Raw genomic sequence first — 115,343 nt, forward strand, 5'->3', positions numbered from 1 at the left:
CGATTCGTGCAGCTATTTCCAATTCGTTTGGTTTTGGTGGTACGAATGGTTCACTGGCGTTTAAACGCTTTGAGGATTAATCATTTTTAAATGTATTTTATGAGCACAGGTTGTCTGACAACAGGCAGCCTGTGTTTTTCTATTCATGCAGCTATGATTGAATTGAGTGGATTAATACCCGAAGTGCTTTTTGCAGACTGGTGCATGATGTGAATCAGCTGTATTCTGCTAATTTGGTACGGTATATTTCAGGCAGCCTGAGTCTGAGTTTTTGGATACAATATGTTTCGTTAAAGCTGTTTGTGCCGGTAATGAATGAAATGCTGTATTTGTAAGTTGTCTGGCTTCTGAAAGTATTGAGAAACAGGGTAGTTATCTGCTGATAGTTTGTTAAAGGGAATATTTGACATGAATATTGGTGTGCTGGGTGCCGGAGCGTGGGGAACGGCTCTTGCCATTCACTTTTCTCTGCATGCACACAAGGTCTGGTTATGGACACACAATATCCGGCATGTGCAGCAATTACAGCAGGAGCGGGTAAACAAACGGTATCTGCCTGATTTTGTTCTGCCGGAAAATCTTTCTGCTGTTGATGCATTTGCGCCGGCAGATTTAATCATTATTGCCACACCGGTATCTGCTTTGCGGGAAAGTGCCCGGAAGCTGGTTGGGGCCGGTATGGGTGAAGTACCTGTTATTGCAGCCTGTAAAGGATTTGAACAGCAAACCGGCTTGTTACCGCAACAGGTACTGGCAGAGGTTATGCCCGAGAATAACTGCATCGGTGTGCTGTCCGGACCAAGTTTTGCACAGGAACTGGCTCAGCAGTTACCTTGTGCTGTTACGCTGGCATCGGAAAATTTTGCCTGGATTCAGTCTCTGGCGGCTACACTGAATAATACTGTTTTGCGTTTATATGCGAATGCTGATGTGATCGGGGCGGCAGTAGGCGGGGCGGTAAAGAATGTCATGGCTATTGCAACGGGGATTGCTGATGGTCTGCACTACGGGATTAATGCCAGAGTGGCATTAATGACACGGGGTATGGCAGAAATATCGCGCCTGAATCATGCTCTGGGTGGTCAGGCAGCAACGTTAATGGGTTTGTCCGGTATGGGGGATTTAATTCTTACCTGTACGGGATCACTGTCGCGTAATCGCCGGGTAGGTTTATTGCTGGCAGAGGGTAAATCACTGCCTGAAGCATTAACTGAACTTGGACATGTCGCCGAAGGTGTATATACTGTAGAAGAGGTTTGCAGGCAGGCGGATTCACTGGGGGTTGATATGCCGATTGCCAATATCCTGAAACAGCTGTTTCGTGGTCGTACTGAGGTACAGGCAATGGCAGAAATTCTGATGGAAAGAGCGCCTAAAGCGGAATAATAATTATTTGTTATAACGAAAAAAAACCGGATTAGCAGTACTGAGAAATCAGGTAATTCATGCTGCATTAATTAAGGACGGAAGCGGGTAGGGAATGGAAAATCAATTAGAACAACTGGAAGATAGTGTTAAGCGGCTGGTAATACAATTCAATTCTCTTTTGGCAGAAAAACATCAGCTGACTCAGCAGCTGGCAACTGCAAAAGAACAGTTACACAAACAAAATGAAGATTTTCAGTTAGAACGTGAACGGATACGTAGTCAGCATGAGAAGGAAAAATTTCATTTACAGGAAAGCATGCAAACTACTATTGACGGGCTGATTGCTGAAAAGAACCGCACTACTTCGGTAGTGAAAGCATCCAGTGATGAGCTGCTGCGGCTGCTGCAACGGCTACCTCAAATGCAGGAGGATTTAAATGGATGAAATTCAACAGGTTCGTGTGGAAATTCTTGGTCGTCCTTTTAATATAGGCACGCCCAGAAGTGAACACGAAACGTTGATGCAGGCAGTAAAAATGCTGAATGAAAAAATTACTGCTATTCAGAGTTCCGGAAGAATTGTTGAAACAGATAAAATTGTAATTATGGCTGCGCTCAATCTGGCTCACGATCTGCTCAAACTGACCGTGCACGGAAATTTGGCAATTGGCGATTATGAGCGTAAAATGCAGGATATGATACAGTTGTGTGAAAGTACACTCACACTTGTGGTAAAATAAAGTTTTCTTCCCCTGCGGTGTTCGTAAGGACATATATTCCTTTGAACCAATAATTCGCTTTTTTGGCGGTTGGGTAATGGTGGGCGTGAGCATTCCCTGTGAATGAACCCGAAGCCATTCGATACTGCCAGCCTTGTCCTCAAGGTTCAAGCGGATGGCGTCCAAACCGGCACCTGCGGGGGAAACTTTCATAAACAGGCTGTCTGATGATTCAGGCAGCCTGTTTTCATTAGCCGATTTGCCGTATGTATCGGTTAGCTGCGTAGCACTTGCTGAATTTCCAAGTTCTGGCGGCTCAGTTAAATGACAAAGGTTTTATGGGTAGTTTGGTGGCCGGATATATTTCTTTCAACTGTAGAAGTATGAATTAATGCTTTTTGGTCTGTATATTTATATTACTACCCGCTTTACTGCTGCTGAATAATCAACTAGCCAGTTTTTAACCCAGATTATTGCTGTTCACTTGAACAAATCAGGTAAAATTAACGCTGTAATAATGTGCTTGTGCACTGGCCGACACACTGGATGCTGTTATTTGTAATTTTCAGTATATTGCTTAGAAAGCTGAAAGTTCAGCCGGCCGGTTTTCTCTCTTTTTATTTCGGATAAACCAGATAATAATTGTTCTGGTATGAAAAGTACTATGTCCAAAAATTTTTCCTATGTTCCATTGCGTCTGCATACCGAATTTTCTATTGAAGACGGTATTGTACGGATAAAAGAGGCAGTTAAACGCGCCAGTACTTTGGGAATACCTGCATTAGGTATCAGCGACCTGATGAATGTATTTGGAATGGTGAAATTTTATAAGGCATGCCGTAATGCGGGAATCAAGCCGATTATGGCGGCAGATGTGCGTCTGGAGAATCCGGAACAGCCTGACAAGCCTTTTCGCCTGATGCTTGTGGTCAAAAATCATGCAGGTTATTTACGTCTGAATGAGTTACTGACAAATGCTTATGTGGGTGAAGACCGCAATCCGCATCAGGCAATAGTACGTCAGCAGTGGCTGGCAGAAGGAGACAATACTGGCTTAATCTGTTTATCCGGAGCACAGTATGGTGAAATTGGTCAGGCTTTACTGTCACAGAAACCTGAGCAGGCTGCACAAGCTTTAATTAAATACCGGCAATGGTTTGGTGATGGTTTTTATCTCGAAGTGCAGCGTTTACCTGAGCGGCCGGAATGGGAGGCAGTGGTAGCCGGTAGTGTGGCGCTGGCGGCTGAGCATCAGATAGCCGTGGTGGCAACCCATCCGGTACAGTTTATGGATACTGATGATTTTCAGGCACATGAAGCACGGGTTTGTATTGCCAGCGGATATGTACTGGCTGATAAACGTCGTCCGCATGATTTTGTGCCCAGTCAGTATTTTGTTACGCCTGAAGAGATGGCGGCACGTTTTGCCGACATACCTGAAGCTTTATCTAATACGGTGGCTATAGCTCAACGCTGTAATCTGACGCTGACACTGGGGAAAAACTATTTGCCGCTTTTTCCGACACCGGAAGGGATGACGCTGGACGATCTGCTGGTTCAGCTGAGTAATGAAGGATTACGTGAGCGCATGGCATTTCTGTATCCGGATGAAGCTGAACGGGCACAGAAAATGCCGGAATATCAGCAAAGACTGGATTATGAGCTGGGAATTATTATTCAGATGCAGTTTCCCGGTTATTTTCTGATTGTGCAGGACTTTATTAACTGGGCTAAGCAAAATGGCTGTCCGGTAGGTCCGGGACGTGGTTCCGGTGCCGGTTCGCTAGTGGCGTATTCATTGAAAATTACTGATTTGGATCCGTTGCGTTATAACCTGCTGTTCGAACGTTTTCTGAACCCGGAACGGGTATCAATGCCAGACTTTGATATCGATTTTTGTCAGGAAAACCGTGGTCGCGTTATTCAGTATGTACGCCATAAATATGGTGTGCCTGCGGTCAGTCAGATTGTTACTTTCGGTACGATGTCGTCAAAATCTGTGGTACGCGATGTCGGGCGTGTGCTGGATTTACCATTTGGTTTGTGTGATCGTTTGTCTAAGCTGATACCGGTTGAAGCAAATAAACCACTCAGCCTGACAAAAGCAATGGAAGCAGAACCGCAAATCCGACAACTATTGCAGGAAGAAGAAGCTGAAGAGCTAATGACGCTGGCACTGAAACTGGAAGATCTGACGCGCGGTCTGGGTATGCACGCAGGCGGGGTGCTGATGGCTCCGGGAAAAATTGCCGATTTTTGCCCGATTTATCAGGCAAGCGGTGATGATGCGTCTCCGGTTTCGATGTTTGATAAGGATGATGTTGAGCAGATTGGTTTGGTGAAATTCGACTTTCTCGGACTGCGCAACTTAACCATCATCGAAATGACGCAAAAATTTATTCTGGAAACCACTGGTCAGAAGGTTGATGTTAATCATATTCCGCTGGACGATGCAGAGACGTATGCCAGTATTTTTGCCAGAGGTAATACAACAGCAGTATTCCAGTTTGAGTCGGTGGGTATGAAAAAGATGCTGGTGACAGCACGTCCGACCAAATTTGAAGAAATTATTGCGTTTGTGGCTCTGTATCGTCCGGGGCCGATGGATCTGATTCCGGATTTTATCCGGCGTATGCATGGTGAGGAAAAAGTAGAGTATCTGCATCCCAATCTTGAACCGGTATTAAATTCTACTTACGGGGTGATGGTTTATCAGGAACAGGTAATGCAGGCGGCACAGGTTTGCGGCGGCTATACACTGGGTGGTGCCGATTTGCTGCGTCGTGCCATGGGTAAGAAAAAAGTTGAGGAAATGGTGAAGCATCGTGCCATTTTTGAGGCTGGTGCCGCTGAAAAAGGCATAGATAAGCAAACGGCCAATGAAATTTTCAATTATATGGAAAAGTTTGCCGGCTATGGTTTCAATAAATCGCATGCTGCAGCTTATGCTCTGGTGTCTTATCAGACTGCATGGCTCAAATGTCATTATCTGGCTGAGTATCTGGCCGGTACGATGTCCAGTGAATTGACTAATACGGATCAGCTGAAAATTTTTGTTGATGATGGTATTGAAAACGGGATTACTTTCCTGCCACCGAGTATTAATGAATCCTTTTACCGGTTTACTCCGAATAATAAAAAGCAGATTCGTTATGCACTTGGAGCAATTAAGGGAACTGGCGAAGGTGCCGTAGAGGCCATTGTACGTGCGCGCGAAACAGGTGGTGCATTTACAGATTTATTCGATTTTTGTCAGCGAGTAGATCGCCAACATCTGAATCGCCGTACGATTGAGGCTTTGGTACGCGCCGGTGCCTTTGATGAATTGAATCCGAATCGGGCTCAGTTGCTGGCCAATATCGGTCTGGCGATGGAGAATGCTGAGCAGGTGGCTGCCAATGCGAATCAGGGCGGGCTGTTTGATATGGTTGAAGATGCTATAGAGCCTTTACAAATGGAAAAGGTAGCACCATGGTCACTGGCGGTAAAGCTGGCTGAAGAGAAACAGGCAATGGGTTTTTATTTTTCCGGCCATCCGTTCGAACCATATGCTGATAAAGTACGTGCACTGGTTAGCAGCAAACTGGCAACACTGAAACCATCTAATAATAAGCAGAAAGTAGCCGGTTTTGTTACCGGTGTCCGCTATATTATGGGAAAACGCGGTAAATTTGCTGTGGTGCAGCTTGAGGATGGTACCGCTAAACAGGAAGTTGTAGTAGCGGGGCAGGCACTGGAAGAATACGGAGCCAGCCTGAAAGCAGATCAGGTATTGATTATGGAATGTAAGGTTGCTGTTGATGAATACAATGGCGGTGACGGATTACGTATCACTGCTGATGATGCATTCACGCTGGCGCAAGCCAGCGCCCGCTATGCACGCAGTCTGCATTTACACATTACTGCAGATACTCCTGTCGGACAATTGGCCAGATTACTGGAACCATACCGTGAACAGCAGGCTCATGTGCCACTGAAATTTTGCTGCCGGCATCAGCAGGCATATGGTGAATTGCGTGCGGATAGAAACTGGCTTATCAAGCCTGAGGCTACCTTATTTGATGAACTGTATACCTTGCTAGGCGATGAGGCGGTACAGGTGAGTTTCTGAGTGTAAACCGAAAAATTGAGCGTATTTATGTACGATAAGTACTCTCTTGTCTGAGTGTATGATAAAAATAATTATTTTAAATTTTATGTGTTATTGGTAAATGTTTAAGAACATCGGCGAAGCGCGGCCAGGTGTTCGGCCTGTATTCAGTATCTGTAAAATTTGAAATTATCGGTTTTTGCTTAAAATCATATTATTTTATTGCTGTGAATTAAGTGTGTTTATTATTAACACGCTGTATATCATAATTTTTACCGGAGTTTGGAATAACTGAATTTCAATCAGTCCGGGATTGCGGTTTATACTGAACTATGAAGCTGATTTTGTCTGCATCTGTTCTGAATGCATTACCACCCTTACCTCAGACAGATGCTGATTGGGCTGTCTATTTTTTATACTGTGCTAATGATACATTTTATTGCGGGATAACTAATCGGCCGTTAAAGCGCTGGCAGGCGCATTATGCGGGTAAGGGGGCAAGATATACACGCATGTATCCGCCACTTGAGATGCGTCTGATTTGCCGGAACATTACTAAAGCCGCTGCAGCACGATGTGAATATCGGCTGAAGCGGCTTAAATCTTCAGACAAGGCAGTTTTATGGCAATTGCTGGAAAATTATCTTCCTTAAAACTGAGTTTATATATCAGTTAAACTGCTAGTCCGATGTTACATCAGAGAATCAAAACCCTCATCGGATGAGGCAGGAATGGTAGTAATTGGAACCTTCTTTACTGATGTGGGTTGTTTTTTTGCAGGTGTGGTGGTTGGATGTAACGGAGTAATATTTTGTTGCTTAGGTGTTTCGTCCGTGTCCTCATCTACTTCAATACTACTGCCCTCCGGTGTGATTTCCTGTTTAGAATTGATATTGTCTGGATTAACGTTTTTGAATTCTACAGTTTCACCTTTACCGCTTGTCCACTGTAGTGAGCTCAGATTGCCGCTAACTTTGGTTTTGCCCGTACTGCAGGTAAGACAAATCAAAGTATTGGCCGGTTTGCCCAGAGCATTGTTTAAACGTTGCTGGTCAACCCGAAGCTGATGCTGTTCTGCCCATGAACTGATACTCTGGTTTAAGAGCTTTCTGTTCAGGTTTCGTTTATTATAAGGATCGCGATAAACGGCAATCCAGATATCATTTTGTTCATCTGTGTTAACTGATACCTGCTGGTAAATGACGGCAGCATCAGCACCGCTTTGTACTGTTGCGGCAAAATCCAGTGCATTCGGGCTGCGTAAACGCACACAGCCATGACTGCGTACACCAGGTACGCTGCTGGGTACATTGGTACCATGAATGCCAAGCCCCAGCCGCGGTTCACCGAGACGGACAAATACGGGACCAAGCGGGTTATTCGGGCCGGGTGGTACAGATTTTTGTACGGCTTTACCGCTTGCCGCCATTTCTTTTTGAATACTGCGCGGAACACTCCATGTAGGATTAGATACTTTGGCACCAATTTTGTATTCACCCAGCGGTGTTTGTGTGCTGGCTTTACCTACAGTTATCGGATAAGTTTTAATTAATTTTCCGTCCTGAAACAGAAATAGCCGCAGTTGTGGAACATTCAGGATAACTTGCTGTCCCTGACTGGGTACTGCGTAATCAGGCATGGGAATGGCAGCATATACACCAGTGGAGATAAGGGTAGTGGCCACTGCATAAAGTATTGGTTTTAACATTATTCTTAAAATCCAGTATGGCAATATGGATATAATCATAACGTAATTTGTCTGTAATGTGAGAAATTAAATACAATTAAATTTATTTAAGTTCATTTCTAGCTTGAGGTTATAGCTTGGAACAACGATTTACAGCACAAATTACAGACTGGAATCAGGAAGGACGCGGCGTTGCCCGGGTAGACGGTAAGGCGGTATTTATTGATGAGGCATTACCGGGTGAATTAGTAGAATGGCAGCCGGTGCGGATAAAAAAATCCTATACTGAAGGTAGGATTAGCCGAATACTGATGCCGGCTAATGCTCGTGTACAACCGCCTTGTGATTATTATGCTCATTGTGGCGGTTGTAACAGCCAGCATATTGAGTTTACTGCTCAGGTGGCACTAAAACAGCGTGCATGGCTAAGTCAGATGCGGCGTCTGGGTAAGGTTTTGCCTGATGAACTGATGCAGCCTGTTTATGGCTTAGCATGGCATTATCGCCAACGAGTGCGATTACGTGCAGTCTATGATAAAGGCCGATTAAAGCTGGGTTTTCAGGCCAGACAAAGCCATGCAATTATAGATATTGATTATTGTCTGGTATTACCTGAGGTAATGTCGAAAGCTTTAAAACCAATTAAGCTTTTTTTACAAAACTGGTCTGCAAATACGGTTAAGGGCATTATGCTGCATCAGGGTAATGATGCTATCGCACTCACTATACAGGCTGATGAGTTAAATCAGGCCAAGCGGATGCAGATTGATGGTTTGCTGCAACAGTTACAGCAGCAAAGCGGTTATGTGTGGCAGTGCTGGTTACAAAAAGGTAATAAAACCACTTTAATATCTTCATCTGCGACTTCGGTTCTTGCTTATCGTCTGCCTGAATATCAAATTGAGATTCCATATCAACCTGAAGATTTTACTCAGGTTAATCATGTGACTAATGCGCTTATGGTACAGCGGGCAATGCAATGGTTGCAGCCATGTGCCGGCGAGCGGATTATTGACTGGTTTTGTGGTTTAGGGAATTTTAGTTTACCGATTGCACGGATGCAGGCAGAGGTGCTGGGTATTGAGGGTGTTGCTGCCATGTGTCAGCGTGCTGCGCGTAATGCCAGGCATAATGGTTTGACCAAACTTGTACGTTTTCAGCAGGCTGATCTTTTTGCTATGAGTACACAGCGTCTGCGTGAGCTGGGTTATGCGCATAAATGGTTGCTTGATCCGCCACGTGCAGGTGCTCAGGCATTGATACAGTCTTTAAATGAAATTGAAGAGCGGCTGTTACCACGCCGGATAGTTTATATTTCCTGTGATCCGGCTACTCTGGCACGAGACGCAGGTTTACTCGTTAAGCGCGGTTACCGTTATCGTGCCGGCGGTATTATGAATCTGTTTGCGCAAACTGCACATGTGGAGTCGATCGCTGTATTTGACTGGTAACACAATAATAATGAAACAGGTAAAATTATCTGTTTAGTTAAAAGTAGATGAATATCCTGTAATTATTTCATGATAAGAAACAATATTTTTACTCTTCGAGATGTTGTTATCTGGTTATTCACGTTAATATTGTTGCTGTCAGACAAATGTTTAGAGGTGTTTCTTCATGAATAAATTGGCCAGTATTTTGATGGCAGCGTTGCTGGGAATAACCGTGCCGGCTGTAGCTGCAAATTATAAAATCGATCCTTTGCATGCCAATGCCCGTTTTACACTTGATCACTTTGCAACCTCCAGTAATGTGGGTGGTTTTTATAATCTTAATGGTGAACTTCAATATGATGCTGGTGCGAAAACTGGTTCTGTAGATATAACTATCCCGCTTAGTACTCTGGATACTGGCCGCAGTGAGTTCACGAAACACCTGCAAAGCGAAGTTTTTTTTAATGCGGCAAAGTATCCGAATCTGCGTTTTTCTTCACAGGACTGGATTTTTGATAAACAAGGCAAGGTCAGAGCATTACGCGGCCAGCTGACTATGGTCGGACGAACTCATCCTGTGACATTACGGGCAACTAAATTTAATTGTTATAATAGCCCTATGACTCAATCGCAGGTGTGCGGCGGTGATTTTGAGGCTATTATTGATCGCTCACAATGGGGGATCGATGAATATCTGACGGCCATACCAGCCAGCCGGTATGTTAAAATTAATATTCAGATTGAAGCAGCCAGACAGTAAACTAACTGGGTAATTTACTCGGATTATCTGTTTTAATAGCAGATAATCCGTTTGTGCTTTGCACAATACTCAGTTTTTTAGCCGCACAGGTATTTAATATACCGGATTTGTAATATTTAACCGAGTGCATTTTGATTAAAAGGTTGCTTCTTTTGAAAATAATATTAGATCACAGAATAGATTTTAAGCTAGAAACAGGTGTAAAGCTGAAATGTTGATTCAAAGATTTGATATTGGTACTCTGTTAATATTATGATTAGGGTTATGGTGTGAATAATCAGATATTCGTTCTTAATGTAAAAGGTGGAAATCGTTATGTGGTGTATCAAAAAATTTAATGAACTTTCATCACACGATTTTTTTCATATTGCTCGCTTGCGTATCGATACTTTCATAGTAGAACAACAACGTATTTATCCTGAGCTGGATGATTGGGATTTGCAGGCTAAACATGTTTATTATCAGCGGGACGGGCAGATACTGGCATATGCACGAATGTTTCTGGCAGGTGTTCACTTTACCTTTGGTCGGTTTGTGATACATCCAACGGTACGGGGTACCGGACTGGGTGATCAGCTGGTTAAGCTCATTCTGCATTACGCAAAAAATCATTATGCTGAATATCCGGTTAAAATTGAGGCTGACCGGCGAGTACTTAAATTTTATCAGCGGCATGATTTTCAGATACAGGGAACACCCTATATTTCTAATGGAATCCCTTACGTACAAATGCTGTATCAGCCAAAAAAAACAACGGGCTGAACAGAGTCGGTTATCAGAACTTGTTTATTGAGGTGATTAATATTCTGACAATAGAAAAAACCGGTACGATTGTACCGGTTTTATTTTTCAGCAAAACTTATTGTTCATTCAGACTAATACCATTTTTTTGTAAAAGCTGATTAATTTGTTCCTGTACCTTTTGCTGTTTGGCCTGTTCACGCAACTGCTCTTTAATCTGATTAAATGCAGGTGCGTTAGGAGCCTGACGCATACCGGCTACTTTCAGCAGAAAAAAATGACCATCAATGTTGATAACATTAGGTGATATCTGACCATTTTTCAGCTGAGAAGCTAACTGAGCAAATTCAGGCGGTAACTGTTGCGGGTTCATCCAGTTGCTGGCAGGAGCTTCCGGATTAACCTGTTTGTACAGGGTTTCGTAAGCCAAACCTTTTTTCAGTTTAGTTAAGCCTTCTTCAGCCGCTTCTTTGCTTGGAAAAACAATTGGCAGTAAATTGATTTCCTGACTCACTTGTTCATATTGCCGGCGCAAATCACTGTCGTTGATTTCAGTTTTGGCAGCCAGATAATCCACATACTGGGCAGCATAAAATTGTGCCTGTACATTTTGCCATGCAGCCTGAGTATCAGGTTGTTTATCGAGCCCGGCCTTAATAGCTTCAGCTTTTAATATTTCAGCTGATTGCAGGCGCAAGGTGATTTCTTTCTGAATTTCTGCCTTATCTGGTGCCGGAGCATCTGGCTGAGTCTGCATCTGACGCTCAATCTGTTTCAGCATAACGTTAATACGCTGGCTGTCAATTTTGGGCGCATCAGCAAAAGCGAGCCCGGCCGCCATGATACTCAGCCCGGCCAGCCAAGGAATGCTTTTTTTCATGTTGAGTATTCCTTATTTTATCTTCTGATTAGTCAATCAAACCAGAGTTAAATTATTATTTGATTGTTGCATTTTTATAAAGCTGATCAATTGCCTGTGCTATTAAAGCGCTTTGCAGACGGCGTGACAGAACAGGGGTCATTTCTTTCTGACTCGGCAGTTTAACATTGCGCTTATCGTTTACATAGAATATAGCATATATATTGCTGTTACCCTGTACCGGTGTGGCAGTGTACTGACCTTTTTTCAGGTCTTTAATTGCGTTATAAACCGAAGTGGCACTTTCCTGTAAATCTTTAATGGCAACGTAACCTTTAGGAATGCCTCCGTTTTCGCGACCGGCAGGATCAATAGTGTATTCTTTAGCTACAGTGCTAAAGTTTTTATTCGCTTTTAACTGAGCAATGGCTTTATTTGCAGTATCTGCATCACGGGTAATGATTTCACCTAATTGTACTTCCTGTGTGCCGCTGTAATATTTGACCATGTCGTTATATGCGCTACTTACATCCTGAGGTTTTACCGGATTGTTTTTTGCCACGTTGGCCAGATAGGCTTGAGTCAGCAGATTGTCTTTAAAGAAAGACCATTCTTCTTTGAAACCCGGTTTTTTATCATCGCCCAGACGTTTGGCTTCCGCTTCAGCCTGACTTAAAGCTTTCAAGTATTCAGGATCTTTATCCAGATTCTGGTTTTTTGCAGCCTGAATCAGCAAAATTCGGGTAATCAGGCGGTTGGTAATATTTTTACGCAATTCAGGGGAATCCTGAATCTGATTCTGGCTTTCCTGTACCAGTATGGCTACCTGGTTATCGACTTCTTTGCTGTCAATTTTGGTTCCGTTAACAGTGACTACTGTCTGGGCAGCAGCAATACCGGTTAATCCAAACATAATGGCAGCAGCAATAAATTGTTTTTTCATGGTTCACTCTCTTTTAGTTTAAGTAGATAAAGTAAATTATTATCTGGTTAAATATTCAATGTTTGTGCATGCCCTGATGCTTAAAGCATGAATGGTATTTGTTCTGAATAAATCTTCAAGTAATTGATGGATCTTACGTTGTCGGGCTAAACGTGATAAACCGATAAAAGTATCGCTGACAATCAGCAGGCTGTAATGTCCGCCACCACCGTGACCTTTATGTCCTGCATGTAAATGACTGTCATCGGTTAGTTCCAGTTGCTGCGGAGCCAGTATTTGCAGACGTGTTTGAATAATAGTCTGAATATCAGTCATTTGGCAGAATTTTTTTAAAAGGGCGGATGAGAATTTCTTCAAATACTCCGGCATCAACGTAAGGATCCTGTTCGGCCCATGCTTGCGCTTCGTCCAGAGAATCAAATTCGGCAACAATCAGACTGCCGGAAAAATGACTGTCATCTTCGGGTAAAGGGTTAGGACCGGCCAGAACCAAACGGTTTTGTGCTTTTAGTTCTTCTAAACGCGCCAAATGTTTTGGCCGTGCTTGCATACGCGCTTCGTGACTGTTATCGGCATCAGTGGCCATTAGCATAAACAGCATTACAACTCATCCTTTTTAGTATACTGACTAATATATACTGTTTGTCCAACAAGAAATAAAAATAATATGGTGGTACTGCCAAAGAGTTTGAAATTAACCCATTGAGGTACAGTAAAGGTGTAAGCCACCCAAAGATTAAGTGCACCCAGTGCCAGCAGGAATATAACCCAGATATAGGTTAGTTTATGCCATGCAGGATCGGGCATACTGATTTCTTTACCAATGGTACTTTTCAGAACATTTTTGCCGCACAGGTGTGAAATCAGCAGACCTGCCGACATAACCCAGAACAGGGCGGTCGGCTTCCACATGATGAAGCGCTCATTTTTTAAAATTACGGTCGCTCCGCCCAGTATGACGACCAGTAACAGACTAACCCACTGCATTGTTTGCAAGCGCCGGTATTTAAACAGGCACCACACAGCCTGAATAATACCTGCTGCGATGGCTACTTCGGTGGCAAGAATAATATTTTTAGTTAAGGCATAGGTAGTAAAGAAAAGAATGACTACCAAAAATTCAAATACAGCTTTCATTATCAGGACTGGATATCTTTATTTTCCGGTTACGGGTTAAATTAAAGGTGACAGATATACGCCATGATACCCTGAGTTTTTACACTTGGCACGTGTTAAAGCAAGGTATTAAACAAAATTTAACAGTTGTTGTATCAGTTGTTGTATATTGGTTTCAGGCCTTCCTGAGTGTGGTTCGTATGAAAATGTCCACAGATAAATACAGTTAGAAAGCAAATCAGGTACAGGTAACTTGGCATTAAAGTGTCGCAAAAGCTATTATAGCGTGAGATAATATAAAAACAGGTTTAGTGAAAGTTAAACGCCAATTGCATTTATTTAAGTATACTTGTAGAAATTTTCATAATGAATAGGCACACGCTTGACGGCATTGGTGCATTACCGGTGAGGGTACGGGATTGAAAAACGCAAATAATTTAAAGATCATCGCACTGTCTTTATGTATGTTGGCCAGTGCACCTGCATGGGCAGGTCTGGGTAGCTTACAGGTTAATTCGGCGCTGGGAGAGCCGTTCTCAGGTAGTATTGTGGTAACTGGTGATGAAGCCAAAGCAGCATTGCACGGGCGACCTGCTGTTTCCGGAGCTCCGTTACAGGTGCGTGTAACAGCACAAGGACAAAATGCCGTAATTCATTTGCGCTCCAGTAAACCTGTGCATGATCCGATGCTGACTTTCAGTCTTGCTGCCGGTAGTCAGGGGCGGCAGTATACTGCGTTGCTGGATCCACCTGAACGCCATTATTCGGCTGGAAAAAATAAAGCAACCGGCAAACATCCTAAATCTGTACATTCTGCACCAGTGCGTTCTGCAAGAGAAAAATCTGCAGCACGAGCTACTGTCGCACTGCAAAACGGCCTTGCTTCCGAAAATGCGGTAGTGAAATATAATGTCGATAATAATGAAACCTTGATGGATGTTGCGCGTAAGGTACGGCCGCAGGGACTGAGTTTAGAGCAGACCATGCATGCTATACAGGTTGCTAACCCGAATGCTTTTCGTAACGGTAATCCTGATTTGATGTATCGCAATATTAGTCTGAATATTCCTTCTACTTCACAGCTGAAAAAATTATCCAAAGTACCACTTAAAACAGCTGTAAAACCGGAAGTGACACAAAATACAACACCGGCGGTAACAAAAGAAAAAGACAATCCCAAAGTAGCCGCTAATACCAGAGATACGGCTGCGTCGGAAGCTCAAACTAAAGAAAACACTGTTAAAGCAGAAACATCAGCAGCGTCTTCAGTTCCTGCTCAGGCTTCAGCCACTATTCAGGCTTCAGAAGTTGCACAGGCTTCAGCTCCGGCTGCAAGTGCGGCATCTGTGGTGAAGGCAGTACCTGTACAGCCTAAAGTTAATACACAACCTGTTCAGCCTGCAGAAGAACCGGCTGAAGAATCCATGCTGCCTTCATGGTGGCCATATGCTCTGGCCGGTTTGGCCGGTGTTCTGTTGATTGCTGCCTTACTCTGGCAACGAAGCAGAAAACGCAACAGCATAGAATACAGTACTGAGTATGATGAAGATTATTCTTCTGATGATGAAGATGATGATGTGGTATTTGAGACTGAACCTTCTGTAGTCAGTCAGTCTACATCTGTACCAGCTACTACAGCTAAAACAGCTGCGGCTGCTACAGCAGTAACGACTACAGCCAATGCTGCTGCAGATGACGACGATTGGTCGTGGCTGAATGATGCCGCTGCATCGGATAAACCGGCTCAGGCAGATAATAAATCTGCTCCTGCTAAGGAAGTACATTCAGAGCCTGTATCACAGGTACCTGATAAAAAAGTAACAGAAGCCAAGCAGGAAGAAGACGATACTGACTGGCTGAATTTCAATTTCACTGATAATACACCTGCAACTAGCGCAGATACGGCTGCACCGTCATCTGCTGAGCTGGATAGTAATGACGATTTATCATGGCTGGATCAGATTGATGCAACTGAACAGCCCGAAGTTCTGACTTCGCATGAACAACCGGCTGTTACAGAACCTCAGCAAGAGGTGGCAGACAATACGGATTTTGAATGGGTAGTTGCGGAAGAGCAACACCCGGATGAATCTCAGGCTGAAGCACATCAGGATTTTGTGTTACAGGATAACGCATCATCAGACAGTAATGATTTACAACCGTCAGATATATCCTTTAGCTCTGATTTGGATGCGGTTCAGCCCGAACAACAGTCTAAACCGGCAGCAGCAGAAGATGACTCATTAAATTCTCTGGCTGATTTGCAGTGGGATGAAGACTTTAAATTTGATGATGAATCTAAACAGGATACTTCTGCCCTTGAAGAAGTGCATTCCTCTATTGAGCAGACTTTGGCTCCGCATGATCAGCATGCATTTGCAGCAGAAGATGATGCCATTTCCACAGATATTGATTGGGATTCACTAGGAGTAAGTGATGATTCCGACAATCAACCCATTGTTGTTCCTGAGGCCGACACGGAAGAGATTGATATTCCGTCCATGGACTTTGCGCTTGAAGACGATAACTCTAAACCGGCACCAGCTGTTAATGCAACTACTGCACCAACAAGGCCGACCTCTTCATTTGCTACCGGTGATGGTGGGCAGGACTGGCTGGAACAATCAGCCAAACCTGAGCAGGTTGATAAACCTCTGACTCCTGAACAGCAGGCTATTCCATTACAAGCAAAGCTGGAACTGGCAAAAATGTATCTGGAAATGGATGATGCAGTTACTGCTCGTCAAACGTTGCGTGAATTGGTTGATGAAGCTAATGGCGCGATACTGGCAGAGGCACAAAATCTGTTACAGCAATTAGGTGGCTAATTCGCCTTATTTTGGTTGAATTGTCAGTTGCTTTAATTTCTGTATCTGAAACACTAAAATGGCCGAATTCTGTTTATGGAATTCGGCTATTTTATTTGCTGTAAATTTGCCGTATTTTTTAATATATTACGCATATAAATTTCAGTTATTAATTGATTTTATTGCGGTTTATAAGTTTGCATTTGAGGTGTATCAGCTTATGAAACAAGCTGAATAGAATTGTTAAGAAATAGGGTAGTGGTGCGTAATGGCGCGCAGAAGCGGGTTTTGTCGTCAGATAAAATCATTCTGAACTAATATATATTCTGATTTGACTGGACTATTAATGATGTAAGCGATTTATTACCAGGCAATTTTTTATTGCTGCTTTGCTATGAGTAATTATATAGGTTTCAAATATGAAGGCAGTTAACGGCTATGCGATAATAATGGATGTGGTTGATGTGATTTATTTGGATTAGAAACAGGCATGGTTGCTAACAGAGAAGAAAATCAGGTGATTACGCATGAAGGTGGTTTGCCTGTACAGCGCTGGGCATTAACTTTGGCTTATGATGGGCGTGCCTTTCATGGCTGGCAAAAGCAGCCGGATGGTTTGTATACTATTCAGTCGGTTCTGGAAGATGCTTTGAGTTCCATTGCTGCTGAACAAATCAATGTTGTGGTAGCAGGACGTACCGATGCCGGTGTTCATGCAACGGGGCAGGTGGTACATTTTGATACGAGTGCGCTGCGAAGTGCCGAAGCATGGTTGCGCGGTACGAATACAGCGATGGATAAAAATATTCGTATTATCAAAGCACAACCGGTAGCCGCTGAATTTCATGCCCGTTTTGACGCATTCGGGCGACGTTATCGTTATATGCTTGAATCCAGCAGGGTACGTATGCCGCAACTGCGTAGCCGTGTCGGCTGGACTCACTATCCGCTGAATATGGCGCTAATGCGTGAAGCTGCGGCAATGCTGGTGGGAGAACATGATTTTTCCAGTTTCCGCTCCAGTGACTGTCAGGCTAAATCACCGGTAAAAACTTTATATAAACTAAACCTTGTCGGCAGCCCGGAATTAATGGCGATCGATTTTTATGGCAGTGCGTTTTTACACAATATGGTACGTAATATTGTTGGTGCTTTGGTGTATGTGGGTGCAGGTAAATTGAGTGTGGCCGGCTTTGCTCAATTGCTGGCAGCCAGAAACCGGCGGCTGGCACCACCAACATTTATGCCGGACGGATTATATCTGACCGGTATTGATTATCCGCAGCAATGGGGTGTGGAAACAGCTGCTTTACCCGTATGGCTGTGGCCATATCTGGATTAATGCCAATATTGCGGGCAAGTTTCTAAAGGGGCAGAGGATGAAAATTCGAAGCAAGATTTGCGGGATGACCCGCGCTGAAGATGCAATACTCGCTGCCCAGCTTGGGGCAGATGCAATCGGACTGATATTTTTTTCTGGCAGTAAACGCTGTGTTTCTATTGAGCAGGCGCAGGCAATTACTCAGTGTATACCTCCGTTTGTAACAATAGTCGGGTTGTTTGTTAATGCTGCTACAACTGAAGTACAGGAAGTGCTGAGGTATGTGCCTCTGGATGTTCTGCAATTTCACGGGGATGAAAATGCTGAATTCTGCCGTCAGTTTCAGCGTCCGTATATTAAGGCAATAAGAGTACGTGAAACAGCTGATATTGAAGCTGCAGCAGCTACATATACAGATGCCCGTGCTTTGCTGTTTGATGCAGCTGTTGCCGGGCAGTATGGCGGTACAGGTCAGACTTTTGACTGGCAGATGCTGCCTGACAGGCTGGATATTCCATGGATACTTTCTGGTGGTCTGAAACCGGAAAATATTGCTTTGGCTATCAGACAAAGCAAAGCTATGGCTATTGATGTATCCAGTGGTGTGGAAGCATCGCCCGGAATTAAAGATGAGCAAAAAATGCGGGCTCTGATGGCGGCAGTTAATCAGTTTTCTGAATAAGTAATAATCTGATTTTATAATAAAAAATAAGAATTTTTATGCGGTATTTATTATTGCATAGGAACTAAAAGCAATATCCGCAAGTCTGATTTTTATTCAGTTTATTACTGAGCAATAAAAATATATTTATAAGGAAAGTGCGGTTCTGGTTTTGAAGATGAAAAGCCGGAGAGTGAAATCATCCTGTTTGAATATTATTTTTGTACTCAAACAAATATGGATGAAATGATTGAGCTTGTGGATATTCTGGTGCTGAAACTGGCTATATTACGTTTTATTGACAGATCATCATAACAGACCCGATAAAAATAATACTAACCAGTACGACTGATTTATTTTTCTGTTTTAAAACAGAAAAATAAAAGAAAATTTTGTATCGTGATTCTATTTTTCCAGATTTTTATTGGAAGTAATGTCTCGATGTTGGTGCTAGATTATCAGACAGCCGATATTGGTTTTATTAAGATTGGGCTTTTAAATAATGACAGCTATATCAATAAGCATGTAATCAAGTTCATGTTGTTATTTGAAACAGCGCTTATTTATGAATTTAACAACCTGTATTTTTTATTGGTTTTCGTTTTTAATATTGTATTGTCTGATACAAAGCATTTATGCTGTTCTGCCGCGGTATGCTGATATCTTTCTGGATAGCAGGGTTTATATTGGTGATATCGGGATTTTTTATTAACACAGAAGCAGAACTCTTTTATTTATTCCGGATTAAGTATGGATAACGGGATAATGGATTTAAAAGGTGATAATATGACCGGATAGTTTTACTTTGCGGGTAAATTGTCGCTCAATGGAAAAAAATATGGAAAATTATCACTATCCTGACGAACAGGGTTTTTTTGGTGAGCACGGCGGGCTGTTTGTATCGGAAACACTGATTGCAGCTTTGGCTGAATTAAAACAGGTTTATTATGAAGCGAAAGCTGATCCGGCATTCTGGGCACAGTATCATGAGGATTTAAAATATTATGTAGGCCGCCCCAGTCCGGTTTACTATGCACGGCGCTTGTCTGACTATCTGGGCGGAGCGCAGATTTATCTGAAACGGGAAGATTTAAATCATACCGGTGCACATAAAATTAACAACACGATCGGTCAGGCTTTACTTGCGCAGCGAATGGGTAAAAAGCGCGTTATCGCTGAAACCGGTGCTGGTCAGCATGGTGTGGCCTCTGCTACGGTAGCCGCGCGTTTTGGTCTGGAATGTACGGTATTTATGGGTACTGAGGATATCCGCCGTCAGGCACCGAATGTATACCGGATGAAGCTGCTTGGTGCTCAGGTGGTTGGGGTGGATTCCGGCTCATGTACGCTGAAAGATGCCATGAATGAAGCATTGCGTGAGTGGGTGGCACGGGTGGATGATACCTATTATATTATTGGTACCTCAGCCGGTCCGATGCCTTATCCGGAAATGGTGCGGGATTTTCAGTGTGTTATCGGAAATGAAGCAATACAGCAGATGCAGGAAGCCATCGGTCGTCAGCCTGATGTAGCAGTAGCCTGTGTCGGCGGCGGTTCGAATGCGATTGGTCTGTTTTATCCTTATATTAATGTGACTGAAACTCGTCTGGTAGGGGTTGAGGCAGGTGGTCTGGGCTTATCCGGTTCCCAGCATGCCGCGCCTATCAGCTCGCACAGCCCGATGGGGGTATTACACGGATTCCGGGGTTATCTGATGCAGGACGAAAACGGACAGGTGATGAATACTCATTCTGTTTCCGCCGGTCTGGATTATCCCGGTGTGGGTCCGGAGCATGGTCTGCTGCATGATATTGGCCGGGTTGAGTACGAAGCCATGGGTGATGAAGCTGCTATGGAAGCGTTTCATTTGCTGTGTCATAAGGAAGGTATTATTCCTGCACTTGAATCCAGCCATGCGCTGGCATGGGCAGTAGCCAATGCACCGAAAATGAGTCCGGATGAAGTCATTCTGGTGAATCTGTCCGGCCGGGGGGACAAAGATATTAATACGGTTGCCCGGCTGGACGGAATTAGTCTGTAGTAAATATTTGTTGTATGTATGAATAAGAGTATTAAACTGTCTTCCGGTCAGATTTTTATGATGGCTCTGGCCATCGGTCTGGCCGTAGCCAGTAATTATTTTGTCTTTCCGCTGATAGAAGTAACTGCACGCTATTTCGGTATGAATGTTGCCAGTAGCGGCATGTTGATTACGCTGACACAGCTTGCTTATGCGCTGGGGCTGATTTTTCTGGTACCGCTAGGTGATTTGCTTGATAACAAAAAGCTGATTGTATCGCTGTATGTTGTAGTGGGTATCAGTGCGCTGCTGATAGCATTTGCTCCTGATTTATGGCTGTTTATTGCCGGTCTGGTAATGGTTGGCGCCTTTTGTACCGTGGCTCAGGTGCTGATGCCGCTGGCCGCCAGTCTGTCGGAACCCGAACAGCGCGGGCGGGTAATCGGTACGCTGATGAGCGGGCTGTTACTGGGTATTCTGTTGTCACGTACTTTTTCCGGTATGGTTGCCCATTGGTGGGGCTGGCGTACAGTATATATCCTCGGTGCGGCAATGCTGCTGTTAATGGCACTGATTTTGCAATGCAAACTGCCTCATGTCCAGCGTGAACACAGTACGCTGGGTTACTGGAAAACGCTGGTATCGGTTTGGTCGTTATTATGGCGTACACCGTTATTGCGGCAGCGTGGTGTGCTCGGGGCGCTGGATTTTTGTTTGTTTTCAGTGTTGTGGACACCATTGACGTTATTGCTCAGCCATGCACCTTATCATTTCAGTTTGAGTACAATTGGTTTATTTGGTTTATTTGGTGCGCTGGGGATTTTTGGTTCCAATGTAGGGGGCTGGGCTGCAGATAAAGGCCACACTTATGCGATGACAATAGTTTGTGCCTTACTGTTTTTGCTTAGCTGGTCACTATTGTATGCCGGAGGAGTGCATTTATGGGCATTGATCGGCGGGGTAATTTTGCTGGATTTTGCGATTCAGGCATTGCATATCAGTAACCAGTCGCTGATTTATCGTTCTGATCCGGCGCTCAAAGGCCGGATTACTTCCGGTTATATGAGTATGTATTTTATCGGTGGTGTACTCGGTTCACTTGCTTCTGCTATGGCTTATGCACACTATGGCTGGAACGGGGTTTCGTTGCTGGGCGGAGGAGTGGCAACGCTGATTTTGCTGTGTGCACTATTCTTTAAATGTGAACGTATATCTTAAATCTGTGCTGCTGAACTGATCTGGCTGCCGGCTGGCGATGGATTAGTTTCTGTGGTTGGTAATAATTATTATTGTGAATAGGATTATTTATGTCTAATCATGCTGTGATGACAGTGATTGGTAAAGACCGTATTGGTATAGTTGCTGAGGTAGCCACGCTGCTGGCAGAGCATCAGGTTAGTATTGTGAATATCAGTCAGCAGTTAATGGATGATTATTTCACTATGATTATTCTGCTGGATGCGGAAAAATGTACTTTACCGCGCTTAGAGTTCAGTAAATTTCTGGATAGTGAAGGCGAAAAACGGGGATTGCACATCCGTGTGCAGGATGAAGCATTGTTTAATGCCATGCACCGGATTTAGGAGTTATTTATGTCTTTTTCTATTCAGAATAATGAAATTCTGGAAACTGTACGAATGGTATCCGACCAGCATTTCGATGTGCGTACGATAACTATTGGCATTGATTTGCATGATTGTATTGATACAGATATCAAGCGCCTGAATGAAAAAATTTATGCCAAGATTACCCGTGTCGGTAAAAATCTGGTACAGACGGCAACTGAGCTGTCGGCTAAATATGGTGTACCAATTGTGAATCAGCGCGTTGCTGTAACACCTATTGCTCAGATTGGGGCTGCCACCGGTGCTGATTCTTATGTATCGATAGCACAGACACTGGATAAAGCGGCAAAAGCCATTGGTATTTCGTTTATCGGCGGTTTTTCTGCATTAGTACACAAAGGAATGAGTGCTGCCGATGAAATATTAATCCGATCAATTCCTGAGGCTATGGCCTGCACAGATGTCGTATGCAGCTCGGTAAATATCGGTTCTACCCGTGCCGGCATTAATATGGATGCTGTACGGCTGATGGGCGAAACCATCCGCCAGACTGCGGCAATCACGCCGGAAGGTTTTGGCTGTGCCAAGCTGGTGGTTTTTTGTAATGCGGTAGAAGATAACCCGTTTATGGCTGGTGCCTTTCATGGTGCGGGAGAAGCAGACTGCGTCATTAATGTCGGTGTATCCGGACCGGGCGTAGTATGTGCTGCGTTGCAGAATACACAAGGGCTGTCTCTGACTGAAGTTGCCGAGCTGGTGAAAAAAACCGCATTCAAGATTACCCGTGTGGGTGAACTGATCGGCCATGAGGCCAGTAAAATGCTGGGTATTCCGTTCGGTATTCTGGATTTGTCTCTGGCACCTACTCCGGCAGTGGGGGACAGTGTTGCCCGGATTCTGGAAGCGATGGGGCTGAGTGTCTGCGGAACGCACGGCACGACTGCGGCGCTGGCATTACTGAATGATGCTGTGAAAAAGGGCGGTATGATGGCTTCCAGCGCAGTAGGCGGACTAAGCGGTGCGTTTATTCCGGTATCTGAAGATGAAGGTATGATAGCAGCGGTAGAAGCCGGCGTGCTGACGCTGGATAAACTGGAAGCTATGACGGCGGTGTGTTCGGTCGGACTGGATATGATTGCTGTGCCGGGCGACACTCCGGCCAGTACATTGGCGGGAATTATTGCTGATGAAGCTGCTATCGGCCTGATTAATAGCAAAACTACAGCCGTGCGGGTGATTCCGGTTACCGGTAAGGATGTCGGTGATTACGTAGAGTTTGGCGGTTTACTCGGTCGAGCTCCGGTTATGCCGGTGAAATCCGGTTCCTGTGAGGTATTTATTAATCGTGGCGGACGAGTACCGGCACCGGTGCAGTCAATGAAAAATTAAGGAATGTGCTGTACCGCATGGTATGATGCAGGCTATGATAATCAGCACTGGCAGTGTTGCAGGCAGATAAAATCTGGCTGTCCGCAGGGAGCGGCAGGATGATGGCTGCCTGAATCAATACACTGCTAAAGTGTTCGGAAATGAGTTGAGAACATAATGAGTAGAATTCAACATACGTTTGAGCAGCTGCATGGACGGACTGCTCTGGTATCGTATATCACTTGTGGTAATCCGGATCTGGCTACAACAGTACAGCTGATGAAAACGCTGGTAGCCAATGGTACAGATATTATTGAACTGGGTGTGCCTTTCTCTGATCCGATGGCCGACGGGCCGGTGATTCAGTCAGCTGCCGAGCGTGCTTTACGCCAGAATGTGTCTCTGAATGATATATTTCAGGTGGTCAGACAGTTCCGGCAGGAAAATCAGACGACACCAGTGGTGCTCATGGGTTATCTGAATCCGGTTTATCATATGGGTTATGAACGTTTTGCCAGTGCTGCTGCGCAGGCTGGTGCGGATGGTGTGCTGACTGTAGACTGTCCGGCCGAAACAATTGATGATTTGCATGAGCAGCTCAGGAAATACGGGCTGGACTGCATTTTTCTGATTGCCCCTACTACCACTGATGAGCGGATTAAACTGATTGGCAGTAAGGCCAGTGGTTTTGTTTACTATGTATCACTTAAGGGAGTGACCGGTTCATCACAGTTGGATACGGCCGAAGTTTCGCGTAAAATTGATCATTTACGCCAGTTTATACAGGTGCCTATCGGTGTGGGTTTTGGTATTCGCGATGCCGACAGTGCCCGCCGTATCGGAGCAGTAGCGGATGCCGTAATCGTTGGCAGCCGCTTTGTGCAGACAATAGCCGAGCATACTGGTCATGAGGCCGAAGCTCTGGCTCCTGTTGTCGCTGAGCTCAGACAAGCTCTGGAATAATCTGTGTAACATCCTAATTCTGTATGGCGGCCTGTTCCGGCTGCCGGCAATAACCGGGAATAAAAGAATGAGTTGGTTAGATAAAATCCTGCCGCCTAAGATTAAAAAAGATGCAGCGGTTAAATCCGCAGGTATCCCTGAGGGATTGTGGCAGAAATGTCCGTCCTGTGCGGCAACTTTATATGCCACGGATTTGAAAAAGAATATGGAAGTGTGCCCGAAGTGCGGATATCATAATCCGGTGTCAGCACGGGAACGTATCAGTATGATGCTGGATGAAACCAAACAGTATGAAATTGGTAAAGACATTAAACCAGTTGATATTCTCAAATTCCGTGACAGCAAGAAATATACTGACCGCTTAAGTGCTGCCCGTAAGCTGACGCAGGAAGATGATGCGCTGCTGGTGGTACGCGGAACCATGAATGGTGTACCTGTGGTTGTGGCTGCTTTTGAATTCAACTTTATCGGCGGTTCAATGGGTTCTGTTGTGGGTGAGCGCTTTGTTCGCGGCGTACGTGAGGCGGTAAAACATAACTGTACCTTTATCTGTGTGGCCGCTTCCGGTGGTGCACGCATGCAGGAAGGTCTCAATTCATTAATGCAAATGGCTAAAACCTGTGCTTCATTACATTTGCTTGCTGATAAATCACTGCCTTTCATATCAGTATTAACCAATCCGACTATGGGCGGTGTGTCTGCCAGCTTTGCGTTTATCGGTGATGTTGTTCTGGCTGAGCCGAATGCTCTGGTTGGATTTGCCGGTCCGCGGGTGATTGAACAAACTGTACGTGAAACTTTACCGGAAGGCTTCCAGCGTTCGGAGTTTTTACTGGATAAAGGGGCAATCGATCAGATTGTTGACCGGCGTGAATTAAAAGATCGAATTGTTCGACTGATTGGTTTGTTACGCTCAGAAGCCAGTGCGGATGCCGCCTGACATAGTTTGTATCTGTATAATAGAATAATGGTTATAGCAATGCCCTGATATGTTTTTCAGGGCATTTTTATTGATAGAGACTAAAAGAATACATCAGTTAATTTTGAGCTATGCCTGTAACTGTGCCAGTAATACCGGTACATGGCTGTGGGCAATATCTTTGGCCGCCGTAAGCAGCCATAGTTGCTGATGCTGCTCATGCAGTTGCTTCAGTGTACGCAATGCTTCCTGTTGTTGTGGCAGGCTGAGTTCCTGCTGATACAGCCGGCAAAATTCCTGATAATGATTTTCAGGATTCTGGTGCAGCCATTTTCTGAGCTGGTCGGACGGGGCAACAGCTTTAATCCACTCAACTCCGCTTAGTCTGATTTTGCTGATACCGCGTGGCCACAGGCGGTCTATTAATACTGCCGGCTGCTGATGCTGATAGGTATATACACGTTGAATGTTATACATGGCGATTGAGTTTAACTCTGTAAATTATCAATCATAATTTTTAATATTTGTATCGGCAAGCATGGCAGTGTATCAGTAGCAGGATGGGTAGGCTGATGTGGTAAAAAAATAATAATCAATATCGGCCAGTGTCATGGTTCGAATGTAATAATCAGTATTGTGTATCGTAACCGAAAATTAAAAAGCAGCCGGTGCGGCTGCTTTTTTCTATGAATAATGCTATTTCTGATTTTTATTCAGTTCCTGCTCTAATTCATTTTTAAGCATTAGCCCGGAAATGGTTTTACCATTCGGGAAAACCAAGGTAGGTGTGCCATCAAAGCCATATTTATTGCCCAGTTTTATGATGTCAGCTACCGGATTATCACAATTGGCAACAGCAGCAGGTTCTTTGCCCTTGCGCATCCACTGAGTCCATGCGGTTGTACGCTCTTTCTGACACCATATCTGCACAGCCTTTTTCTGTGCGTTCGGATGTAAATCAGGCACCGGCATCAGGAAAGTATAGACAGTAATATTGTCTATCTGGGCAATTTCTTCTTCGAGTTTTTTACAGAACGGGCAGTCAGGATCGGAGAATACAGCCATTACTCGCTGACCATTACCGCGAACCTCTTTAATTGCTTTTTCTAATGGCAATTCTTTAAAGTCTATTTTGGACATATCGCTGACTCGCTGTTCGGTAAGATTTTTCCGGTGTTCCAGATCAATCAGATTACCAATCATAACATAGGCAGCATTTTCATCAGTATAAATAATCTGATTGCCGGTAATGACTACTTCATAAATACCTTGTAACGGTGTGGTATATACACCCTGTATATTTAATTCAGAACCCTTGAGCATTTTGCTCATTTTACTAGCCAGATTGGCATTTATTTTTTTACTGATTTCCGCATCAGCCGGGCGACCTGCGTCAGTTACATTATTGGCTGCTGATACAGATGCAGTTGTATTACCTGAGGCCGATTTTGCCGCAGAATCAATATTATGTACAGGTGTACCGTCGCATGAAGCAATTAGCGGTATGGCTAGTAGGGGGGCAAGCCATTGCCATAGATAAGATTTTTTCATATTGAAATTCTTTTTCTGTCTGTTAATGTATGCCCTGACTGAGAAAGGCATAAAAGTATCCAAGTGGGAAGTTTTGCTATTTTATCGCTAAACAGGATAAATCCGGCAGAACGCCAGACTAGCTGAAAACAACGAAATCTATAGTCTGTTTTATCTGCTTTTATGCCAGGCCTGTCCGGCTACGCGTTAGTATAAAGCAATCATGTTATAAGTGTAATGTTGTTTTGTAGTTAAACGGCTGGCGCAGCCAGTGGCTTCATGCCACAATACTTATCCGATAATTAATGTGAATTCTTGCTATGACTCCGATTTTGGCTTTCGACATAGAAACTGTGCCGGATGTAGCCGGCATTCGTGTTCTGAATCATTTGCCGGCAGAGGTCAGTGATGCTGATGTGGTGGAATTTGCCTTGCAGCAGCGACGAGCCAAAACCGGTAACGATTTTATGCAGCTGCATTTGCAGCAGGTAGTGGCTATTTCCTGCTGTATGCGCTGGGGTACGGATAAAATTCATGTGGGCAGCATCGGAACACCGGAAGACAGCGAAGAAACTTTAATTGCGCGTTTTTTTGAGCTGATTGAAACTCATACACCTCAGCTGGTGAGCTGGAACGGCGGCGGCTTTGATTTACCAGTTTTACATTATCGTGCTTTGATTTATGGCATCAGTGCGGCACGCTACTGGGATATGGGCGAGGGTGATTTTGGCGACAGCCGAGATTTTAAGTGGAATAACTATATCAGCCGCTATCATGCACGCCATTGTGACTTAATGGATTTACTGGCTTTATATCAGTCCCGTGCCTGTGTACCTCTGGATGATATGGCCAAACTATGCGGTTTTCCGGGAAAACTGGGTATGGACGGTAGTAAAGTCTGGGCAGCTTATCAGCAGGGCGAGCTGGCACAGATCAGGCACTATTGCGAAACCGATGCAGCCAATACTTATTTAATGTATCTGCGCTTTAATCTGTTACGCGGTTTTCTGGATGCAGACGAATATGAGCAGGAAATCCGTTGTCTTAAAGGTTATCTGAGTACGCAACAGGCAGTACACTGGCAGGAGTTTCTGAGTGCATGGGGCAGATCGGTCTGATTATCAAAACAAATAAGCTGAAAACTGAAATGATGATTTGTATGAGATGTTTTCTGAGATGAATATGCGCAGGCTGGTGCTGGTCGGCGTGGGGCTGATTGGCGGTTCGCTGGCACTGGATTTAAAACGTGCCGGACTGGTTGCTGAAGTGGTCGGCATTGATATCGATGCCGATAATCTGACCCGAGCACTGGAACGGCGGGTAGTTGATTATACCTATACGCAGATTAATGCAGAGAGTGTGGCAGAAGCCGATATGGTGCTGATAGCCACTCCGGTGAATACGTTACCGGCAATTTGCCGTCAGCTAGTTCCTTATTTATCTGAACATTGTATTGTTACTGATGTGGGCAGTACCAAGCAGCTGGCATTAAAAGCCTTTGCTGCTGAATTACCGCATCATTATCCGCGCTGTGTGGCCGCTCACCCGATTGCCGGTTCAGACCGGCATGGTGCACTGGCGGCGCAGTTTGGTTTATTTGCCGGAAAAAAATGTATTGTTTGCGCTCATGAACAGCAGGATGAAGCTGCATTACACACAGTTGTTGCTATGTGGCAGGCTGTGCAAGCGCAGATTTATCATCTGGATGCGGCACGACATGATGCAATTTTTGCGGCTGTCAGTCATTTACCGCATATGCTGGCTTATGCATATGTGCACCAGTTGGCCGAAGCAGCAAATGCCGATGAATTGTTGCAATTTGCCGGCAGCGGGTTTCGGGATTTTACCCGCATTGCAGCCAGTAATCCGCAGATCTGGACAGATATCTGTCTGGCTAATCGTCAGGTACTGGCTGGTTTACTCCAGCAGCAACAGCATGAACTGGCATATTTACAGGACTGTCTGCAACAAGGAGATGCACAAAAATTGACTGCTTTTTTTGCAAAAGCACAGAAAATACGCGAAGACTGGCATAATTAGTGTTCATGAACCGAAGTCAGCGGTAATGTTGTCCGACGACGGTTTGGTTTGGGCTAAGTTATGGTTAGATAAAGTGTTTTTTTATGCTGTTTGCGGGAAAAGATATGTGCAGTTAATGAATTTTGCGGTATTTTTAATTAAAATAACTATATTTTGTCGAATTAATACAAAATATGACTTGCTATGCATGCGTAGTTGAGGCATAATTCGCTTCGTTAAATCAGCTCCTAGTTGGTTTAACAGTTTCTCCTCTATTTCTCCTTTGTAGACTTGGCGCACACTTAATCGTGTGCGCATTTTTTTATCTTTTTTCTTTATGCTAATGGAATTTTAAAGCAGATGGTGTGTATTAATATTTTTTTGATGGCTGAGTAAATATAGCCTGATGTTTAGTTGCTTTCAGCTTCGGTGACAGAATTGTTCATTACGGCCTGAGTAAGTGAATTTACCAGACAGATATGAATACTGGTAAGCAAAGGTATTGGGTGCTGTCATGCAAATAGAATTAATGCCAGGATAAATTCTTTTGACCAGTTTAGTCATTAGATGACCGGTTTGATTGTTTCTGAGGATACTTTGATATGGACGCTAATATTTCTGGTGAAAGTAATCTGCAAATTTTGCTGCAATCTGCTTCTCCGCAGCATAATCCGGGCAAATATGTATTTTGTACTGTACAGCAGCCTGCACCAGCATTGCTGACCGCTGCTGTGGCGATTATGCAGGAAAACGAGGGTACTACGCTGGTTTTACCGCAGGCAGTTGCTGATGAGTATCAGCTGAATTATGAATATATTGCTGGCTGGATTACATTAATGGTGCATTCTTCGCTGGCAGCTGTCGGGCTGACAGCTGCTTTTGCGCATGCACTGGCACAACAGAATATCAGTTGTAACGTTATAGCCGGTTATTATCATGATCATATTTTTGTATCTGATGATGATGTGCAGCAGGCTTTGGTTATTCTGAATAATCTGGGTCAGGCATCATAGTCAGCTTATGCAATAGATAAAACTATGAATGATGATGTTCAATAACAGTGCTGGTGGTTTTGTTGAGCGGAGAAAGAATATAATTTTGATTGTTTCTATGCTTTGCTGAAACCAAGTACAGGTATTCAGGGTCTTATCAGTACGTAACCAAGCTGCGTAGCTGTAACACTGACTTGCATGCGTTCTTTTAACGTAGGGAGTGTTTTTAAAGTTTGGGCAGCAATCGTATCGACCCATTGATGCCATTCGGCATTAATTTTAGGATGATCATTCCAAAGGGGGGCGCCAGATACTAAAGGTTGTAATGCCTGACTCACTGTTGATGGATTTGGAAAATGTTGCATAGCCACTTCTGCCGTGTTCGCAAGTGTTGTTTGTACAAAAGTTAGCATAAACATTAAAGCCGTCAACTTGAATTTTATTTGTGATCCTTTTTATCTATATGAGATTGATTAAGCAAGATTGCCTGTTGCTTTTTTATATAAACTAAAACACAAGGCGGTAATGATGGCACCCATAATACAAATAATCGTGGCCGTGATAAAAATGCCACTAAACCCTAATTGGTCAAAGGTCATTCCACCAACACCAGCCGCTAAACCAATGGAAAATTGAATCGCGGCAACCGATAATCCACCAACCAGTTCAGCTTTATCAGCAAGCGTTCGAGTGATCCACGTTGACCAACCAACAGGGATAAATCCAAACACAAATCCCCAAGCAATCACTAATGTAGTATCCATAGTCACATTATCAGAACTTAAAAACCTATATTTAATAAATAAGAGCATGGCTATAGCGGCTAAAACTAAATGAATGGCGATCATCACAGGTCTAAAAAATCGACCAAGTAATAAACCCGCAACAAAGGTTCCGATGCAATTAGCGATACCAAACACCAATAAAATAAGGGTTAATGGACCGGCTTGTAGTGCTAAATTGTGCTCTAAAAACGGTCGCAGATAAGTAAAAAAGAGGTGATAACCTCCATAACTAAAAATTGTCCCGATAATGCCAAGAAAACACCAACTTTGCTTAAATAGGGCAAACATATTTTTAAAATTACTGCTTTCACGCGGCGGTAAAGATGGTAGGGTAAGCCGTTGCCAAACTAGCGCGATAAAACTTAATGCCGCAGCAATAAAAAACACATTACGCCAACCGACTAAATGACCTAAATAACTGGCAAGAGGCAGTGAAATAATCGTTGCAACCGACACTCCGGCATAGACAATACTTAATGCTCGAGGAATATCTTTACTCGGCGCTAATTGTAATACTACAGCAGATGCCATTGACCAAAATCCGCCAACACAAATCCCTAATAGCGCTCGACCAATCAGCATAATGAAATAATTAGGCGCAACAGCAATGAACAAATTGGATAATACTAATAAAATAGAAAAAGTGAATAATACTACTCGACGATTAATATTTTGGGTCATGGGTGCGAGAACCAAACTGGTGACTACCGCAAAAATCCCCACCATTGTGACGCTTTGGCCTGCTTGACCTTCAGTAATATTGAAATCTTGTGCGATAGGTGTTAATAAGCTAATGGGAATAAATTCCGCGGCAATCAAACTTGTTACCCCAATAAATAGCGAGAATATTGCTCCCCAATACGCCGTAGTTGGGGAATTTAATGTGTTATCTGACATGGTTAATCCCATTATTCTATTAAAGACGAATGAATTGAATGGTTGTTGAATGGGTCATAGTCTAAATAGCAGCTAAAGATATGTAAATTACTTATATTTTATGGTTATTTATGCTTTAAAAGCATGGGTATAAGCTGTATTTAATGTCATTAATATCAATAAAAAGGAGTTATAAGAATAAGCTCAGCAAAATAGGAGGATCATTTTGCTCACTTCTATATTCAGAGGGATTTATTGAGAAAAAGCCTGTTTCATTCGCTGTAAACCGATTTCAGCAGCTTTTGAAAAAATTTGATAACGTTTCCAAACTATGTGAATATCAACCGTTAATTGTGGCTCTAAAGGTTTAAAACAAAGATGACTATTACCAGTCGTGTTAATCAGCTTATCAATACTTAATGCATAACCCATGCTTTTTTCAACCATAAGTGAGGCATTGTAAAGTAGGTTATATGAGCCAATCACATTGAGTTTATCTAAATCACGTTTTAACCAGCGCGTAATTCGGATATCGACTTCTTTCTGTTTAGAGATAATAAGTGGCAAGTTCCATAAATCGCTAGGTCTAATCACATCTTGATGCGCAAGTGGACTATCTTTACGCATTAACACCCCCCAAGTATCTTTTTCGGGCAATAGTAACGACTCATATTTGCTGATATTTTCCACACCAATTAATAATCCAAAATCGAGTAAGCCTTTATCGATACGTTCTGTTACTTCATCAGCATCACCACTATAAATATGCACATGAATTTGCGGATAGTCGTGTTGTAATGCCTTAACAACCTCAGCAATTAATCCCATGGCATGGGTTTCACCACAACCAATATAGATATCGCCACTGATTTCCTCAGCTGAGGTTTGAAACTCTAATTCAGTTTTTTGCACTAATTCTAAAATTTCTTCAGCACGTTTGCGTAAACGCATACCTTCATCGGTTAAGGTAATTTTACGACTGCCTCGAATAAATAAGGTTTTACCCAATTCTTGCTCTAATTCAGCCAGTTGACGAGATAATGTTGGCTGAGTCAGATGTAAATACTCAGCAGCCGCAGTGATACTTTCCTCTCTAGCAAGAGCTAAAAAATAACGTAATACTTTAATATCCAAAATGACCTCACATACAACTATTTTTTATGCTTAAAAAGTATAACAATAATTAAGTTATAGGAAAGAGGCATGTTGTTTTTATGTACAGTTCGAATGTAGAGTTATGTATAGTTAAAATGCAGACCATACATATAATTTTACCGGTCAGCAAAAAATAACCATGCTAAGTGTTAACGCTACTATAGTTATCTTTCTGTATTTAAAAACAGGGGTTTTTGCCAAATAAACAGAACAGGGCAGACAATTTATTGTCTGCCCTGTGGTTCAGGATAAGTACTTAATGGTGATGCGGAAAGTCTGCCGGTAATTCGCTGGCCGGACAGTTAATAATGTTTTCATCATTTTCGCCGCAATCTTCAATAAAAGTAATGGTAGCAAATTCGTCAATAACTTCTGTCGGATAAACCGGGCCCGCTTCACGATAAGCTTCCATTTGTGCAATATGCTCGTTCTGGAAACAAACAGTATGTTCGGGATTATTCATTACCCAGCGCGGGAAGAAGATGGTGCCGTGAAATAATTTGTCTTCCAGATTGATAATCAGGCTGACATCTGTACCGGTAGGTTCTGTCCATGAAATTTTATATACGCCGGCTGCTACGCGTACCAGATAAACTTTCTGATCTTTTACCCAGCGGTTACCCACCAGACCGCTATGAATACGATAATCGATGGTAGTGGCATTTTTAACATAAACTTCGTAGTTCCAGCCATTGTCGTAGGTATAAACCAGATGTTTACCAAGAATGTTACTTAAATCGGCAGTATCAAATGCAGGCATTTTTTCACCTTTTGAATTGAAGTTAATCTGAATAAAAACAAATGAAGTGTAAACCTGTATTTATCTGATGAATAACGCTAATATTGGTTTAAACCGTTTCAAAATTTCGATTGATTAAGTAATGAAAACAACGCTGGAGCAATGGCAGTTATTGCAGGCCGTAGTCAGTTACGGCAGTTTTGCCCGTGCCGCTGAAGCTTTTAATCGCAGCCAGTCTTCGCTAAGTTATCAGCTGACGCTGATGCAGGAGCGTCTGGGGGTAACGCTATTAACTATTGTCGGCCGTCGTGCAGAACTGACAGCATCCGGACAGCAGTTGCTGGCACAGGCATTACCACTGTTGCAGGGATTTGAAGCACTGGAAAATCGTTCCCGGGCTCTGAAACGCGGAGAGCGGGCAAGATTAGACCTGGTAGTAGACAGTATTTTTCCTAAAGATCGCCTGTTTTCAGCATTGCGTTGTTTTCAGCAGGCTTATCCGTCTACTCAGATACATCTCACAGAAGTATTGCGCAGTGAAAGTTGTGCTGTTTTACAACAGCGGCAGGCGGATGTTTATATTATCACCCCAAGTGCTGAGATGATGAGGCAGGGTAAGTTATTGCTGGAGGTGAATTTTGTAGCAGTTGTGCGGCATTCGCACCCTTTGCTGGATTTACCGGCACCATTGAGTCAGGATGTTCTGATGCGTTATCCGCTGATTGAAATTGTTAGTCGTGAACAACAGCAACAGCCTTACAGGCAGATTACTGCATCTGAAAACTGGACATTTACCACGATTGAAACAGCTATTGAGGCAGTCAGTCAGGGAGTGGGTTATGGCTGGCTGCCGGAAGAACGGATTAAAAATCAACTGGCCTGCGGAGAATTAAAATTATTGCCATTGCGCCAGGGTATGTGCCGTGCAACACCGGTTTATTTATTTCTCAATCAGGAAGAAGAACAGCTGGATGATGAAACTGCATTGCTGGTAAAGTATATTCAGGATGCTGAATAAGTATAAACATCAAATATTGATGAAATTGTGATCTTCTTTGCAGTTTATTAGAATCGCTAAATTGCCAAAAAATGACTGAATTTGCTTTATAGTGAAAGGCATATATTTAGCTGAAATTGATTACAAATAATTTTTGTAACCATAAATCAAGTTTTTCTCAATTAGCCATAGGTAATAGCGAAAGGTAGAGTTAGCAATGGATGAAACATTGCTTTTATTTTTCGACGTGATAAAAATCACCATTTTAAAATAAACTTATTGGGAAAATCCAAAAATTCGAAAATAAAATTTAATGATGATGACTAATTAGCAAAAAGGTAACACTAAGTATTACCTTTCAAAGTTACAACATAAAATTATTACTGCTATTTTTTTATTTATCAGGGTAAGGATCTTCAGCTGCATCACCTTGACCACTAACTATATACCAACCATGCTTACTATGCGGCTTTTTATTAAGATCAGGACAAGGGGGCATCGATTTTCTACTTTGGTTTGAATATTTATAGCCACAATCAGCACATTTATAAGTGCCTGAAGCAACATCACTACCATATGCAGCAAATTTTTGTACCATTATAAACTCCTCCAGTAAAATGTTATAAATAATAAGCCGATTTGCTTATTACCGTAATATATAAACGCTGATTGATGCAAAAATCAAGTCAAGATTGAATAAACTCTTAATATTTTCGCTAAAATAGCTTTAAAATATAAAAAATTTAGATTTTTAAGCTTAAATACTCAATAACAACAGCAATGTAATGCTATCTTATTTTAAATTACTAATAATGGGTTCTTATGAGCAATTTGCAAATGAAAATTGTAAAAATAAGCGCGATCAATATGAAATGACTGGCTAATACTTAATAAAATTCAGCTGATTTTTTAAAGACTTTCTAAATATATTTTACTTTGCAGATAAAAAATCACTGGCTTATTTAACAAGGAAAAACAACATAAACATCTTAAAATTTTAATTAAAACTAAAATAATGTAACCTAAAAAGCAACTGAGCGCAGGGATAAACATCGCAATAATAAATTCTAAATCATTAAGACCATAACTAACATAACTAAAATAAAGATCTAAAATACCAAACCAGCAAAAGAAAAAACTAATCCACAAAATAATCCTAAAAAAGGATTTAATACATGTTTTTGAGGGGTAATAAATAATTTTATTAAATTGTATTAGGAAAAAATAATTTCAAATACTATTTTTATACAAAATATTATCAGAAGGATGTGTGCAGCTATATGACTAATATAAAATTTGCTTTTTAATGAAAAAATATTAAAAGTAATTATAAATGCCAAATAAATAACCCCAAAAAGACAGATCTATAATTTATCCTTAGATAAATACTTAATAATTTTTGGCATAATCAATCCTGAAAAAATTTAAGTTAGTATCGCAGTTAACCTCATAAAAATCTCATCTAATTAAATATGGTTACACTCTGATTAAATTAATATTTAACTGCTTTATAATCAACTATTCATCTTCCTTAAGTATACAGCTGCGCTGTGATGGTACCAGACATAATGCAGCCGGAGATTTATTCCAGATGCAACATCTGCTCTTCTTTTACTTCTTCCATAACCACATAACTGCGGCTTTCGGCTGCTGCGGGCAACTGTAACAGAATGTTACCCAGCATGTTGCGGTAAGCGTGCATATTCGGCAGGCGAACTTTTATCAGGTAGTCGTATTCGCCGGAAATCAGATGACATTCGAGCACATGCGGAATAGTCAGAACTTCACGCCGGAAATCTTCAAAAATATTGCCGGATTTAGAGCGCAGTTTGATTTCAACAAATACCAGCAGGCTCTGATTCAGAGCGCGAGGATTGAGGCGGGCGTGATAGCCGGTAATAATGTTTTCCCGTTCCAGCCGCCGTACCCGTTCGGTAACCGGTGTGGTGGAAAGACCAACCTTATCGGCCAGCTCGGTCATGGTCATTCGGGCATTTTTTTGAAGCAGGGACAAGATTTTCATGTCCACTTTATCTATAGGGTGCATGGTTTTTGATAGTATGAATGTGAGTATTTATTAAAATACTCCATTTTTTTGTTTAAATAAAGTGAAATTCACTATCAGGCTTTGTTTACACTAGGGAAAGTAACTGAATTAAGGTATTTGTGAAATTTGTGGTTAAACCAATAGGTTATTCCGGTTAATTACCAGAGAGAGGAGATTATGAAAGTGCTGATTATGGGAGCCGGTATTGTGGGGGTAAGTACTGCATGGTATCTGGCTAAAGCAGGACATGAAGTCACTGTGCTGGAGCGCGCTGATCAGGCAGCAATGGAAACCAGTTTTGCCAATGCCGGTCAATTATCATATGGTTATACCACCCCGTGGGCAGCACCCAATATTCCGGCCAAAGCATGGAAATGGCTGTTTAAAGAACATTCCCCTTTGCTGTTTCGTCCTGATGGCAGTCTGTTTCAGCTGCAATGGCTCTGGCAGATGTACCGTAATTGTAATGCCCGAAGCTATGCTACTAATAAAGAACGCATGGTGCGGATTTCTGAGTACAGCCGTGCGATGTTACAGCAATTGCAGGCAGAAGAAAATATTCAGTTTGAAGGCCGCAGCAAAGGTACCTTACAGATTTTCCGTACAGAAAAAGAGGTTATCGATTCCCGTTCCGATGTGGCTGTTTTACAGGAATTCGGTGTGCCTTTACAGGAGCTCAGTAGTGTTGCCGAATGTGTCCAATACGAGCCCGCACTGGCACATATGACTGGAAAGCTGGCCGGTGCCCTGTATTTACCACAGGACGGCACCGGTGACTGCCATTTATTTACTACTGAGCTGGCCAGAAAATGTGAAGATCTCGGTGTAAAATTCCTCTACAGACATGCTATTACTGAAATACAGCAAGATAAATGCAGTATTAAGGGTGTTATGGCCAATGGTCAGTACTTTACTGCCGACCATTATGTTTGTGCTCTGGGCTGTTTTAGTCGCAGTATGCTGAGCGGGCTGGGTATTAATCTGCCGGTATATCCGGTTAAAGGTTACTCACTCACTATTCCGATTACCGATGAAGCAAAAGCACCGGTTTCTACTGTGATTGATGAAACTTATAAAGTGGCAGTAACGCGTTTTGATAAACGTATTCGTGTCGGTGGTATGGCTGAGTTGTCTGGTTATCGTATTCATCTGAACCCCAAACGTAAAGCAACACTGGATTTGGTGGTGAATGATTTATTTCCGGATAGCTGCCGGACTTCGGAAGCTTTTTTCTGGAGCGGTCTGCGCCCGATGACACCGGACAGTACGCCGATCATTGGCGCCAGCCGTTTTGTGAATCTGTCTATCAATACCGGACACGGTACGCTGGGCTGGACAATGGGGCTGGGTTCGGGAAAAATTCTGGCTGATTTGATTAGTGGTGTTAAACCGGAAATTGAAACCAGTGATTTATCGCTGGCTCGTTATGTTTAAGCAAGTTCAGAACGGTTCGGGTAAATTTTGCTCTTATCGGCACTTATTTTGTCCCGTTTGTCAGGGCAGACAGAAACGGTAAAATTTTTATCATAATATTAATATATTATTAATTTATCTGATACGGCAGGCAGTTATGGTGATACATGAAATTCAGATAGAGATAATGATAAAATTTTATTACTGAAAGCTGTTGCTGCATGGCGGCTTTGCTTAAATAATGAAATTTGATAATCAGGATAACAGGGGAGCAATGATGCGTCCGTTAGTTGCGCAGATTCGTTTGAATCACTTGCGTGATAATTTTCTGGCTTTAAAGCAGATGCATGGCGGCGGCAAAATGCTGGCCGTGGTTAAGGCCAATGCTTATGGACATGGCGCTGTGCGTTGCGCACAGGCACTGGCTGATATAGCTGATGGTTTTGCGGTGGCCTGTATCAGTGAGGCAGTGCAGTTGCGTGAAGCAGGTATACAATTACCGATCATCATGCTGGAAGGGGTTTTTGCTGCTGAAGAATATGAGCTGGCAGACCGTTACCAGTTGTGGCCTGTAGTAGGTAATTTATGGCAGCTGGAAAGCTTACTGGATTATGACTGGCAGAAACCGGTAACAGTATGGCTGAAAATGGATTCCGGTATGCACCGAACCGGCTTTTTTCCTCATGATTATGCGCCTGCCTATCAGGCTCTGATTCAAAGCAGTAAGGTAGCTGATGTGGTGAAAATGACCCATTTTGCCTGTGCAGATGAGCCGATGAAAACCATGACTGCTGAACAGATTCGTACTTTTGAGCTGACCTGTGCTAATTTGCCCGGTGAGGTAAGTCTGGCTAATTCGGCTGGCATAATGGCCTATCCGCAAACACAGTGCGGCTGGGGACGGGCGGGTCTGGCACTTTATGGTATTTCGCCGATGGGTGGTGCTGATAGCCGTTTCAAGCCGGTAATGCGACTGGTAAGTAAAGTATTCGGAGAACGGGTTTTGCAGATGGGAGAACCGATTGGTTATGGTGCCAGTTATGTCACTACCCGTTCAACCCGTGTCGGGCTGGTGGCCTGCGGCTATGCTGACGGTTATCCGCGCCGTGCGGCAACAGGCACACCGGTGGCAATTGACGGGGTACGCAGTTGTGTTCTCGGTCGGGTTTCCATGGATATGATGACAGTTCAGCTGGATGACCACCGGCAGTCACTCGGCAGTGAAGTGGAATTATGGGGTGATGTTGTTAATGTAAATGAAGTAGCGGCTGCCGCCGGAACCATTTCCTATGAGTTGCTGTGTAATGTTAAACGTGCTGAAATGGTATATGAATAAATGGTATGGATTGTCAATTATTGGGTAAATGTTTGGCAAGACAGAAAAATTGGTTTATAAAGATGTAATATGTTCTCAGGCAGCCTTTCAAGCTGCCTGAAGTTATTTTTTTTGAGTTTATGATAATGGAAATAGAAACACTGAAACTGGCCAAAGATTTGATAGCACAGCCATCTGTCACGCCGGATGATCATGGTTGTCAGCCGCTGCTGATGAGCCGTCTGACAGCACTGGGATTCAATATTGAAACCTTCAGATTCGGGGAAACGGATAATTTTTATGCCGTTTATGGCCGGCAGGGGCCGCTGGTTTGTTTCGCCGGACATACTGATGTGGTACCGACCGGCGATGAAAGTCGCTGGACTTCGCCTCCGTTTACACCTGCAGAGCGTGATGGATATCTGTATGGGCGTGGTGCTGCCGATATGAAAAGCAGTATTGCAGCTTTTGTGACTGCTTGCGAACGCTTGCTGGCTCAGCAACCTGAATTGCCGTTGCGTCTGGCTTTGCTGATTACTTCTGATGAAGAGGGTGACGGACACGATGGTACCAAACGTGTGGTCGAAGTTTTAAAAGAGCGGGGAGAGCATATTGATTACTGCATTGTGGGTGAGCCTACGGCAGTTGATACACTGGGGGATATGATAAAAAACGGACGACGTGGTTCTTTGTCGGGTACGCTGCAGGTGCACGGCCGTCAGGGACACATCGCTTATCCTCATCTGGCTGCCAATCCGGTACATCTGGCTGCTGCGGCACTGGCTGAGCTAACTGCCACGCACTGGGATGACGGAAATGCTTATTTTCCGCCTACCGGATTTCAGATTTCCAATATTCATTCTGGTACAGGCGCTACTAATGTAATTCCCGGAGAGCTTACCGTACAGTTTAATTTCCGGTTCTCAACGGAATCGACAGCGGAAAGTCTGCGCCGGCAGGTACATGCCATACTGGATAAATATAATTTAAACTATGATTTGCAGTGGGCTTTGTCCGGAGAACCGTTTCTGACCGCTGCAGGACGTCTGACTACGGTAGCACAGGCCTCCATTGAGCGTGTTTGTGGTGTGAATGCTCAATTATCTACCACAGGCGGTACGTCAGACGGTCGCTTTATTAAGGCTATCGCCAGCGAATTAATAGAACTGGGTCCGGTTAATGCCACGATTCATCAGATAGATGAGTGTGTGGATATTGCCGCAATAGCTCAGTTATCGGCTATTTATGAGAATATGCTGCAACAGCTGGCACAGGCTGATTTTATTCATTTTGCATAAGGAGAAACTAATGGGGATGCTGAAACAGAAACATTTTTTAAAACTGCTGGATTATACGCCGGCAGAAATTCAGACGCTGCTTGATCTGGCCGCCAGCCTGAAAGCTGAAAAGAAAAATGCAGCGGAGCAGCCGCGTCTGACTGGTAAAAATATTGCTCTGATATTTGAAAAAACATCTACCCGTACCCGTTGTGCTTTTGAAGTGGCCGCGCATGATCAGGGTGCACATGTGACTTATCTGGACAGCAGTGGCAGCCAGATCGGGCATAAAGAAAGTATCCGTGATACTGCACGGGTTCTGGGGCGCATGTATGACGCGATTGAGTATCGTGGTTACGGACAGGAAATTGTTGAGCAGCTGGCTGAATATGCCGGTGTTCCGGTGATTAATGGTCTGACCAATGAATACCATCCGACGCAAATGCTTGCCGATTTGCTTACTATGAAGGAAAACAGCAAAAAGCCTTTGAATCAGATTGCCTATGCTTATGTGGGTGATGCCCGTTACAACATGGGTAATTCTTTGCTGGTTGCCGGTGCCAAAATGGGTATGGATGTACGTATTGGTGCACCGCGGGCTTTCTGGCCGAATGACGCTCTGGTAGAACAGTGCCGCTCAATTGCAAAGCAGACCGGTGCACGGATTACATTAACTGAAGATGCAGCCGCAGCTGTTGATCAGGCTGATTTTATTCATACTGATGTCTGGGTATCAATGGGAGAAGCGAAAGAAACCTGGAAGGAACGGATTGAGCAGCTCAGACCTTACCGCGTTGATGCGCGTCTGATGGCTGCCAGTAATAATCCTGAAGTGAAATTCATGCATTGTCTGCCGGCAATTCATAACCGCGATACTCAGGTAGGACAGTGGCTTTTTAATGAGTTTTCTCTGGATGGCGCCGAAGTAAGTGAAGAAGTATTTGAAAGTGTTGCTTCTATTGTTTTTGAACAGGCTGAAAACCGGATGCATACCATTAAAGCAGTATTGGTAGCGTTATTAACTACCTGACCGGGGCAGGCCTGTAGTAAATGGAAAGAATGGTTATGAAAACATCCCCCAATCAGTTACCTATTAATCCGCATTATCTGGCATTATTGTTGTCAGTGATGGTGGCTATTATGCCGTTTTCCACAGATATTTATTTATCTTCTGTACCGGAAATGGCGACTTCTTTACACGCACCGATTGATCAGATTGAACGCAGTCTGGCCAGTTTCATGTTTGGTGTTGCGCTCGGACAATTGCTTGGGGGGGCAATATCCGATATTAAAGGGCGCAAAATCATTGCTATGATTGGTCTGAGTGTCTATCTGGTGTCAGCTATTGCCATTGTTTTTATTCACTCAGCCGGAGAGTTGCTGTTCTGGCGCTGGATTCAGGCACTGGGCGGCGGTATGGCCACTGTTACAGTTGGTGCAACTGTACGTGATTTCTTTCATGGCAATGAAGCCGCGAAAATGTTTGCCACCATTGGTATTATTACTCTGGCTGCACCACTGGCTGCGCCCATGCTGGGTACAGCACTGGCTGCTCTTGGCGGCTGGCGGGTTATCTTTATATTTCTGCTGGTATATGCTCTGGCCGTACTGATTTGTGTATGGCGGTTTATGCCACAGGTTAAAATGGATATTCAGCCATTGGATAGCAAAGTTTTTCGTAAGATAAAAGAAAATTTTTCAGTGGTTTTTCATGAACGCGAAGCGTTGGGATTCATGTTTTTCCAAACTGCTGCGTTTGCAGCCATGTTTGTATTTCTGACTGAATCTTCCTTTTTGTACATGAATATATATGGCCTTAGCCCGCATCAGTATTCATGGGCCTTTGGTGCCAATGTAATTACTATGATGCTGTTTAACCGGGTAACAGCTTATCGTCTGCGTACTACGCCGGCTCGCAACATTTTGCTTGGCGGTGTGCTGTTGCAGTTAAGCTGTAATTTATTATTAACCATTGTGGTATGGAGTATGGATCGTCCGCCTTTCTTCCTGTTACTGTTGCTGATTATGTTTTCAATTGGTTCACAGGGTTTGATTGGTTCCAATACTCAGGCGTGTTTCATGAGCTATTTTCGTAAAATTGGTGGCAGTGCCAATGCTGTACTGGGAACAATGCAGTTTCTGATTGCCGCTACTGTAGGCTGGCTGACTACACTGCTGCATAATGGTTCGACACATGTGATGCCGACAATGATGCTGATTTCCACCAGTTGTGGTGCCGTATTATTATGGGCTTTATCACATACCGCATGGCAAAAAAAACATAAATAATAACGGGCAGCCCGCAGTAGGCTGCCTTTTTCTTGTTTTTCTGAATAAACTATTAATAACACTACTAATTATGTCTGATAACGATAAACTCAAACCACACCGCGATGCTATAGACCGGATTGACAGTGAAATTCTGCGCTTATTAAACCAGCGAGCCACTCATGCTCAGGCCATTGGTACATTAAAGGGAGAAGGCATAGTGTACCGTCCTGAACGTGAAGCAGTTGTTTTACGCCGGATTCAGGAACAGAATCCGGGGCCGCTGTCCGGTCAGGCAGTTGCACGTTTACAGCGGGCGATTATGAGTGAATGTCTGGCACTGGAACGACCGTTAACTGTCGCTTATCTCGGACCTAAGGGTACATTTACCGAACAGGCTGCTATTAAACATTTCGGTCAGGCTGCACAGACACATCCGTGTACTTCAATTGATGAATGTTTCCGTCTGGTCGAAGCGCAGCAGGCCGATTATGTGGTTACACCTGTCGAAAACTCTACTGAGGGGTCGGTGGGGCGCAGTCTCGACCTGTTATTAACCACGCCTTTGAAAGCTTGTGGTGAAGTCAATCTGCGCATTCATCATCAGCTACTGCGTGCTGTAGCATCGCAACAGGATATCACTAAGGTTTATGCACATGCTCAGGCACTGTCGCAATGTCGGAACTGGCTGGATAAAAACCTGCCGGAGCAGGTAGCCCGGATAGCTGTTGCCAGTAATGCAGAAGCAGCACGACTGGCTGCCGCAGACAGTAGTGCAGCGGCCATTGCCTCAATGATGGCTGCCGATTACTATCAGCTACAGATACTGGCTCAGAATATCGAAGACGAACCAAATAATACTACCCGTTTTCTGGTGTTAGGGCGGAATATTACGACCAGCAGCGGTAAAGATAAAACATCACTGGTTGTGGCTGCGCCCAATAAAGCCGGAGCTATGCACGATTTACTTCAGCCTTTTGCAGATCATCAGGTATCTATGACAAAACTAGAAAGTCGCCCCAGTCGTGGTGGTTTGTGGGAATATGTGTTTTTTATCGATATTGAAGGTCATCAGCAGAATGAGGATGTGGCAGCTGCATTGGCTGTCTTGCAACAGCGTTCAGCTTTTCTGAAAATAATTGGTTCTTATCCGCAGGCTGTGATTTAAATGCAAAATTAATATTTATCTGAAGCAGATACCATTGACTGCTGGCATGGAGATAAAACAAATATGAAAAATATTGTTGTATATTGTGGTTCTAATCTGGGGCAGAACAAAGCTTATTTCGACGCAGCTCAGCAGCTGGGACAGGAAATGGCTCAGCAGGGATACCGTCTGGTTTATGGTGGTGGCAATATTGGTCTGATGGGTACGATTGCTACTGCTGTACTGGAACATGGTGGTGAAGTTATTGGTGTTATTCCGAGTTTTTTGAAAAATCTGGAAGGTGCGCATCTGGGGTTAACCGAATTGTATGAAACCACCAATATGACCGAGCGCAAAAATAAAATGATTGAACTGGCTAACGGCTTTATTGCCATGCCCGGCGGACTGGGAACTTATGAAGAACTGTTTGAAGTTCTCTCACAAGCTCAGCTGAAACTGCATCCTCATCCGATAGGAATTCTGAATGTAGCCGGTTTCTTTGATCCCTTAATTCAAATGCTGCAAAATACAGTCACTGCCGGTTTTATGCCTCCGGAAAACATGGATTTACTTTGTCAGTCCGCTAAACCAGCGGAGCTGCTGGAACAAATGCGCCTCTGGCAGCCGCGTGATGCAGTTAAATGGGTTACTCCGCAATGGGCGCAGCAAACCAGAGAAACTTTATGCTGACCTTAGCTGTACTTAATCATCTTATCCAGCAGAATGTGGAACTTAAAGTGCGCTGGCAGCAATACCGGCAACGGGTTGTAGCGCTGGTGTTACCTATGCTGACTCTTAATGGGCGCATTGATGATCAAGGATTCTGGCAGGAAGATTCTGCAGAAGCTGAAACCACCATTATTATCGCTCCGACAGCTCTGACTAAAATGCTCAGTGGTGTACAGCCGGGAGTGGGTGACATACAAATTACTGGTGACCGTACCCTGGGTATGGCGATTTTGCCGCTTATACAGGCATTGCAGTATGACTGGCGTGACGATCTGGCCAGACTGCTTGGTGATGCTGTGGGCGGAAAGGTGGCACTGGAACTGGAGAGTTTCTATCAGCAAGGCTGCGCTATTGGTCAGAATATTGCAGCACAGGTTGCAGATTATGCACAGGAAAGTGATGCGATTGTGGTCGGGCAGAAGCAATTACAACGTTTTTCTGCTCAGGTCGAAACATTACGTGATGATACAGCCCGACTGGCCGCCCGAATTTCCCGCTTGCAGCAGAAAACTGACTAATATTCCGGCACGTGAGTGGTTTATGAGCCGTTACTGTAGCAGAGAAACGGCTCTGGTATAATTTCAACGATTTTTACTAGATTCTAACGATACATCAATCATGACAAAACAACGCAAAATACTGGTTACTTCAGCCTTGCCCTATGCAAACGGTAATATTCATCTGGGACATATGGTTGAACATATTCAGACTGATATCTGGGTGCGTTTCCAGAAAGCCCGCGGACATGAATGCTATTACGTCTGTGCAGACGATACGCATGGTACGCCGGTCATGCTGGCGGCACAGAAACAGGGAATAACACCGGAAGAAATGATTACTCAGGTACGTCAGAATCATCTGGCCGATTTTACCGGCTTTGGTATTGGCTATGATAATTATTACAGTACGCACTCACCTGAAAATGAAGCTTTATCACGCAGCATTTATCTGGCTTTAAAAGCCAATGGAAAAATTGAAAGCCGTACTATTGAGCAATTATTTGATCCGGAAAAAAATCTGTTTCTGCCCGATCGTTTTGTTAAAGGTGAATGTCCGAAATGTCATGCACAGGATCAGTATGGTGATAATTGTGAAGTATGCGGCACTACTTATAGTCCTACCGAACTGATTAAGCCGTATTCTGCTATTTCCGGCGCCACTCCTGTGCTGAAAGAATCTGAGCATTTCTTCTTTAAACTCGGAGAATGTGCGGATTATCTGAAACAGTGGACTGCCGGCAGCACCCGGCTGAAAAATGGTCGTGAGCAGCCGCATTTGCAGGCAGAAGCCCTGAATAAAATGAATGAATGGTTGCAGAATGATAGCCTGAGTGACTGGGATATCAGTCGTGATGCGCCTTATTTCGGCTTTGAGATTCCGGATGCTCCCGGTAAATATTTTTATGTGTGGCTGGATGCACCTATCGGCTACATGGCATCATTTAAAAACCTGTGTGAACGTCTGGGCATTGATTTTGATCAGTGGTTCTGTGCAGATACTGATACCGAAATGTATCATTTCATCGGTAAGGATATTTTATATTTTCATGCATTATTCTGGCCGGCTACTTTGCAATACGCCAATCTGCGGGCACCAACAGGCATATTTGCACACGGTTTTCTCACGGTAGACGGACAGAAAATGTCCAAATCACGCGGTACTTTTATCACAGCCCGTTCCTATCTTGAGCAGCGACTGAATCCCGAATGGCTGCGTTATTATTTTGCAGCCAAACTCAATAGCAGAATTGAAGATCTGGATTTAAATCTGAATGATTTTATCGCCCGGGTTAATAGTGATTTGGTTGGTAAATACATAAATATCGCCGCACGTGCTGCCGGATTCATCAGCAAACGCTTTCAGGGAACACTGGCTGATGTTAGCAACAGCGAGCTGTTACCACAGCTACAGGCGCAAAGTGAAAATATTGCTGCCAGCTTTGAAGCACGTGAGTATGCGCGCGCCTTACGTGAAATCATGGCATTAGCTGATGTGGTCAATGAGTATGTCGATGCCAACAAACCATGGGAGCTAGCGCGACAGGAAGGACAGGAGGCACGTTTACAGCAAGTATGCAGTGAACTGATTAATGCTTTCCGTATTCTGACCGTATATATGTCACCAGTATTGCCGAAGCTTGCTGCAGAAGCAGCCGCTTTTCTGAATGTGGTGCCATTAAGCTGGGCTGATAGTACGACCTTATTACCTGCCGGTCATCATATCAATGCATATCAGCATCTGATGCACCGAGTGGAACAGAAACAGATTGATGATTTGATTGCAGCGAATCAGCAGAATATTCAGGCAGTTGAGGCTGCTGCTGAAACAAAGTATGAGCCTGTGGCAGATACGGCTTCATTTGATGACTTTATGAAAATCGATATGCGTGTTGCCAAAGTGTTGACGTGCGAAAAAGTCAAAGGCAGTAGCAAACTGCTCAAATTTCAGCTTGATCTCGGTTTTGAGCAGCGCACAATATTCTCTGGTATTGCCGCCAGCTATCCTGAACCGGAAAAACTGGCCGGAAGAATGGTCATTGTGGTAGCCAATTTTGCGCCGCGTAAAATGGCAAAATTTGGCATGTCTGAAGGAATGATTACTTCAGCTGCCGGTAATGGCAAACTATTTTTACTGGATGTGGATAGTGGGGCTGAACCGGGTATGAAAGTCGGCTGATTATCTTGCTGAAAAACCAGACCAGCTAATATTGCTGGTCTGGTTTTTTATTTATGAATCAAAAAAGTGATGAGATGGTTAATCTCATCACCTGGTATAAGGAAATCAGATTTCTGTAAGCAGAATTTTAAGTTGTATGAAGTGCTTATTTCAGTACTTCATGTAAACGCTCTTCATCAAGGCTTTTTTCCCAGCGCGCAACCACAATAGTGGCACAGGCATTACCTACCAGATTAGTCAGAGCACGACACTCAGACATGAATCGGTCAATACCCAGAATCAGCGCCATTCCTTCCACCGGCACAGAAGGTACTACCGATAAGGTTGCAGCCAGAGTGATAAATCCTGCTCCTGTTACACCTGCGGCACCTTTTGAACTTAGCATGGCAACCAGTAACAGCAATATTTGCTGTTCCAGTGTCAGATCAATATTACATGCTTGTGCAATAAATAATGCCGCCATAGTCATGTAAATATTGGTACCGTCCAGATTAAACGAATAACCGGTGGGTACTACCAATCCGACAATTGATTTCTTGCAGCCGGCTTTTTCCATTTTCTGCATCAGTGTGGGCAGGGCGGCTTCAGATGAGCTTGTACCCAGTACTAGTAACAGTTCTTCCTTAATGTATTTGACCAGCTTGATAATCGAAAAACCGTTATAACGGGCTACAGCACCCAGAACAATCAGAATAAACAGAACGGAAGAAATATAAAAAGTCAGAATCAAATAGAGCAGATTACCAATAGAACTAATACCGTATTTACCTATGGTAAAAGCCATGGCGCCAAATGCACCTATCGGGGCTGCACGCATCAGAATAGATACCATTTTGAAAACGGGCGCCGATAAATCCTGAAAAATATTAATTAGCGGGCGGGCTTTTTCTCCAATCAGTGCCAGTGAGATACCAAACAGAATAGCAATAAACAGAGTTTGCAGAATATTGCCATTGGTTAGCGGGCTCATGGCAGTAGTCGGAATAATATCCATCAGAAAGCCGGTCAGGCTGGATTCATGGGACTTCTGCACATATTCGTTTACCTTGGCACTTTGCAGTGAGCTCGGGTCAATATTCAGACCATGTCCCGGCTGGGCAATATTGGCCACGACCAGCCCGATAGCCAGTGCCAGAGTAGAGAAAGTAAGAAAGTAAACCATAGCCTTGCCGGCGACCCGCCCCATGGTTTTCATATTGGTCATCTCGGCGATGCCGGTTACCACGGTAAGAAAAATAACTGGGGAGATGATCATTTTCACTAATTTGATGAAAGCATCACCTAAAGGTTTCATGCTTTCGCCAACAGTAGGGAAAAAGTTGCCAAGTAAGATACCAATAATAATGGCAATAATTACCTGTACATATAGGATCTGATACCAGCGCTGTTTTTTCGGTGGCGGATTCATTTCCTCAATTTCGAGTGGTAACATGTTTACCTTTCAATGGGTTGTGTTTAAAGGCTACAGTTTTTTAACGTTATTATGTAGTAGGATGTAACATAATTGGCTGATTATAAAGCCTACATAACTTAACAGAAAAGCATTATTAATTACTAAATAAGAACCATGAGACAAAAGGATGTATGATAAGAAAATTTTTTATAGAAAAATAGATGGTTGTATTAGGAATTGACGATAATTTTCTATCGTGTTTTTGAAGTAAAAAATAATTTATATTATTTAATTTAAGATAATTTCATTCAAAATAAATTTATTTTAGTTATAAAAAAACCGTCTGCTTGAAATAAGCAGACGGTTTTTAAAATATGGTCGGAGTGAAAGGATTCGAACCTTCGACCCCCTCGTCCCGAACGAGGTGCGCTACCGGGCTGCGCTACACTCCGAAAGAAGTTGTGCATTATAGGCAGCGGCGAAGACATTGACAAGAGTGAAGCGCAAATTAATTTCAAAAAATATCAGTTACAATTATCCGGCATAAACAACGAACAGACATGGTCTTTTTTTCAGCGGTGGCAATGCCGGCATTTTTCGCCATGCTGCAATATTCTGACTAATAATAGTTTGGGTCGGCATAGTTAAATCTGCGGCAATACACAAACGGGTTTCAGAATGTAAAGTCGCTATGGCATCAGCCAGTAAAGCATCATTACGGTAAGGCGTTTCAATAAAAAGCTGAGTTTCATTTTCCTGTCGTGAGCGCTTTTCCAGAGTATGCAAACATTCAATACGTGCGTTTTTTTCAGCAGGCAGATAACCCTTGAAAGCAAAACACTGTCCGTTGGCGCCAGAAGCCATCAGAGCCAGCATGATACTGGACGGTCCCACGAGCGGCATGACAGTAAACCCGGCCTGATGTGCCAGTGCCACCAGTTGGGCTCCCGGGTCTGCAACAGCCGGACAGCCGGCTTCGCTGAGTAATCCCATACTGCGACCGGCCTGCAAAGGTTGTAATAACTTAGCAATATCCCGCTCAGGAGTATGTTCATTCAAAGTGCACAGATTCAGCTCACGAATCGGTGTTTGCACACCGAAGGCTTTTAAATGAGCCCGTGCTGTTTTTTCTGCTTCAACAACGAAGTCAGTCAGGTTAACAATGCATTTTTGTTCATGCGCAAGCAGACACGGTGTATCCGCATTTCCCAGCGGTGTCGGGATCAGATAGAGTACAGGACTGCTCATAAAATATTCATTCCTTCTGCCAGCAGAAAATCCACCAGACGAAAAACCGGTAAACCAATCAGTGCATTCGGATCGGTGCTTTCGATGCGTTTAATTAGTAAAGCGCCTAATCCTTCACTTTTTGCCGCGCCGGCACAATGTACAGCATCCGGTTCACGACTCAGATAATGCTTAATCTGCGCCTCAGTCAGTGAACGCATCATGACGCGTGTTTCATCAATATGCTGATGCAGGCGGTTTTCAGCAGCGTTCAGTACCGTAAGTGCACTGTAAAATATCACTTGCTGACCACTCAAATAGTGTAACATCTGTTGTGCTTTTGTTACGGTTAGTGGTTTGCCCAGTTGCTGCTCGCGACATAGCGCAACCTGATCGCAACCGATAATCAGAGCATCCGGATAAAGACTGGCTAGAGAGTATGCTTTGCCGCTGGCCAGACGCAACGCTGTTTGTGGTGCGGTTTCAGCAGAAAGTGGCGTTTCATCAAAATCAGGTTTAACCGCGTCAAAAGGGATGTTTAACTGCTGAAGTTGTTGCTGGCGAAAACGGGAGCTGGAAGCCAGAATCAACTTTTTCTCTCTTGGCATAAGTGCGAACTCATTGACATTATAAAGTTTAAATTATATCATCCGCCGTTTATGTTAGACCCTATTTTGATTGATACGGCCACGTTCACACGTGAACAGCAGCAACGCAGCGGTCAATTGCAGCTTCAGGCGCTTGACCGGCGGGTTTGGTCGCATGAACTTTTAGCGCAACGCGAAGGCATTATCCAGTATCAGGTTTGCGGTGGTATTGACCGCTGGCAGCGTCCTTTTCTCGACATCAGTGTGGAAGGTCAGCTGGAACTGGTGTGTCAGCGCTGTTTACAGGCAGTTTCCTGGGCGCTGAATGACCAGTCGCATGTGGTGCTGTTTACCAGCGAACAGTTGCTGGACGAGGCCATGGCCGCTGATGAAACACTTGAAGGCGCGGTATGGAGTGCAGAATATAATCTTGCTGCACTGCTGGAAGACCAGATTTTAATGGCTATTCCGGTTGCACCGCGACATGAAGACTGTGATCACACTCTGGCAACCCAAACCAATCAAGACTCAGGTAATCCTTTTGCCAGACTGGCAGGACTGAAAAGCGGCCACTAACGAATTAACTTACATTACCCAGGAGCTTTAACATGGCAGTTCAACAAAACAAAAAATCACCTTCAAAACGTGGTATGCACCGTTCACACGATGGTCTGACCGCTGTACAGGTTTCTACTGATACCACTACCGGTGAAGTACATTTGCGTCACCACATCTCTCCAAACGGTATGTACCGCGGACGTAAAGTAGTCAAAGCCAAAGGTGAATAATTTACACCTTTGATTATTCAATACGTATGAAAGCCAGACATTGCATCTGCAATCACTGGCTTTTTTGTATCCAATATTAGCAGGGTAATTATCCTGCTAAAATAAACTGCTTCCACTTTCCCGGCAGCCTCAATGGCCTGCTTTACACTGACTCGGGTTTCCCATGAAAAAAATCTGGTATAACTACGAAGACATACATCGTGCCATTAAACAGCTGGCAGAAAAAATTCAGAAATCAGAGCATTCATTTGATGCAATGATCGCTATCGGTGGTGGTGGATTTATTCCGGCACGTATATTGCGTAGTTTTTTGAATATTCCTGTATATACCGTTACTTTGTCTTATTATGACGTTAACGACTGCCCGACTGACCAGCCGCAGAAAATACAGTGGACCAATGGTTTTGACGAAAAATTAAAAAACAAAAAACTACTGATTGTTGATGAAGTGGATGACAGCCGGGCTACGCTCGAATACTGTATTCGCGAATTACAGCATGAAGGATTCCAGCATCTTGGGGTAGCAGTACTGCATGAAAAGCGCAAACCCAAAAAGGGGGTATTGCCGGCAGATTTACCTTTTTATAGTGCTATACAGGTTGATGACTGGTGGATTAACTATCCTTGGGATGCGCTTGATATTGATGAGCACTATGAGCATGTTGCAGCCCAAGCTACATCAGAGGCATGATCTATGACCCTGAAAACCATTGCTGTAGATGCCATGGGCGGCGATTTCGGTCTGGATATAACCATTCCGGGGGCGCTGACATTTTTACAGCAGCAAACTGACGCTGCACTGATTCTGGTTGGTGATGAAGCCAAAATCAGAAATGCATTAAATAAAGCTAATGCTTCCATGGAGCGGATTACCATTTGTCCGGCCAGTGAAGTGGTAGGCATGGATGAAGAACCGACTTCTGCGCTCAAGAATAAAAAAGATTCTTCGATGCGTGTGGCCATCAACCAGATTAAAGAAGGTCTGGCACAGGCAGCTGTATCGGCCGGCAATACCGGAGCACTGATGGCAACTGCCCGCTTTGTATTGAAAACCATTGATGGTGTTGATCGTCCGGCAATTGCTAAATTCCTGCCCGGCCGCAATAATCATATGACACTTGTGCTGGATCTGGGTGCCAACGTCGATTGCAGCAGCACCCAGCTTTTGCAGTTTGCTATTGTTGGTAGCCAGCAGGTAGCGGCACTGTTTCCTGAAAATACGCAACCAAGAGTAGGCTTACTCAATGTCGGTACTGAAGACATCAAGGGTAATGCAGCTGCTAAAGAAACTCATCAGCTTTTACGACGCAGTGATCTGAATTTTGTCGGTAATGTTGAAGGTAATTCTATTTTTACAGCTGAAGTTGATGTGCTGGTAGTTGATGGTTTTACCGGTAATGCAATGCTCAAAAGTATCGAAGGAGCGGTGAAATTTGCCGGTTCAGTTGTTAAAGAAGAGTTTACCCGCAGCTGGTTTAATAAACTGGCCGCATTAATTGCATTACCAACATTAAAGGGGTTTAAGCGGCGTCTTGATCCGCGGCGTTTTAATGGTGCTATTTTTCTGGGATTACGTGGTGTCGTAATTAAAAGCCATGGCGGTACGGATGCTACAGGTTTCTGTTTTGCCCTGCAGGAAGCTTATAAAGCCATTAAAGCAGATTCAATTACAAAAATTCAGGCCGGTGTTGCACGTCAGCTGGCTGTTATGGAAGAATAAATCACTTTGTTGCAAAGGCAGACAAGTCAAATGACTTTGTTTAAAATATGCCCTTTGCCATAAATTAAAGACTATGCCATGCTGAATGCCCATATTCTGGGTACAGGCAGTTACCTGCCTGCACGCCGCCTGACTAATGATGACCTGAGCAAATTTGTTGATACCTCGGATGAGTGGATTGCAACGCGTACCGGTATCAAAGCGCGTCATATTGCCGCAGAAAATGAACAGACCAGTGATATGGCTGTTTCTGCAGCGCAGATTGCGCTGGCCGATGCAGGCATTGAAGCAAATGAAATTGATCTCATTATTGTGGCTACCTCAACTGCGGATATGACATTTCCTGCTACTGCCTGTATTGTGCAGAATAAGTTGGGTATTTCCGGCTGTCCGGCATTTGATGTTCAGGCAGTCTGTGCTGGATTCATGTATGCAATGGCTACTGCCAATGCTTATATTAAAAGTGGCATGGCCAGTAAGGCACTGGTTATCGGCGCGGAAACGTTCAGTCGTCTGCTTGACTGGAATGACCGGCGTACCTGTGTGTTGTTTGGTGATGGTGCCGGTGCAGTTATTCTGGGTGCTTCCGAACAGGAAGGCGGTATCATCCATACCAAATTACAGGCTGATGGTAATTACAGTCATATTCTGCAAACACCGGGAAAAATTGCAGCAGGAAAAATTGAAGGTTCACCCTATCTGTATATGGACGGGCAGGCTGTCTATAAGTTTGCAGTAAAAGCACTGGCCAATATTGCAAAAGAAGTCATTGATCAATCCGGTTTACAGCCGTCTGATATAGACTGGATTATTCCGCATCAGGCTAATCTGCGCATTATCGAATCTACTGCACGTCATCTCGGTGTATCAATGGATAAAGTTATTGTTACCCTTGCTGAGCAGGGCAATACTTCTGCTGCCTCTATTCCGCTGGCACTGGATGAAGGAATTAAATCCGGTCGGATTAAGCGCGGCCAGACCTTGTTGCTTGAAGGTATCGGAGGTGGCTTTGCCTGGGGTGCGGTTACCTTAAAATATTAATATTGTTCCTATCAGGATCGGATTATGCTATCTCAATCTGCGTTAGCCAATATGTATCCGGTTGTTATGTCGCCCAGTCATGACGGGCGGTATTTTGGTAATTATGTACAGTCATTGCTGGCTTTAGTTGCTGCGCATACCAGTGCAGGTTTTCCGATACAGGTATTTATGCATCAGGGTGAAAGTCTGATTACCCGTGCACGGAATAACTGTGTCGCAGAATTTCTGTCGCATCCGGAATGGACGCACTTATGCTGGATTGATACTGATATCGGTTTTTCACCGGAAGCTTTTCAGCGTCTGCTGCTGGCAGATCGCGATATTGTTGCAGGTGTTTATCCGCTCAAGCGTGAGTCATGGCCGGAAGAAGGTATTCCTGAGCATATGACCCGGCAGCAGTTTAATGCCGCTTATACTCGCTATACCATCAATATCAGTAAGGCAGATACTAATCATGAGGTGCATGTACAGGTAGATGATGAAGGCTTTATTGAGCTGCCAGAGGCACCGACCGGATTTATGGTTATCAAGCGGGAAGTATTTATCCGGCTGATGGAAGCTTATCCTGAGTTGCAATATCAGCCTGATTCTATCGGTGTTACTGATAGGGGATATCACTATCGCTTTTACGATTGTCTTGTTGATCCGGTGACGAAGCGTTATTTATCTGAAGATTTTAGTTTTTGCCGCTTATGGAATCAGTTAGGCGGTAAGATTTATGTTGATGCACGCTCTAACCTGACCCATATGGGTAACAAAATCTATCAAGGGCCTTTTGCCCAGTCACTGGAAGCTAATCTTGCTTACGCAATAGGTGCCCCGGCAGGTGCCAAAATGTTTCTGCACCACGAACAGCCATTACAGACCAATCAGCCTCCGGCACAATAATTGTCCGGACATTAGTTTTATTCAATTCAAGGAAGATCATGAGTATTGCTTTTTTTTTTCCCGGACAGGGGTCACAAAGTCTCAATATGATGTCCGGCTTTAATGATATGCCAGTTGTTAAAGAAACATTTGAACAGGCATCAGAAGCACTTAATCAGGATTTATGGACATTGATGAACGGGGAAGACAGCACAGCCCTGAACGAAACCGTTAATACTCAGCCCCTGATGCTGACTGCCGGCATTGCCACATGGCGTGTATATCAGCAATTGCATGGTCAGTTACCTGTGATGCTGGCCGGGCACAGTTTAGGAGAATACACTGCGCTGGTCGCTGCCGGCAGCCTGGCATTTCATGATGCTGTGAAACTGGTTCGTCTGCGTGCACAATTAATGCAGGAAGCTGTACCGGCCGGAGAGGGTGCCATGGCCGCAATACTGGGACTGGATGATGATATCGTGCGTCAGGTATGTTTACAGGCACAAAATGAATTATCCGGTACAGTGGCCGAAGCCGTAAATTACAACTCACCCGGTCAGGTGGTGATTGCCGGAACTGCTGTTGCCATTAATCGTACCTGTGAGCTTGCTAAAACTGCCGGAGCCAAGCGTGCACTGCCGTTACCTGTATCCGTGCCTTCACACTGCTGTCTGATGAAACCAGCTGCAACCAAACTGGCTGCGGCCATGGAGCAGATTAATATTTCAAAACCACAAATTCCGGTATTGCATAATATTGATGTTGCGGTGCATTCAGAACCGGAAACAATTAAACAGGTTCTGGTACAGCAGTTATATTCACCTGTGCGCTGGACTGAAACAGTAAGCAAACTGGTGGCTGACGGAATAACAGAATTTGCTGAATGCGGTCCGGGTAAAGTGCTGGCCGGACTGGCTAAACGGATTGATAAGAGCGCCAGTTGCGTTGCATTAACCAGTGTGCAAAGTATAGAAAGTTTTATTGCTGCACATGTTGAGAGCTAAAGGAATAAGTTATGAATCAGGATTTAACAGGTAAAATTGCGCTGGTAACTGGTGCTACCCGTGGAATTGGCGCCGCTATTGCCCGTTTTCTGGCAGAAAAAGGTGCTAAAGTAATTGGTACAGCCACTTCTGCTGCAGGTGTGACTAGTATCAATGAAGCACTGGCTGATTTTGGCGGAGAAGGGCGGGAATTACGTATCGCTGAAGAAAACAGTATTGAAAATCTGATTGCCGACATTGAAAGTAATATCGGTAATATTGCCATACTGGTTAATAATGCCGGTATTACCCGTGATAATTTGCTGATGCGCATGAAAGAATCAGAATGGGATGAAATCATGCAAATTAATCTGAAATCTGCTTTCCGTGCCAGCAAAGCAGTCACCCGCAGTATGATGAAAGCACGCTGGGGCAGAATTATCAATATAACCTCTGTAGTCGGTTTTATCGGTAATGCTGGCCAGGCTAATTATGCTGCAGCCAAGGCCGGATTAGTCGGATTCAGTAAATCAATGGCGCGTGAAGTGGGCTCGCGCGGGATTACCGTAAATTGTGTAGCTCCTGGTTTTATCGAAACCGATATGACAAAAGTTTTACCGCAAGAGCAGCGTGATTTTTTTGCTGGGCAAACGGCATTGAATCATTTTGGAACTGTAGAAGATGTGGCCGCCGCAGTTTTGTTTCTGGCCAGTGAAGAAGCTCGTTACATTACCGGACAAACGCTGCATGTGAACGGCGGAATGCTGATGTCCTGATATCAGTTAAAGTATTTACAAAGCCATTTTTTTCATCTGATAAAAATGGCTTTGTTTTGTATCGGGGATAAATACTATTAAATTGAAAAATCTTCTTCGTAAGAAGAATACAGGGCAGATTCAATCCGCGACCGTGTTAACCCAGGAGCAAATAAGGCCAGAAACTCATAGCCAAAGCCACGCAGATAAACATCCTGTCTGAGTATTATCTGGATAAAGGAAGGTTCAAACAGATGTTCTGCACTAATCTGCTGTAAACCTTCATCTTGTTTACTGTCAAAAGCCATGGTGGCTAGCAATCCGATACCCAGCCCCTGAGCAACATAAGTTTTAATGACATCCGTATCGGCTGAAGCCAGTTTAACTCTGGGTAACTGATAGCCTTCCTGAGTAAAAGCACGGGCGATTTTAGATTGTTCAGCGAAAGCAATATCATAAGTGATGAGCGGATAAGCTGTTATGTCTTCGAGCCGTAATGGCCGCTTTAAATCAAGCAGAGGATGATTATCAGGAACTACGATACTGCGATTCCAGGCTTTACAGCTCAATTTGCGTAATTCAGGATGCTCACTTTCCATTTCCATACCAATGGCAAAATCTACTTCTCCCTCCAGCACCATATGACTAATGGCTTTAGGGCTAGCTGTATGGATGCTCAGCTGTACCTGCGGATAACATTCAACAAACGCTGAGATAATTTTTGGCAGAGCATATCGGGCCAATGTATGTGTGGTGGCAATGGTCAGTGATCCAATATTCTGGTCGGCAAATTCTGTACCAATACTTTTAATATTCTGTACTTCACGTAAAATCCGCTCGGCAGTTTCCAGAACAATTTTGCCCGGAGCTGTCACTGCAACCATGCGTTTTCCATGACGAACAAATAATCGTACGCCTAGTTCTTCTTCCAGCATGCGTATTTGCTTGGAAATACCAGGCTGAGAAGTAAACAGTACTTCCGCTGCTTCTGAAACATTCAGATTCTGACGATAAACTTCAACTGCATAACGTAACTGTTGCAGCTTCATAGTATTTCAGCCCCTTTTAGGTTTGGAGTTTTTAACTGTCTCTCAAATACAACAAAAAAGCTTCTTTATCTGCATCATAACTCAATTTACCCATTCTGACATGGAACACTTTCACTCTAAGCTTAACATTTTTACACGTTAATCCACCTGTAGCAGACCCTTAGGATAATAGAAGCTTGCTTGTTGTTTTCATGCAACTTAATTAGGGTAAACGCGTGAATTTAGTTGTAAATAAGTGACACAAAGCTATTTTTTAGGCATCATGCACAGATAGGAAGCGGGTCGTCTAGCAGCTTCGCCTTGGTAGTTTGCATATTGACAGTTTATGCTGCGGTTTTTTATAGTATAGACTTGATTTACCAAGCTACCCGCCCGGTTTGAGCGGCCTGTAAATGGTATTTGTGTATTGATCAGACGAATTTCAGGCTGAATCAACACATAACAAATTTTTTGATGAGGGAATAACATGACCAAACAGCTAAAATTGAGCGCATTGATCGTTGCTATGGCTGCTTCAACTGCCGCTTTTGCCAATGGTGTTGTACCGGGTGCCGACTGGACCGGTGAACCTGCTGGTGCTTACAATGGCTATACTACCAGTTCTGCTCCTGAAAAAGGAACTGGCGAAATTATCGTCACCCGCGAAAATGGTGCCGATGGTACACCTGAATGTGTGAAAAACCGTTTCAACAACGATCAAGAACCAACTCTGGGTAACAATTGTGGTCACCCAATTGCACAGGCTGCTCCAGAAGCACCTAAATTTGTTGATGAAACAGTATCTTTGTCTGCTAACTTCCTGTTTGGCTTTGATAAATTTACCCTGCGTCCTGAAGCGATCGATACTCTGGATCAGTTGGCTACCCGTCTGGCAGACAGCAGCGTACAGGTTGTACGTGTTGAAGGTCATACCGACTTTAAAGGTTCAGATGCTTATAATCAGACTTTGTCTGATCGTCGTGCTAATACTGTTGCTCAGTATCTGGTTTCTAAAGGTGTTCCTGCTGGGAAAATTTCAGCAGTCGGCTTGGGTAAATCTGAAGCCCGCATGACTGAAACTTGTCAGCGTGAAGTTGCTAAATTAGGCAAGAAAGTTTCAGCTGCTAAGAAACGTACTGCTTTAATCGAATGTATTGCACCTGATCGCCGTGTAGATGTGAAAATCCGCACTCAGGTAGCTAAAAAAGTTAGATAATTTTTCTAATTTTATATTGATGAAAAACCCTGCTTAAAGCAGGGTTTTTTTATGCCAATAAAAATTTTAAGGAAATCAGAATACCTGTAATATCCTTTGTATAGAAAATTGATAGTTATATTTGACAATAATAGGTTGGATGATCTGGTATCAATTTAAAATCATTAGAATTGTATTACTTTAAAATATTTTCAGATAAGTGAATAATTATTAATAAAGTGTTAATATGCATGTTGGTAAAAATAAAATATGATTGATATGAATTATTTGTTCATTATTTCTATTAGTAATGGTTTTTCGAATATGCAAATAGTATATAAATAAAAATGGCATATTCATATATAACTAAGTAAACATTAAATCTATTTAATGATAAGTATTCAGTAAAATATAAAATCATTTCATCTATGAAATTTTTTAAATTCCTGTTTTTAATTTTATGCTGTAATTTACTTTTTGCCTGTACCGCACAGTTTCAGCGAGTCCCTAATGTTTCGGGTGAAAAAAAACATGTATCAGTAAAATTTCAGCGACAAAATACTGCGCCACAGACAGGAGTAGTATTGGTTCAGCCGATGGATTTACAAAGCGGTGATATTTTATTTTCTGCCGACTCCAGTCTCAATTCCCGTGTTTTGCGCTTGTTTGGTAATACTTCGGTTAGCCATGCATTTCTGTATTTAGGAGATGGAGAAATAGCAGAAGCCGTGGGTGGTGGTGTGCATATTATGTCTCTGGCTGAAAGCGTTGATGAAAGTCCGTTACTGGCCGTTTATCGCCATCCGCAGCTAAATGATTTACAGGCTGAAAAAATCCGTGAATTTGCCAGAGCAGAGGCTGGCGGGAAATATAATTATATGGGGATTATCAAGCAGACACCTTATACAGTTACCCGTAAAGTGTGTGAATTGCCAGTTATTCCGCGAGCTTTTCGCCATTTGTGCCTGAATACCATGGCTGTAGTACAGGTAACGCCTTTTTCTTCAGACCGTTACTTTTGTTCGCAACTGGTTGTCGCTGCCTATAATTATGCAGGATTGCCTTTAACCAAAACGCCGGCTGAATGGGTTGCTCCCAGGGATTTATTGCATATGCGTGCCGGTGATATCCCTTCAGTTGTACCAGTATATCCATTACAGTATATTGGTCATTTACGTTGTAAAACCTCTTTATGGCAGCGCAATTGTTCCCTGGCAGATATCTGATATTGATAAACTTCAGATATCTGCCTAATGTATCAAACAGCAGGATATGATTAAATTATTGATTAAATAAATTAGGTAAATTAAAACATGTTTGAATTAATTTATTAATAATAAATATGTATTTTTTGCTTTAAATAGATTAAATTTATTATAAAAATTAATAGTATTCGTTTTGAAATGAGTTATATCTGAATCCTGAGTAATTGTGTTGAGAGAATCAAATACAGAATTGAAAAGGAATAATTTCAGCCAAATCTCCGGGCGCATATAAAAAGTGTAGTACACGTCTGCCATTAGTCTGAATAGCTTTTGACGAAGAATGCACAATAAGTGGTCGCATGATAACAGCTCCTCCTTTAGACAGGGTGCATTCTTGCTCGCCTTTTTGGTCTCGAAGCTGTGGTAGCGTTGATTCATTGATTCTTCCATACTGATGAGTACCGGCAACTACTTTAAGCGGACCATGCTCGTGCTGGCAATCATCTATGTGTAGCCTCACAGCTACCAGTTGCTGCATATATTGTGCCGGCGGTTGTACAAATAACATATTTTGTTTATGTGACCAGCCGGTAAACTGAGTATCAGAAAACTGATGTCTGACTGCTATGCTTAAATCCTGATGTAAAGGTACCAGCCAGTTTTTATCGGCTGATTTTTTGAATAATGTGCATTGGATTGCCACCGGGTTTATTGGGAGCAAGGAAGTAAGCTGAGTATTATTTTTCAAATTGTTAGCAAGTATCTGACACCATGGTTGTGTCAGAAGCTCACGACTGCCGGCAGTAGTTAAATTAATCTGTTCTAATTGTTGTTCTATATCTGTTAGTTGCTGAGGAGTAATTAAATCATTAATAACAGCATAACCATTCTGTTCAAAACAATCATATATCTTCATTATATTTTCCGTTTGTATCTGTTTATCTGAATTAATATTAATATCTTCTAATTTTATTAGGATTAGGTAGATCCTATTTATAGGATAATATATTGATATTTTCCATTATTTATTTAAAATGATTTATTTGTAATATTTATCTATACTATAGTTTTTCAAGGTAAGCAGAATATATACTCCTTACATTAGTCAATTTTTTTCTTAATAAAATTAAATTGATTAATTTCTGTATCTCATAAAATAGCCCTAGACACTATATCAAGTTTTTATGCTGTCATGTCAAAGATTGGTAGTGCTAAGCCTGTCAAAATATGTGTTTATGTCTTCATATGGCTACAAAACTTGAATTTATCTGTATTTTTTGCTCGTTTGTGAATTGAATTCAGTTAAGTATATGATTTATAGATGTTATAAACTATCATTCATCATTAAGATATTGTATAAATGAAAATTTATTTATAACCTGATGTATATCATAAAAATTATGATAAAAGAAAAATATGACCAATTTTTAACTTATACTCAGGCACTTATTTGGTATGGTTTTAATCAATTAAGGGGAAGCTTTATGTTTTTTAAAAAATTCTGGAGAAAAAAATCAAATTCTGATATTCAATCAGTACAAGATAAACCAATCGCTCAAGATAAGATATCTCTCGCTATTCAAACATTCTGGACACAGGTAAAAGCATCTGAGCAGACATTTAATACGCTAGAGCCAATCTCTATCATGGAAAATCTCAATAATCTTTTAATAGATAATCAATTAAATGTTATTGCTGAGCTTACACGAGGAGATAAAAAAAATCATAAAATAATTTTTACGGCTGGAGGCCGAATTGAGCAGTTTGAGCTGGTTATACGAATCGTTAAAAATGCACCGGATCTGAATTTTTTTGAAATAGAAGCATTTAGGACGCGGATTGAAAATCTGGATGCATTCTCTATAACGCATCATGATCATTCTCTTTCATTGAGCCCGGCTGATTTATTGATTTATCATCATAAAGAATATCGCAAAATCTCTTTGGAAATTGCGTTTGGTAAAACTATTCCTGAAGAGAAGAAGCAAATCGCCCAGTCTACTGCATTTATCTTGCTTGATCATGCATTAGGAGAATATGATTTTTCTATTAAAATCGGGTGTGTCAACTTTTTAGAAATTCCCAAAGAGGCAACCGCAGTACCTCTTATTGAATTTGTAACGGTGTTTGATCAGTTATGGCAAGATAAATTAAAGCATACAGGTATTTTTCCTCTTTCTGATAAAGAGGATAGATGGAATGTATTTGAAATCATTGATCAAAATGATCCTGATAATAAAAGACTTGTGCAAAGAAATGAGACAGCTGATGTATTGGTAGGTGATTTCAATTATTGCTATGCTCTAACTATAACAGCCGATGTGGATAGTAAGGAAAATTTATCTCTGGTTTATGAACTAGAAGATACTATTAATCCAGCTCTACGATTTAATAAACAGGGCATTCATTGTCAAAATACATTTTATCAGGGCGTAAGAACCATGTTATGGCATGTGCAGGATAAACAATCAGCTATCGCATTGGCACAACGTCTGGCAGACCAGTATAAAACCCTTTCAGTTAAAATTGAGTGCGAATTTGATCCGGGCTGGTTACAATATTTAAGTTGGGTAGAAAAATGAAGACAACGATATTTTAATTCATAAATATTTTTATTTTTCTATTAGTTAGCTGCTTTATATTTGTCCTCTTATCAAGAAAGGATAAATTAACAAATATCCTTTTTTATAAGATACAACCAGATACTATTCTGATTAATTTTTTAGTAAGTATATAAATAATAACGGGATATATAACTTAGCTGTGAATAATTTAAAACGGTATAGCATAACCGGAAGTATGAATTATTCTGTATATTCAGAGTATCATCTGATATTTCTCGGTCAATAAAAGTAATATTTAAGTGTTTTCTCAGCTTCAAATTTTTTATTAGAATTTATAAAAATATCACAAAATGTGAACTAATCAAGTTTGGCTGTTCGGATAAGCTGATATTTTTTATAAACAGATTTTACAGTTATAAAATAAATTATAAAAAATTGAGTAGTACTGCTTTGAGTATAAAATTGTATTGAACCAATTCGGTAAGTTCTTTTAGAATGGTGAATAGTGCCAATTACAAATTAATATCAGAGCCGTACTAATGGTTCACGATTAGCTACTTTTTTATATTAATCATATATACATGACTGTTTTAAACTGCTTATTTGAATAATAAAATACTTTGTTCAGTAATATTAAAATCTTAAGAGTAAAATGGTAATTTATATATAAATAAATTATTATTTGATTAATCGATAATAGATGCTGAGTTCTATCTAATAAAGAGGAAGATATTAGGGAGAAGTGTCAATATGATTAATTTATATACGCTTTTACATATTAGTATAACTGCTACTGATGAAGAAATCCGTTTAGCATTGAAAAAAGCAGCAGATGAACAGACTCTGGATTGGGAAAAATGGCAAAACTGTCGCAAAGTATTGCTTAATCCTGAATTACGGGAAAAATATAATGCTAAATTGATTAAAGAAAATCCACAGTTAAAGCATGAAATAATTTTTTCATCTCGTTTACCAGAATCTGTTGAAACTAAAGAGGAGGAATCTGAGTATTATGAGCAGCCAGTTCAAGAAAATCATCAGCCGGAGCAGACCTTTACAATCAAGATACCTTTTCTGGCATTAAATAGAAAGCTAATACCCATGTTTAATCCTGATACAGGTAAGATGAAAATAGCCTATACGGGATTTACTGCGGCACCCATTATATTAGCTTTTTTTACTCCTTTACTGGTTAAAGATATACGTGGTACGTTTTACTGGTTTATATGGTATGTAATTGCTAGTTTTCTTGGTGTTCAAATAAATTTGCCCAGATTCTCAGTAATCCTGTTTATTATTATCATGTGTTTTTATTACTGTAATCGGTACACAAAAAGTTTACTTAAACAGGGTTTTAAATTTTGTGGGTCAATAGAGCAAAATAATCGTGCGGCCAGATTTTTAAAGATTGAATTAAATTTAGCTAATACAGTAAGTAATGTTAAAGTCAATCAGGTTAAAGAAGGTATTTTTGATAAAATAATCAGATTATTTATTCTTTTTCCTCTCGCAATATGTTGTTTAGCGATACTCAAGCTGCTTATTAGCCTGCCTTTTACTATATGGTATTCTCTGCACAATCCGACCGGCGATACAGCAGGTAATGTTATTAATGAAGAAGAAAGTCAAAGTGATGCAGGGGAGGATAAATATCTTGGGCAGCATGAAAGTATAAGCATACCTTTTGATGAGCCTAATACTACTTATACTTTAATATGGCACCATAAAAAGCCCGACGGCTTGGTTGAAGCTGTTTCACGACGAGTAGGAGTTAGCGGAACAAGCTATAGTAAAAAAGAAATTAACTGTGAGGAGCACAGTTCGCGTTATCTAGGAGAAGGAGATAGTATTGAAGAGGCATTGATTTTACGACCTGATGATCATTTAACATATGCTGATTCAGGTTCAGCCGGGGCTACTATAGATACGGTTTGTTCTTTGATAAGTAATTAAATCATATTATTTATTGTTGCAATTTATTTTTGAATAAAATAAAAAACCGGATAATAAATTAGTATTATCCGGTTCTAGAAATGATAGATTTTTATAAGATATCTTTTTTATCAGTTAACTGAGGTAGCAGTGCATCCTGACTTACTGATAATAGCCCGCTCTGAGTATATATACCCAATTTGTTGCGGGTATCGATAATATCCAGATTACGCATGGTAAGCTGGCCGATACGGTCGGCAGGGGAAAAGGCAGCATTATCTACTTTTTCCATGCTTAACCGCTCCGGCTGATAAGTAAGATTGGATGATTCGGTATTGAGAATAGAGTAATCGTTACCGCGGCGTAATTCCAGCGTAACTTCACCGGTAATGGCTTTGGCTACCCAGCGTTGAGCAGTTTCACGCAGCATAAGCGCTTGTGAATCAAACCAGCGTCCCTGATACAGCAGTCTGCCCAGACGCAGACCATTAATGCGGTACTGTTCAATCGTATCCTCGTTATGGATGCCGGTAAGCAGGCGTTCATAAGCAATATGCAGCAATGCCATTGCCGGTGCTTCATAAATACCGCGTGATTTAGCCTCAATAATACGATTTTCAATCTGATCTGTCATGCCAAGACCATGTCGGCCGCCAATACGGTTGGCTTCCAGAATCAGCTCTACCGGATCATGGTATTCAACACCATTTAAGGCCACTGGTACACCTTCTGCAAACCGCACACTTACTTCTTCAGCCGGAATGTTTACCTGTTCATCCCAGAAAGCCACGCCCATAATCGGCTGTACAATTTTCATGCTGCTATTGAGCATTTCCAGATCTTTAGCCTCATGAGTAGCACCGAGCATATTGGAGTCGGTTGAGTAGGCTTTTTCAACAGACATTTTATAGTCAAAACCCTGAGCAATCAGAAATTCAGACATTTCATGCCGCCCGCCCAGCTCATCAATAAACTGTTGATCCAGCCATGGCTTGTAGATGCGTAAAGCCGGATTGGTTAACAGCCCGTAGCGATAGAAGCGTTCAATATCATTGCCTTTATAGGTGGAACCATCACCCCATATATGTACATCATCTTCTTTCATTGCGGCTACCAGCATTGTGCCGGTAACGGCCCGTCCCAGCGGAGTAGTATTAAAATAAGGCATACCACCCGTATGTACGTGAAATGCTCCGCTTTGTATTGCAGCAATACCTTCATGCGCCAGCTGTGTGCGACAATCAATCAGACGGGCTTTTTGAGCTCCGTATTCGAGTGCTTTTTGCGGAATAGCATCATAATCATCTTCATCAGGCTGTCCCAGATTAGCTGTATAAGCATAAGGTAAAGCGCCTTTCAGTTTCATCCAGAGTAATGCTGTAGAGGTATCCAGCCCGCCGGAAAAAGCAATGCCGACTTTTTCGCCAACGGGCAGGTGTTGCAGAATAGTGCTGTGGTTACTCATATTAACTCCCTTGAGTGATGTATTTGCAAAATATGAAAATTTATTGCCATACCAGTAGTGCATGGTTGCGTTTACCGCGCCGCAAAATGGTGTAGTGCCCGAAACGTTTGTCATCGCTGCTGAATACGTAATCAGCACTGTCAATTTTTTGCCCGTTAACCATGACTGCTCCCTGACTGATAAAGCCACGTGCTTCATTATTGGATTTGGCCAGTGACGCAGTAGTTAAGGCCTGCACGATATTGATGGATTCAGTAACCGGAAATGCAGGTAAGCCATCCAGAGATAATTGCTGAAAATCGCTTTCAGTAAGTGCACTCTGATCTTCGGCAAACAGGCTGGCAGAAATACGCTGTGCTGCAGCCAGAGCTTCTTCACCATGAATCAGGCGGGTCATTTCCTCTGCCAGAATGCGCTGTGCCTGTGGCTTACTGCCACTGGCCTGATCGCTGGCTTCAATGGCCTCTATCTCTGCCATACTGAGGAAAGTAAAATATTTGAGGAATTTATATACATCCGCATCAGCAACTTTTAACCAGAACTGATAGAACTGGTAAGGAGAGGTTTTTTCTGCACTCAGCCAGACTGCACCACCTTCGGTTTTACCAAATTTAGTTCCGTCAGCTTTAGTCACCAGTGGCAGTGTCAAGCCATAAACAGTAGCCTGATGCAACCGGCGGGAGAGGTCAATCCCTCCGGTGATATTACCCCACTGATCCGAACCGCCGATTTGCAATACGGCACCGTGGCGGCGATACAGTTCAGCAAAATCGTAACCCTGAAGCAGAGCATAGGCAAATTCGGTAAATGAAATACCTACATCATCACGGCTTAGACGCTGTTTTACTGATTCTTTGTTCAGCATGGCGTTTACAGAAAAATGTTTGCCGATATCACGCAGAAAATTCAGACAATTCATGCTGCCGAACCAGTCAAAATTATTTGCCATAATGGCGGCATTGTCACCACTGAAGCTAAGGAATGGTTGTAGCTGCGCGCGTATTTTGGCTACCCAGTCCTGTACGGTTTCTAAAGTGTTGAGTGAACGTTCCTGTGCCTTGAAGCTCGGATCACCAATCATACCAGTGGCACCTCCTACCAGCGCAATTGGTGTATGTCCGGCCAGTTGAAAGCGGCGTAAAACCAGAATAGGTAACAGGTGACCGATATGCAGACTGTCGGCTGTCGGGTCGAAACCACAGTACAGAGTAATTTTCTTTTCGTTTAATAATGTATCAAGAGCCTGAGCATCAGTGGTTTGAGCTATCAGGCCTCGTTGCTGTAAGTCGTGAACAACGCTGGTCATGGTTGGATTTTGTTCTTTCAAATTAAATAAATTGGCTAAAATTAAGTTTGTCTGGCTCAGACTGCACATAAAAACATAATAGCAAATATCATATTTTTGCTGGTTTTGGCTGATTAGTCTGTTTTAGCGCCTAATAATGATGCATTATTTTACACGATTTGTTTATTGCTGCATTTGTGGTTGTAATAAATTGATAATTCATTAGTTTGGTAATGGTCGGAAATACTTTATCAGTTTCTGTTTATAAATAGACACGGTGATATTTATAATAGGTAAATCATATGGATAACCAATATCAAAGCTGATATTTATTGGTTGCCGGCAGATGGTTTAGATAACCGAACCGAGAGGGTTCGGTATGTCAGGCTAAAAAATAAATTTATTATTAACCGGAATGCATAAACCAGCTACATTCCGGATAGGAATATAGCTGGTTTAAAGAGATTAATGGTTATACGTTAAACAGGAAATGAATTACATCACCATCATTTACGATGTATTCCTTGCCTTCAGCACGCATTTTACCGGCCTCTTTAGCTTTGGCTTCACCTCCGCAGGCAATGAAATCTTCGTAAGCAATAACCTGAGCACGGATAAAACCACGTTCAAAATCGGTATGAATAACACCGGCAGCCTGAGGGGCTGTATCGCCTTTATGGATGGTCCATGCTCTGACTTCCTGAACGCCGGCAGTAAAATAGGTTTGCAAACCGAGTAAGTCGTAGCCGGCGCGAATCAGGCGATTCAGCCCTGGTTCTTTTAAACCCATTTCTTGCAGAAATTCGGCTTTATCAGCCTCATCCAGATCGGCAATTTCGCTTTCCATTGCTGCACATAGTGCAACAACAGGTGCATTTTCCTGTGCAGCCAGTTGTTGCAGACGTTCCAGATGCGGGTTGTTATCAAAACCGTCTTCAGCTACATTGGCTACATACATTGCCGGTTTTACAGTAAGCAGACATAAAGGTTTAATCAGTGTCAGCTCATCCTGATCGAGTCCTGCCGAGCGTACGGGTTTACCTTCAAGCAGATGTTGTTGTAAGCGTTCCAGAATGGCTACCAGTTTTTGTGCTTCTTTATCACCGGATTTGGCTTTCTTGTTTTCGCGTATGATGGTTTTTTCTACACTGGCCAAATCTGCAAGTGCCAGCTCGGTACCAATGACTTCAATATCCGAAATCGGATCTACCTTTCCGGAAACATGCACAATGTTATCATCATCAAAGCAGCGCACAACGTTTACAATGGCATCAGTTTCACGGATATTGGCGAGAAACTGATTACCCAGACCTTCGCCTTTACTGGCTCCGGCTACCAGTCCGGCAATATCGACAAATTCAACGATGGCCGGCTGGGTTCGTTTGGGATTAACGATTTTAGCCAGTTCTTCCATGCGATCATCCGGCACTTCAACAATACCGACATTAGGCTCAATAGTACAGAAAGGATAATTGGCAGCTTCAATACCAGACTGGGTAAGGGCGTTAAACAGGGTAGATTTGCCTACATTGGGCAAACCCACAATGCCACATTTCAAACTCATGATATTCCTTGAAAACAGGCGATATTTAAAAATGGCTGAATTGTATCATAAAGCATGCAGATACCTGTGCCAAACCGGTAAAACACTGTGTTATTCTTCTTTAAATGCGCATTTATCGCTCTTTAAACGCCAGATAAATATTATATGAATTGAAGTGATATAAAATGATTTATAAAAACAATAAAATAAAAATTTTTTCTTTTTGAGTGCTTGCATAATCAGAAAAATATCGTATAATTGCGTCTCTCTTGAAATGAGATGCGGCGAATTAGCTCAGTCGGTTAGAGCAGAGGAATCATAATCCTTGTGTCCGGGGTTCGAATCCCTGATTCGCCACCAAATAAATCGCAACTCTGGTTGAGTTTGCGTTTTTTATTATCTATGTTATTTTATTCATATAGCATATAATTTGATTGCCCTGACTGTTTCCTGCGCAGATGTTTTCCGGATTTATTGGTAAACTGTAAAATACAGGCAGCTGTTTATTTTGCTGCCTGTGATCTTAAATATAGATTTATGTTGAATTTTCTGGTTAACATTAACTATTGTGTACTTCTGCTTATTCAAATTAAATTCTTTGATCCATTTCCTGAGCAGGACTTTCATGATTATCTGTTTTGCTGATAACGCGCGCAGGTACACCTACTACTGTTGAATATTCCGGAACATCATTAACTACGACACTGCCGGCACCTACTTTGGCGCAGGTATGTACACGAATATTGCCTAACACAGAGGCATTGGCTCCAATCATAACACCGTCACTGATTTTCGGATGCCTGTCACCGCTCTGTTTACCGGAACCACCCAGAGTAACACCGTGTAACAGCGAAATATTATTGCCCAGTACCGCTGTTTCGCCAATAACCACACCCGTACCATGGTCAATCATAATTCCATAGCCCATTGAAGCAGCTGGATGAATATCAACTCCTAATACTTCGGAAGCACGATTTTGTAAAAAATAGGCCAGAGTATGGCGATTCTGTTGCCAGAGCCAGTGGTTAATGCGATGGGTCTGTATGGCGTGAAAACCTTTGTAATACAATAATGGTAAACTATAGGTTTCACAGGCAGGATCACGTTCATAATAGGCAACAATATCTGCCAGAGCTGCATGAATAATAGAAGTATCCTGATGTAAGGCCTCCAGATAAATCTCGAATAACGCCCGCGCATCCATTACAGCACTGGACATTTTGGTAGACAGATGGAAGGCCAGCATGCGGGCAAAATTTTTATGACGTAATACGCTCAAGTGCAGAAAGCTGGCCAGTATAGGTTCATTGCTGGCTGCTATTTCAGTTTCATGACGAATGGTTTGCCACAGGTTTTCAGCCTGAGCAGCATCAGGTAAATTCATATGTTTAATTTCTCGTTTGCAGATTAAATTTATTGAATCACAATATCATATTGTTCCTGAGTGTAAGTGGTTTCTACTGCCAGAGCAATCGGCTTGCCAATAAAATCACTCAGCATTTTCAAAGCATCGGCTTCTTCATCCAGAAACAAATCTATGACGCTGGGAGAAGCCAGTATACGCAATTGCTTAAGATCAGGACGACGTGATTCGCACACTATTTCACGCAAAATTTCATAGCACATAGTTTGAGCTGTTTTGATGCGACCGCGCCCCTGACAGACAGGGCAGGGTTCACACAGTATCTGGGTCAGATTTTCCCGGGTACGTTTGCGTGTTAGCTCTACCAGACCTAAACTGGTAAAACCGTTAAGTGTAACGCGGGTACGGTCGTAGGCCAGCGCCTGAGCCAGCTCGGTCAGAATTTCCTGCTGGTGTGCTTCGTTGGTCATATCGATAAAATCAATAATGATAATTCCCCCCAGATTGCGTAAACGCAGTTCACGTGCAATCACATGGCAGGCTTCCAGATTGGTTTTAAAGATAGTTTCTTCAAAATTGCGTGCACCGACAAAACCGCCCGTATTTACATCAATGGTAGTCATAGCTTCTGTCGGCTCAATAATAATATAGCCGCCAAAATCCAGATTCACCCGTGGTTGCAGAGAGCGGTTAATTTTGGCTTCGATATTGTATTTTTCAAATAACGGACAATCATCCTTAAATAATTGCAATTTATCCAGTGCACCCTGAGAATAATTCGTGGCAAATTCGTGCATGCGTTGATAATGGCTGGTTGAATCCACAATAATGTGATTGATATTGTCACTGTACATATCACGCAATACACGTAAACTCAGGGGTAAATCCTGATACAGTAATGTTTCAGGCGGGCAGGTTTTTGATAGTTGCTGAATATGCTGCCATCGCTTGGTCAGATAATTGATATCAGCCTGCAATTCTGCATCAGTCGCATTTTCGGCACTGGTACGGATAATATAGCCATGGGCAGCATCCTTTGGTAACAGATTTTCCAGCCGCTCACGTAACTGGTTGCGTTCCTCTTCGTCTTCAATACGCTGTGAGATACCGATATGCTCATCCTGAGGCAGGTATACGAGAAAACGGCCTGCCAGTGATATCTGCGTAGACAGACGTGCGCCTTTAGTATTAATCGGGTCTTTGATGACCTGTACAACAATTGATTGTCCTTCATGCAGCATGTGTTCAATACGCTTAATCTGCTCTGGTTGCTGACGCTGCTCGAGTACATCAACAATATGCAGAAAAGCGGCACGTTCCAGCCCGATATCAATAAAGGCACTTTGCATACCGGGTAATACACGGCGCACCACACCCAGATAAATATTGCCTACCAGACCATGGCCGCAATTACGTTCAATATGAATTTCACACAACGTATTTTCTTCTATCACGGCTACTCTGGTTTCTTGCGGAGTAATATTTACCAGTACCGTTTCAGCCGGCCGCTGAATATCCTTCGGCAGCGATATGTCGCTGTTATGCATGATGGAGCTTTCAATTTAATCAAATCACTTTGTGTAGTCTCCGTCTGTACAGATAAAAACTGTACAAAGTAATCTGGTCTGTTTGTATAGTGCGACTGACATCATAGCGCAGGCAAGAGTTCCCTGCCAAACGCAGTTGCATAAAGTTTTCTGACAAAGTAGTCTGCTAATAAATATAAAAACTTAAATTAGTAGTATTTATGTAATAGCACACCCGTTATTTTAACCGTGAGCAGCTCTTGATACATTCGGCAACTAACTGAGGACCTCGAAAAATCAGACCTGAATACAACTGGACGGCGGAGGCACCAAGGCGGATTTTTTCTGCTGCATCTTTACCAGTCGTAATCCCCCCTACACCTATAAGCGGAATTTGTGTATTAATGTGTGCAGATAACTGATTCAGAACGTAATTGCTCTGTGTCTGTACGGGATGACCAGACAACCCCCCAGTTTCCTGAGCAAATTTATGCGTACCCAAAGCAGTTTTGTCTATAGTAGTATTGGTGGCAATAATTCCGTCTATTTGAGTATTCAATGCAACCTCTGCAATAGCTTCAATTTGCTCTTCATCCAGATCGGGAGCAATTTTGATGGCAATAGGCACATAGCGGCTTTGCTGAGTAGCCAGCTGGGCCTGACGGTTTTTGAGGTGGTTTAATAATCTATCCAGCTCTCCGGCACTTTGCAGACTGCGTAAATCACGTGTGTTGGGTGAAGAAATATTAACAGTGACATAACTGGCATGCGGATAGGCTTTTTCCAGACAAATCAGATAATCATCCACTGCTTTTTCAATCGGTGTGGCAGCATTTTTGCCAATATTAATCCCCAATATACCGCGATACCTACTATTTGCAATATTATTGATTAAAGTATCAATACCATAATTGTTAAAGCCCATACGATTAATAATTGCCTGTTGCTTTGGTAATCTGAATAACCGCGGCTTAGGATTGCCTGCCTGAGGTAGTGGTGTCACAGTGCCTACTTCTATAAAACCAAATCCCAGCATAGCAAGTGCATCAATATATTCACCATTTTTATCCAGACCGGCAGCCAGTCCTACAGGATTGGGGAGCGTTAGTCCCATCAGTGTTGTGGTATTGTTAATATTGTTGTCAGGAAAAATACCATTGGTATTTTTCTGCATGAATGAGAAGCCTGGTTTGCATCCCAGTAAAAAACCACAATGATAACGATGTAACCATTGCAGCGATTTTAATGTCAGGTAATGGGCTTTTTCAGGGTCCAGTCTGAATAGCAATGGTTTAATAATAGGATACATGATATTGATGATTGAAAAAGGAAGAAATATTATAACCAACAACACTATCAATTCGGGTGGAAAATAATCAAATTCGGTATGTGTAGGTGAATAAATTATTTAATTGCTGCCGATAAATATTTTATGTTTTATAACAATAGCCTCTTCATCTGATGATATATAACAATATACCCGTTTATGGTTCTGTAATTCAGAGCAGAAAGCATAAACGGGCATAATAATCAGAATATCTGTTAATTAGTGTGGTTATTGACAGATATCACCATGGTTTATCAGTCATACCCTGAATATTCTGCTGTAATGTGCTGCCTATGCTTCGTCCGAAGCGTTTCCAGCTGGTTTCAGCAGTGTAATCTACCAGTTCCGGAGCTTTAATAACATCGCGGGCAACTGTGTAAATATTGCCAAAATCATCTACTAGTCCGACTGCTTTAGCTTCTTCACCGGTATAAGCACGACCGCTGAATATGTCCGGATTATCAGCAACTTTTAATCGGTCACCACGCCCCTGCTGCACCGCCTGAATGAATTGCTTATGAATACTGCTTAGCATTTGTTGCCAGATTTCCGCCTGTTCCGGGGTTTCCGGCACAAATGGATCACCCATGTCTTTATTGTTGCCGGCTATTTTTACCCGGCGTTTAATTCCAAGTTTGTCGATCAGACCTGTAAAATCAAAACTGCTGCCAATAACACCGATACTGCCGACAAGGCTGGACGGATCTGCATAAATTTTATCTGCAGCACTGGCAATATAATAACAACCGGAGGCGCACATATCCTCAGTTACAACATATAAAGGTATCTTCGGATGTTTTGCTTTCAGATGTCGGATTTCTTCATAGGCAATACTGGAAATGACCGGTGAGCCGCCCGGGCTGTTGGCACGAATGATAATGCCTTTAACATTTTTATTCTTATAGGCTGTTTTAAGGCTTTTACGTAATAATTCTGCCTGATTATTCTCGCTGCTGATCACACCACTCAGATCAATGACCGCTGTGTGCGGGCTATTGGGTATTGAACTTCCCATCGCTGCTGTAATGATAAAAATAATAATGCACAGCCAGAGTAATCGCCAGACCCAGCGCCAAATTCGATTGCGCCGTTGTTCGCGGTATACTTCAAGTAACAGCTTCTCCAGCATATTGCGTTCCCAGCTGCTATTTTTTTCAGGATTGCCATTTGTCGACCCTGATCCATTAATTTTGATTGTCATTTGCTTTATTCTCTGCTGTTAGTCTGTGTCAGTCTATTCTGCTTCTGTCAGCTCTGTTGATTGTGTAAAGTGGTTTATATCTGAAATTAAACCGGAATCTAATTATATCTGAATTAATATTTGTCTATGTTCTTATTGTTTAAGAATTCGGGTCAAGCTTTATCTGTATGAGTGTCTAAATTATAATAGCGCAGCTATTAGCCGGAGCAAGTTAAATCAGACGATAGTTAGTAAGCTGAAACAATAGAATAAAGGAAGTTGTTGTACTACATCCGGTACTGTATTTTATAGATAAATTTAAACATTGTATCGAAACTGAAGCTGAGTCTGTTGGTACTGATATCTGTATATTCGAAGGATGAAATCGATTAGTCCGTTTAATGTGCTTAGTCTGTATTCAGCATCATTCATGTTTGTCATTTTGTAATTAAAACTTGGAAAATCATGTCCAGATTCTTTTTTAACGACCGTAAACAACTGGTTAATGAGGCGATTGAGGGTTTAATTATTTCCGCACCTGAAGGTAACCTTGTCAGGCTGGATACGGACCCGGCAATTCGGGTAGTGATGCGTAATGACTGGGATAAAAGCAAAGTAGCAGTTATTTCCGGCGGTGGTTCCGGTCATGAGCCCGCACATGCCGGTTTTGTTGGCAAAGGTATGTTAACTGCAGCAGTGTGCGGAGATTTATTTGCTTCGCCTAGCGTCGATGCGGTATTTAGCGCAATTATGGCAGTAACGGGAGAACAGGGTTGTTTGTTAATCGTCAAAAATTATACCGGAGACCGGCTGAATTTCGGACTGGCGGCGGAAAAGGCTAAAAGTCATGGGATAAATGTGGAGATGGTTATTGTTGCAGATGATATTTCTCTGCCTGAAAACAGACAACCGCGAGGTATTGCCGGTACAGTACTGGTGCACAAGATAGCAGGTTATGCGGCAGAGGAAGGTAAATCCTTATCTCAGGTACGCGAGATAGCACAGCAAACCTGTGACAATCTGTATAGCTTAGGTGTGGCTATGCAGACCTGTAATTTACCGGACTATACAGAAGAAAGACGAATTAAAGCCGGGCAGGTCGAACTTGGTCTGGGTATTCATGGCGAACCGGGTGCTTCAGTAGAAGATACGCACAATAGCAAAATACTGATCGATACACTGGTTCAGGCATTATCAAAGTCAGCCGGGACAGGCCGTTTTGCTGTTTTAATTAATAATCTGGGGGGCGTGTCTGCACTAGAAATGGCCGTACTGACACGCGAGCTAGCGCATTCAGCTATTAGTAAACAGACAGATTTACTGATTGGTCCTGCGTCACTGGTAACCTCCTTGGATATGAAAGGTTTTTCACTTTCCTTGCTGAAGCTGAACGATTACTTTAATAAGGCACTTAATGCGCCCGTAGAAACACAGGGATGGCAGAAACCCATAGTTTTACAGCCACTAAAAACCGTAGTATGTGAAACTGAATATAAACAGTCAGTTTATATTCCATCCGAAAATACCCGGATAGCAGAATATATTACTGTCATAACTGATACTTTGATCCGGCTGGAAAATCAGCTTAATGCTCTGGATGCAAAAGTAGGAGATGGCGATACTGGAAGTACATTTGCTCATGCTGCTCATGCTATTGCCTCGCAGCTGGTACAAAAACACTTACCGCTAAATGATTTGCCTCAACTGTTGCTGTGCATTGGCGAGCGACTGTCTGTTGTTATGGGAGGTTCAAGCGGGGTATTAATGTCGATTTTTTTCACCGCAGCCGGTCAGAAATTACAGACAGGTGGTATGCTGGTAGAAGCATTATTAAACGGACTGGCACAAATGAAACATTATGGTGGTGCAGATATAGGTGACCGAACTCTGATTGATGCATTACAACCGGCGTTAGAAGCATGGCAGAACCGGGATTTTTCTGCCGCCATACAGGCAGCCAGAGAGGGAGCAGAAAAAACTGCTGGTATACATAAAGCCGGAGCAGGGCGATCATCTTACGTTAATCAGCAAAATCTCGCCGGAGTACCTGATCCGGGGGCAGTGGCAGTGGCTGAAGTGTTTACAGCACTGGGTAAGCTACAGATTAAGCTGTAATACGAAGGTTAAAGCGTTTAGATATTATTCATAAATTGATTTTGATTCTGAATAACAAACAGGCAATATCTATGAAATGGTTTGTATTAAATTAAACTGGTAATTTTTTGTTTTAAAATAATATTATTTTAAATGATATATTTAAACTATTTTACATAGTATAGGATAGAATTAGATGAAAGCAGTGATTCCTGTAGCAGGATTGGGTACACGTATGTTACCGGCCACAAAAGCTATTCCAAAAGAAATGCTGACTGTGGCCGATAAACCATTAATTCAATATATCGTTCAGGAATGTGCTGCTGCAGGAATTAATGAAATTGTCCTGGTTAACCATGCATTTAAAGCGGCAATTGAAAATCACTTTGATACGGCATTTGAGCTGGAAACACAGTTGCAGAACAAAGGTAAAACGGCTTTATTGGATGAAATCCGAAACGTATTACCTCGTGGAATGCAAATAATACAAGTCCGTCAAAGTGAAGCCAAAGGTTTGGGTCATGCAATGCTGTGTGCTCGTTCTGTTATTGGTGATGAACCATTTGCTGTTTTACTGCCAGATGTGCTGATAGATGAAAAAGCCTGTAATCTGGCTACAGATAATCTGGCTGCAATGCTAAAACAGTTCCAGACTACACAGCGCAGCCAGATTATGGTTGAACGTGTACCGATGAGTGAGGTTAATAAATACGGCATTGTTGATTGTAATGGTCAGCAGGCTGATTCCGGAAACAGCATCAAGATGAGTGCCATTGTCGAAAAACCTTCAACAGAACAGGCTCCGTCTGATCTGGCTGTGGTTGGCCGTTATGTACTTTCAGCCGGTATCTGGTCTAAACTGGAAAAAACACTGCCCGGTGCAGGAGGCGAGATTCAGCTTACTGATGCCATCGCCGCCCTGATGCAGCAGGAAGCTGTGGATGCTTTTGTGATTCAGGGTTATTCACATGATTGCGGTAACAAACTTGGCTATATGAAAACTTTCATTGAATATAGCCTGCGTCACAATCAATGTGGTACCGCACTCAGACAATGGCTGCAGCAGCAAGCATTTTGATACAGGCAGATACAGATAGATATAAACATCGATTACATTTTGCCGGATGTTTTTGGCAAATGATTCAGGAATAGTTGCAGATCATCCGGTAAAGGAGCGGTAAGCTGTAAAATATCGCCACTAACCGGATGAGCCAGCGTTAATTCAGCAGCATGTAAAAACATTCTTTTCAGCCCGGCTTTTTGCAAGCGCTTATTTATCTGATAATCGCCATAACGCTCATCTCCGGCAATAGGGCATAACTGTGATTGCATATGGACACGTATCTGGTGGGTGCGGCCTGTTTTAAGTGTTGCTTCCATAAGTGTTAATGCTCTGATGCCCATATGATGTAATTGCTCGCCTGCATAACGTCGCAGTATCCGGAACTGCGTATGTGCCCGTTGTCCTTCCTGGGTATTGCCGGCGATACGTACCATTTTTTCCCCTTGTGCGCCGGTGTATTTCAGCAGTGGAAGTTTAACTTGCCGTATATTTTCCGGCCAGTTGCCAATGGCCAGGGCTAGGTACACTTTATGCGGATGATTCTGGCGGATTGATTCATGCAGTTTGACCAAAGCACTGCGTTTTTTGGCTATCATCAGCAAGCCGCTGGTATCTTTATCCAGCCGGTGAACTAGCTCCAGATAACGGGATTCAGGGCGGGCGCGGCGCAGCTGCTCAATGACGCCAAAACTAATACCACTGCCGCCATGTACAGCAATACCGGCTGGTTTGTTAATTACAAGTAATACATCATCTTCATACACAACCGTAAATTCCTGAGCAGGAATAGCCAAAGTTGTTGCGGATGCGTGTCTGGCCGCAATGTGAATAGGAGGTAAGCGGATCTCATCATTAATTTGAATCCGGTCTGTTCCTTTGCAGCGTTTTTTGTTCAGCCGGACTTCCCCGCTACGAATAATGCGCTGAATATGACTTTTCGGTACTCCTTTTAATTCCCGTATTAGATAATTATCCAGTCTCTGACCGGCACTTTCTGCACAGACAGATAAAAACTGCACTGAATCTTTGCTTAAAACCGTCATATTGCTTATAATCCGTAAGCTTTTATAAATAAATAAAAGTCATCAGTGGTCATGGCCAAATATCGTGTTGGCAGACTGAACTGAACTAAAAATGGCCGCATTTTGCCCGAAGCTGAAAAAGTGCCTGAAAGCGCAATTTGGCTGTAAATAATGAAATGTTAACGTATTTACCGGAAAAACGCACTGTTGCAGGCGTATTTCCCCGTGTTGCTGACCAGCCGTCAGCAGCAAGGGTTAGTGATTAAGTTTGACTCCATCAGGTGGCAAGCCACGGCTTCAGACGTGATCAGGCAGGACAAAACCTGAAAACGCAGCCGCTAATGTGCCCGAGCACCTGACAGAATAACAGAAGAATGGCTACCCCAGTTAAGTGTCCAATCCATACTGATCGGATACCGGACACACCCTGTTTAGCAGGAATTATGATGCTGAATGGCGGATATGATCTTTACACCTTCTTTATGATGAAAGCCTGTTTAGTTTGCCGCGAATGACTTAATCGGGCAAGGCTATGGGTGTCAAATACTAATTACAACGCCTCGTCAGTGCACACAACGAGGTTTTCATGAAACGAATGTTATTCAATGCTACACAGGCTGAAGAGCTGCGTGTGGCTATTGTGGATGGGCAAAGTCTGCTTGACCTTGACATCGAAACGCTGGGGAAAGAACAGCGTAAAGGCAATATCTATAAAGGTGTCATTACCCGTATTGAACCTTCTCTAGAAGCATGTTTTGTAGACTATGGCACAGACCGTCATGGTTTCTTACCATTTAAAGAAATCTCACGCAGCTATTTTCAGAATTATGAAGGTGGTCGTGTCCGGATTCAGGATGTACTTTCAGAAGGTATAGAAGTCATTGTACAAGTGGAAAAAGATGAGCGCGGTAATAAAGGCGCAGCTCTGACCACTTTTATCAGTCTGGCCGGACGCTATCTGGTATTGATGCCGAACAATCCGCGTGGCGGCGGTGTTTCCCGTCGTATTGAAGGAGAAGACCGGCAGGAGCTCAAGCAGGCAATGAGTGAGCTTGATACACCGCGCGGAATGAGCCTGATTGCACGTACAGCCGGTATTGGACGCAGTACCGAAGAATTACAGTGGGATCTTAATTATCTGATTCAGTTGTGGCGGGCAATTGAGCAGGCGGCACAGCAGCATAGTGAGCCTTACCTGCTGTTTATGGAAAGTTCCTTACTTATTCGTGCCATTCGCGATTATTTCCAGCCGGATATCGGGGAAATTCTGATTGACTCTCAGGAAGTGTATGATCAGATTCGTGAGTTTATGTCTTATGTGATGCCAGCCTATATTAACCGGTTGCGGCATTATACCGACCATATTCCGCTGTTTTCCCGTTTTCAGATAGAGCAGCAGATTGAGTCTGCGTTTTCGCGTGAAGTTGCTTTGCCATCCGGTGGTGCTATAGTTATCGACCACACCGAAGCATTGGTATCCATAGATGTTAACTCTGCCAGAGCAACCCGTGGTGCGGATATTGAAGATACTGCTTTCAAAACCAATATGGAGGCTGCTGAAGAGGTTGCACGGCAGATGCGTGTGCGTGACCTGGGCGGACTGGTAGTTATCGACTTCATTGACATGGAGAACAGTAAAAATCAGCGTGATGTAGAAATTACCCTGCGTGAAGCGCTGAAAAAAGACCGTGCCCGGGTACAAATGGCTAAATTGTCCCGCTTTGGTTTAATGGAATTATCCAGACAACGCCTGAAACCATCATTGGGAGAAAGTAGTCATACCATTTGTCCGCGCTGTGCCGGCACTGGTTTTATCCGCAGTATTGAATCAACTGCATTACACATCCTGCGCATCATTCAGGAAGAGTCAATGAAAGATAACACCGCTGAAGTACGGGTACAGGTACCGGTGGATGTGGCTACTTTTCTGCTGAATGAAAAACGTGCTGAACTGTTTGGTCTGGAAGAACGCCTGGATGTATGTGTATTGCTGATTCCGAATATTCATCTGGAAAATCCGCATTACAGCGTGACCCGTGTACGTACCGATAATGTGGAAGAAAATACCGTTCCCAGCTACCATCAGGTACAGGAACCGGAAAATATAGGCGAACTGCCTTTTTCTATTGGTCAGAATAAACCGGTTAAGCCAGAGGCGGCTGTTAAAGGAATTCATCATACTCAGCCTGCTCCGGTTATTGAGAAAACTGCTACAGGTAAAACTGAATCAGCAGGTATGTGGAAAAAACTGACTGGCTGGCTGGGTAATCTGCTGGGTGGAAAAGCGGTTGAATCTGCTGCATCAGATCGTACGGTAGCAGAAAAAACTGTCAAAACCACGCATCAGAAAAAAAATCAGAAATCACAGACACAAGAACGCCGTCAGGCACGTGCCGGCCGGTTGGTTAAAAATACTGATTCAGCCTCCAAAAGTAATAGTACCAATGACAATAAAGTATCAACTGATCCGGCAATAACTAATCGGTCAGCCAGTGAGAATCGTAACCGGCGTGAAGAAAAGCGTGCTGACAGATATGCAACGGCACAGGCAGATACAGTAGCTGATTCAGTTCAGGAACAAAATACTTTTAAACAGGAGCAGAATACCTCGCGCAGACGTCGTCAGCGGACATCAGGCAAAAATGAAATGCCTGTACAACATGCTAATATAATTAATCCGGTTGACGAAACTCAGGCCGGAGATCCTCTGATTATTACTCTGACAGATACCGGATCGAAAAATGAACGGCATAAAGCACGGCATGATAAAAACAGCCGTCGACAGAATGGTAAGAAAAAACGCAATTACATTGTTTCTGCCAGAAAAATAAGTAGAAATATTGATATTGCTGCTATTACTGCACAAATACAGTTAACTGCTGAGCATGTACTCAATCCTGAAAAAGATATTAATCATATTAGTAATTATTCAGTACAACCGAATACGTTGAGTGAAACTCATGATGTAATCGTGCAAAATGCAGTCGCACAGGCAAAGCTGGCTATTACACATGTGCTGGCGCAGTTAGAAACTGAGCAGCAATTATCTGTTGTTGATAAAGCAGATATTGTTGGTACTGAAACTATTATTCAGACTCAAGAGGCGATTACAACTGAGCCTGAAATAATGATTACCAGCACAGATGCAGATAACAGTTTGTGCCGTATTGCTGAACAAGGCGGGCTGATACTAGTTGAGACCAGTGCGGATAAGATAGTTTTAACCGGTAAAGATGCAGAGCTGGTTCCGGAGCAGCCTAAACTGCGGCGTAAAGATATTGTGCTTAGCAAGGCAGATGCTGCTGCTGTGACACCGGCGGCCTTGGAGCAGGTTGAAACCAGAGCATAGACAGATGTGCGCGCTTTTGGTAGCTAAATGATTAGTATTTCGTTTGTATGAATACCATCAGCGCTTCTGAGAAAATATCATGCTGAATTAAGAATGATATTTATAAATTACTTATTAATTTGTACAATACTGGTAACCAATTAAGCAGCTATTGGAATGTATTTTGCACAGGTGACAATAAGTTACCTCTGATACAATAGCTGCTCAGACTGATTATTTAATTCAGTTATTGTGTTGAAAAAGTGCAACACTTTTAAAAACTGAAAATATTTTATTTTAATGGATTATTTTTTATATAATTCATTGAATTTAATTGAAAATATTGTTATTTACCTATTATTTGCCGCAGTAGGATTGGTCAAAAGTGTTGTGTGTTTGCAAATGAATTTGTTTTTTTGCAACTAAAGCATTATATTGACAGCCATGAAATCGCTAATGCGGCGATTAATGCAAAACTTTAAAAGCTCTTCATTAGGTTTTTGAAGTTTGTTTTTTCGACATAGAAAAGGAATACAGCAATGAAAAAAACCCTGATTGCTTTGGCTTTGACCACTTTGCCGGTTGCCGCTATGGCTGAGGTTGTTTTGTATGGCCAAATGAAAGCAGGCTATGAAGTTTCTTCTACTAAAACCAGTGGTGAAACCCGCGGTCCGTACCAGAATGGTATTGGTGACTACGGTTCACGTATCGGTTTCAAAGGTTCTGAAGACCTGGGTAACGGTCTGAAAGCTATCTGGCAGGTTGAATCCCGCATTCATTTGGGTAATAGTAATGGCGGATCTGATGGCTGGGCTAACCGTGACTCTTTCTTAGGTTTGGAAACTAAATACGGTACTGTTCGCGCTGGTCGTATCAGCAATCAGATGAATGCTAATATGGACATCGTTGATGCATGGGAATACAACAATGAAGCATTGGGTCTGGGTAAATTCACCCGTACTGATGCCCGTTATGTAGGTATTGCTTACGATTCTCCGGAATGGGCTGGTTTCAGCTTCAACTTATTGTACTCTCCGCGTGATAACGTAAACGGTGGTGATCGTCCTGCTGAGTACGCAGCTGGTATCGGTACCGGTGAGAAATACAGCCTTGGTTTGAACTACCAAAATTCTGGCTGGTTTGCTAAATACGGTTTTGACTACCTGAAAAATTCTGCTGTTAAAGTTAATGATGATCTGACAACAGATCTGAAAGATGGTCAGGTACACCGTGTTGAAGGTGGTTATGATGCCAATAATTGGTTTGTAGGTGTTGGATATCAGTACACTAAAAACACTACTTCATACTACAGAGGTTTAAGTGAAGCAAGTGTTGGTAGCATTGGTGACCACAATTTAACTTGGGACAACCAGGGACAGGAAGCAGCTCTGACTGTTGGTTATCACTTTGGTAATATTTTCCCGAAAATTTCCTATGCTCATGGCTGGGATGTAAAAATCAACGGTGACAAAGAGAAAAACACCAAATACGATCAGGTTGTGTTAGGTGCTGATTATGACTTCTCTAAACGTACCACTGCTAACGTACAGGCAGGCTGGTTGCGTGAAGGTAACGGCGAAGGCAATGGTAAAGACAAAACTACTGCTGTCGGCGTTGGTCTGAAACACACATTCTAATTAGTGTTTAATTCTTACTGATTAGTATTTAAGTCTAATCCCTGATTGAAGAATAGTTTAGTTTGTTCTTCAGTCAGGGATTAATTTTTTAACAATATAAATAAAATGCTATCCCAAATTATTTAACAGCTGGTTCTTCTACATTTCATTCTCGGTATTCCTTTCAGAATTTCAATACGAATACATCGAAACCTAATGATTAATGTTATATCCGAATAAATCATTTCTAGATAAATATGTATGGAAATACTCTTATAAATTATTGATACAGAAACAACTAAATAGAAATTATTATTTTTATAAAAAATATAGATATTGATATTACTGAATTATTATATTGTGATGAGTATATACTGGTATAAGTTATTATTTGAATTCAATATTTGTTTGTAATTAAGTTCAGAAATCAATGAGAATTCAAAAAATAAACCATATAAGAATATTGATATTTATCTTAACAGTACAGGTTTAACTGAATACAAGTAAAAAATGGTTTATCAGTATTGTGGTTCCGGTCAAGGATATTTATAAATTAATTCTCCGGTTGTTGTAAATGACTTTTCTGTACAATTCTTTTCTGAAAAATAAAAAATGTATTTTTAATATTTATTAAAGTGAATCTCTGTTTTTTTTAGTCAATATTATTTTAGTATCTAAAAATATAATCAGCATTTAAATACATTTCTAATATTTATTTTACCTATTCTTTAATGAAGAAAATTACCTGAATCAATAATTAGAATCAGTGGTTTGCTTTTTTATTACCCGACCAGTATATTCCGCACACTCGTCGTAATGGCGATTGATGTAAAACTTCAAAAGCTCTTCATTTGGTTTTTGAAGTTTGTATTTTTGACGTTGAGACTAGGAATACAGTAATGAAAAAAAACCTGATTGCTTTGGCTTTGACCACTTTGCCGGTTGTTGCTATGGCAGATGTTGTTTTATACGGCCAAATGAAAGCAGGCTATGAAGTATCTTCTACTAAAACCAGTGGTGACAGCCGTGGTCCGTATCAGAATGGTATAGCTGATTATGGTTCACGCATTGGTTTCAAGGGTTCTGAAGATTTAGGTAATGGTCTGAAAGCTATCTGGCAGGTTGAGTCTGCTATCCATCTGGGTAACAGTAATGGTAAAGCTGATGGCTGGGCTAATCGTGATTCTTTCATTGGTTTTCAGTCTGAATTCGGTACTGTTCGTGCTGGTCGTATTAGTAATCAGATGAAGGCCAATATGGATACAGTAGATCCATGGGAATACAATAATGAAGTGCTGGGTTTAGGTAAATTTACCCGTACCGGTCAGCGTTATGTAGGTATTGCTTACGATTCTCCGGAATGGGCTGGTTTCAAATTTAATGCATTATACTCTCCGCGTGATAATGTAAATGGCGGTGATCGGAACAGTGAGTATGATTATGGTATGGGTGCCGGCGATAAATACAGTATCGGTCTGAATTATCGCAATGCCGGATATTTTGCAAAATATGGCTTCGATTATCTGAAAAATTCAGCAGCTATAATGACTGAATCCGGTAACACTAAATTAAAAGACGGTCAGGTACATCGCGTTGAAGGCGGCTATGATGCTAATAATCTGTTTGTAGGTGTAGGTTACCAATATACCAAAAATACCAGCTCTTATTTCAATGGTTTAAAAGGTGCTTCTATTCCTGTAGGCGTAAATGAGCAGGGTAACTTAATCAGCATGAATGTTGGTGATCATAATGTAACCTGGGATAATCAGGGACAGGAAGCAGCTCTGACTGTTGGTTACCACTTTGGTAATATTTTTCCGAAATTCACTTATGCCCATGGCTGGGACATTAAGTTGGATGGCGATAAAATGAAAAATACCAAATACGATCAGGTCGTATTAGGTGCTGATTATGATTTCTCTAAACATACTACTGCTAATGTACAGGCTGGCTGGTTGCGTGAGGGTAACGGCTACAATGAACTGAACGAAAGCAGAGGTAAAAATAAAACTACTGCATTTGGTGTTGGTCTGAAACATACTTTCTAATCAGGCTTTGTTAGCTGATTTTAGAATAAACCCCGCAGCAGCGGGGTTTATTTTTTATATCCGGTAAATCTAACCAGTTAATTATTGAAATAAAATACATCTGTACTTTGTATCTGCAATCAGATTTGCATAATTATTTAATTAATAATTTTACTTAAAAGCCGTTTTTTTTCTGTTTTATTTATTACGATGTCGTTTGATATACCAGTATATCAGCAAAGCAAATATAGCTACTATCAGAATAACAGCAAAGAGCAGTTTCGTGTATTGCTGAAACTCTGCAAACAGCCATTGCGCTGATTGTCCGAACAGATAACCAAAACTAACGATAATGGTTGCCCAGAGTAAAGCGCCCAATGCATTAAATAACAGAAACCGATGGAATGTTACTTTACTCATACCGATGGCAATCGGGCCGGCAATACGCAAACCATACATGAAGCGTACCCCGATAATAATGACAGAGCTGTGTTTACACAGCAAACGATCAGTTTTGGCTACCATCGGATCCAGTTTAGGGAAATGCTGCAATAGGTGTTTACCATAATAACGGCCAAGCAAAAAACATATCTGGTCTCCCAGCATCCCGCCAGCTGCCGCACACAGGATTGAAGGCACAAATAATAAATAGCCTTTGTGTACGAAAAAGCCGGCCAGGGTCAGTATGGTTTCACCTTCAAGAATGCTGCCGATAAATATAGCCAGATAGCCATAGTGATTCAGTAATTGCTCAACATTCATCTGTTTAATAGGGTTAGAAAGAAATCATTTGTTAAACATAATGTTGTTTGAACCGTTCTGGCAATCTGTTTTGCCAGAACCAGACAAAATTTACACGCCATATTGTTTGCGGTAATCTGCTACCGGCTGGCGATAATCAGCCAGTGTTGAGTCATTTTCTAATAACAGCAGTAAATCTTCCAATGTGGCAATGGCCGTTACCGGTATTTGATACTGTTGTTCGACTTCCTGAACGGCGGATTGATTTCCCTGACCTTTTTCCATGCGGTCAAGTGCAATGGCTACACCTGCAGTAACCGCGCCTTCACGCTGGATGATGGCAACCGATTCACGTACGGAAGTACCGGCTGAAATAACATCGTCTATAATCAGTACACGACCTTTAAGCGGTGCACCAACCAGTACACCACCTTCGCCATGGTCTTTTGCTTCTTTACGGTTATAGGCATATGGTACATTACGCCCTTCTTCCGCCAACATCATGGCTGTTGCTGCGGCCAGAATAATGCCTTTATAGGCCGGTCCGAACAGCATATCAAATTCAATACCGCTGGCAAGAATCGAGCGTGCATAAAAACGTGCCAGTTGCAGAATACTATAGCCATCGTTAAACAGTCCGGCATTGAAAAAATAAGGTGATTGTCTGCCGGCTTTGGTTGCGAACTGGCCAAATTTTAAAACATGCTGTTGCAGAGCGAAGTGCAGAAAATCCTGACGGAAATCAGACATAATGATCCTTAATGGTAAAATGGCAGATTAAAAATTTTAAGATGTAAATTTTATCATTAATCGAAAGGACATGCGGATGCGCATTATTTCAGCCAATGTAAACGGAATACGTTCAGCTACCAGTAAGGGTTTTATTGATTATCTGGCGCAGGCACAGGCTGATATTGTGTGTGTTCAGGAGTTAAAAGCCCAGGAAGCCGATATGAATGAGCAGATGAAGCATCCGCTGGGTATGTATGGTGCGTGGCATACCGCAGTGAAACGCGGCTATAGTGGTGTGGCAATTTACAGTAAACAGCAGCCCGATGACGTGCAAATCGGCTTAGGATGGGAAGATTTTGATCATGAAGGCCGCTATGTACGTGCTGATTTTGGCAAGCTCAGTGTTATTTCAGTATATCTGCCTTCCGGAAGCAGTTCGGAAGAGCGGCAGCAGGCTAAATTCTGTTTTCTGGATAAATTTTTACCGGTTCTGCGCGAATTACAAGCCTTACAGCGCGATATCGTAATCTGTGGCGACTGGAATATAGCGCACCAGAATATTGATTTAAAAAACTGGCGCGGCAATCTGAAAAATTCCGGTTTTTTGCCGGAAGAGCGTGAATGGCTGAGTCAGATTATCAATGAGCTTGGCTGGGTAGATATCTGGCGTACGCTGTATCCTGAGATTCCCGGTTATACCTGGTGGAGCAATCGGGGGCAGGCTTATGCCAAAGATGTAGGCTGGCGTATTGATTATCAGATGGCTACGCCGGCATTGGCTGCCTGTGCACAAACTGCTACGATCTATAAAGAAGAAAAATTTTCTGATCATGCGCCTTTGATTGTTGATTATGACTATCAAATAAAGTGCACAAAGTAATGCAATTGGTTTTCGGCAACCATATAACAATCTGATCAGCGGGTAGTTTGCATGACCAGTAATATATTTAATCCGGCTACCAGTGAATAGGCAGAAGCGGGTAGGGCTGCATGCTCTATCCGCTTATGATAAATTCTATTTCCCATCGCTATCATTAATTACATTCGCGTAAAGCGTTCAGTAAACGCCTGTATATTGATTGTCTGATGGCAGACTGATATTTGCCGTGGTAATAAATATGGGAATATCAGGAACAAGTATTCATGGAACTGAGTTAATGTGATTTAATTAATGGTTTCTACAATATCGTATTCCTGCATTTTATATAATAATGTTCTTTTGCTGACGCCTAGAGAGCGGGCGGTATTTTCCCGGTGACCGTTATTCAGCCTCAATTCATTAATGATTAATTCTTTTTCATAAATTTTAACTTTTTCTTTTAAGGTGGCACCCAGCTGTTCATCTTCACTAAAATCAGGATGAAAATCAGGTGTTTTTTTATGAGCAATAATTTGTGCGGGCAAATCTTGCGGATAGATAAATAGTCCGTTAGACATGACCACTGCATGTTCGATGGCATTAGACAATTCACGTACATTGCCCGGCCATGGGTATTGATTAAGTACTTCTACCGCACTAATCGAAAAATCCAGTAACTCCTTATTATTTTCATGGCAAAACTGATTGGCAAAATAGCGCGCCAGCAGCATGACATCATTTTTTCGGTCGCGTAAGGGTGGTAAGCTTAATTCCATTACGTTCAGTCTGTAGAATAAATCTTCTCGGAATTCACCAGTGCTGATCATATCCTGAAGGCTGCGATTGGTAGCGGCAATCAGCCTGAAATCAGTTTTAATTAATCTGCTGCCACCGATTGGTTCGAATTCTCTTTCCTGGATTACCCGCAGAAGCTTAACCTGTAGATTGGTTGACATTTCAGCCACTTCATCCAGAAAAAGTGTCCCCTGGTGTGCTCGCTCAAATAAACCAATCTGGCGTTGATAAGCGCCGGTAAATGATCCTTTTTCATGCCCGAACAAAGTACTTTCCAGCAAGGTTTCCGGTAATGCACCGCAGTTTACTTTGATAAACGGGCCGGTTGAGCGGGTACTGTAATAATGAATGGTTTTGGCGACTAATTCTTTACCCGTACCGCTTTCACCAGTAATCAATACGGTGGTTTTGGTTTGTGAAATTTTGGCAATATTGCGGCACAGTTCCATCATATTCGGGCTGTTAGTCAGAATATGACCCTTATTATCCGAGCTGAATAATTCTATTTTTGGCGATAAATCCATTCCCTCTTTTTTAGCTTTGCTCAACTCCAGGGTACGTTTTATCAGTGCTTTGAGTTCATTCAGGTCAAAGGGTTTAACAATATAATCAATTGCACCGAGTTTTAATGCTTCTACCGCCGTATCCACACCGGCATAGGCAGTCATAAGAATGATGGATATATCAGTATAGTTCTGTTTAATTATTTTCAGTGCTTCCAGCCCGCTCATCTGAGGCAGGCGATTATCCATTAAAATTAAATCAACCGGCTGCTGTTCTAAGGTTTCAATAGCGTCTTCTGCATTATCAACAGCAATAACCTGATAATGTTCCTGTGATAAAAAAATAGATAACAGTTTGCGCAGATTTAATTCATCTTCGACAATTAAGATTTTTTCTGACATAAATTCCGGATTATTGTGTATCAGTTAACGGGAAGTGCTACTTCAACCGTAACACCATTGCTGTGCTCATTATTTTTAATGCTAATTTGCCCTTTATGTGAGGAAACTATTTTCTCTACCATGGCCAGACCCAGTCCGGTACCAGAAATTTTAGTGGTAAAAAATGGTGTAAAGATTTTATCCATTATTTCGCTTTTAATGCCTTCACCATCATCCTTTATCCGGATTAACTGATACTTTTGGTTAGCAGACATTAATGTAGATATTTCAATTTTGCCCTGATCACTGACTGCCTGAATGGCATTGATTAATAAATTCAGTATTGCTTGTTTGATTAATTCTTTATCCAGATACAATGGCGGTAACTGGCTGGCTAATGAAAGAGTCAGGACGATGTTATTTGAGCGGTGAGATGAATTAACCAGTACCAGCACTTCATTAATCAGGTCGTTTAATTGTACCGAAACATAATAATTTTTTGAGGGTACTGAGAAATCAAGTAGCTGCTGAATTACCTGATTAATCGAATCGACTTCTTTCAGAATAATATCAAGATATTCATTTTGCTCAGCACGAGGTAAATCATTTTGCAGATATTGCACGAAGCCGCGTACTGCAGCCAGCGGATTGCGGATTTCATGGGCAATGCCTGCCATCAGCTCGCCCAGTGCCACCAGACGTTCGGTTTGCTGGATTAGCTTTTCTACTTCTTCCCGTTCGGTGATATCTTTAAAAATAACGACGGCACCAATAATATTGCCCTGATAATCTTTCAGATGGCTGGTGCTGGCTGAGATTCGGATAATTTGCCGGGCAACCGGGAAATCTACTTCCACACCGACATGATCGATACCATTATATAAAGTATCCAGTAAAGGACTTTGAAAATTTTTATCATCAACTATGGTTGAATATGGCCGGCCAAGGACTTGTTCCAGCTGATAGCCGGTGATTTTTTCTGCAGCCGGATTTAACATGGTAATAAAGCCATTATTATCCACAGTAATAACCGCATCCAGTGTGTTTTCCAGAATCAGCTCGTTGATGGTTTTGGTTTTTCTGAGCTTTTCGGCCAGACTGTTAATTCCGCTGACAATTTCATTCAGCTCACCGCGAATAACCGGCAGACGACTGTCCAGCGAGAAGGGGAGTTTTTCCAGCCCCTGTTTGATTATATTGATATCAGTATTCAGTTTTCTGGATAAAACAGAAGCAATACAAATACAGCTCAGCATACAGATCAGGCTGATAATAATGACATTTTTATCAAATACAAAGGCCTGTTTTTCAATGTCATCTAAAGTTTCATTAGCCCAGATATAGCCGATTATCTGATTATTGCGCACAATAGGAGTCATGGCATTCATGATATTGCCGCGGACTTGCTGGCCGGTTTCAATCATATGCCGGCCGCTGGTCATGACTTCACGCCCTTTATGCTCCGCCGGAATAGATTTACCAACATTCACACCATAGGCTGACTGCGGGGCATACAACACAATGGCATCTAATTGTTTATGATAATAACCGGCTGCAATATTCGGCATGTCTTTCAGCAGCGGTTCAATTTTAGGAGAGAGATACTGATTAAGCTGGGTAATTTGTTGTGTTCGGGGCAGGCTTTTATCCACCTGCTGGTAAGCATCACCTAAAAGCAAATCCAGAGTTTTGGTAATGGCATAAAGTTTATGACTTTTTTCCTGTCTGAGAAGTTCGCGCCCTTCTTTATCAATTAGAACGGCACAGACAAAAATTGAAAAACAGGATAGGAAGGTCACCAGTAAAAAAATACGGGCACTGATTCGTTCCGGATATAGGCGCTGAAGAAAACTGGTGTTCATAAGTGCTCAAATATCCATAATTATCAATAAAATATTTTTAGTATCCGGCTGGTACACAGCCAAAATATTTATCTGAATTAATTTTAAATTATCGGATGAATTATGCAAATTAACAAGTCAGGCGATATCGGATAAATTCATTACCACCTGACTGATTAACCTAATCATATATCTGTTAACCAGACATAACTCTTAGTTTGACCGGAATATCATTAACAGCGTTCCAGAATAACAGCCGTACCTTGTCCGCCGCCAATGCATAATGTTGCCAGTCCCAGCTGTTTATCACGATGAAGCATGGAATAAAGCAGGGTAACCAGAATACGCGCACCGCTGGCACCAATAGGATGACCCAGGGCAATGGCACCACCATGAATATTGGTTTTGTCCATGTCAAAATTTAGCTCGCGACCGACACCGAGGAATTGAGCAGCAAAAGCTTCATTTGCTTCGATTAAATCGATATCAGACATCTGTAGTGCTGCTTTTTGTAAAGCCAGCCGGGTTGCCGGTACCGGACCCATCCCCATTATGCTCGGATCTACGCCGCCAGAAGCGTAGCTGCGAATATATGCCAATGGGTTTAAGCCTAACTCTTTTGCTCTGGTTTCTGACATCAGCACAAGAGCAGCCGCACCATCATTAATACCGGAAGAATTACCCGCAGTCACTGTACCGTCTTTTTTAAACGCCGGTCTGAGTTTTGCCAGACCTTCCGCAGTGCTGTCTGCTTTGGGATATTCATCCTGTTTGAAGATAATATCGCCCTTGCGTGAGCTGATGGTAACCGGAACAATTTCTGCTTCAAAGTCACCATTGTTATTAGCTTCCGTAGCCAGCTTTTGAGAACGCAGTGCCAGTTCGTCCTGTTCCTCACGGCTGATAGAATACTGTTCAGCAATATTTTCTGCCGTAATCCCCATATGGTAATGATTGGTAGCGCAGGTTAATCCGTCATTCACCATGGTATCGTACAGTTCGGTATTACCCATTTTCAGCCCCCAGCGGGCTTTACTGCCAAGCAGATAGGGTGCCTGAGACATATTTTCCATACCGCCGGCGACAACAATATCATTGTCACCGGTTAAAATACTTTGTGTGGCCAGTACGATTGATTTAAGTCCGCTGCCGCATACCTTATTTACAGTAAAAGCCGGTACGCTGCTGGGAATACCTGCATTCAGTGCAGCCTGCCGGGCAGGATTCTGTCCCAGTCCGGCCTGAAGCACATTACCCATAATCACTTCATTTACCGCACCGGCATCCAGTGCAGCACGTTTTAAAGCTTCGTCAATAACAACTTTCCCCAAATTAATGGCACTGACAGAGGCAAGTGAACCATTAAAACTGCCGATGGCGGTGCGTGTTGCACTGACGATTACGGTTTTTGTCATAATAAACTCCCTTTTTTAACTAGAAAAAGTACAGACCAATCAGGAATATCGGCGTAGTGAATATCAGCGCTGTCATACAATATCCCATAATGTCACGCACCCCGAGACCGGCAATAGCCAGTGCAGGTAATGCCCAGAATGGTTGCAGCATATTCATCCATTGTTCGCCATAGGCAATTGCCATCGTAGATTTACCTAAATCAGCACCCAGAGCCTGTGCGGCAGGAATCACGAACGGGCCTTGAATAACCCAGTGGCCGCCACCTGACGGTACGGCAAAATTAATAATGCCGGAGCTGAAGAACGTCCAGATAGGGAAGGTATCCTTACTGGCAATATTGATGAAAAATTCAGTGATAAGACCACCCAGACCGGAATGTTCCATCATCAGCTGAATACCCGCATAAAACGGAAACTGGATGATAATACCGGCTGTGCTTCTGGCTGCATTGGAGACAGCACGCATGTACGCCATAGGTGTACGGTGTAACAAAACACCGGCAGTCAGGAAGATCAGGTTAACGGTATTAATGGTGATATTAAAACCATTATGATAGAAGTAAATCAGCAGATAACTGATACCCAGAGCACCTACCAGCAAAGAAAGCAGCTTACTTTCTTCCATTTTTTCAGCTATGGTAGCTGTTTTCCGGTCAAGCTTACGCTGAAAATCAGGTTCCGGAGCCAGTAGTTCAGGATTAACCACATTCACCTTACCGTCAGTTCTGACCATAAACCGCACCAGAAGAGGTAAACAGATAATCAGCATAGAAGTAATAAAAATATTACTGGCTGAAAACATGGTCTGAGAAATCGGCACAATACCCTGCGGATTAGCGTCACTAATCATAAAGTGTGCAACAGGATTCCCCGGAGTTGCCGCCATTAAAGGCATTGACCCGGACAAACCGCCACCCCATGTCATAAAAGCAATATAAGCACAGGCGATCAGTAAGCCATAATCCACATTCTTAACCTGTCTGGCCACTTCCTTTGCCAGCATGGCACCTACAACCAGACCAAACCCCCAGTTTAAAATACAGGCAATGCAGCCGACAAAAGTAACCAGCATGGCTGCCTGTGTAGGAGTTTTGGCCAGAGAGGCAATAGATACCAGAACAGATTTCACCGGAGGTGAGCTGGCTAAGGCATGGCCGGTAACCACAATCAGAGCCATCTGCATACCAAAGGCCAGCAAATTCCAGAAGCCATCCCCCCACATTTTTATCAGACCCAGAGGCTGTGAATCAGTTAATCCCCAGGCCATGAAAAAAATGATAAAAGTAAGCAGTAAAGCAAATATCAGCGGGTCAGGCAGATATTTACTGACCAGATTAGTCGTATGTCTGGATAAACGTGAAATCATAAAACTTATGCCCCTGTAGCAATGGACATCGTTTTCAGATTATCCGCAACAATAAACTCTGCCGTGGTGTGCGCTTTTACAGTATCAACATCCACACCCTCAGCGGTTTCAATCAGATACATTTGACCGTTTATAAATTCAAATACAGCCAGCTCAGTAATAACCATGCTGACTTTACCTTTCGCAGTAAGCGGCAAAGTGCATTCCGGCAATATTTTCGGTTCACCGGTTTTAGTACAGTGTTCCATGGCAATAATTACTTTTTTCGCACCTGTAACCAGATCCATAGCACCGCCCATACCCGGCACCATTTTGCCCGGTACCATCCAGTTAGCCAGATTGGCATGCTGGTCAACTTCCAGTCCGCCAAGCACACAGGCATCGACATGACCGCCGCGAATCAGCATAAAAGAAAATGCACTGTCAAACATCGCCGCACCGGGAACAATACCGCAAGGCTGACCGCCTGCATTAACAATATTCGGTTCATCAACTGTTTTAGGCCCCAGCCCCAGAAAGCCATTTTCTGATTGCAGCGTAATATTGATACCTTCAGGCAAATAATTCACCACCTGAGTTGGTAAACCAATCCCCAGATTAACAACATCTCCGTTACGTAATTCCTGAGCAACACGGCGAGCAATTAATTCTTTTTTATCCATTGTCTTTATTCCTTAATCGTTAGTGCTAACCATAAAATCAACTAATGCTGCCGGTGTCATCACCGCATCAGGATGAATCTGGCCAACTTCTACCAGTTCATCAGCCTGAGCAATCACCGTGTCAGCAGCGGTAGCAATCAGCGGATTAAAATTACGTGCAGCATATTGATAGACCAGATTACCGTTGTAATCAGCCTTATGCGCATGAATGATGGCTAAATCAGCACGGATTGGCAGCTCAAGTAAATACTCACGATTATTAACTGATAAAACTTTCTTGCCTTCAGCAACAATCGTACCCACTCCGGTAGGTGTTAAAACTCCGCCCAGTCCGGCACCGCCGCAGCGAATCCGTTCAGCCAGCGTACCCTGCGGTACCAGCTCAACTTCCATCTCACCGGCAATCATTCTTCTGCCTGTTTCACGATTGGTGCCAATATGGGAAGTAATCACTTTTCTGACCTGATTATTATTAATCAGCGGTCCGACACCAGTGTCTACAAAAGCTGTATCATTTCCGATAAGTGTTAAATCCTTAATACCCGATTCAAGAATTGCATTAACAATCTTTGACGGCGTACCACACCCCATAAAACCGCCAAACATAATCGTCATACCGTCTTTAAGAAAATCCCGGATTTTATCGGTAGTGATTAATTTTGTTTGCATCAACGGCTCCTTGTTACACGTTAAAAATTCATCTATGCTTAAAAGCAAGCCACTTTGCTATTGCAATTTGTATACCAGATTGGAATAATGAAAATAAAATAATAAAATATTGATTTTTAAAAATAAATTTTATATGACAAAAGGGTTTTGAATAAACTTAGCGCAGAAAATTGCACTTGCGTGCAAAAAAAATTGCACGATTAAGTATTCATTATTTATTTGACATTAATGATATGTAAGAAGTTACATTGATTTTAGTTACACCAGCAGACAAGAAAATAAAGTATCAGAATAATCCAGGAAAATAATTAATATTATGATTTATTGGATAAATAATTCTATATTGATAAAAATACTTTCAGTTTATTTTTATCATAAATTCTTCAGGAAAAATCCGATAAAGAAATTTGTACAAGGAAAAACTATATAGTATCTGTTTGGCGTGAATAAGCCATAATATATTTTATTAATTTTCTGATCTGAACTGATAAGCACAGAACCTGAATACGTTTATTAGAGTATAAAAGCAAATAGAATTTAAGCTATACAACCATATTTACAATTAAAAATATAGAACTACCAATGATTTGTATTTATTAGGCAGTTTTTGAGGCTTAAAATGGCTAAAAAGGCTTGACGAGTTTAATATCGACCCCTATAATGCGCTCTTCCTTTCCCTGATAGCTCAGTCGGTAGAGCGACGGACTGTTAATCCGCAGGTCCCAGGTTCGAGCCCTGGTCGGGGAGCCAAAGGGTCGTTAGCTCAGTCGGTAGAGCAGCGGACTTTTAATCCGTTGGTCGAGCGTTCGAATCGCTCACGACCCACCAATACCTTCTTTGATTATCTGATGATTAATTTGGCAGTAAGCTGAAAAATTCAGCAATAAACAGCATTATATTTACCTTATTCACGTATAAAAAGATTATTCAGCTATAATAAGATTAATACTTAATATAATTATTAATCAGTATCTGTCGTATCAGCCGGAAATAAATGCAATATCACATTTAAGGCAAAATTTATACTGAAAAAATGTTATCAAGAAATGACTTTAGTTTCGGTTCAGCTTCATCTTCCCACTTTTTTATCTCACATTCCCAGAGAATCAGAACTTGCCATCCCTGATTCAGAAGATTTTCTATATTTTTTTTATCACGTTTGATATTAAGCTCAAATTTTTTAATCCAGAAATCCTGATGTGATTTAGGAGCGGATGAATACTTACAACCGTGCCGGTGCCAGAAACATCCGTGAACGAATATCACAGCTTTTCGGGATCTGAATACAATATCAGGCTTACCGGGCAGATCTGAAGCATATAGTCTGTACCTGTAATTGTTCTTCCATAACCATTTACGTACCAGAATTTCCGGCTTAGTATTTTTGCTCCTGATCTTTGACATATTAAAGGAGCGCTTTTCCGGTGAATGAACATCCATATCTGAATAATATAAACAATAATACTGAAATTTGATTGTTGCCGGTTACAGTGGCAGTTTTATGATATAAACATTTAAATTTAAATGTTATACCATGATTTCAAAATTTAAATACTTTATAAAAAATAATCTCCGGTGTTAAGGATAACAGATCCGGCAATTAATGTAATTTTTGAAAGAGTAATTACAGTTTGATTACTGAAATCATCTTCTGGGCAATAGCTTTTATAACCGGTACACATACACTGTTCCCGAACTGCCTGTATGCCTGCACATCAGAAACAGGAATTTTAAAATAATCAGGAAACCCCTGTAATCGGGCGGCTTCTCTGGGCGTAAGCTTTCTGGGATTCTGCCCGGGCTGCTCAATCAGAATTTCACTGCCGTCTTTATAATATCTGGCTGAAATAGTATTAGTATATTCAGAATTGCAATTGACTAACCCGTAACCGAAGCCTTTACCTTTGTTTCTGTTTTCAGCTTTCCGTCTCTGATGGCCGGCCCATAATTTATCAGAAATAGTGTATTTAACATCAACTTTCTGTTCCAGTATATCACCCACCTTCGTGGGAATTTTTAACGGTTCAGGAAATGTAAAATCTGCTGAATGATCTAAAAAACCTACTATATAAATTCTTTCTCTGTTTTGCGGAATTCCAAAGTCTCTGGCTTTCAGAACATCATAAAAAACCTTATAACCGGCTTTTTTTAAATGATCTAAAATAGTCAGCAGAGTACGTCACTGATCATGTCCCTTCAACTGCTTTGCTATTTCTGGTGCTGTTATAAGACCTTTGCCTTTGAGTAAGCAAGAAAAGCAACCGATTGCTGCACAAAATTTAAACCAGCGCATAATTTTTTGTCTTAGATAACAAAAACGAATCTCATTTATATTACACAACATTACTATTTGACTCAATTGCTCAATTTCATTCGTTATTTAAATCTGAATGAAATTATATATCGGTGCCGTTTTTTGGGGTGAATATCTATTTCCTCATGAATTTATTAATTATCCTGATGGCAACATTATTTATCAGTTTAAAAACACTCCTTAAAGATAATTGCTTAGTTTTTTTAAGTTTCGAAAAGTATCCTTCTAAATTAAAATATTAATAGAATAAATGAAATTTAGTTAAATATTAAGAAAATTAATGTGATGATGAAAAATCTAGTAATAGAAGATTTAATATAGAAAATATTGAGAAAATGAATTAGCTAAAATTTTTATATAAAAATTCTGAATTTAATTTAGATATAGAGATTAGAGCAAATTACAAAATAACAAAACTATTAAATAGTTTTAAATTTATTAAATATCTAATTTATTTAAATATATTTATTCTTGTTTCTGGATGGATAACTAGTATAATAATATAAAATCATTAATTTATTTTTGATAGAACAGTATATCATGGTATCTGTATTGGTAAAAGGTAAATAATGGCAAAAGAGTTGAACTTTCTTGATCTATTTGCAGGAGCTGGTGGATTATCCGAAGGATTTATCCAAGCAGGTTTTAAACCTGTGGCTCATGTTGAATCAGATAAAGCTGCATGTTTCACTCTTTTAACGAGAATGGCATATCATTGGTTAAAAAATAATTGTAATCAAGAGTTGTATATAAATTATTTAAAAGGAGAAATAAGCCGAGAAAGCTTTTACAAAAAAATACCAGAGAGTGTTAAAAAATCGATAATTAATAGAGAAATTTCACAAAAATCTTTGCATGAGATATTCTTAGCTATTGATAGTTTATTGGGAAATAATACTTTAGACTTGATTATCGGAGGCCCTCCATGTCAGGCGTATTCTTTAGTTGGTAGATCCTGTGATGCTAATAAGATGTTTGGAGATAGGCGTAATTATCTTTATATATTTTATGCGGAGTTTTTAAGAAGATATAAACCAAAATATTTTGTATTTGAAAATGTGACTGGTCTTCTTTCGGCAAAAGATAGAGCTGGTAAATATTATCTCAATGAGATGCAGCAATTATTTAATAGTTATGGATATAAAACTGAATATTGTGTGCTAAATGCAAGTGATTATGGCGTACTTCAATCTAGGAAACGTATCATATTAGTTGGTAGGCTTGGTAATAAAACTGGATTTTATCCAAAGTTAACACATTGCTATTCTAAAGTTTATGTTAATGAGATTTTTAAAGATTTACCTGCGATTAAAGCCAATGAAGGCAGTGTGAACACCTGTCAAATGCAAAATTATTCAGGAACGTGGTTGTATGACGTTAATATTAAAAATGATGAAATACCTGTAACTTGGCATGTAGCACGGCCAATAAATAAATTAGATGCCGAGATATATAAAATAGCTGTTAATCTTTGGGAAAGTAAAAACCAAAGATTAGAATACGATAGTTTACCAGAGTCTCTAAAAACTCATAAAAATAGAACAGCATTTATTGATAGATTTAAAGTAGTTGCTGGTAATTTATCTGCCTCACATACTATTCTTGCTCATTTAGCAAAAGATGGTCATTATTATATTCATCCTGATAAAACACAAAATAGATCAATTACCCCTCGTGAGGCAGCACGTCTCCAAACTTTTCCAGATGATTATTATTTTGAAGGGGTTCTGGAAAGACCTAGCAGAACAGCAGCATTTCGTCAAATTGGTAACGCAGTTCCGGTCTTATTGGCTCTAAGAATTGCAATGAAACTAAAGGAGAACTGGAATGAATAATGTTAATCATACGTATAAAATTAGGCCTGCAGGCCGTCATATATTAACAATTGGCCGTGATTTAATTCAAAATAATTATGCTGCTATTGTTGAATTAGTTAAAAATGCCTATGATGCAGACTCTAACAAGGTTGAAATAAATTTTTCGTTAAAAGAAAAACCAAAAAATATTTCAAAACTGGAACAATTATCAGAAAAAAGCCTTTTCATAACTATTAAGGATTATGGTCATGGAATGTCTCGTGATACTGTAATAAATAAGTGGCTGGTTCCATCGACTAATGATAAGCTTGAACGAAAACTAAGCCCTAAAGGAAGGGTTATGCAAGGCCGAAAGGGGATTGGTCGTTATGCAGCATCTATGCTTGGTTCAACTTTATTGCTTGAGACAGTTTCTACAGAAGCTGAGAAAACAGTTGTATTTGTTGACTGGCTAAACTTTGAAAAATCAGAATATTTAGATGATGTAGAAATTTTAGTAAAAAGCAATACTGTTGATGAAAAACCTTGTACATTCCTAACAATTGAAGGAGGACGTGAATATTATGAAGAATGGGATAAAAAACAATTTGATAAACTGCGATTTGAGTTGAAAAAATTAATACCTCCTATAGATAAGTCAATCAATAAAGATGAACAAGAATTTAAGATTTACCTAAAAATTTCAGGTTTTTCATCTGAATGGGATATTGAAGAAATTATTACGCCTTACCCTATATTTCAACTATACGATTACAGAATTTCTGGAGAAATTCACTCTAATGGCACGGGTTTTTTAGAATATTCTGTTCAGAAAGCTAAAAATACAGTTTTAGAAAAAATTAACGTAAAATTAAATACTCCTACGAATTGTGGATATTTGAAATTTGATATAAGAGTATATGACAGAGAAGCAGAATCTATAGAACAATTAATAAGTAGGGGGCTTAAAGATGAATATGGTGTTTATGTTGGAAAATTACAAGCACGTCAAATTTTAAATATTTCTAATGGTATAGGTGTATATCGAAATGGCTTTAGAATTCGACCATTAGGTGATCCTGAATTTGACTGGTTGAAACTAAATGAACAGCGTGTACAAAATCCTTCGTTAAGAATTGGCAGTAATCAAGTAATTGGCTATGTTTCTATTGAATCTGAAGAACAATCTAATCTAATTGAAAATAGTGCTCGAGACGGATTGCGTGAAAATAATGCCTATCGAAGATTACAAGAAATCACAAAAATGGTTATCGCTGAGCTTGAAAATAGAAGATTTAGTTTTAGACGTAAAGTCGGATTACATAAACCCATACGTAGTATTGAACATGGATTAGAAAAAATTTCTTCATTAAACAATCTTAAGGATAATGTTTATAGTAAATTGATTAGTAATGGTATGAGTGTTAAAGCAACAAAAGAAGTTATTACTTTAATCAATAAAGAAGAAGATCAGAGAAGTAGAGTAGTAGAAGAATTATGTCGGGCTGTTGCAATATATCAAGGTCAGGCAACACTTGGAAAAATTATTACAGTAATTCTTCATGAAGGAAGAAGATCGTTAAATTATTTTAGGAATGAAATTCCTAGAATAAATAAATTTATTAATTCTTTTTATAAAACAAATGAATTTAAATACATAGATAAAATTATAGATATTTCCAAAAAAACAATGATACACTCAAAAACACTTTCAGATCTTTTTGCACGATTAGATCCCCTTGCGGCAGGAAAACGTTCTACAAAAAAAACTATTCATTTGGAACAAACAATTTCTGAGTGTTTTTCTATATTTTCTCAACAAATGATAAATAACCAAATTTCTTATGAAATAAAAGGGGATGGAGTAATAAATGCATGGAAGGAAGATATTATGGCTATATTTACAAATCTTATAGACAATAGTATTTATTGGTTAATTGAAAAGAATAATGATAAAATGAAAATTAATATTAATATAATGTCAGAGAATAATAAATTAAGATATGTAGATATTAAGGATACTGGTACTGGAATACAAAGTTTTCTTATTAAAAATAAAGATATTTTTGAACCACAATTTAGTACCAAACCACAAGGTACAGGTATTGGTCTGTCAATTGCAGGAGAAGCAGCAGAAAGAAATGGCTTAAAGCTTACTGCTTTAGAGTCTAATCAAGGAGCATATTTTAGGCTTATAAATATGGGTATAGAAGATGAATAATATAAAATTAATTCTTGTTGAGGATTCTGAAGCTGATGCAGAATTATGTAAAAACGCGATAGAAGACTTTAACGAAGATAATAGTGATTATAGTATTGAGTTAAAAATAGTTCGTGATGCGTCTTCTGCAATTGAGGCTTTAAGATCATCACATTATGATGGCGCAATTGTTGATATGAAATTAGCTAATGATGGTAATAATGATGAAGGAAATTTAGTTTTACAAGAAATAAAAAATCAATTACGTAGAGTTCCTGTGGTAGTAATGACAGGAACTAAACATGTTGTGGAGTTTGATAATAATGAAATCCCTTTAGTTGGTCAATATACAAAAGGGGGAGATATAAGTTATAAAAATGTGATAGATGAATTAAGCAATATATATAAAACTGGTTTGACACGAATAATGGGTGGAATAGGCGAAATTGAAAAAAGTCTTAGTGAGATATTCATTAAAAATCTTTTGCGACAAATAGTTCCAACGTCAGATATGCAGAGTAATAGCTGGATAGAATATGCTAAGAATGATGCTGCAAGCACAGAAAAAGCTTTACTTCGATATACGCTAAATCATCTAATCCATTATCTTTATGATAATGGTCGCTGTTATCCGAATGAAATGTATATATATTTGTACCCACCAATGAAAGATGAAATAGATACCGGATGCATTTTAAAAGAAAAAGACACAGATAAATTATATATAGTCATGAGTCCTTCATGTGATCTGGCAGTGCGAGAGGGAGGTAGTTGTAATACTGATCGGGCCCTATTGGTAACAATTCAAAAGATTGAAGAGATTAAAGAATTCCAGGATAAATCTTGGGATGAAATAGATAATTGTAAATCAATGAAAAATACTTTAGCTAAAATCCGAAAAAATAATCAAAATTTATATTATTACTGGTTACCACCTACATCTTTATTTTATAAAAATGGTGCAGTTGTAAACTTCAGATGGCTCTATACATACAATGAGGATGAGTTAAAGACTAAATTTGAACCACCTAGATTACAAATATCTAGCCCTTTTCTAAAAGATATAATTTCTAGATTTTCATCTTATTATGCGCGACAAGGACAGCCAGATATCAATTACGAATAATAAATTGTTTTATGCTAAGAATGTATAATTAATGCAAAATTAGATAGTTTATGTAATTATGATGTTTATTTTTATTTATCATCGTTTTTTAGAAACATTCTTTTCCGTAATTATTTATGATTGTTCCAAATATTTTAATTTAAAACATGAATTTTTGATTGTTTATCACTTCCCAATAATTCTTACTTTATCCTATAGTGCCATTTTATATTTTTATTATAAGATATACTTTTCAATAAATTTTCCAATATGTATTTGCAGTAATCTGTATTTATACACTGATTACTATTGTGATTTCAGGGAAGATTAATCAGAAGCAGAGGAGGTAAATAATCAGATTATGGTAGCTCCTAAAGTATTCTGAAAGTGCTTTAATGCCCATGAATGTCCTACCGGGTCAAAGCTGGCAACAGCATGCTGATGCACGACAATCTGATAATTAAGGTTATATGCATCAACTGCTGTATGTAACACGCAGATATCAGTACATACACCGGTTAAATGTATTTCGGTAATATTTCTTTCACGCAGGCGTAAATCCAGATCTGTTCCGCTGAATGCAGAGTAGTGGTGTTTATTCATCCAGTAAACTTGCGGATTGGTTTGATTGGCTGTGTACAACTGTTTTAATGAACCATAGAGATTCTGACCGTTGGTACCTATGATATTGTGCGGCAGAAATAATTTATTTTCCGGATGGTACTTATCATCAGGCTCGTGCGCATCAATTGCAAAAACAACAAAATCTTTCTGCTCAATAAACGTTCTGGTCAGATTTACCATTTCGTTTTCTATGGCTTGTCCTGCCAGACCGGTTGTCAGTGCCCCGTCTGTGGCAATAAAGTCGTTGGTATAGTCGATTGAAATAAGTGCTTTCATATGTCATTCTTCAAATTGTTATTATTGTCTGAACTCTGTGAATTATAAATTATAAGTTAAACTAATTTTATTTTATTGTGTCTATTGGTGTTTGTATAATTTTTTTAGTCAAGATTGAATTCGCAAGTTCGAATTCCGTGTCCGCTCCAATGCTTAATCTATAGACATCCTGAATTGTCTTAAATATCATAAAAAAACAAATGATTATATATTATCGATATAAAGTGATTGAAAATTACCTAAAAATACTTAATTGAAGTACAAATTTAAAGTAAATCATTTTTTTAATAAGTACATTTTGTATTTATCTGTATATACAAATTGATACGTAGTTTTGTTTATACTTGCTTAGGCATTTTGATGTTTTCTATTGCGTTTACGTTTAGTTCATCCTCTCTCTCCTAATCTAACTCAGAATTAAATCTGAGTTAGATTAGGAGATGCATTAATAGAGAGTGATTCCTCGTTTGAAAACACTTATCAGTTAAACATTAAAAAAATCACAAAAAATTTCAGTGTCTATGATTGTCTATTCAGATAGACAGTCTTTCAATAATTTGCCTAAACGCCTTATCTTGTAAGGCTTTTCATGATTTGAGATATGCTGTGGCTCAGAATATGATTCAATACTACATCAAAAAAGTTATACTGAAAAAGAAGTATAGCTCTTGCTTATATGGTTTTGGTGCCTGAGAATGGCAGGAGAAAATATATAAAAGCTATTGTAGTTTAATATAAAATTTGATTCTTTTTAATAGGTTAAATCAATATCTCAGCATAAAAAATAGTAATAAAAACTATTGAAGTAAGAGATTAACAATTAACTCTTTAGTTAATTGATTTTTTCTTCTAGAATGAAAGATAAATAATATATTAATTGGTATATAGATGATTACAGGCGACCATAAGAGTCAAATTGATAGTATTTGGGATACGTTTTGGAGTGCAGGGTTAACTAGCTCTATTGCTGTATTGGAGCAAATGACTTATCTATTTTTTATAAAAATGCTGGATGACAGTCAGCTCAAAAGAGAAGCGAATGCTCAGGCACTAGGTGGCACGATTAAAGCCCCTATTTTTAAAGATGGTGAATCCTGGCAAAACCCAGAGACAGAACAAACGCTTCCCTATGAAGATTTACGTTGGCACAAATTTAAAAATTTTAATGCCACAAATATGTTTGATATCGTTCGAAATGATGTATTTGTGTTTATCAAAACTCTAGGTACAGGTAAAGATAGTGCTTTTAGTCGCTATATGGCTAATGCCATTTTTATGATCCCTAACGAACGGACTTTATCCAAAATTGTAGATGGTATCGATAACCTCGACATGAATGATAAAGATACTATGGGCGATGTCTATGAATATATTTTAGGGAAAATGGCAGCTAGTGGTACCAATGGCCAATTTCGGACTCCTCGTCATATTATTCGTATGATGGTACAGTTAATGAAGCCCACTATTGAGGATAATATTTGTGATCCTGCTATGGGTTCAGCAGGCTTCATTGTTGAGTCAGCTGCGTACATTAGCGAGCATTATAAAAAGCAATTAGCCAGAAAAGAAAATGCTGAGCATTATAAAAACACTATGTTCTATGGTTTTGATACTGATCCGACCATGTTACGTATTGGCGCCATGAATATGATGTTGCATGGAGTAGATAACCCAAATATTAACTATCAAGATTCCCTCTCCGAAGATAATCAAGATAAAAATCTTTATTCACTGGTATTAGCTAATCCACCATTTACAGGTAGCCTTGATTATGAAGTGGTAGATAATAGCTTATTAACTATTGCCAAAACTAAAAAAACCGAACTACTTTTTTTAAGCCTTTTTACTCGTATTTTAAAATCAGGAGGGCGTTGTGCATCTATTGTGCCAGATGGTGTGCTATTTGGTAGCAGTAAAGCACATTTAGCCATTCGTAAAGAATTAGTAGATAACCAGCAGCTTGAAGCTATTATCTCAATGCCATCAGGTGTATTTAAACCCTATTCAGGCGTCTCTACGGCTATCCTTATCTTTACTAAAACTGATGCAGGCGGCACCGATAAAGTTTGGTTCTATGATATGCGCGCCGATGGTTATAGTTTAGATGATAAACGCAGCCCACTAGAAGTTAATGATATTCCTGATATTATTGCCCGTTATAATAGTTTAGAAAATGAAGCCAATCGTACCCGTAAAGAGCAATCTTTTTTTGTACCTAAAGACGAAATAGTGGCTAATGGATATGATTTAACGATTAATCAATATAAAGAAGTGGAACGAGTAAAGGTAGACTATGAAAAACCTGAAATAGTATTAGCTAATATAAAAAAATTACAAGTTGAAATAGATCAAGCGATTACCAAATATGAAAGGTTAATTAAAGAATGAATAGAGATAGTTGGAATATAATGAAATTAGGAGAAATATGTAATATTTTAAATGGTTATGCCTTCAACTCTAAATATTTTACAGATAATACTAATGCAATGCCTTTAATAAGAATAAGAGATATAAAAAGAGGATATACAGAAACTTTTTATACAGGGATATACAATGAGTCTTATATTGTAAAAAAAGGTGATTATATTATTGGAATGGATGGCGAGTTCAATATATGTCAATGGGAAAGTACAAATGCTCTACTCAACCAACGGGTATGTAAAATATGGCCACGTGATACTAAATCAACACATATTAGATATATATACTATTTTTTATCTTCATTATTAAAAAAGATAGAAGAAAAAACGGCTTTTGTTACTGTAAAACACTTATCAACTAAACAACTAAATAGTTCTGATATTACTATTCCTGTATTCTTTCTTCAAAAACAAATAGTAAAAGAACTAGATACACTAAGCGATATTATTACCAAAAAGAAAGAACAGCTTGCAGAACTGGATAAACTTGCTCAAGCTACTTTTCATAATATGTTTGGTGATCCTATAAAAAATGAAAAACATTGGGAAACTAAAAAATTAGAGAGTATATGCTCATCTGTTGTAAGAGGTCCTTTTGGAAGTGCTTTAAAAAAGGATTTTTTTGTACAAAAATCTGAATTTACATATAAAGTATATGAACAAAAGCATGCAATACAAAAGGATGCTTTTATTGGACAATATTATATAGATGAACTCTTATATAATAGCCTTAAGAGATTCACTGTACTGCCTAAAGATATTATTATGAGTTGTTCAGGAACTATTGGAGAATTTTTTGAAATTCCTGCAAACGCGGAAAGAGGAATTATTAATCAAGCATTATTAAAGTTTACTCTTTTAGAAAATAAGATTATAAGCGTTTTTTTTCTTTTTCTAATGAAGCAATTAATAATAAATGTTGAAAAAAAAGGAAGTGGAATTCAAAATATAGGATCTGTTAAGTTTATAAAAGATATAACTTTAGGGCTTCCTCCTATATCACTTCAAAACCAATTTGCTGAAAAAATAGAAGCCATAGAGCAACAAAAAGCATTAATTAATCAATCAATCACAGATACACAACTTCTATTTGATTACACGATGGATAAATATTTTAATTAACTAAATTCGTTAGGTGAGTGCCCTAATTATGAAACGGAACTTTGATTTTTTGAGTACATTATCTGATTTTGCAGAGTTATATAATTACTGTAATGAAGCTGAAGTAAATCAAAAAAGCGACCCTAAGCAATCAGCGCTTAATGCAAGGTTTGCCTTAGAATATACTGTTAAAATCATCTATATCCTACATAATTGGGTAATCCCTAAACGTAGTAGTCTGTTTGAATTAGTAGATAATGAAGACTTTCGTCGTTTCATTAATGATAATGAGTTAATGGTTGCTTTGCATTATATTCGCCGAGCAGGTAATAATGCTGCCCATTTAGAAAAGGTTACGGCGAAAGAGTCATTATTTTCTTTATTAAATCTGCATAGTTTTGTCAGTGCCGTATTAGTGAAACTTGGTGAAGTTACTGATGTGGCGACTTTTGATAAAACACTCCTTACAGAAAATAAAGGCAGTATTAGTAAAGCATCGGCAACCTTTGTAGAACCCAAAAAAAAGGTTATTCATAAATACCGTGAACAAATAGCAGAATACGGTACGCTTAATGCTAAGAATCCCCAATATTTTACCGAAGCGGAAACACGCAGTTTCTATATTGACCAACAATTGCGTGAAGCGGGTTGGGAAGTTTTAGCAAAGAAAAATATTATAACGCCTAGTAAAGCCTGTATTGAAATTTTTGTAGAAGGTATGCCAAGTAATTCAGGCGAAGGCCATGTAGATTATGTGTTATTTGGTCGTAATGGTGTTCCTTTAGCCTTAATTGAAGCCAAAAAGACCAGTAAGAGTGTGTCTGTAGGAAAGCATCAAGCTACGCTTTATGCAGATTGTTTAGAAAAAAGATATGGTGAGCGCCCTGTTATTTATTGTAGCAATGGTTATGAAACCCATCTGATAGACGGTTTAGGTTATCCCTCAAGATTAGTGTTTGGTTTTCACACTATTGATGAGTTAGAACTACTTATTCAGCGTAAAAAACGTAAGGATATAACTGATCTGACAATCAAAAATGAAATTACCAATAGAGCTTACCAAAAACAGGCGATTACTGTGGTATGTGAGCATTTTAATAAAAAGCATCGCCGCGCTTTATTAGTTATGGCTACCGGGACAGGCAAAACGCGGGTAGCTATTTCGCTGATTGAGTTGCTATATCGTAATAACTGGATTAAAAATGTACTTTTTTTAGCTGACCGTACTGCACTCGTTAAACAAGCTCATAAAAACTTTACTAAGCTTTTGCCCTCTGTAACTACCTGTATTTTATCTGACCGTACTAATAAAAAACGCGACCTTAATGCGCGTATTATGTTTTCTACCTACCATACGATGATTAAGCATATAGATAGTGATGCTAAAGCGTTATCTATTGGGCGATTTGATTTAATAATTGTCGATGAGGCACATCGTTCTATTTTTGGACGCTTTGGTGCTATCTTTGATTATTTTGATTCGTTATTGTTAGGTTTAACCGCTACCCCCAGGGAAGATATAGATCGCAGTACCTATCAGGTGTTTGAGGCTGAGCAAGGCATTCCCAATTTTAGTTATGAATTAGAAGAAGCTATTGCTGATAAATATCTTGTTCCTTATAAAGGCTTTAAAAGGCATTCTAAGCATTTGCGACAAGGTATAAAGTATGATGACTTAAGCCAAGACGAAAAAGATCAGCTAGAAAAAGTATGGGAATACGAAACCACTATTCACGATATAGAAGATGAAGACTATAAACGTGATATTGCTAATAGAGAAATGTTTAACTATATCTTTAATGACAATACTATTGATAAAGTGTTGCAAGATTTAATGAGTAATGGCTTAAAGGTACAAAGCGGTGAGCGTATTGGTAAAACCATAATCTTTGCCTACAACCATAAACATGCCAAACAAATAGTTGAACGCTTTGAAAAATTGTATCCGCAATACGGTGCTGAGTTTTGTGTATTAATTGATTATTCGGTTAATTATGCACAGAACCTGATTGAACGTTTCGAAGTGAGAGATAAAGACCCACAAATAGCCATATCTGTAGATATGCTGGATACAGGTGTTGATATTCCTGATTTATTAAATTTAGTTTTTTTTAAAGAAGTAAAATCCAAGATTAAATTTATGCAGATGATTGGCCGCGGCACTCGGCTATCCCCTGATATCTTCGGCACAGGTGCAGATAAAGGAGAGTTTTATATCTTTGATTATTGCCAAAACTTTGAGTTTTTTAGTCTTAATCCACAGGGTGCTGATGCAAAAGCCACGCAATCGCTGACAGATAGAATTTTTTGCTTAAAATCTGAAATTGCTTTTGAGTTGCAATCCACTAAATATCAGGAGGATGAGTATGCAAGGCAATTGCATGATGCATTAAAAACCGAATTGAAAGGGCAGATTGAAACGCTTAATCCAAATCATATTAATGTAAGAAAAAACCGTTTATATGTAGATAAGTTTAGGTTGGCTGATAGCTGGCAGTATCTTTCTCTGTTAGACCTTAATGAGTTAAAAACCTATATTGCTCCTATATTAAGCCCTACCCAAGAAGACGAAAGCGCCAAGAAATTTGATTTATTACTATTTAATATTCAACTGAGTTTATTGAATAAATCTAAAAAAGCAAGTAAAAGCCAAAAGAGTGTCATTAATTTAGTACAGGCACTCTATGAGAAAGGTACTATTAAAGAGATTAAAGAGAAAATAGCAATTATTAAAGAGGTATTAACAGATAGTTTCTGGCAAACACTAGAACTGGATAAACTTGAACATGTGCGTGTTGAGTTGCGTGATTTAATTAAGCATTTAAAGGACGATGCTAATGGTCAAACATTTAATGTAGATATTGAAGACTTTATTGAATATATAGGTGAAACAGAAAGCTTATTTTCTGTGAAAACTTACAAACAACGTGTTATCGATTATTTAATTGAAAACTCCTGGAATCCCGTTATTCAAAAAATACGTAATCTTGAGCCTATTACTCGTGCTGATACTGTTGAACTTGAAAAAGTATTATGGAACGAACTTGGAACAAGAGAGGAATATAATAAATTTACTTTTAATACCCTAGCGGGTGGTAATGTAGCTGCCTTTATACGCTCTATTGTTGGTTTGGATAAACAAGCTGCTGAAAAACGTTTTAGTCAATTTTTATCCGATAATCAGCTTAATTCACAACAGCAAGAATATTTAAAAACCATTATAAATTATGTGAATGAAAATGGTGATATCACTACTGATGTATTGATCAATGAGTCACCTTTTGACAGCTATGACTGGCAGGAAGTGTTTGGCGATAATGTAGCCTTTATTTCAAAATATGTTAATACTTTACACTCAGTTATTGTTGCGAGATAGTATAATATACAAATAGAACTACCTAAAAATACACTTTGTATGTAATAGTGAATTAGTTTTTTTCGTCTCGATATAACGTATCTTTCATTCTGACAAAAAATAACGGTGTATCGAATATGACATTGTTAACTGATTTAACCATCTGTAAATCCTAACCTGTACTGAAAACCTATTCTTTAAAAGACGATCTTGGTTATGGATAGTCTGTGTAAAGTATTCAGATAGTTAATATTTCTTTAAATCTGGTTGTGATGCAGTTGCTTAGCTGAGTTCGGGTCATAAGCCAGTCGCCAGATTGCAGCTCGCTGCCAAGCCGGATGCTGCCGCGGCCGTAGCGGCTGGTGATGTTGTCCCATGCTCTCATTAGTTCAGGGCGGTGATTGTGCTGGCTGTGGCAGAGTAAATTTAACTGCCGGAAGGTGTGCACTGGTTCGATGCCACTCAGTTCAATTCCACATTTTTTATATTCGTAGCCGGAACGGTAGATGCTGTTTAACAGGTGCCGGGCAATGTGGTTGAGGGTGAGTGTGTCGTTACTGGCCTGAGGCAGTTTGGTAATCCGGTAGCCGATGTATTGTGGCAGGTCGTGGCGAAAGCGGTTGGTGTAGATAAATACACCAATGATATGTGCCTGACTGTTTTGTTCGCGCAGTTTGGCTGCTCCGGCGGTAATGTGATGGCTGATGGCCGCCTGTAAACCGTCAAGATTGGTGACCATGTTGCCGAAGCTGCGGCTACGGACGATATTCTGACGACCGGCTTCTTCTGTGATGAGTTCGCTACAGGGAATTCCCTGCATTTCCCGCTGGGTACGTTCGAGTACAACACCAAATTGTTTTCTTAAGGTTGGGGTATGGGCATTGATGAAATCCAGAGCGGTGTGAATACCTTGGGCGGCGAGTTTGTGACCGGTTCTGCGGCCGATACCCCAGATTTCGGTAACCGGCTCGCTGGCAAGGGCTCGTTGTCTGATATTCTGATTCCAGTCTGTCCAGACAACAACGCCATTGAAGTGATGGCGGTGGCGTTTGGCCAGATGGTTACAAAATTTAGCTAGTGTACGGGTAGGGGCAATGCCGACACATGTCGGTATACCTACCCACTGCTGGATACGGGAGCGGATATTGTGGCCGAGCTGATGCAGGTTGTTCAGACCGTGCAGGCTGGCAAAGCATTCGTCGATTGAGTAGATTTCAATGGCCGGTACCAGTGAGGCGATGGTGCTCATCATGCGTCGCGACAGGTCGGCATACAGCTCGTAGTTGGACGAGAAGACGATTAATTTGCCTTGCCGCACGAGGTGCTGAATCTGAAAGTAAGGTATGCCCATTCTGATGCCCATGTCTTTGGCTTCATTGGAGCGGGAAATGACGCAACCATCGTTATTGCTCAGTACGATAACGGGTTGCTGCCTGAGTTCGGGGCGATAGACTCTTTCGCAGGAGCAATAGAAGTTATTGCCGTCAATCAGGGCAAACATGGGCAGGATTCAGGGCTTGCAGCAGATGTTTATGCTGACGGATGATTTGATAGATGTCGCGATCAAGCTGTCCTTGCGGCTGATTGAGCAGGGTTTGCAGTTCGTCGGTATTGCCGGCACTGCCGAGATAAATCCAGTGGTGAAAGATGTGGTATTTGTGCTGTTCTTTTATATAGGCGTAACCACTAAACGGCCATGCAGCCAGTTTAAGTTTCTGTAAGGCCAGTGCAAGTTTGAGGTTGTGCATGTCGGCGGTAATTTTGTTGATGCAGGCACCACTGCACTGATGCAGCTGATGACGGAAGCAGGGACGGTTATTGCTGCCTTTTTCGATCCCCAGCGTTTGCAGACACAGATCAGTGTTGCTGATGATGTTTTTAATGCTTTTCTGTGCATCGCTTTTGCTGTGAAACAGGCCGTAATAGTGCTGTTCGCGGTTAAGCTGAACGTGGCTCATGGGTACGATGCTCAGGGTATTGTATCCGTTAGTATTGGTATTCAGCCGGAAGCTGAACAGGTCTTTCTGACGGCGCAGGCGGCGGTTGAGGATGGGCTGGCGCTGTTTAATCTGAGCTGATTCGGTGAGCAGGGCGTCCAGTTCGCCGCTACAGGGGATAATGTCGATTTTTCTGGCTTGCTGTGACAGGCTCATTTCTTTGCTGTTGTGTACATCCTGACTGAAATGGCTCATCAGGCGGGTTTTAACTTGTTTGCTTTTGCCAATATACAGAGGAATGTCGTTGTCACCATAAATAAGGTACACGCCGTAATCGTCGCTGATGTTCTCCAGAACATCGCTGTGCAGGTGAGCGGGCAGGCTGGGACGCTGCATGATGGTTTTACAGGCCTGATGCAGGATGTCTGCGGAAAAGTTGTGTCTGAGCTGCTGCCAGAAGTCGTAGATAGCCCTGGCATCGGCAAATGCCCGGTGACGGTTTTGCATGTCGATGTTGTGGCGGGCAATAATTTTGTCCAGTCCGTGATGTTTGTGTTCGGGATAAAGCAGACGCGACAGTTTAACGGTGCACAGTTGCTGCGGGTTGAATGTTCTGCCCAGCCGTTTGAAAGCGGCTTTGATGAAGCCGTAATCAAAACGCACATTGTGCGCTATAAAGATTCGCTCTTTGAAGATGGCTGCCAGCCGGTCGGCAATTTCATTATCGAAATAAGGTGCTTTTTCTACCATTTTATTGCTGATGCCGGTAAGAGACTGAATAAAAGGCGGAATGCTGGTATCGGGATTAAGCAGGGTATGAAAAGTTTGTGGTTGCTGCTGTCCGGCTTCTGTGTAAATAACCGCGATTTCAGTAATACGGTCACTGGTGGTGCGTCCGCCGGTAGTTTCGATATCGACAAAGGCAAGTTGCTGATCTGAAAACATGGTTTCTTGGTTAGCGGATGTGTTTGATAACGTAGGTTACGACGCCGACGATGGCAAGGGTATCGCCTTCTTTTAGGCTGAAATTGGGATAAGACTGGCTGCTGTTTTCGGAGTGTAGTTCGATATGGCTGTTATCCAGTTTGTGCAGCCGTTTGATAGTAAATTCATTACCTAAATCGGCCATGACGATATCACGGTGTTTGGGTGTGAGGGAGCGGTCGATGATAAGCAAATCGTTACGGCTGATACCGGCATCCTGCATAGAATCACCACCGCAGCGTACGGCAATGGTGGCAGCCTGATTTTTTATCAGGTACTGGTTGAAGTCCAGATAATCGCTGATGTAGGGTTCTGCCGGGCTGGGAAAGCCGGCGGGAATGGTTTCAATGGCTAAGGGAATGTTGAGCCGCGTGAGGTTGTCGGCTATTTTCCAGCAGTCGGCAGGAAGATGCTGTGCCGGTCGCAGCGGGGTAACAGCCAGCTGATTCATCAGGTGTTCTACTGCCGGTATCAGGCTGACGGGAATGCGTTTGACTATTTTGGGTCCGGCAATTCTGGCTTTGCGTCCGGCGCCGGCTCTTACGCCGCCATGCTGATTGTGTTTTGCTGCTGTATCAACCACAATGGTGCTCATCTTGATTAAGTTATTTAATCAAGAATGGTAGATTTTTGATTTTTCTGCGTCAATTATGCCTGCTGCGGATGGCTGGTAATGGTTTGTTTTTTATCCGTTATGCTGTCGGATATTACCCATACTAATCAAAGCTAACTTGTTTTATAGTTTTGAATTGGTTTGCATTGATGCTATCGAATGCAGATAAATTGTGATGGCAGATAATAAGTTTACTGATGTTGTGCAGGCAGGGAGGCAGAACGGGCCGGATGGCTGTTTGAGCCTGAAGCGTTACTGGCTGAGTTTATTTCATCCGCAATCCGGTCCAGGGTAGTGGTGGTTTCCAGATGGGTACTTTGGATATCCGAAGCGGTGATAGCCGCAGCTTCACTGACGCTGTGTGTGCTCTCATTATGTGAACAGGCTGTCAGGCAGATAAGTGTAAGAGTGAATAGTGGAAGAGAAATTTTCATGGTAGTTGTACGGATGCTGATTTAATTCTGCTTATTATGATCGGGTAAGTGGTGTACAGCCACATTGGGTGAGCAGCTGAGTAGTTTCGTATACAGGCAAACCCATGATGCCGGTGAAGCTGCCGCTGATATGCTCGACCAGCATTCCGCCCAGCCCTTGAATACCGTAAGCTCCGGCTTTATCCAATGGCTCACCGGTAGCAATATAGGCGGCAATCTGTTCATCATTTAAGGCAGCAAAACTGACGGTACTGGTTTGCAGGGTCTGAAAGGTTTGGTTTTGCCAATAGATGCAGACTGCTGTATGGACATGATGTTGCTGTCCTGACAGCAGTTTAAGCATACGAGTTGCATCGTTGATATTTTCCGGTTTACCGAGAATCAGGTTATTCAGGCTGACGGTGGTATCGGCACTGATAAGGGGAAACTCTGGTGGCTGTTGTTTGCTTTGCTGCCAGGCATTGAGTGCTGCACGGTTTTTCATGCTTGCCATGCGCTGAACATAATCTGTGGCGTTTTCATCCGGATAGGGGGTTTCATCGATCTCTGCATTTAGCCGCAATACATGGTAGCCAAGATTAATGAGGATTTCATGCCGGCGCGGGCTGCCTGATGCAAGATAGACGGTTAGCGGATTCATTGATACAGGATGATTATGTATGGTTGAAATTGACTACGGTTATTTTAGTATTGCTTTAAGTTAGCATGTTGCTTGTTAACGATATAATAAAAGATTATGCCGGATATTTGTTAGCTGCAAGTCATATCCGGCAGCAGATTAGGTTTACTAT

Annotated in this window: 98 protein-coding genes, 4 tRNA genes and 1 other RNA gene (1 of these 103 cut by a window edge); 59 read left to right on the forward strand and 44 right to left on the reverse strand. The window is 41.4% G+C overall.

The window, feature by feature from the left end; translation table 11 throughout:
• From fabF to H3U73_RS00505, 7 genes are all read left to right on the forward strand, one after another.
• On the forward strand, positions 1-80 hold the end of the coding sequence (gene fabF / locus H3U73_RS00475) for a beta-ketoacyl-ACP synthase II (protein WP_084551727.1). It extends 1,168 nt beyond the left edge of the window; the window shows 80 of its 1,248 coding nt (coding positions 1,169-1,248); the start codon falls outside the window, past its left edge; its stop codon occupies positions 78-80.
• Positions 81-408: 328 nt separating this feature from the next.
• On the forward strand, positions 409-1,386 hold the full coding sequence (locus tag H3U73_RS00480) for an NAD(P)H-dependent glycerol-3-phosphate dehydrogenase (protein ID WP_198189792.1): 978 nt from the start codon (positions 409-411) through the stop codon (positions 1,384-1,386).
• Positions 1,387-1,480: 94 nt separating this feature from the next.
• Positions 1,481-1,813, forward strand: coding sequence for a hypothetical protein (locus H3U73_RS00485; protein WP_037393362.1), 333 nt, complete (start codon positions 1,481-1,483; stop codon positions 1,811-1,813).
• Positions 1,806-2,108, forward strand: coding sequence for a cell division protein ZapA (locus tag H3U73_RS00490; protein ID WP_025331389.1), 303 nt, complete (start codon positions 1,806-1,808; stop codon positions 2,106-2,108). Before H3U73_RS00485 ends, H3U73_RS00490 begins: the two co-directional genes overlap by 8 nt.
• 6 nt (positions 2,109-2,114) lie before the next feature.
• Positions 2,115-2,294: non-coding RNA, 6S RNA (ssrS, locus tag H3U73_RS00495), on the forward strand.
• 457 nt (positions 2,295-2,751) lie between these two features.
• Positions 2,752-6,198 carry a DNA polymerase III subunit alpha gene (gene dnaE, locus H3U73_RS00500; RefSeq protein ID WP_198189794.1) on the forward strand — a complete coding sequence of 1,149 codons (3,447 nt, stop codon included), beginning with the start codon at positions 2,752-2,754 and terminating at the stop codon, positions 6,196-6,198.
• A 323-nt stretch (positions 6,199-6,521) separates the two neighbouring features.
• Positions 6,522-6,830, forward strand: coding sequence for a GIY-YIG nuclease family protein (locus H3U73_RS00505; RefSeq protein WP_025331387.1), 309 nt, complete (start codon positions 6,522-6,524; stop codon positions 6,828-6,830).
• Between the two features lie 38 nt (positions 6,831-6,868).
• Here the strand turns inward: H3U73_RS00505 and H3U73_RS00510 are convergent, their stop codons facing one another.
• Entirely contained in the window at positions 6,869-7,885 is a 1,017-nt protein-coding gene (locus tag H3U73_RS00510; RefSeq protein ID WP_078475389.1) for a L,D-transpeptidase, read from the reverse strand.
• Positions 7,886-8,001: 116 nt separating this feature from the next.
• On the opposite strand from H3U73_RS00510, the gene rlmD reads away from it, so the two are divergent.
• The 3 genes from rlmD (at position 8,002) to H3U73_RS00525 (ending at position 10,819) form a co-directional block, all read left to right on the forward strand.
• A complete protein-coding gene (gene rlmD / locus H3U73_RS00515; protein WP_198189796.1) occupies positions 8,002-9,315 on the forward strand; it encodes a 23S rRNA (uracil(1939)-C(5))-methyltransferase RlmD in 1,314 nt (437 codons plus the stop codon).
• A gap of 166 nt (positions 9,316-9,481) precedes the next feature.
• Positions 9,482-10,057 carry a YceI family protein gene (locus H3U73_RS00520; RefSeq protein ID WP_198189798.1) on the forward strand — a complete coding sequence of 192 codons (576 nt, stop codon included), beginning with the start codon at positions 9,482-9,484 and terminating at the stop codon, positions 10,055-10,057.
• Between the two features lie 315 nt (positions 10,058-10,372).
• Positions 10,373-10,819, forward strand: a complete 447-nt coding sequence (locus H3U73_RS00525) for a GNAT family N-acetyltransferase (protein ID WP_198189800.1) — start codon at positions 10,373-10,375, stop codon at positions 10,817-10,819.
• Positions 10,820-10,916: 97 nt separating this feature from the next.
• Here the strand turns inward: H3U73_RS00525 and H3U73_RS00530 are convergent, their stop codons facing one another.
• The 5 genes from H3U73_RS00530 to H3U73_RS00550 are packed head-to-tail and all read right to left on the reverse strand — an operon-like array spanning position 10,917 to position 13,737.
• Positions 10,917-11,678, reverse strand: a complete 762-nt coding sequence (locus H3U73_RS00530) for a peptidyl-prolyl cis-trans isomerase (RefSeq protein WP_041881155.1) — start codon at positions 11,676-11,678, stop codon at positions 10,917-10,919.
• Positions 11,679-11,733: 55 nt separating this feature from the next.
• Positions 11,734-12,600, reverse strand: a complete 867-nt coding sequence (locus H3U73_RS00535) for a SurA N-terminal domain-containing protein (protein WP_037393369.1) — start codon at positions 12,598-12,600, stop codon at positions 11,734-11,736.
• A 39-nt stretch (positions 12,601-12,639) separates the two neighbouring features.
• Positions 12,640-12,915, reverse strand: a complete 276-nt coding sequence (locus H3U73_RS00540) for a BolA family transcriptional regulator (RefSeq protein WP_084565301.1) — start codon at positions 12,913-12,915, stop codon at positions 12,640-12,642.
• Positions 12,908-13,201, reverse strand: coding sequence for a YciI family protein (locus tag H3U73_RS00545; RefSeq protein ID WP_198189802.1), 294 nt, complete (start codon positions 13,199-13,201; stop codon positions 12,908-12,910). The genes H3U73_RS00540 and H3U73_RS00545 overlap by 8 nt, the downstream gene beginning before the upstream one ends.
• Positions 13,201-13,737 (reverse strand): septation protein A, encoded by a 537-nt coding sequence (locus H3U73_RS00550; protein WP_198189804.1) that lies wholly within the window; start codon positions 13,735-13,737, stop codon positions 13,201-13,203. The genes H3U73_RS00545 and H3U73_RS00550 overlap by 1 nt, the downstream gene beginning before the upstream one ends.
• Before the next feature lie 443 nt (positions 13,738-14,180).
• Between H3U73_RS00550 and H3U73_RS00555 the strand changes: the two genes are divergently transcribed.
• From H3U73_RS00555 to accD, 9 genes are all read left to right on the forward strand, one after another.
• The gene (locus H3U73_RS00555) at positions 14,181-16,544 is read left to right on the forward strand and encodes a FimV/HubP family polar landmark protein (RefSeq protein ID WP_198189806.1); all 2,364 of its coding nucleotides are present in this window, start codon (positions 14,181-14,183) and stop codon (positions 16,542-16,544) included.
• Positions 16,545-17,013: 469 nt separating this feature from the next.
• Positions 17,014-17,865: a tRNA pseudouridine(38-40) synthase TruA gene (gene truA, locus H3U73_RS00560; RefSeq protein ID WP_174830625.1), complete on the forward strand. Its 852-nt coding sequence runs from the start codon at positions 17,014-17,016 to the stop codon at positions 17,863-17,865.
• Between the two features lie 37 nt (positions 17,866-17,902).
• Positions 17,903-18,526: a phosphoribosylanthranilate isomerase gene (locus tag H3U73_RS00565; RefSeq protein ID WP_084551739.1), complete on the forward strand. Its 624-nt coding sequence runs from the start codon at positions 17,903-17,905 to the stop codon at positions 18,524-18,526.
• A gap of 817 nt (positions 18,527-19,343) precedes the next feature.
• Positions 19,344-20,546 carry a tryptophan synthase subunit beta gene (gene trpB, locus H3U73_RS00570; protein WP_037393409.1) on the forward strand — a complete coding sequence of 401 codons (1,203 nt, stop codon included), beginning with the start codon at positions 19,344-19,346 and terminating at the stop codon, positions 20,544-20,546.
• Between the two features lie 18 nt (positions 20,547-20,564).
• Complete coding sequence (locus tag H3U73_RS00575; protein ID WP_084551741.1) at positions 20,565-21,743, forward strand: MFS transporter; 1,179 nt, start codon at positions 20,565-20,567, stop codon at positions 21,741-21,743.
• An 89-nt stretch (positions 21,744-21,832) separates the two neighbouring features.
• Positions 21,833-22,108, forward strand: coding sequence for an ACT domain-containing protein (locus H3U73_RS00580; RefSeq protein WP_025331370.1), 276 nt, complete (start codon positions 21,833-21,835; stop codon positions 22,106-22,108).
• A 9-nt stretch (positions 22,109-22,117) separates the two neighbouring features.
• On the forward strand, positions 22,118-23,479 hold the full coding sequence (locus H3U73_RS00585) for a PFL family protein (RefSeq protein WP_078475379.1): 1,362 nt from the start codon (positions 22,118-22,120) through the stop codon (positions 23,477-23,479).
• A 156-nt stretch (positions 23,480-23,635) separates the two neighbouring features.
• Positions 23,636-24,421 (forward strand): tryptophan synthase subunit alpha, encoded by a 786-nt coding sequence (gene trpA / locus H3U73_RS00590; protein WP_100125741.1) that lies wholly within the window; start codon positions 23,636-23,638, stop codon positions 24,419-24,421.
• A 67-nt stretch (positions 24,422-24,488) separates the two neighbouring features.
• Positions 24,489-25,361: an acetyl-CoA carboxylase, carboxyltransferase subunit beta gene (gene accD / locus H3U73_RS00595; RefSeq protein WP_025331368.1), complete on the forward strand. Its 873-nt coding sequence runs from the start codon at positions 24,489-24,491 to the stop codon at positions 25,359-25,361.
• A 108-nt stretch (positions 25,362-25,469) separates the two neighbouring features.
• On the opposite strand, the gene H3U73_RS00600 is transcribed toward accD, so the two are convergent.
• Positions 25,470-25,817, reverse strand: a complete 348-nt coding sequence (locus H3U73_RS00600; RefSeq protein ID WP_037393389.1) for a DUF488 domain-containing protein — start codon at positions 25,815-25,817, stop codon at positions 25,470-25,472.
• A gap of 219 nt (positions 25,818-26,036) precedes the next feature.
• Positions 26,037-26,891: a DsbC family protein gene (locus tag H3U73_RS00605; RefSeq protein ID WP_084548355.1), complete on the reverse strand. Its 855-nt coding sequence runs from the start codon at positions 26,889-26,891 to the stop codon at positions 26,037-26,039.
• 299 nt (positions 26,892-27,190) lie between these two features.
• Here H3U73_RS00605 and H3U73_RS00610 point away from each other — a divergent pair, with 299 nt between their 5' ends.
• The 3 genes from H3U73_RS00610 (at position 27,191) to H3U73_RS00620 (ending at position 29,902) form a co-directional block, all read left to right on the forward strand.
• Positions 27,191-27,988, forward strand: coding sequence for a 3'-5' exonuclease (locus H3U73_RS00610; protein WP_084553690.1), 798 nt, complete (start codon positions 27,191-27,193; stop codon positions 27,986-27,988).
• 58 nt (positions 27,989-28,046) lie between these two features.
• Complete coding sequence (locus H3U73_RS00615; protein ID WP_198189808.1) at positions 28,047-28,910, forward strand: prephenate dehydrogenase/arogenate dehydrogenase family protein; 864 nt, start codon at positions 28,047-28,049, stop codon at positions 28,908-28,910.
• A 581-nt stretch (positions 28,911-29,491) separates the two neighbouring features.
• The gene (locus H3U73_RS00620; RefSeq protein ID WP_198189810.1) at positions 29,492-29,902 is read left to right on the forward strand and encodes an ACT domain-containing protein; all 411 of its coding nucleotides are present in this window, start codon (positions 29,492-29,494) and stop codon (positions 29,900-29,902) included.
• A gap of 125 nt (positions 29,903-30,027) precedes the next feature.
• Here H3U73_RS00620 and H3U73_RS00625 read toward each other — a convergent pair whose 3' ends face one another.
• The 4 genes from H3U73_RS00625 to H3U73_RS00640 form a co-directional block, all read right to left on the reverse strand.
• The gene (locus H3U73_RS00625; RefSeq protein WP_144235869.1) at positions 30,028-30,294 is read right to left on the reverse strand and encodes a hypothetical protein; all 267 of its coding nucleotides are present in this window, start codon (positions 30,292-30,294) and stop codon (positions 30,028-30,030) included.
• A 60-nt stretch (positions 30,295-30,354) separates the two neighbouring features.
• On the reverse strand, positions 30,355-31,563 hold the full coding sequence (locus H3U73_RS00630) for an MFS transporter (protein ID WP_078475373.1): 1,209 nt from the start codon (positions 31,561-31,563) through the stop codon (positions 30,355-30,357).
• A 231-nt stretch (positions 31,564-31,794) separates the two neighbouring features.
• Positions 31,795-32,676 carry a LysR family transcriptional regulator gene (locus tag H3U73_RS00635; RefSeq protein ID WP_078475372.1) on the reverse strand — a complete coding sequence of 294 codons (882 nt, stop codon included), beginning with the start codon at positions 32,674-32,676 and terminating at the stop codon, positions 31,795-31,797.
• A gap of 277 nt (positions 32,677-32,953) precedes the next feature.
• On the reverse strand, positions 32,954-33,457 hold the full coding sequence (locus tag H3U73_RS00640) for a phenolic acid decarboxylase (protein ID WP_198189812.1): 504 nt from the start codon (positions 33,455-33,457) through the stop codon (positions 32,954-32,956).
• A gap of 121 nt (positions 33,458-33,578) precedes the next feature.
• On the opposite strand from H3U73_RS00640, the gene H3U73_RS00645 reads away from it, so the two are divergent.
• Entirely contained in the window at positions 33,579-34,454 is an 876-nt protein-coding gene (locus tag H3U73_RS00645; protein WP_198189814.1) for a LysR family transcriptional regulator, read from the forward strand.
• A gap of 373 nt (positions 34,455-34,827) precedes the next feature.
• Here H3U73_RS00645 and H3U73_RS00650 read toward each other — a convergent pair whose 3' ends face one another.
• Together H3U73_RS00650 and H3U73_RS00655 are read right to left on the reverse strand one after the other, a co-directional pair.
• Positions 34,828-35,031 carry a hypothetical protein gene (locus H3U73_RS00650; RefSeq protein WP_084551745.1) on the reverse strand — a complete coding sequence of 68 codons (204 nt, stop codon included), beginning with the start codon at positions 35,029-35,031 and terminating at the stop codon, positions 34,828-34,830.
• Positions 35,032-36,015: 984 nt separating this feature from the next.
• Positions 36,016-36,480, reverse strand: a complete 465-nt coding sequence (locus H3U73_RS00655; protein ID WP_025331357.1) for an Lrp/AsnC ligand binding domain-containing protein — start codon at positions 36,478-36,480, stop codon at positions 36,016-36,018.
• Between the two features lie 177 nt (positions 36,481-36,657).
• On the opposite strand from H3U73_RS00655, the gene H3U73_RS00660 reads away from it, so the two are divergent.
• The 9 genes from H3U73_RS00660 to metG all read left to right on the forward strand — a co-directional run bounded on the left by H3U73_RS00660 (position 36,658) and on the right by metG (position 47,305).
• Positions 36,658-37,914 carry a D-amino acid dehydrogenase gene (locus H3U73_RS00660; protein ID WP_198189816.1) on the forward strand — a complete coding sequence of 419 codons (1,257 nt, stop codon included), beginning with the start codon at positions 36,658-36,660 and terminating at the stop codon, positions 37,912-37,914.
• Positions 37,915-38,170: 256 nt separating this feature from the next.
• Positions 38,171-39,229 (forward strand): alanine racemase, encoded by a 1,059-nt coding sequence (alr, locus tag H3U73_RS00665; RefSeq protein ID WP_084586578.1) that lies wholly within the window; start codon positions 38,171-38,173, stop codon positions 39,227-39,229.
• Positions 39,230-39,348: 119 nt separating this feature from the next.
• Complete coding sequence (dapE, locus tag H3U73_RS00670; RefSeq protein WP_172397406.1) at positions 39,349-40,506, forward strand: succinyl-diaminopimelate desuccinylase; 1,158 nt, start codon at positions 39,349-39,351, stop codon at positions 40,504-40,506.
• Positions 40,507-40,516: 10 nt separating this feature from the next.
• Positions 40,517-41,515: an ornithine carbamoyltransferase gene (argF, locus tag H3U73_RS00675; protein WP_216353325.1), complete on the forward strand. Its 999-nt coding sequence runs from the start codon at positions 40,517-40,519 to the stop codon at positions 41,513-41,515.
• Positions 41,516-41,550: 35 nt separating this feature from the next.
• Complete coding sequence (locus H3U73_RS00680; protein WP_025331352.1) at positions 41,551-42,774, forward strand: multidrug effflux MFS transporter; 1,224 nt, start codon at positions 41,551-41,553, stop codon at positions 42,772-42,774.
• Between the two features lie 70 nt (positions 42,775-42,844).
• Positions 42,845-43,921, forward strand: a complete 1,077-nt coding sequence (pheA, locus tag H3U73_RS00685) for a prephenate dehydratase (RefSeq protein ID WP_025331351.1) — start codon at positions 42,845-42,847, stop codon at positions 43,919-43,921.
• A 63-nt stretch (positions 43,922-43,984) separates the two neighbouring features.
• Complete coding sequence (locus H3U73_RS00690; protein WP_198189818.1) at positions 43,985-44,590, forward strand: TIGR00730 family Rossman fold protein; 606 nt, start codon at positions 43,985-43,987, stop codon at positions 44,588-44,590.
• Positions 44,584-45,147 (forward strand): SCP2 domain-containing protein, encoded by a 564-nt coding sequence (locus H3U73_RS00695; protein WP_084551748.1) that lies wholly within the window; start codon positions 44,584-44,586, stop codon positions 45,145-45,147. The genes H3U73_RS00690 and H3U73_RS00695 overlap by 7 nt, the downstream gene beginning before the upstream one ends.
• 100 nt (positions 45,148-45,247) lie before the next feature.
• Entirely contained in the window at positions 45,248-47,305 is a 2,058-nt protein-coding gene (gene metG, locus H3U73_RS00700; RefSeq protein WP_084551749.1) for a methionine--tRNA ligase, read from the forward strand.
• 145 nt (positions 47,306-47,450) lie between these two features.
• On the opposite strand, the gene H3U73_RS00705 is transcribed toward metG, so the two are convergent.
• From H3U73_RS00705 to H3U73_RS00720, 4 genes are all read right to left on the reverse strand, one after another.
• The gene (locus H3U73_RS00705) at positions 47,451-48,737 is read right to left on the reverse strand and encodes a dicarboxylate/amino acid:cation symporter (RefSeq protein ID WP_025331347.1); all 1,287 of its coding nucleotides are present in this window, start codon (positions 48,735-48,737) and stop codon (positions 47,451-47,453) included.
• A 336-nt stretch (positions 48,738-49,073) separates the two neighbouring features.
• Positions 49,074-49,150: transfer RNA gene (locus H3U73_RS00710), tRNA-Pro, on the reverse strand.
• 82 nt (positions 49,151-49,232) lie between these two features.
• Positions 49,233-49,946, reverse strand: coding sequence for an SAM-dependent methyltransferase (locus tag H3U73_RS00715; protein ID WP_078475365.1), 714 nt, complete (start codon positions 49,944-49,946; stop codon positions 49,233-49,235).
• Positions 49,943-50,533 (reverse strand): nucleoside triphosphate pyrophosphatase, encoded by a 591-nt coding sequence (locus H3U73_RS00720; RefSeq protein ID WP_084551750.1) that lies wholly within the window; start codon positions 50,531-50,533, stop codon positions 49,943-49,945. The genes H3U73_RS00715 and H3U73_RS00720 overlap by 4 nt, the downstream gene beginning before the upstream one ends.
• 51 nt (positions 50,534-50,584) lie before the next feature.
• On the opposite strand from H3U73_RS00720, the gene H3U73_RS00725 reads away from it, so the two are divergent.
• From H3U73_RS00725 to fabG, 8 genes are all read left to right on the forward strand, one after another.
• Positions 50,585-51,088 carry a DUF177 domain-containing protein gene (locus tag H3U73_RS00725; RefSeq protein WP_025331344.1) on the forward strand — a complete coding sequence of 168 codons (504 nt, stop codon included), beginning with the start codon at positions 50,585-50,587 and terminating at the stop codon, positions 51,086-51,088.
• 32 nt (positions 51,089-51,120) lie between these two features.
• Positions 51,121-51,300 (forward strand): 50S ribosomal protein L32, encoded by a 180-nt coding sequence (rpmF, locus tag H3U73_RS00730; RefSeq protein ID WP_025331343.1) that lies wholly within the window; start codon positions 51,121-51,123, stop codon positions 51,298-51,300.
• Between the two features lie 163 nt (positions 51,301-51,463).
• On the forward strand, positions 51,464-51,991 hold the full coding sequence (locus H3U73_RS00735) for a phosphoribosyltransferase (protein WP_025331342.1): 528 nt from the start codon (positions 51,464-51,466) through the stop codon (positions 51,989-51,991).
• A 9-nt stretch (positions 51,992-52,000) separates the two neighbouring features.
• The gene (gene plsX / locus H3U73_RS00740; RefSeq protein ID WP_078475421.1) at positions 52,001-53,020 is read left to right on the forward strand and encodes a phosphate acyltransferase PlsX; all 1,020 of its coding nucleotides are present in this window, start codon (positions 52,001-52,003) and stop codon (positions 53,018-53,020) included.
• Between the two features lie 78 nt (positions 53,021-53,098).
• Positions 53,099-54,061 (forward strand): beta-ketoacyl-ACP synthase III, encoded by a 963-nt coding sequence (locus tag H3U73_RS00745; protein ID WP_078475364.1) that lies wholly within the window; start codon positions 53,099-53,101, stop codon positions 54,059-54,061.
• 24 nt (positions 54,062-54,085) lie between these two features.
• Positions 54,086-54,949, forward strand: a complete 864-nt coding sequence (locus H3U73_RS00750; protein WP_037393068.1) for a hypothetical protein — start codon at positions 54,086-54,088, stop codon at positions 54,947-54,949.
• A gap of 38 nt (positions 54,950-54,987) precedes the next feature.
• Positions 54,988-55,932 (forward strand): ACP S-malonyltransferase, encoded by a 945-nt coding sequence (gene fabD, locus H3U73_RS00755; RefSeq protein ID WP_084551751.1) that lies wholly within the window; start codon positions 54,988-54,990, stop codon positions 55,930-55,932.
• 11 nt (positions 55,933-55,943) lie between these two features.
• The gene (gene fabG / locus H3U73_RS00760) at positions 55,944-56,687 is read left to right on the forward strand and encodes a 3-oxoacyl-ACP reductase FabG (RefSeq protein ID WP_084551752.1); all 744 of its coding nucleotides are present in this window, start codon (positions 55,944-55,946) and stop codon (positions 56,685-56,687) included.
• A 77-nt stretch (positions 56,688-56,764) separates the two neighbouring features.
• Here the strand turns inward: fabG and H3U73_RS00765 are convergent, their stop codons facing one another.
• Positions 56,765-57,715, reverse strand: coding sequence for a CysB family HTH-type transcriptional regulator (locus H3U73_RS00765; RefSeq protein WP_084551753.1), 951 nt, complete (start codon positions 57,713-57,715; stop codon positions 56,765-56,767).
• Positions 57,716-58,181: 466 nt separating this feature from the next.
• On the opposite strand from H3U73_RS00765, the gene H3U73_RS00770 reads away from it, so the two are divergent.
• The gene (locus H3U73_RS00770; protein ID WP_025331335.1) at positions 58,182-58,910 is read left to right on the forward strand and encodes an OmpA family protein; all 729 of its coding nucleotides are present in this window, start codon (positions 58,182-58,184) and stop codon (positions 58,908-58,910) included.
• A gap of 407 nt (positions 58,911-59,317) precedes the next feature.
• Complete coding sequence (locus tag H3U73_RS00775) at positions 59,318-60,115, forward strand: hypothetical protein (RefSeq protein ID WP_198189820.1); 798 nt, start codon at positions 59,318-59,320, stop codon at positions 60,113-60,115.
• Positions 60,116-60,332: 217 nt separating this feature from the next.
• Here H3U73_RS00775 and H3U73_RS00780 read toward each other — a convergent pair whose 3' ends face one another.
• Positions 60,333-61,010: a phytanoyl-CoA dioxygenase family protein gene (locus H3U73_RS00780; RefSeq protein ID WP_110414563.1), complete on the reverse strand. Its 678-nt coding sequence runs from the start codon at positions 61,008-61,010 to the stop codon at positions 60,333-60,335.
• A gap of 484 nt (positions 61,011-61,494) precedes the next feature.
• Between H3U73_RS00780 and H3U73_RS00785 the strand changes: the two genes are divergently transcribed.
• Positions 61,495-62,676, forward strand: coding sequence for a hypothetical protein (locus H3U73_RS00785; RefSeq protein ID WP_144363227.1), 1,182 nt, complete (start codon positions 61,495-61,497; stop codon positions 62,674-62,676).
• 732 nt (positions 62,677-63,408) lie between these two features.
• Positions 63,409-64,611 carry a hypothetical protein gene (locus H3U73_RS00790; protein WP_084551756.1) on the forward strand — a complete coding sequence of 401 codons (1,203 nt, stop codon included), beginning with the start codon at positions 63,409-63,411 and terminating at the stop codon, positions 64,609-64,611.
• A gap of 91 nt (positions 64,612-64,702) precedes the next feature.
• Here the strand turns inward: H3U73_RS00790 and argG are convergent, their stop codons facing one another.
• From argG to ychF, 3 genes are all read right to left on the reverse strand, one after another.
• A complete protein-coding gene (argG, locus tag H3U73_RS00795; protein WP_025331331.1) occupies positions 64,703-66,055 on the reverse strand; it encodes an argininosuccinate synthase in 1,353 nt (450 codons plus the stop codon).
• Between the two features lie 40 nt (positions 66,056-66,095).
• Entirely contained in the window at positions 66,096-67,361 is a 1,266-nt protein-coding gene (gene tyrS / locus H3U73_RS00800) for a tyrosine--tRNA ligase (RefSeq protein ID WP_198189822.1), read from the reverse strand.
• Between the two features lie 451 nt (positions 67,362-67,812).
• Positions 67,813-68,904: a redox-regulated ATPase YchF gene (ychF, locus tag H3U73_RS00805; RefSeq protein WP_084551757.1), complete on the reverse strand. Its 1,092-nt coding sequence runs from the start codon at positions 68,902-68,904 to the stop codon at positions 67,813-67,815.
• 262 nt (positions 68,905-69,166) lie between these two features.
• On the opposite strand from ychF, the gene H3U73_RS00810 reads away from it, so the two are divergent.
• A tRNA-Met gene (locus tag H3U73_RS00810) sits at positions 69,167-69,243 on the forward strand.
• A gap of 229 nt (positions 69,244-69,472) precedes the next feature.
• On the opposite strand, the gene cysE is transcribed toward H3U73_RS00810, so the two are convergent.
• The 4 genes from cysE to sppA form a co-directional block, all read right to left on the reverse strand.
• Positions 69,473-70,267, reverse strand: coding sequence for a serine O-acetyltransferase (cysE, locus tag H3U73_RS00815; protein WP_037393049.1), 795 nt, complete (start codon positions 70,265-70,267; stop codon positions 69,473-69,475).
• Positions 70,268-70,296: 29 nt separating this feature from the next.
• A complete protein-coding gene (gene rng / locus H3U73_RS00820) occupies positions 70,297-71,793 on the reverse strand; it encodes a ribonuclease G (RefSeq protein WP_084551758.1) in 1,497 nt (498 codons plus the stop codon).
• Between the two features lie 217 nt (positions 71,794-72,010).
• Entirely contained in the window at positions 72,011-73,081 is a 1,071-nt protein-coding gene (locus tag H3U73_RS00825) for a quinone-dependent dihydroorotate dehydrogenase (protein ID WP_084551759.1), read from the reverse strand.
• Positions 73,082-73,340: 259 nt separating this feature from the next.
• A complete protein-coding gene (gene sppA / locus H3U73_RS00830; RefSeq protein WP_084551760.1) occupies positions 73,341-74,300 on the reverse strand; it encodes a signal peptide peptidase SppA in 960 nt (319 codons plus the stop codon).
• Positions 74,301-74,744: 444 nt separating this feature from the next.
• Here sppA and H3U73_RS00835 point away from each other — a divergent pair, with 444 nt between their 5' ends.
• Complete coding sequence (locus H3U73_RS00835; protein WP_084551761.1) at positions 74,745-76,394, forward strand: dihydroxyacetone kinase subunit DhaK; 1,650 nt, start codon at positions 74,745-74,747, stop codon at positions 76,392-76,394.
• Positions 76,395-76,569: 175 nt separating this feature from the next.
• Positions 76,570-77,451 carry a UTP--glucose-1-phosphate uridylyltransferase GalU gene (gene galU / locus H3U73_RS00840; protein ID WP_084551762.1) on the forward strand — a complete coding sequence of 294 codons (882 nt, stop codon included), beginning with the start codon at positions 76,570-76,572 and terminating at the stop codon, positions 77,449-77,451.
• A gap of 32 nt (positions 77,452-77,483) precedes the next feature.
• Here the strand turns inward: galU and H3U73_RS00845 are convergent, their stop codons facing one another.
• On the reverse strand, positions 77,484-78,479 hold the full coding sequence (locus H3U73_RS00845) for an RluA family pseudouridine synthase (protein ID WP_084551763.1): 996 nt from the start codon (positions 78,477-78,479) through the stop codon (positions 77,484-77,486).
• A gap of 565 nt (positions 78,480-79,044) precedes the next feature.
• On the opposite strand from H3U73_RS00845, the gene H3U73_RS00850 reads away from it, so the two are divergent.
• The 3 genes from H3U73_RS00850 (at position 79,045) to H3U73_RS00860 (ending at position 85,450) form a co-directional block, all read left to right on the forward strand.
• Positions 79,045-81,807, forward strand: a complete 2,763-nt coding sequence (locus tag H3U73_RS00850) for an Rne/Rng family ribonuclease (protein WP_172397407.1) — start codon at positions 79,045-79,047, stop codon at positions 81,805-81,807.
• A gap of 518 nt (positions 81,808-82,325) precedes the next feature.
• Complete coding sequence (locus H3U73_RS00855; RefSeq protein WP_084551765.1) at positions 82,326-83,423, forward strand: porin; 1,098 nt, start codon at positions 82,326-82,328, stop codon at positions 83,421-83,423.
• Between the two features lie 878 nt (positions 83,424-84,301).
• On the forward strand, positions 84,302-85,450 hold the full coding sequence (locus H3U73_RS00860) for a porin (protein ID WP_198189824.1): 1,149 nt from the start codon (positions 84,302-84,304) through the stop codon (positions 85,448-85,450).
• A 177-nt stretch (positions 85,451-85,627) separates the two neighbouring features.
• Here H3U73_RS00860 and H3U73_RS00865 read toward each other — a convergent pair whose 3' ends face one another.
• Positions 85,628-86,191 carry a DedA family protein gene (locus H3U73_RS00865; RefSeq protein WP_084552127.1) on the reverse strand — a complete coding sequence of 188 codons (564 nt, stop codon included), beginning with the start codon at positions 86,189-86,191 and terminating at the stop codon, positions 85,628-85,630.
• 90 nt (positions 86,192-86,281) lie between these two features.
• Entirely contained in the window at positions 86,282-86,920 is a 639-nt protein-coding gene (gene pyrE, locus H3U73_RS00870) for an orotate phosphoribosyltransferase (RefSeq protein WP_084552126.1), read from the reverse strand.
• 76 nt (positions 86,921-86,996) lie between these two features.
• Between pyrE and H3U73_RS00875 the strand changes: the two genes are divergently transcribed.
• Positions 86,997-87,782 carry an exodeoxyribonuclease III gene (locus H3U73_RS00875; protein WP_084552125.1) on the forward strand — a complete coding sequence of 262 codons (786 nt, stop codon included), beginning with the start codon at positions 86,997-86,999 and terminating at the stop codon, positions 87,780-87,782.
• A 284-nt stretch (positions 87,783-88,066) separates the two neighbouring features.
• Here the strand turns inward: H3U73_RS00875 and H3U73_RS00880 are convergent, their stop codons facing one another.
• The 6 genes from H3U73_RS00880 to atoD form a co-directional block, all read right to left on the reverse strand.
• Positions 88,067-89,461, reverse strand: coding sequence for a sigma 54-interacting transcriptional regulator (locus H3U73_RS00880; protein ID WP_025331315.1), 1,395 nt, complete (start codon positions 89,459-89,461; stop codon positions 88,067-88,069).
• 20 nt (positions 89,462-89,481) lie between these two features.
• Positions 89,482-91,302 (reverse strand): two-component system sensor histidine kinase AtoS, encoded by a 1,821-nt coding sequence (atoS, locus tag H3U73_RS00885; RefSeq protein WP_198189826.1) that lies wholly within the window; start codon positions 91,300-91,302, stop codon positions 89,482-89,484.
• 212 nt (positions 91,303-91,514) lie between these two features.
• Complete coding sequence (locus tag H3U73_RS00890) at positions 91,515-92,696, reverse strand: acetyl-CoA C-acetyltransferase (RefSeq protein WP_198189828.1); 1,182 nt, start codon at positions 92,694-92,696, stop codon at positions 91,515-91,517.
• 19 nt (positions 92,697-92,715) lie between these two features.
• On the reverse strand, positions 92,716-94,062 hold the full coding sequence (locus H3U73_RS00895) for a TIGR00366 family protein (protein ID WP_025331312.1): 1,347 nt from the start codon (positions 94,060-94,062) through the stop codon (positions 92,716-92,718).
• 5 nt (positions 94,063-94,067) lie between these two features.
• Complete coding sequence (locus tag H3U73_RS00900) at positions 94,068-94,724, reverse strand: 3-oxoacid CoA-transferase subunit B (protein WP_025331311.1); 657 nt, start codon at positions 94,722-94,724, stop codon at positions 94,068-94,070.
• A gap of 12 nt (positions 94,725-94,736) precedes the next feature.
• On the reverse strand, positions 94,737-95,393 hold the full coding sequence (gene atoD / locus H3U73_RS00905) for an acetate CoA-transferase subunit alpha (RefSeq protein ID WP_198189830.1): 657 nt from the start codon (positions 95,391-95,393) through the stop codon (positions 94,737-94,739).
• Positions 95,394-96,067: 674 nt separating this feature from the next.
• Here atoD and H3U73_RS00910 point away from each other — a divergent pair.
• Together H3U73_RS00910 and H3U73_RS00915 are read left to right on the forward strand one after the other, a co-directional pair.
• A tRNA-Asn gene (locus H3U73_RS00910) sits at positions 96,068-96,143 on the forward strand.
• 2 nt (positions 96,144-96,145) lie between these two features.
• Positions 96,146-96,221, forward strand: a tRNA-Lys gene (locus H3U73_RS00915).
• A 192-nt stretch (positions 96,222-96,413) separates the two neighbouring features.
• Here the strand turns inward: H3U73_RS00915 and H3U73_RS00920 are convergent.
• Both H3U73_RS00920 and dcm read right to left on the reverse strand, forming a co-directional pair.
• Positions 96,414-96,833 carry a very short patch repair endonuclease gene (locus H3U73_RS00920; protein ID WP_084552120.1) on the reverse strand — a complete coding sequence of 140 codons (420 nt, stop codon included), beginning with the start codon at positions 96,831-96,833 and terminating at the stop codon, positions 96,414-96,416.
• 184 nt (positions 96,834-97,017) lie between these two features.
• Positions 97,018-97,566, reverse strand: coding sequence for a DNA (cytosine-5-)-methyltransferase (gene dcm / locus H3U73_RS00925; RefSeq protein ID WP_370570146.1), 549 nt, complete (start codon positions 97,564-97,566; stop codon positions 97,018-97,020).
• A gap of 710 nt (positions 97,567-98,276) precedes the next feature.
• On the opposite strand from dcm, the gene H3U73_RS00930 reads away from it, so the two are divergent.
• From H3U73_RS00930 to H3U73_RS00940, 3 genes are read left to right on the forward strand one after another with little or no spacing between them, the layout of a single operon-like run.
• Positions 98,277-99,542 carry a DNA cytosine methyltransferase gene (locus H3U73_RS00930; protein WP_084552119.1) on the forward strand — a complete coding sequence of 422 codons (1,266 nt, stop codon included), beginning with the start codon at positions 98,277-98,279 and terminating at the stop codon, positions 99,540-99,542.
• On the forward strand, positions 99,535-101,724 hold the full coding sequence (locus H3U73_RS00935) for a sensor histidine kinase (protein ID WP_084552118.1): 2,190 nt from the start codon (positions 99,535-99,537) through the stop codon (positions 101,722-101,724). Before H3U73_RS00930 ends, H3U73_RS00935 begins: the two co-directional genes overlap by 8 nt.
• A complete protein-coding gene (locus H3U73_RS00940; RefSeq protein ID WP_084552117.1) occupies positions 101,717-102,829 on the forward strand; it encodes a response regulator in 1,113 nt (370 codons plus the stop codon). The genes H3U73_RS00935 and H3U73_RS00940 overlap by 8 nt, the downstream gene beginning before the upstream one ends.
• Positions 102,830-103,162: 333 nt before the next feature.
• Here H3U73_RS00940 and H3U73_RS00945 read toward each other — a convergent pair whose 3' ends face one another.
• Positions 103,163-103,708: a cysteine hydrolase family protein gene (locus tag H3U73_RS00945; RefSeq protein ID WP_084552116.1), complete on the reverse strand. Its 546-nt coding sequence runs from the start codon at positions 103,706-103,708 to the stop codon at positions 103,163-103,165.
• A gap of 888 nt (positions 103,709-104,596) precedes the next feature.
• Between H3U73_RS00945 and H3U73_RS00950 the strand changes: the two genes are divergently transcribed.
• Genes H3U73_RS00950 through H3U73_RS00960 form a run of 3 tightly spaced genes read left to right on the forward strand, consistent with a single transcriptional unit; the run spans position 104,597 to position 110,605 of the window.
• The gene (locus H3U73_RS00950) at positions 104,597-106,096 is read left to right on the forward strand and encodes a class I SAM-dependent DNA methyltransferase (protein WP_084552115.1); all 1,500 of its coding nucleotides are present in this window, start codon (positions 104,597-104,599) and stop codon (positions 106,094-106,096) included.
• Positions 106,093-107,250 carry a restriction endonuclease subunit S gene (locus H3U73_RS00955; RefSeq protein ID WP_084552114.1) on the forward strand — a complete coding sequence of 386 codons (1,158 nt, stop codon included), beginning with the start codon at positions 106,093-106,095 and terminating at the stop codon, positions 107,248-107,250. The genes H3U73_RS00950 and H3U73_RS00955 overlap by 4 nt, the downstream gene beginning before the upstream one ends.
• A 49-nt stretch (positions 107,251-107,299) precedes the next feature.
• Complete coding sequence (locus H3U73_RS00960) at positions 107,300-110,605, forward strand: DEAD/DEAH box helicase family protein (protein ID WP_172397430.1); 3,306 nt, start codon at positions 107,300-107,302, stop codon at positions 110,603-110,605.
• A gap of 217 nt (positions 110,606-110,822) precedes the next feature.
• Here H3U73_RS00960 and H3U73_RS00965 read toward each other — a convergent pair whose 3' ends face one another.
• The 5 genes from H3U73_RS00965 to H3U73_RS00985 all read right to left on the reverse strand — a co-directional run bounded on the left by H3U73_RS00965 (position 110,823) and on the right by H3U73_RS00985 (position 115,192).
• Complete coding sequence (locus H3U73_RS00965) at positions 110,823-112,085, reverse strand: Y-family DNA polymerase (RefSeq protein WP_084552112.1); 1,263 nt, start codon at positions 112,083-112,085, stop codon at positions 110,823-110,825.
• Positions 112,069-113,466, reverse strand: coding sequence for a 3'-5' exonuclease family protein (locus H3U73_RS00970; RefSeq protein WP_084552111.1), 1,398 nt, complete (start codon positions 113,464-113,466; stop codon positions 112,069-112,071). The genes H3U73_RS00965 and H3U73_RS00970 overlap by 17 nt, the downstream gene beginning before the upstream one ends.
• 10 nt (positions 113,467-113,476) lie before the next feature.
• Positions 113,477-114,100, reverse strand: a complete 624-nt coding sequence (locus H3U73_RS00975; RefSeq protein ID WP_198189834.1) for a LexA family transcriptional regulator — start codon at positions 114,098-114,100, stop codon at positions 113,477-113,479.
• Between the two features lie 209 nt (positions 114,101-114,309).
• A complete protein-coding gene (locus H3U73_RS00980) occupies positions 114,310-114,552 on the reverse strand; it encodes a hypothetical protein (RefSeq protein WP_084552109.1) in 243 nt (80 codons plus the stop codon).
• Between the two features lie 34 nt (positions 114,553-114,586).
• Complete coding sequence (locus H3U73_RS00985; RefSeq protein ID WP_084547664.1) at positions 114,587-115,192, reverse strand: nucleoside triphosphate pyrophosphatase; 606 nt, start codon at positions 115,190-115,192, stop codon at positions 114,587-114,589.
• Between the last annotated feature and the right edge of the window lie 151 nt (positions 115,193-115,343).

The sequence above is a fragment of the Snodgrassella sp. W8124 genome (genome assembly GCF_016100875.1).
In the GTDB taxonomy this organism is placed as follows: domain Bacteria; phylum Pseudomonadota; class Gammaproteobacteria; order Burkholderiales; family Neisseriaceae; genus Snodgrassella; species Snodgrassella alvi.

Bases quoted from the DNA above. Each gene is read 5' to 3' on its own strand.
- H3U73_RS00620 (WP_198189810.1), top strand. From the start codon at position 29,492: ATGGACGCTAATATTTCTGGTGAAAGTAATCTGCAAATTTTGCTGCAA.
- H3U73_RS00645 (WP_198189814.1), top strand. From the start codon at position 33,579: ATGAAAACAACGCTGGAGCAATGGCAGTTATTGCAGGCCGTAGTCAGT.
- argG (WP_025331331.1), bottom strand. From the start codon at position 66,055: ATGAGTAACCACAGCACTATTCTGCAACACCTGCCCGTTGGCGAAAAA.
- H3U73_RS00580 (WP_025331370.1), top strand. From the start codon at position 21,833: ATGTCTAATCATGCTGTGATGACAGTGATTGGTAAAGACCGTATTGGT.
- pheA (WP_025331351.1), top strand. From the start codon at position 42,845: ATGTCTGATAACGATAAACTCAAACCACACCGCGATGCTATAGACCGG.
- alr (WP_084586578.1), top strand. From the start codon at position 38,171: ATGCGTCCGTTAGTTGCGCAGATTCGTTTGAATCACTTGCGTGATAAT.
- H3U73_RS00520 (WP_198189798.1), top strand. From the start codon at position 9,482: ATGAATAAATTGGCCAGTATTTTGATGGCAGCGTTGCTGGGAATAACC.
- H3U73_RS00980 (WP_084552109.1), bottom strand. From the start codon at position 114,552: ATGAAAATTTCTCTTCCACTATTCACTCTTACACTTATCTGCCTGACA.
- H3U73_RS00530 (WP_041881155.1), bottom strand. From the start codon at position 11,678: ATGAAAAAAAGCATTCCTTGGCTGGCCGGGCTGAGTATCATGGCGGCC.
- accD (WP_025331368.1), top strand. From the start codon at position 24,489: ATGAGTTGGTTAGATAAAATCCTGCCGCCTAAGATTAAAAAAGATGCA.
- H3U73_RS00780 (WP_110414563.1), bottom strand. From the start codon at position 61,010: ATGAAGATATATGATTGTTTTGAACAGAATGGTTATGCTGTTATTAAT.
- H3U73_RS00950 (WP_084552115.1), top strand. From the start codon at position 104,597: ATGATTACAGGCGACCATAAGAGTCAAATTGATAGTATTTGGGATACG.
- H3U73_RS00945 (WP_084552116.1), bottom strand. From the start codon at position 103,708: ATGAAAGCACTTATTTCAATCGACTATACCAACGACTTTATTGCCACA.
- galU (WP_084551762.1), top strand. From the start codon at position 76,570: ATGAAAGCAGTGATTCCTGTAGCAGGATTGGGTACACGTATGTTACCG.
- H3U73_RS00660 (WP_198189816.1), top strand. From the start codon at position 36,658: ATGAAAGTGCTGATTATGGGAGCCGGTATTGTGGGGGTAAGTACTGCA.
- H3U73_RS00480 (WP_198189792.1), top strand. From the start codon at position 409: ATGAATATTGGTGTGCTGGGTGCCGGAGCGTGGGGAACGGCTCTTGCC.
- H3U73_RS00550 (WP_198189804.1), bottom strand. From the start codon at position 13,737: ATGAAAGCTGTATTTGAATTTTTGGTAGTCATTCTTTTCTTTACTACC.
- atoS (WP_198189826.1), bottom strand. From the start codon at position 91,302: ATGAACACCAGTTTTCTTCAGCGCCTATATCCGGAACGAATCAGTGCC.
- H3U73_RS00825 (WP_084551759.1), bottom strand. From the start codon at position 73,081: ATGTATCCTATTATTAAACCATTGCTATTCAGACTGGACCCTGAAAAA.
- H3U73_RS00490 (WP_025331389.1), top strand. From the start codon at position 1,806: ATGGATGAAATTCAACAGGTTCGTGTGGAAATTCTTGGTCGTCCTTTT.
- fabG (WP_084551752.1), top strand. From the start codon at position 55,944: ATGAATCAGGATTTAACAGGTAAAATTGCGCTGGTAACTGGTGCTACC.
- H3U73_RS00650 (WP_084551745.1), bottom strand. From the start codon at position 35,031: ATGGTACAAAAATTTGCTGCATATGGTAGTGATGTTGCTTCAGGCACT.
- H3U73_RS00690 (WP_198189818.1), top strand. From the start codon at position 43,985: ATGAAAAATATTGTTGTATATTGTGGTTCTAATCTGGGGCAGAACAAA.
- H3U73_RS00880 (WP_025331315.1), bottom strand. From the start codon at position 89,461: ATGTCAGAAAAAATCTTAATTGTCGAAGATGAATTAAATCTGCGCAAA.
- rpmF (WP_025331343.1), top strand. From the start codon at position 51,121: ATGGCAGTTCAACAAAACAAAAAATCACCTTCAAAACGTGGTATGCAC.
- atoD (WP_198189830.1), bottom strand. From the start codon at position 95,393: ATGCAAACAAAATTAATCACTACCGATAAAATCCGGGATTTTCTTAAA.
- H3U73_RS00545 (WP_198189802.1), bottom strand. From the start codon at position 13,201: ATGCTGTTTATGCTAATGGCCACTGATGCCGATAACAGTCACGAAGCG.
- H3U73_RS00935 (WP_084552118.1), top strand. From the start codon at position 99,535: ATGAATAATGTTAATCATACGTATAAAATTAGGCCTGCAGGCCGTCAT.
- H3U73_RS00575 (WP_084551741.1), top strand. From the start codon at position 20,565: ATGAATAAGAGTATTAAACTGTCTTCCGGTCAGATTTTTATGATGGCT.
- tyrS (WP_198189822.1), bottom strand. From the start codon at position 67,361: ATGACCAGCGTTGTTCACGACTTACAGCAACGAGGCCTGATAGCTCAA.
- H3U73_RS00890 (WP_198189828.1), bottom strand. From the start codon at position 92,696: ATGACAAAAACCGTAATCGTCAGTGCAACACGCACCGCCATCGGCAGT.
- dapE (WP_172397406.1), top strand. From the start codon at position 39,349: ATGATAATGGAAATAGAAACACTGAAACTGGCCAAAGATTTGATAGCA.
- H3U73_RS00605 (WP_084548355.1), bottom strand. From the start codon at position 26,891: ATGAAAAAATCTTATCTATGGCAATGGCTTGCCCCCCTACTAGCCATA.
- H3U73_RS00955 (WP_084552114.1), top strand. From the start codon at position 106,093: ATGAATAGAGATAGTTGGAATATAATGAAATTAGGAGAAATATGTAAT.
- H3U73_RS00745 (WP_078475364.1), top strand. From the start codon at position 53,099: ATGCTGAATGCCCATATTCTGGGTACAGGCAGTTACCTGCCTGCACGC.
- metG (WP_084551749.1), top strand. From the start codon at position 45,248: ATGACAAAACAACGCAAAATACTGGTTACTTCAGCCTTGCCCTATGCA.
- H3U73_RS00510 (WP_078475389.1), bottom strand. From the start codon at position 7,885: ATGTTAAAACCAATACTTTATGCAGTGGCCACTACCCTTATCTCCACT.
- dnaE (WP_198189794.1), top strand. From the start codon at position 2,752: ATGTCCAAAAATTTTTCCTATGTTCCATTGCGTCTGCATACCGAATTT.
- H3U73_RS00735 (WP_025331342.1), top strand. From the start codon at position 51,464: ATGAAAAAAATCTGGTATAACTACGAAGACATACATCGTGCCATTAAA.
- H3U73_RS00615 (WP_198189808.1), top strand. From the start codon at position 28,047: ATGAATATGCGCAGGCTGGTGCTGGTCGGCGTGGGGCTGATTGGCGGT.
- H3U73_RS00920 (WP_084552120.1), bottom strand. From the start codon at position 96,833: ATGGATGTTCATTCACCGGAAAAGCGCTCCTTTAATATGTCAAAGATC.
- ychF (WP_084551757.1), bottom strand. From the start codon at position 68,904: ATGAGTTTGAAATGTGGCATTGTGGGTTTGCCCAATGTAGGCAAATCT.
- H3U73_RS00485 (WP_037393362.1), top strand. From the start codon at position 1,481: ATGGAAAATCAATTAGAACAACTGGAAGATAGTGTTAAGCGGCTGGTA.
- H3U73_RS00600 (WP_037393389.1), bottom strand. From the start codon at position 25,817: ATGTATAACATTCAACGTGTATATACCTATCAGCATCAGCAGCCGGCA.
- H3U73_RS00630 (WP_078475373.1), bottom strand. From the start codon at position 31,563: ATGTCAGATAACACATTAAATTCCCCAACTACGGCGTATTGGGGAGCA.
- trpA (WP_100125741.1), top strand. From the start codon at position 23,636: ATGAGTAGAATTCAACATACGTTTGAGCAGCTGCATGGACGGACTGCT.
- H3U73_RS00930 (WP_084552119.1), top strand. From the start codon at position 98,277: ATGGCAAAAGAGTTGAACTTTCTTGATCTATTTGCAGGAGCTGGTGGA.
- H3U73_RS00540 (WP_084565301.1), bottom strand. From the start codon at position 12,915: ATGACTGATATTCAGACTATTATTCAAACACGTCTGCAAATACTGGCT.
- H3U73_RS00845 (WP_084551763.1), bottom strand. From the start codon at position 78,479: ATGACGGTTTTAAGCAAAGATTCAGTGCAGTTTTTATCTGTCTGTGCA.
- H3U73_RS00975 (WP_198189834.1), bottom strand. From the start codon at position 114,100: ATGAGCACCATTGTGGTTGATACAGCAGCAAAACACAATCAGCATGGC.
- cysE (WP_037393049.1), bottom strand. From the start codon at position 70,267: ATGAATTTACCTGATGCTGCTCAGGCTGAAAACCTGTGGCAAACCATT.
- H3U73_RS00765 (WP_084551753.1), bottom strand. From the start codon at position 57,715: ATGAAGCTGCAACAGTTACGTTATGCAGTTGAAGTTTATCGTCAGAAT.
- H3U73_RS00555 (WP_198189806.1), top strand. From the start codon at position 14,181: ATGTTGGCCAGTGCACCTGCATGGGCAGGTCTGGGTAGCTTACAGGTT.
- H3U73_RS00715 (WP_078475365.1), bottom strand. From the start codon at position 49,946: ATGAGCAGTCCTGTACTCTATCTGATCCCGACACCGCTGGGAAATGCG.
- truA (WP_174830625.1), top strand. From the start codon at position 17,014: ATGGTTGCTAACAGAGAAGAAAATCAGGTGATTACGCATGAAGGTGGT.
- H3U73_RS00640 (WP_198189812.1), bottom strand. From the start codon at position 33,457: ATGCCTGCATTTGATACTGCCGATTTAAGTAACATTCTTGGTAAACAT.
- sppA (WP_084551760.1), bottom strand. From the start codon at position 74,300: ATGACAATCAAAATTAATGGATCAGGGTCGACAAATGGCAATCCTGAA.
- trpB (WP_037393409.1), top strand. From the start codon at position 19,344: ATGGAAAATTATCACTATCCTGACGAACAGGGTTTTTTTGGTGAGCAC.
- H3U73_RS00855 (WP_084551765.1), top strand. From the start codon at position 82,326: ATGAAAAAAACCCTGATTGCTTTGGCTTTGACCACTTTGCCGGTTGCC.
- H3U73_RS00725 (WP_025331344.1), top strand. From the start codon at position 50,585: ATGTTAGACCCTATTTTGATTGATACGGCCACGTTCACACGTGAACAG.
- H3U73_RS00680 (WP_025331352.1), top strand. From the start codon at position 41,551: ATGAAAACATCCCCCAATCAGTTACCTATTAATCCGCATTATCTGGCA.
- argF (WP_216353325.1), top strand. From the start codon at position 40,517: ATGGGGATGCTGAAACAGAAACATTTTTTAAAACTGCTGGATTATACG.
- H3U73_RS00835 (WP_084551761.1), top strand. From the start codon at position 74,745: ATGTCCAGATTCTTTTTTAACGACCGTAAACAACTGGTTAATGAGGCG.
- H3U73_RS00625 (WP_144235869.1), bottom strand. From the start codon at position 30,294: ATGCTAACTTTTGTACAAACAACACTTGCGAACACGGCAGAAGTGGCT.
- H3U73_RS00940 (WP_084552117.1), top strand. From the start codon at position 101,717: ATGAATAATATAAAATTAATTCTTGTTGAGGATTCTGAAGCTGATGCA.
- H3U73_RS00705 (WP_025331347.1), bottom strand. From the start codon at position 48,737: ATGTTACCACTCGAAATTGAGGAAATGAATCCGCCACCGAAAAAACAG.
- H3U73_RS00895 (WP_025331312.1), bottom strand. From the start codon at position 94,062: ATGATTTCACGTTTATCCAGACATACGACTAATCTGGTCAGTAAATAT.
- H3U73_RS00790 (WP_084551756.1), top strand. From the start codon at position 63,409: ATGATTAATTTATATACGCTTTTACATATTAGTATAACTGCTACTGAT.
- fabD (WP_084551751.1), top strand. From the start codon at position 54,988: ATGAGTATTGCTTTTTTTTTTCCCGGACAGGGGTCACAAAGTCTCAAT.
- H3U73_RS00860 (WP_198189824.1), top strand. From the start codon at position 84,302: ATGAAAAAAAACCTGATTGCTTTGGCTTTGACCACTTTGCCGGTTGTT.
- H3U73_RS00775 (WP_198189820.1), top strand. From the start codon at position 59,318: ATGAAATTTTTTAAATTCCTGTTTTTAATTTTATGCTGTAATTTACTT.
- H3U73_RS00965 (WP_084552112.1), bottom strand. From the start codon at position 112,085: ATGTTTGCCCTGATTGACGGCAATAACTTCTATTGCTCCTGCGAAAGA.
- H3U73_RS00770 (WP_025331335.1), top strand. From the start codon at position 58,182: ATGACCAAACAGCTAAAATTGAGCGCATTGATCGTTGCTATGGCTGCT.
- pyrE (WP_084552126.1), bottom strand. From the start codon at position 86,920: ATGTCTGATTTCCGTCAGGATTTTCTGCACTTCGCTCTGCAACAGCAT.
- H3U73_RS00875 (WP_084552125.1), top strand. From the start codon at position 86,997: ATGCGCATTATTTCAGCCAATGTAAACGGAATACGTTCAGCTACCAGT.
- H3U73_RS00655 (WP_025331357.1), bottom strand. From the start codon at position 36,480: ATGCACCCTATAGATAAAGTGGACATGAAAATCTTGTCCCTGCTTCAA.
- H3U73_RS00610 (WP_084553690.1), top strand. From the start codon at position 27,191: ATGACTCCGATTTTGGCTTTCGACATAGAAACTGTGCCGGATGTAGCC.
- H3U73_RS00785 (WP_144363227.1), top strand. From the start codon at position 61,495: ATGATAAAAGAAAAATATGACCAATTTTTAACTTATACTCAGGCACTT.
- H3U73_RS00535 (WP_037393369.1), bottom strand. From the start codon at position 12,600: ATGAAAAAACAATTTATTGCTGCTGCCATTATGTTTGGATTAACCGGT.
- H3U73_RS00525 (WP_198189800.1), top strand. From the start codon at position 10,373: ATGTGGTGTATCAAAAAATTTAATGAACTTTCATCACACGATTTTTTT.
- H3U73_RS00900 (WP_025331311.1), bottom strand. From the start codon at position 94,724: ATGGATAAAAAAGAATTAATTGCTCGCCGTGTTGCTCAGGAATTACGT.
- H3U73_RS00585 (WP_078475379.1), top strand. From the start codon at position 22,118: ATGTCTTTTTCTATTCAGAATAATGAAATTCTGGAAACTGTACGAATG.
- H3U73_RS00970 (WP_084552111.1), bottom strand. From the start codon at position 113,466: ATGTTTTCAGATCAGCAACTTGCCTTTGTCGATATCGAAACTACCGGC.
- H3U73_RS00985 (WP_084547664.1), bottom strand. From the start codon at position 115,192: ATGAATCCGCTAACCGTCTATCTTGCATCAGGCAGCCCGCGCCGGCAT.
- H3U73_RS00750 (WP_037393068.1), top strand. From the start codon at position 54,086: ATGCTATCTCAATCTGCGTTAGCCAATATGTATCCGGTTGTTATGTCG.
- H3U73_RS00695 (WP_084551748.1), top strand. From the start codon at position 44,584: ATGCTGACCTTAGCTGTACTTAATCATCTTATCCAGCAGAATGTGGAA.
- H3U73_RS00565 (WP_084551739.1), top strand. From the start codon at position 17,903: ATGAAAATTCGAAGCAAGATTTGCGGGATGACCCGCGCTGAAGATGCA.
- H3U73_RS00720 (WP_084551750.1), bottom strand. From the start codon at position 50,533: ATGCCAAGAGAGAAAAAGTTGATTCTGGCTTCCAGCTCCCGTTTTCGC.
- rng (WP_084551758.1), bottom strand. From the start codon at position 71,793: ATGCATAACAGCGACATATCGCTGCCGAAGGATATTCAGCGGCCGGCT.
- H3U73_RS00850 (WP_172397407.1), top strand. From the start codon at position 79,045: ATGAAACGAATGTTATTCAATGCTACACAGGCTGAAGAGCTGCGTGTG.
- H3U73_RS00865 (WP_084552127.1), bottom strand. From the start codon at position 86,191: ATGAATGTTGAGCAATTACTGAATCACTATGGCTATCTGGCTATATTT.